The 114,114-nt window shown below is 53.8% G+C and carries 112 protein-coding genes and 3 tRNA genes (1 of these 115 only partly in view); 53 read left to right on the top strand and 62 right to left on the bottom strand.

Annotation, left to right across the window (positions count from 1 at the left end):
* Nucleotides 1-369, bottom strand: partial view of a hypoxanthine phosphoribosyltransferase gene (gene hpt, locus WCK51_14965; GenBank protein MEI7578188.1) — the 5' portion only. It extends 165 nt beyond the left edge of the window; only the first 369 of its 534 coding nucleotides appear in the window; its start codon is at nt 367-369; its stop codon lies beyond the left edge, outside the window.
* A gap of 73 nt (nt 370-442) precedes the next feature.
* Here hpt and WCK51_14960 point away from each other — a divergent pair, with 73 nt between their 5' ends.
* The 3 genes from WCK51_14960 to WCK51_14950 are packed head-to-tail and all read left to right on the top strand — an operon-like array spanning nt 443 to nt 2,273.
* Nucleotides 443-1,264, top strand: coding sequence for a M23 family metallopeptidase (locus WCK51_14960; GenBank protein MEI7578187.1), 822 nt, complete (start codon nt 443-445; stop codon nt 1,262-1,264).
* Between the two features lie 31 nt (nt 1,265-1,295).
* The gene (locus WCK51_14955) at nt 1,296-1,808 is read left to right on the top strand and encodes a hypothetical protein (GenBank protein ID MEI7578186.1); all 513 of its coding nucleotides are present in this window, start codon (nt 1,296-1,298) and stop codon (nt 1,806-1,808) included.
* A 6-nt stretch (nt 1,809-1,814) separates the two neighbouring features.
* Nucleotides 1,815-2,273, top strand: coding sequence for a hypothetical protein (locus WCK51_14950; GenBank protein ID MEI7578185.1), 459 nt, complete (start codon nt 1,815-1,817; stop codon nt 2,271-2,273).
* On the opposite strand, the gene pdxH is transcribed toward WCK51_14950, so the two are convergent.
* Nucleotides 2,274-2,873: a pyridoxamine 5'-phosphate oxidase gene (gene pdxH / locus WCK51_14945; GenBank protein MEI7578184.1), complete on the bottom strand. Its 600-nt coding sequence runs from the start codon at nt 2,871-2,873 to the stop codon at nt 2,274-2,276.
* 23 nt (nt 2,874-2,896) lie between these two features.
* Between pdxH and WCK51_14940 the strand changes: the two genes are divergently transcribed.
* Nucleotides 2,897-3,739: a DNA-formamidopyrimidine glycosylase family protein gene (locus WCK51_14940; GenBank protein MEI7578183.1), complete on the top strand. Its 843-nt coding sequence runs from the start codon at nt 2,897-2,899 to the stop codon at nt 3,737-3,739.
* 45 nt (nt 3,740-3,784) lie between these two features.
* On the opposite strand, the gene glyA is transcribed toward WCK51_14940, so the two are convergent.
* The 3 genes from glyA to rpmE are packed head-to-tail and all read right to left on the bottom strand — an operon-like array spanning nt 3,785 to nt 6,207.
* Nucleotides 3,785-5,041, bottom strand: coding sequence for a serine hydroxymethyltransferase (gene glyA, locus WCK51_14935; protein ID MEI7578182.1), 1,257 nt, complete (start codon nt 5,039-5,041; stop codon nt 3,785-3,787).
* A gap of 15 nt (nt 5,042-5,056) precedes the next feature.
* Nucleotides 5,057-5,941: a polysaccharide deacetylase family protein gene (locus WCK51_14930; protein MEI7578181.1), complete on the bottom strand. Its 885-nt coding sequence runs from the start codon at nt 5,939-5,941 to the stop codon at nt 5,057-5,059.
* Nucleotides 5,942-5,961: 20 nt separating this feature from the next.
* A complete protein-coding gene (gene rpmE, locus WCK51_14925; protein MEI7578180.1) occupies nt 5,962-6,207 on the bottom strand; it encodes a 50S ribosomal protein L31 in 246 nt (81 codons plus the stop codon).
* 107 nt (nt 6,208-6,314) lie between these two features.
* On the opposite strand from rpmE, the gene WCK51_14920 reads away from it, so the two are divergent.
* Entirely contained in the window at nt 6,315-7,121 is an 807-nt protein-coding gene (locus WCK51_14920) for a hypothetical protein (protein ID MEI7578179.1), read from the top strand.
* A gap of 58 nt (nt 7,122-7,179) precedes the next feature.
* On the opposite strand, the gene WCK51_14915 is transcribed toward WCK51_14920, so the two are convergent.
* The 3 genes from WCK51_14915 to WCK51_14905 form a co-directional block, all read right to left on the bottom strand.
* A complete protein-coding gene (locus WCK51_14915) occupies nt 7,180-8,163 on the bottom strand; it encodes a sugar phosphate isomerase/epimerase (protein MEI7578178.1) in 984 nt (327 codons plus the stop codon).
* Between the two features lie 48 nt (nt 8,164-8,211).
* Nucleotides 8,212-8,682 carry a redoxin domain-containing protein gene (locus tag WCK51_14910; GenBank protein MEI7578177.1) on the bottom strand — a complete coding sequence of 157 codons (471 nt, stop codon included), beginning with the start codon at nt 8,680-8,682 and terminating at the stop codon, nt 8,212-8,214.
* 90 nt (nt 8,683-8,772) lie between these two features.
* Nucleotides 8,773-9,651, bottom strand: coding sequence for a PEP-CTERM sorting domain-containing protein (locus tag WCK51_14905; protein ID MEI7578176.1), 879 nt, complete (start codon nt 9,649-9,651; stop codon nt 8,773-8,775).
* A gap of 157 nt (nt 9,652-9,808) precedes the next feature.
* On the opposite strand from WCK51_14905, the gene WCK51_14900 reads away from it, so the two are divergent.
* Complete coding sequence (locus WCK51_14900) at nt 9,809-10,264, top strand: hypothetical protein (protein ID MEI7578175.1); 456 nt, start codon at nt 9,809-9,811, stop codon at nt 10,262-10,264.
* A gap of 1 nt (nt 10,265) precedes the next feature.
* Here WCK51_14900 and WCK51_14895 read toward each other — a convergent pair whose 3' ends face one another.
* The 3 genes from WCK51_14895 to WCK51_14885 all read right to left on the bottom strand — a co-directional run bounded on the left by WCK51_14895 (nt 10,266) and on the right by WCK51_14885 (nt 13,194).
* Nucleotides 10,266-10,625: a MerC domain-containing protein gene (locus WCK51_14895; protein MEI7578174.1), complete on the bottom strand. Its 360-nt coding sequence runs from the start codon at nt 10,623-10,625 to the stop codon at nt 10,266-10,268.
* 42 nt (nt 10,626-10,667) lie between these two features.
* A tRNA-Arg gene (locus WCK51_14890) sits at nt 10,668-10,743 on the bottom strand.
* Nucleotides 10,744-10,770: 27 nt separating this feature from the next.
* Nucleotides 10,771-13,194 (bottom strand): EAL domain-containing protein, encoded by a 2,424-nt coding sequence (locus WCK51_14885; protein MEI7578173.1) that lies wholly within the window; start codon nt 13,192-13,194, stop codon nt 10,771-10,773.
* A gap of 322 nt (nt 13,195-13,516) precedes the next feature.
* Here WCK51_14885 and flhA point away from each other — a divergent pair, with 322 nt between their 5' ends.
* Nucleotides 13,517-15,580: a flagellar biosynthesis protein FlhA gene (gene flhA, locus WCK51_14880; protein ID MEI7578172.1), complete on the top strand. Its 2,064-nt coding sequence runs from the start codon at nt 13,517-13,519 to the stop codon at nt 15,578-15,580.
* Between the two features lie 79 nt (nt 15,581-15,659).
* On the opposite strand, the gene corA is transcribed toward flhA, so the two are convergent.
* The 9 genes from corA to WCK51_14835 form a co-directional block, all read right to left on the bottom strand.
* Nucleotides 15,660-16,628 (bottom strand): magnesium/cobalt transporter CorA, encoded by a 969-nt coding sequence (gene corA, locus WCK51_14875; protein MEI7578171.1) that lies wholly within the window; start codon nt 16,626-16,628, stop codon nt 15,660-15,662.
* Nucleotides 16,629-19,919 (bottom strand): family 16 glycoside hydrolase, encoded by a 3,291-nt coding sequence (locus tag WCK51_14870; GenBank protein ID MEI7578170.1) that lies wholly within the window; start codon nt 19,917-19,919, stop codon nt 16,629-16,631. It abuts the gene before it with no gap.
* A 90-nt stretch (nt 19,920-20,009) separates the two neighbouring features.
* Entirely contained in the window at nt 20,010-20,783 is a 774-nt protein-coding gene (locus tag WCK51_14865; GenBank protein MEI7578169.1) for a rhodanese-related sulfurtransferase, read from the bottom strand.
* 7 nt (nt 20,784-20,790) lie between these two features.
* Complete coding sequence (locus WCK51_14860; protein ID MEI7578168.1) at nt 20,791-21,183, bottom strand: nuclear transport factor 2 family protein; 393 nt, start codon at nt 21,181-21,183, stop codon at nt 20,791-20,793.
* A gap of 299 nt (nt 21,184-21,482) precedes the next feature.
* Nucleotides 21,483-22,802, bottom strand: a complete 1,320-nt coding sequence (locus WCK51_14855) for a hypothetical protein (GenBank protein ID MEI7578167.1) — start codon at nt 22,800-22,802, stop codon at nt 21,483-21,485.
* Between the two features lie 14 nt (nt 22,803-22,816).
* Nucleotides 22,817-23,650, bottom strand: coding sequence for a protein kinase (locus WCK51_14850; protein MEI7578166.1), 834 nt, complete (start codon nt 23,648-23,650; stop codon nt 22,817-22,819).
* 103 nt (nt 23,651-23,753) lie between these two features.
* Nucleotides 23,754-23,969 carry a hypothetical protein gene (locus WCK51_14845; protein ID MEI7578165.1) on the bottom strand — a complete coding sequence of 72 codons (216 nt, stop codon included), beginning with the start codon at nt 23,967-23,969 and terminating at the stop codon, nt 23,754-23,756.
* A 485-nt stretch (nt 23,970-24,454) separates the two neighbouring features.
* Nucleotides 24,455-25,813 (bottom strand): glycosyl hydrolase, encoded by a 1,359-nt coding sequence (locus tag WCK51_14840; protein ID MEI7578164.1) that lies wholly within the window; start codon nt 25,811-25,813, stop codon nt 24,455-24,457.
* Between the two features lie 35 nt (nt 25,814-25,848).
* Nucleotides 25,849-26,817, bottom strand: a complete 969-nt coding sequence (locus WCK51_14835) for a phytanoyl-CoA dioxygenase family protein (GenBank protein ID MEI7578163.1) — start codon at nt 26,815-26,817, stop codon at nt 25,849-25,851.
* 37 nt (nt 26,818-26,854) lie between these two features.
* On the opposite strand from WCK51_14835, the gene WCK51_14830 reads away from it, so the two are divergent.
* A complete protein-coding gene (locus WCK51_14830; protein MEI7578162.1) occupies nt 26,855-27,631 on the top strand; it encodes an AraC family transcriptional regulator in 777 nt (258 codons plus the stop codon).
* Nucleotides 27,632-27,634: 3 nt separating this feature from the next.
* Here the strand turns inward: WCK51_14830 and WCK51_14825 are convergent, their stop codons facing one another.
* Nucleotides 27,635-28,366 (bottom strand): hypothetical protein, encoded by a 732-nt coding sequence (locus WCK51_14825; protein MEI7578161.1) that lies wholly within the window; start codon nt 28,364-28,366, stop codon nt 27,635-27,637.
* 121 nt (nt 28,367-28,487) lie between these two features.
* Between WCK51_14825 and WCK51_14820 the strand changes: the two genes are divergently transcribed.
* Nucleotides 28,488-29,636 carry a citrate/2-methylcitrate synthase gene (locus WCK51_14820; protein ID MEI7578160.1) on the top strand — a complete coding sequence of 383 codons (1,149 nt, stop codon included), beginning with the start codon at nt 28,488-28,490 and terminating at the stop codon, nt 29,634-29,636.
* A gap of 53 nt (nt 29,637-29,689) precedes the next feature.
* On the opposite strand, the gene WCK51_14815 is transcribed toward WCK51_14820, so the two are convergent.
* The 3 genes from WCK51_14815 to WCK51_14805 all read right to left on the bottom strand — a co-directional run bounded on the left by WCK51_14815 (nt 29,690) and on the right by WCK51_14805 (nt 32,822).
* The gene (locus tag WCK51_14815) at nt 29,690-31,417 is read right to left on the bottom strand and encodes a hypothetical protein (protein MEI7578159.1); all 1,728 of its coding nucleotides are present in this window, start codon (nt 31,415-31,417) and stop codon (nt 29,690-29,692) included.
* 122 nt (nt 31,418-31,539) lie between these two features.
* Entirely contained in the window at nt 31,540-31,932 is a 393-nt protein-coding gene (locus tag WCK51_14810; GenBank protein MEI7578158.1) for a hypothetical protein, read from the bottom strand.
* Nucleotides 31,929-32,822 carry an AraC family transcriptional regulator gene (locus WCK51_14805; GenBank protein ID MEI7578157.1) on the bottom strand — a complete coding sequence of 298 codons (894 nt, stop codon included), beginning with the start codon at nt 32,820-32,822 and terminating at the stop codon, nt 31,929-31,931. The genes WCK51_14810 and WCK51_14805 overlap by 4 nt, the downstream gene beginning before the upstream one ends.
* A gap of 88 nt (nt 32,823-32,910) precedes the next feature.
* Here WCK51_14805 and WCK51_14800 point away from each other — a divergent pair, with 88 nt between their 5' ends.
* The 3 genes from WCK51_14800 to WCK51_14790 are packed head-to-tail and all read left to right on the top strand — an operon-like array spanning nt 32,911 to nt 34,091.
* Nucleotides 32,911-33,285: a DUF59 domain-containing protein gene (locus WCK51_14800; protein MEI7578156.1), complete on the top strand. Its 375-nt coding sequence runs from the start codon at nt 32,911-32,913 to the stop codon at nt 33,283-33,285.
* Complete coding sequence (locus tag WCK51_14795) at nt 33,285-33,749, top strand: Rrf2 family transcriptional regulator (GenBank protein MEI7578155.1); 465 nt, start codon at nt 33,285-33,287, stop codon at nt 33,747-33,749. The genes WCK51_14800 and WCK51_14795 overlap by 1 nt, the downstream gene beginning before the upstream one ends.
* A gap of 3 nt (nt 33,750-33,752) precedes the next feature.
* Complete coding sequence (locus WCK51_14790; GenBank protein ID MEI7578154.1) at nt 33,753-34,091, top strand: iron-sulfur cluster assembly accessory protein; 339 nt, start codon at nt 33,753-33,755, stop codon at nt 34,089-34,091.
* On the opposite strand, the gene WCK51_14785 is transcribed toward WCK51_14790, so the two are convergent.
* Complete coding sequence (locus tag WCK51_14785; protein ID MEI7578153.1) at nt 34,088-35,395, bottom strand: serine hydrolase domain-containing protein; 1,308 nt, start codon at nt 35,393-35,395, stop codon at nt 34,088-34,090. The two genes, WCK51_14790 and WCK51_14785, sit on opposite strands and share 4 nt — an antisense overlap.
* A gap of 90 nt (nt 35,396-35,485) precedes the next feature.
* On the opposite strand from WCK51_14785, the gene WCK51_14780 reads away from it, so the two are divergent.
* Nucleotides 35,486-35,573: transfer RNA gene (locus tag WCK51_14780), tRNA-Ser, on the top strand.
* A gap of 10 nt (nt 35,574-35,583) precedes the next feature.
* Nucleotides 35,584-36,135 (top strand): hypothetical protein, encoded by a 552-nt coding sequence (locus WCK51_14775; protein MEI7578152.1) that lies wholly within the window; start codon nt 35,584-35,586, stop codon nt 36,133-36,135.
* A 3-nt stretch (nt 36,136-36,138) separates the two neighbouring features.
* Here the strand turns inward: WCK51_14775 and WCK51_14770 are convergent, their stop codons facing one another.
* From WCK51_14770 to WCK51_14745, 6 genes are read right to left on the bottom strand one after another with little or no spacing between them, the layout of a single operon-like run.
* Nucleotides 36,139-36,630 (bottom strand): DinB family protein, encoded by a 492-nt coding sequence (locus WCK51_14770; protein MEI7578151.1) that lies wholly within the window; start codon nt 36,628-36,630, stop codon nt 36,139-36,141.
* A 10-nt stretch (nt 36,631-36,640) separates the two neighbouring features.
* Nucleotides 36,641-37,780: an HD domain-containing protein gene (locus WCK51_14765; protein ID MEI7578150.1), complete on the bottom strand. Its 1,140-nt coding sequence runs from the start codon at nt 37,778-37,780 to the stop codon at nt 36,641-36,643.
* Entirely contained in the window at nt 37,737-40,010 is a 2,274-nt protein-coding gene (fliD, locus tag WCK51_14760) for a flagellar filament capping protein FliD (GenBank protein ID MEI7578149.1), read from the bottom strand. The genes WCK51_14765 and fliD overlap by 44 nt, the downstream gene beginning before the upstream one ends.
* 14 nt (nt 40,011-40,024) lie before the next feature.
* Nucleotides 40,025-40,900 (bottom strand): HDOD domain-containing protein, encoded by an 876-nt coding sequence (locus WCK51_14755; GenBank protein ID MEI7578148.1) that lies wholly within the window; start codon nt 40,898-40,900, stop codon nt 40,025-40,027.
* A complete protein-coding gene (locus WCK51_14750; protein ID MEI7578147.1) occupies nt 40,890-42,953 on the bottom strand; it encodes a chemotaxis protein CheA in 2,064 nt (687 codons plus the stop codon). Before WCK51_14750 ends, WCK51_14755 begins: the two co-directional genes overlap by 11 nt.
* Nucleotides 42,950-43,414, bottom strand: coding sequence for a chemotaxis protein CheW (locus WCK51_14745; GenBank protein MEI7578146.1), 465 nt, complete (start codon nt 43,412-43,414; stop codon nt 42,950-42,952). Before WCK51_14745 ends, WCK51_14750 begins: the two co-directional genes overlap by 4 nt.
* A 50-nt stretch (nt 43,415-43,464) precedes the next feature.
* On the opposite strand from WCK51_14745, the gene WCK51_14740 reads away from it, so the two are divergent.
* From WCK51_14740 to WCK51_14725, 4 genes are read left to right on the top strand one after another with little or no spacing between them, the layout of a single operon-like run.
* The gene (locus WCK51_14740; protein ID MEI7578145.1) at nt 43,465-44,262 is read left to right on the top strand and encodes an HAD family hydrolase; all 798 of its coding nucleotides are present in this window, start codon (nt 43,465-43,467) and stop codon (nt 44,260-44,262) included.
* A gap of 17 nt (nt 44,263-44,279) precedes the next feature.
* Nucleotides 44,280-45,251 (top strand): hypothetical protein, encoded by a 972-nt coding sequence (locus WCK51_14735; protein MEI7578144.1) that lies wholly within the window; start codon nt 44,280-44,282, stop codon nt 45,249-45,251.
* Nucleotides 45,252-45,274: 23 nt separating this feature from the next.
* On the top strand, nt 45,275-46,378 hold the full coding sequence (locus tag WCK51_14730) for a hypothetical protein (GenBank protein ID MEI7578143.1): 1,104 nt from the start codon (nt 45,275-45,277) through the stop codon (nt 46,376-46,378).
* 10 nt (nt 46,379-46,388) lie between these two features.
* Nucleotides 46,389-47,705 carry a caspase family protein gene (locus tag WCK51_14725; GenBank protein ID MEI7578142.1) on the top strand — a complete coding sequence of 439 codons (1,317 nt, stop codon included), beginning with the start codon at nt 46,389-46,391 and terminating at the stop codon, nt 47,703-47,705.
* A 13-nt stretch (nt 47,706-47,718) separates the two neighbouring features.
* Here WCK51_14725 and WCK51_14720 read toward each other — a convergent pair whose 3' ends face one another.
* Both WCK51_14720 and WCK51_14715 read right to left on the bottom strand, forming a co-directional pair.
* Complete coding sequence (locus WCK51_14720) at nt 47,719-48,579, bottom strand: tetratricopeptide repeat protein (protein MEI7578141.1); 861 nt, start codon at nt 48,577-48,579, stop codon at nt 47,719-47,721.
* 3 nt (nt 48,580-48,582) lie between these two features.
* The gene (locus WCK51_14715) at nt 48,583-50,400 is read right to left on the bottom strand and encodes a hypothetical protein (protein ID MEI7578140.1); all 1,818 of its coding nucleotides are present in this window, start codon (nt 50,398-50,400) and stop codon (nt 48,583-48,585) included.
* 120 nt (nt 50,401-50,520) lie between these two features.
* Here WCK51_14715 and WCK51_14710 point away from each other — a divergent pair, with 120 nt between their 5' ends.
* Both WCK51_14710 and WCK51_14705 read left to right on the top strand, forming a co-directional pair.
* Complete coding sequence (locus tag WCK51_14710; protein MEI7578139.1) at nt 50,521-51,270, top strand: ATP-binding cassette domain-containing protein; 750 nt, start codon at nt 50,521-50,523, stop codon at nt 51,268-51,270.
* Nucleotides 51,267-52,466: an ABC transporter permease gene (locus WCK51_14705; GenBank protein MEI7578138.1), complete on the top strand. Its 1,200-nt coding sequence runs from the start codon at nt 51,267-51,269 to the stop codon at nt 52,464-52,466. Before WCK51_14710 ends, WCK51_14705 begins: the two co-directional genes overlap by 4 nt.
* Before the next feature lie 46 nt (nt 52,467-52,512).
* Here WCK51_14705 and glgP read toward each other — a convergent pair whose 3' ends face one another.
* The gene (gene glgP, locus WCK51_14700; protein MEI7578137.1) at nt 52,513-55,074 is read right to left on the bottom strand and encodes an alpha-glucan family phosphorylase; all 2,562 of its coding nucleotides are present in this window, start codon (nt 55,072-55,074) and stop codon (nt 52,513-52,515) included.
* A gap of 81 nt (nt 55,075-55,155) precedes the next feature.
* Here glgP and WCK51_14695 point away from each other — a divergent pair, with 81 nt between their 5' ends.
* The 4 genes from WCK51_14695 to WCK51_14680 are packed head-to-tail and all read left to right on the top strand — an operon-like array spanning nt 55,156 to nt 57,875.
* Complete coding sequence (locus WCK51_14695; protein MEI7578136.1) at nt 55,156-55,860, top strand: ABC transporter ATP-binding protein; 705 nt, start codon at nt 55,156-55,158, stop codon at nt 55,858-55,860.
* Nucleotides 55,860-56,330: a ribosomal protein S18-alanine N-acetyltransferase gene (gene rimI, locus WCK51_14690; GenBank protein ID MEI7578135.1), complete on the top strand. Its 471-nt coding sequence runs from the start codon at nt 55,860-55,862 to the stop codon at nt 56,328-56,330. The genes WCK51_14695 and rimI overlap by 1 nt, the downstream gene beginning before the upstream one ends.
* Nucleotides 56,327-57,313: a tRNA (adenosine(37)-N6)-threonylcarbamoyltransferase complex transferase subunit TsaD gene (tsaD, locus tag WCK51_14685; protein MEI7578134.1), complete on the top strand. Its 987-nt coding sequence runs from the start codon at nt 56,327-56,329 to the stop codon at nt 57,311-57,313. The genes rimI and tsaD overlap by 4 nt, the downstream gene beginning before the upstream one ends.
* A 13-nt stretch (nt 57,314-57,326) precedes the next feature.
* Nucleotides 57,327-57,875: an adenylate kinase gene (locus WCK51_14680; GenBank protein MEI7578133.1), complete on the top strand. Its 549-nt coding sequence runs from the start codon at nt 57,327-57,329 to the stop codon at nt 57,873-57,875.
* Here the strand turns inward: WCK51_14680 and WCK51_14675 are convergent.
* From WCK51_14675 to WCK51_14650, 6 genes are read right to left on the bottom strand one after another with little or no spacing between them, the layout of a single operon-like run.
* Nucleotides 57,838-58,731, bottom strand: coding sequence for a tyrosine-type recombinase/integrase (locus WCK51_14675; protein MEI7578132.1), 894 nt, complete (start codon nt 58,729-58,731; stop codon nt 57,838-57,840). The two genes, WCK51_14680 and WCK51_14675, sit on opposite strands and share 38 nt — an antisense overlap.
* Nucleotides 58,710-60,410: a glycosyltransferase family 39 protein gene (locus WCK51_14670; protein MEI7578131.1), complete on the bottom strand. Its 1,701-nt coding sequence runs from the start codon at nt 60,408-60,410 to the stop codon at nt 58,710-58,712. The genes WCK51_14675 and WCK51_14670 overlap by 22 nt, the downstream gene beginning before the upstream one ends.
* Entirely contained in the window at nt 60,403-61,002 is a 600-nt protein-coding gene (locus WCK51_14665; protein MEI7578130.1) for an HD domain-containing phosphohydrolase, read from the bottom strand. Before WCK51_14665 ends, WCK51_14670 begins: the two co-directional genes overlap by 8 nt.
* Entirely contained in the window at nt 60,999-62,204 is a 1,206-nt protein-coding gene (locus WCK51_14660) for an HD-GYP domain-containing protein (protein ID MEI7578129.1), read from the bottom strand. The genes WCK51_14665 and WCK51_14660 overlap by 4 nt, the downstream gene beginning before the upstream one ends.
* Before the next feature lie 36 nt (nt 62,205-62,240).
* Complete coding sequence (locus tag WCK51_14655) at nt 62,241-63,308, bottom strand: hypothetical protein (GenBank protein ID MEI7578128.1); 1,068 nt, start codon at nt 63,306-63,308, stop codon at nt 62,241-62,243.
* A 9-nt stretch (nt 63,309-63,317) separates the two neighbouring features.
* Nucleotides 63,318-64,490, bottom strand: a complete 1,173-nt coding sequence (locus tag WCK51_14650) for an acyl-CoA dehydrogenase family protein (protein MEI7578127.1) — start codon at nt 64,488-64,490, stop codon at nt 63,318-63,320.
* Between the two features lie 120 nt (nt 64,491-64,610).
* Between WCK51_14650 and WCK51_14645 the strand changes: the two genes are divergently transcribed.
* Nucleotides 64,611-65,531 carry a metalloregulator ArsR/SmtB family transcription factor gene (locus WCK51_14645; protein ID MEI7578126.1) on the top strand — a complete coding sequence of 307 codons (921 nt, stop codon included), beginning with the start codon at nt 64,611-64,613 and terminating at the stop codon, nt 65,529-65,531.
* On the opposite strand, the gene WCK51_14640 is transcribed toward WCK51_14645, so the two are convergent.
* Nucleotides 65,528-65,848, bottom strand: coding sequence for a hypothetical protein (locus WCK51_14640; protein MEI7578125.1), 321 nt, complete (start codon nt 65,846-65,848; stop codon nt 65,528-65,530). The two genes, WCK51_14645 and WCK51_14640, sit on opposite strands and share 4 nt — an antisense overlap.
* Nucleotides 65,849-65,882: 34 nt before the next feature.
* Between WCK51_14640 and WCK51_14635 the strand changes: the two genes are divergently transcribed.
* Both WCK51_14635 and WCK51_14630 read left to right on the top strand, forming a co-directional pair.
* Nucleotides 65,883-66,320 carry a DinB family protein gene (locus tag WCK51_14635; protein ID MEI7578124.1) on the top strand — a complete coding sequence of 146 codons (438 nt, stop codon included), beginning with the start codon at nt 65,883-65,885 and terminating at the stop codon, nt 66,318-66,320.
* Between the two features lie 148 nt (nt 66,321-66,468).
* Nucleotides 66,469-68,436, top strand: a complete 1,968-nt coding sequence (locus WCK51_14630; protein ID MEI7578123.1) for an SPFH domain-containing protein — start codon at nt 66,469-66,471, stop codon at nt 68,434-68,436.
* 37 nt (nt 68,437-68,473) lie between these two features.
* On the opposite strand, the gene WCK51_14625 is transcribed toward WCK51_14630, so the two are convergent.
* On the bottom strand, nt 68,474-68,962 hold the full coding sequence (locus WCK51_14625) for a DinB family protein (protein MEI7578122.1): 489 nt from the start codon (nt 68,960-68,962) through the stop codon (nt 68,474-68,476).
* Between the two features lie 60 nt (nt 68,963-69,022).
* On the opposite strand from WCK51_14625, the gene WCK51_14620 reads away from it, so the two are divergent.
* The 4 genes from WCK51_14620 to WCK51_14605 are packed head-to-tail and all read left to right on the top strand — an operon-like array spanning nt 69,023 to nt 71,327.
* On the top strand, nt 69,023-69,637 hold the full coding sequence (locus WCK51_14620) for a TMEM175 family protein (protein ID MEI7578121.1): 615 nt from the start codon (nt 69,023-69,025) through the stop codon (nt 69,635-69,637).
* Nucleotides 69,612-69,839 carry a DUF1272 domain-containing protein gene (locus tag WCK51_14615; protein ID MEI7578120.1) on the top strand — a complete coding sequence of 76 codons (228 nt, stop codon included), beginning with the start codon at nt 69,612-69,614 and terminating at the stop codon, nt 69,837-69,839. The genes WCK51_14620 and WCK51_14615 overlap by 26 nt, the downstream gene beginning before the upstream one ends.
* Nucleotides 69,836-70,327 (top strand): hypothetical protein, encoded by a 492-nt coding sequence (locus tag WCK51_14610; GenBank protein MEI7578119.1) that lies wholly within the window; start codon nt 69,836-69,838, stop codon nt 70,325-70,327. Before WCK51_14615 ends, WCK51_14610 begins: the two co-directional genes overlap by 4 nt.
* Before the next feature lie 40 nt (nt 70,328-70,367).
* On the top strand, nt 70,368-71,327 hold the full coding sequence (locus WCK51_14605; GenBank protein MEI7578118.1) for a sodium-dependent bicarbonate transport family permease: 960 nt from the start codon (nt 70,368-70,370) through the stop codon (nt 71,325-71,327).
* On the opposite strand, the gene WCK51_14600 is transcribed toward WCK51_14605, so the two are convergent.
* The 3 genes from WCK51_14600 to WCK51_14590 form a co-directional block, all read right to left on the bottom strand.
* The gene (locus tag WCK51_14600) at nt 71,324-71,782 is read right to left on the bottom strand and encodes a VOC family protein (protein MEI7578117.1); all 459 of its coding nucleotides are present in this window, start codon (nt 71,780-71,782) and stop codon (nt 71,324-71,326) included. The two genes, WCK51_14605 and WCK51_14600, sit on opposite strands and share 4 nt — an antisense overlap.
* Nucleotides 71,783-71,807: 25 nt before the next feature.
* Nucleotides 71,808-73,118, bottom strand: coding sequence for a reprolysin-like metallopeptidase (locus WCK51_14595; GenBank protein MEI7578116.1), 1,311 nt, complete (start codon nt 73,116-73,118; stop codon nt 71,808-71,810).
* A 127-nt stretch (nt 73,119-73,245) separates the two neighbouring features.
* The gene (locus tag WCK51_14590) at nt 73,246-75,171 is read right to left on the bottom strand and encodes a hypothetical protein (protein MEI7578115.1); all 1,926 of its coding nucleotides are present in this window, start codon (nt 75,169-75,171) and stop codon (nt 73,246-73,248) included.
* A gap of 50 nt (nt 75,172-75,221) precedes the next feature.
* On the opposite strand from WCK51_14590, the gene WCK51_14585 reads away from it, so the two are divergent.
* The gene (locus tag WCK51_14585; GenBank protein ID MEI7578114.1) at nt 75,222-75,845 is read left to right on the top strand and encodes a YdeI/OmpD-associated family protein; all 624 of its coding nucleotides are present in this window, start codon (nt 75,222-75,224) and stop codon (nt 75,843-75,845) included.
* Here WCK51_14585 and WCK51_14580 read toward each other — a convergent pair.
* Nucleotides 75,835-76,653, bottom strand: coding sequence for a carcinine hydrolase/isopenicillin-N N-acyltransferase family protein (locus WCK51_14580; GenBank protein MEI7578113.1), 819 nt, complete (start codon nt 76,651-76,653; stop codon nt 75,835-75,837). The two genes, WCK51_14585 and WCK51_14580, sit on opposite strands and share 11 nt — an antisense overlap.
* A gap of 107 nt (nt 76,654-76,760) precedes the next feature.
* On the opposite strand from WCK51_14580, the gene WCK51_14575 reads away from it, so the two are divergent.
* From WCK51_14575 to WCK51_14560, 4 genes are read left to right on the top strand one after another with little or no spacing between them, the layout of a single operon-like run.
* On the top strand, nt 76,761-77,075 hold the full coding sequence (locus WCK51_14575) for a CsbD family protein (GenBank protein MEI7578112.1): 315 nt from the start codon (nt 76,761-76,763) through the stop codon (nt 77,073-77,075).
* 4 nt (nt 77,076-77,079) lie between these two features.
* Nucleotides 77,080-77,559 carry a DNA starvation/stationary phase protection protein gene (locus WCK51_14570; protein MEI7578111.1) on the top strand — a complete coding sequence of 160 codons (480 nt, stop codon included), beginning with the start codon at nt 77,080-77,082 and terminating at the stop codon, nt 77,557-77,559.
* 14 nt (nt 77,560-77,573) lie between these two features.
* Entirely contained in the window at nt 77,574-78,032 is a 459-nt protein-coding gene (locus WCK51_14565) for a hypothetical protein (GenBank protein MEI7578110.1), read from the top strand.
* Entirely contained in the window at nt 78,029-78,499 is a 471-nt protein-coding gene (locus WCK51_14560) for a TspO/MBR family protein (protein ID MEI7578109.1), read from the top strand. Before WCK51_14565 ends, WCK51_14560 begins: the two co-directional genes overlap by 4 nt.
* A gap of 16 nt (nt 78,500-78,515) precedes the next feature.
* Here the strand turns inward: WCK51_14560 and WCK51_14555 are convergent, their stop codons facing one another.
* From WCK51_14555 to WCK51_14535, 5 genes are all read right to left on the bottom strand, one after another.
* Nucleotides 78,516-79,187, bottom strand: coding sequence for a hypothetical protein (locus tag WCK51_14555; protein ID MEI7578108.1), 672 nt, complete (start codon nt 79,185-79,187; stop codon nt 78,516-78,518).
* Nucleotides 79,188-79,251: 64 nt separating this feature from the next.
* Nucleotides 79,252-80,319, bottom strand: a complete 1,068-nt coding sequence (locus tag WCK51_14550; GenBank protein ID MEI7578107.1) for a substrate-binding domain-containing protein — start codon at nt 80,317-80,319, stop codon at nt 79,252-79,254.
* Nucleotides 80,316-81,266, bottom strand: a complete 951-nt coding sequence (locus tag WCK51_14545; GenBank protein MEI7578106.1) for an ABC transporter permease — start codon at nt 81,264-81,266, stop codon at nt 80,316-80,318. Before WCK51_14545 ends, WCK51_14550 begins: the two co-directional genes overlap by 4 nt.
* Complete coding sequence (locus tag WCK51_14540; protein ID MEI7578105.1) at nt 81,263-82,210, bottom strand: ABC transporter permease; 948 nt, start codon at nt 82,208-82,210, stop codon at nt 81,263-81,265. The genes WCK51_14545 and WCK51_14540 overlap by 4 nt, the downstream gene beginning before the upstream one ends.
* Complete coding sequence (locus WCK51_14535; GenBank protein MEI7578104.1) at nt 82,207-83,724, bottom strand: sugar ABC transporter ATP-binding protein; 1,518 nt, start codon at nt 83,722-83,724, stop codon at nt 82,207-82,209. Before WCK51_14535 ends, WCK51_14540 begins: the two co-directional genes overlap by 4 nt.
* Before the next feature lie 109 nt (nt 83,725-83,833).
* Here WCK51_14535 and WCK51_14530 point away from each other — a divergent pair, with 109 nt between their 5' ends.
* The 13 genes from WCK51_14530 (at nt 83,834) to WCK51_14470 (ending at nt 98,227) form a co-directional block, all read left to right on the top strand.
* Nucleotides 83,834-84,640 (top strand): DeoR/GlpR family DNA-binding transcription regulator, encoded by an 807-nt coding sequence (locus WCK51_14530; GenBank protein ID MEI7578103.1) that lies wholly within the window; start codon nt 83,834-83,836, stop codon nt 84,638-84,640.
* Nucleotides 84,627-85,808: an L-rhamnose isomerase gene (gene rhaI / locus WCK51_14525; protein MEI7578102.1), complete on the top strand. Its 1,182-nt coding sequence runs from the start codon at nt 84,627-84,629 to the stop codon at nt 85,806-85,808. The genes WCK51_14530 and rhaI overlap by 14 nt, the downstream gene beginning before the upstream one ends.
* A 1-nt stretch (nt 85,809) precedes the next feature.
* Nucleotides 85,810-87,867 carry a bifunctional aldolase/short-chain dehydrogenase gene (locus WCK51_14520; protein ID MEI7578101.1) on the top strand — a complete coding sequence of 686 codons (2,058 nt, stop codon included), beginning with the start codon at nt 85,810-85,812 and terminating at the stop codon, nt 87,865-87,867.
* A complete protein-coding gene (locus WCK51_14515) occupies nt 87,857-89,227 on the top strand; it encodes an FGGY-family carbohydrate kinase (GenBank protein MEI7578100.1) in 1,371 nt (456 codons plus the stop codon). The genes WCK51_14520 and WCK51_14515 overlap by 11 nt, the downstream gene beginning before the upstream one ends.
* Nucleotides 89,224-89,958, top strand: a complete 735-nt coding sequence (locus WCK51_14510; GenBank protein MEI7578099.1) for a (Fe-S)-binding protein — start codon at nt 89,224-89,226, stop codon at nt 89,956-89,958. The genes WCK51_14515 and WCK51_14510 overlap by 4 nt, the downstream gene beginning before the upstream one ends.
* On the top strand, nt 89,955-91,340 hold the full coding sequence (locus tag WCK51_14505; protein MEI7578098.1) for a lactate utilization protein B: 1,386 nt from the start codon (nt 89,955-89,957) through the stop codon (nt 91,338-91,340). Before WCK51_14510 ends, WCK51_14505 begins: the two co-directional genes overlap by 4 nt.
* Complete coding sequence (locus WCK51_14500) at nt 91,330-91,905, top strand: lactate utilization protein C (protein MEI7578097.1); 576 nt, start codon at nt 91,330-91,332, stop codon at nt 91,903-91,905. The genes WCK51_14505 and WCK51_14500 overlap by 11 nt, the downstream gene beginning before the upstream one ends.
* Before the next feature lie 66 nt (nt 91,906-91,971).
* Nucleotides 91,972-92,832, top strand: a complete 861-nt coding sequence (locus tag WCK51_14495; protein ID MEI7578096.1) for a dienelactone hydrolase family protein — start codon at nt 91,972-91,974, stop codon at nt 92,830-92,832.
* Between the two features lie 140 nt (nt 92,833-92,972).
* Nucleotides 92,973-94,013, top strand: a complete 1,041-nt coding sequence (locus tag WCK51_14490; GenBank protein MEI7578095.1) for a LacI family DNA-binding transcriptional regulator — start codon at nt 92,973-92,975, stop codon at nt 94,011-94,013.
* Complete coding sequence (locus WCK51_14485; protein MEI7578094.1) at nt 94,010-96,154, top strand: cellulase family glycosylhydrolase; 2,145 nt, start codon at nt 94,010-94,012, stop codon at nt 96,152-96,154. Before WCK51_14490 ends, WCK51_14485 begins: the two co-directional genes overlap by 4 nt.
* A 28-nt stretch (nt 96,155-96,182) precedes the next feature.
* Complete coding sequence (locus WCK51_14480) at nt 96,183-96,887, top strand: SDR family oxidoreductase (protein ID MEI7578093.1); 705 nt, start codon at nt 96,183-96,185, stop codon at nt 96,885-96,887.
* 10 nt (nt 96,888-96,897) lie between these two features.
* Nucleotides 96,898-97,521 (top strand): ThuA domain-containing protein, encoded by a 624-nt coding sequence (locus tag WCK51_14475; protein MEI7578092.1) that lies wholly within the window; start codon nt 96,898-96,900, stop codon nt 97,519-97,521.
* Entirely contained in the window at nt 97,514-98,227 is a 714-nt protein-coding gene (locus WCK51_14470; protein ID MEI7578091.1) for an SDR family NAD(P)-dependent oxidoreductase, read from the top strand. The genes WCK51_14475 and WCK51_14470 overlap by 8 nt, the downstream gene beginning before the upstream one ends.
* A gap of 114 nt (nt 98,228-98,341) precedes the next feature.
* On the opposite strand, the gene WCK51_14465 is transcribed toward WCK51_14470, so the two are convergent.
* Nucleotides 98,342-98,417 (bottom strand) — tRNA-Glu (locus WCK51_14465).
* Nucleotides 98,418-98,472: 55 nt separating this feature from the next.
* Complete coding sequence (locus tag WCK51_14460) at nt 98,473-99,777, bottom strand: NlpC/P60 family protein (GenBank protein MEI7578090.1); 1,305 nt, start codon at nt 99,775-99,777, stop codon at nt 98,473-98,475.
* Between the two features lie 125 nt (nt 99,778-99,902).
* On the opposite strand from WCK51_14460, the gene WCK51_14455 reads away from it, so the two are divergent.
* Genes WCK51_14455 through WCK51_14445 form a run of 3 tightly spaced genes read left to right on the top strand, consistent with a single transcriptional unit; the run spans nt 99,903 to nt 103,703 of the window.
* Nucleotides 99,903-100,739 (top strand): glycosyltransferase family 2 protein, encoded by an 837-nt coding sequence (locus tag WCK51_14455; GenBank protein MEI7578089.1) that lies wholly within the window; start codon nt 99,903-99,905, stop codon nt 100,737-100,739.
* Complete coding sequence (locus WCK51_14450) at nt 100,720-101,622, top strand: glycosyltransferase family 2 protein (GenBank protein MEI7578088.1); 903 nt, start codon at nt 100,720-100,722, stop codon at nt 101,620-101,622. The genes WCK51_14455 and WCK51_14450 overlap by 20 nt, the downstream gene beginning before the upstream one ends.
* On the top strand, nt 101,619-103,703 hold the full coding sequence (locus WCK51_14445) for an O-antigen ligase family protein (protein MEI7578087.1): 2,085 nt from the start codon (nt 101,619-101,621) through the stop codon (nt 103,701-103,703). Before WCK51_14450 ends, WCK51_14445 begins: the two co-directional genes overlap by 4 nt.
* Here WCK51_14445 and mrdA read toward each other — a convergent pair.
* The 9 genes from mrdA to WCK51_14400 all read right to left on the bottom strand — a co-directional run bounded on the left by mrdA (nt 103,625) and on the right by WCK51_14400 (nt 113,013).
* Complete coding sequence (gene mrdA, locus WCK51_14440; GenBank protein ID MEI7578086.1) at nt 103,625-105,451, bottom strand: penicillin-binding protein 2; 1,827 nt, start codon at nt 105,449-105,451, stop codon at nt 103,625-103,627. The genes WCK51_14445 and mrdA overlap by 79 nt on opposite strands.
* On the bottom strand, nt 105,451-107,724 hold the full coding sequence (locus tag WCK51_14435; GenBank protein ID MEI7578085.1) for a transglycosylase domain-containing protein: 2,274 nt from the start codon (nt 107,722-107,724) through the stop codon (nt 105,451-105,453). Before WCK51_14435 ends, mrdA begins: the two co-directional genes overlap by 1 nt.
* 98 nt (nt 107,725-107,822) lie before the next feature.
* Nucleotides 107,823-108,800, bottom strand: a complete 978-nt coding sequence (locus WCK51_14430) for a hypothetical protein (protein MEI7578084.1) — start codon at nt 108,798-108,800, stop codon at nt 107,823-107,825.
* Entirely contained in the window at nt 108,797-109,219 is a 423-nt protein-coding gene (locus tag WCK51_14425; protein MEI7578083.1) for a hypothetical protein, read from the bottom strand. The genes WCK51_14430 and WCK51_14425 overlap by 4 nt, the downstream gene beginning before the upstream one ends.
* Complete coding sequence (locus WCK51_14420) at nt 109,216-109,830, bottom strand: sigma-70 family RNA polymerase sigma factor (protein MEI7578082.1); 615 nt, start codon at nt 109,828-109,830, stop codon at nt 109,216-109,218. Before WCK51_14420 ends, WCK51_14425 begins: the two co-directional genes overlap by 4 nt.
* Nucleotides 109,831-109,928: 98 nt before the next feature.
* Nucleotides 109,929-110,429 carry a hypothetical protein gene (locus tag WCK51_14415; GenBank protein MEI7578081.1) on the bottom strand — a complete coding sequence of 167 codons (501 nt, stop codon included), beginning with the start codon at nt 110,427-110,429 and terminating at the stop codon, nt 109,929-109,931.
* A 52-nt stretch (nt 110,430-110,481) separates the two neighbouring features.
* Complete coding sequence (locus WCK51_14410) at nt 110,482-111,618, bottom strand: M20/M25/M40 family metallo-hydrolase (GenBank protein MEI7578080.1); 1,137 nt, start codon at nt 111,616-111,618, stop codon at nt 110,482-110,484.
* On the bottom strand, nt 111,615-111,992 hold the full coding sequence (locus WCK51_14405; GenBank protein ID MEI7578079.1) for a hypothetical protein: 378 nt from the start codon (nt 111,990-111,992) through the stop codon (nt 111,615-111,617). The genes WCK51_14410 and WCK51_14405 overlap by 4 nt, the downstream gene beginning before the upstream one ends.
* Nucleotides 111,967-113,013, bottom strand: coding sequence for a M42 family metallopeptidase (locus WCK51_14400; protein ID MEI7578078.1), 1,047 nt, complete (start codon nt 113,011-113,013; stop codon nt 111,967-111,969). Before WCK51_14400 ends, WCK51_14405 begins: the two co-directional genes overlap by 26 nt.
* A 58-nt stretch (nt 113,014-113,071) precedes the next feature.
* Here WCK51_14400 and WCK51_14395 point away from each other — a divergent pair, with 58 nt between their 5' ends.
* Complete coding sequence (locus WCK51_14395; GenBank protein MEI7578077.1) at nt 113,072-113,977, top strand: hypothetical protein; 906 nt, start codon at nt 113,072-113,074, stop codon at nt 113,975-113,977.
* Nucleotides 113,978-114,114 lie beyond the last annotated feature (137 nt).

The raw sequence follows: 114,114 nt of genomic DNA, 5'->3' as shown, positions 1-114,114 counted from the left end.
AGACCTTGGCCTTCGCACTGTGAGAAGCTCGCGAAGGTGAGAGAGAGTTCGTCCGGTGTCGAGAATGTCTTCGACGATCACCACGTCACGATCTTCGATCGAACTGTCGAGGTCCTTCTTGATTTGAACGATTCCTGAGCTCGCCATTTCTCCGTGCCAGCTACTAACTTGCATGAATTCGAGTTGGCATTCTCGATCCAACGCCCAGAGCGCTCGAGAAAGGTCGGAAAGGAAGTGAACGGAGCCTTTAAGGATTCCTAAGAGGATGATCGGCTGGTCGCTACTGGGAATGGAGACGGAAATATCTGCGGCCATCTCCTTTGTTCGGCGGGCCACATCGGCTTCGGAGATCAGGACCTCAAGACTCACCCTGTTAATTTACCTTGGAACTCCCAAGTTCAAACCGGGTACTAATATGGGGATGGGATGCTTAATACCGGCGATGATTGCCGCACAAACTTGGGCGTCCTACGGTAAGTTCCCTCCTCCGGTTGCACCATTCACCAACGCTTCCCTCCCGTCAGGAATGGCCGAAGTAAAAATGATTTTCCCGGTCGTTGGCCGGTGTGATTGGAGGAATAATTACAACGAAAGTCGGGGCTCATTTAGGCACACAGGTGTCGATATTCGTGCTCGAAAGATGACACCGGTCGTCGCGCCCTTCGATGGAACGTTCGGTAAGAAAGTGAACTCTTTTTGGATCTACGGGGAAGGGGATTATAAGTGCCTGGGAACCCATCTGAACAACGACTCTCCTGGAACGGGCGATAACCGATCCGACCCCGATTTCATGTTCTGTCCGATTCTGCGCCACGGGGACCGAGTGAAAGCGGGGCAGCTCATCGGCTATGTCGGGGACTCGGGGAAGGCAACGGGCCCTCACTTGCACTTTGAACTGCATTCTTCCAAAGGACTTAGGAATCCAACCCGGGCGTTGCAAGGGGCAACGAAAGTGATTACGCCGCTCTCGGAGATTCCGCGCCAGGAAGACAAGCCAGACCCGATGCAAGAACGGTTCGAGGTGTGTCGCCGAAACTGGGTAGCCGAAACAGGTGTTTTCTACGGGATTCTGTATGCGAAGCAGTTTGATACCGGACGTGTCCTAGTGAACACAGTCCCCCGTTTCGTGACGTTTAAGTTTCCCAAGGAGCTTGTTAATCTCACCGATCCCTCACAGTGGTCAATGGATCGAACGGCTTCGATCTACTTCGTCCGTGAAGGGGATAATGTTCGGGTCGTCAAAGTCGTTCCTCCAGTTGATTGACACTCAGGGTTCAACCAGGCATAATGGATCGATGCGATACTTTGTGACGGGTACTGACGGGGTGGAATATGGCCCGGTCGAACTGGCAACTTTGCAGGACTGGGTTCGAGATAATCGGGTCGTTCCGTCATCGAAGATTCGAAACGAGGCAAACGGGATGGTGCTTCAGGCCAGCACAATGCCAGAAGTGTCGAATCTGTTCCCGCCGGCACCTGTGCCCTCGATGGGAACAGTGGCTCCCATGGCAGGTTACGAAGGTCGCCCGAGCTACACACAACCCGACATGACCGCCCAAATGATGCGGAATTACAACGACCAGGGAATGAAGCCGTTTTGGATCACGGTGGGCCTTTCCATCGCAACGCTAGCGGTCGGATTAACCATCGGATTCTTGTCGATCTTCCTCGGATCGTATGCAATCCAAATGGGCTGGAAGGCAAAGGAAGAGGATCAGCAGGGCGGACTTGCTGCATTGGTTATCTCGATTGTCTGTACGGTCATCGCTCTTGGGTTCCGATTCTTCATTGGCCCAATCTTCCGATAATCTCGAATGCCATACGTATTGATCGGAAGGGACGGAAACGAGTATGGGCCGGTGGAGCTTGAGACACTAGTGACATGGGCTGGTGACGGCCGCGTCTTGCCCAGGTCAACCGTGCGAATCACGCCGGGAGGCGAGAGTGTCCTTGCCCACACAATTCCCGAACTTGGCCTCATGGACTTGCCTCCAAAGGCGGCTCAGCCAGAGGCGCAATACGTAGAGTATCCTCGCGCAGCCGATTATCCTCCCGCCAAGCCTTCGAAAGCAGGCCTCGTTTCGATCACCTTTTGGAGCGTACTGTCCGTCAGTTTGATTCTGTTTACCGACGGTTACGGTTATGTCATGGCCTTCCTTGGGATCATCGACATATTCCAGGCGTGGAAGCGCAAAGACGCTTATCTGTTCCAGATCATCACGATCGCTGCAATCGCGATGGTCGTGGCAGTTGCTGGACTTGTCCTGCGCTAACTAAGGCGCAAGCCGGTCAATCTTCCAATCGTTGCCATCTCGCAGATACCGAAATCGGTCGTGAAGGCGAGACGGGCGGCCTTGCCAGAACTCAAAAGTATGGGGTACCAGGCGATATCCACCCCAATGCGCCGGTCGGTCGGAACCCGCCTCGACAACTCGTTGAATCAACTCTTCTCGACTGGAAACGACCTGACTCTGCGGGCTCGCGGCACTCGCCTGCCTGCTTGAAGGTGGCCGTGATTCGAAGTATGCGTCGGACTCTTCTGGAGTCAGTTGCTCCACTTCGCCTTCGATTCGGATTTGTCTTTCGAGGGTTCCCCACCAGAATGTCATTGCGGCGTTCGGGTTTGCGGTGAGATCCTTGCCTTTTCGCGAGAGATAGTTGGTGTAGAACAGCAGACCTTCGTCAACACCCCGCAGCAGAAGCATGCGTCCGGAAGGGCGTCCGTCATGGTCGCTAGTCGAGAGGCAGAATGCATCAGGTTCAACGGCGACATGCTCACGAGCGGTTTGGAGCCATTGCCGAAACAATTCGAATGGGTCTCGAAGTAGATTCTCTCTCCGCAGTTCACCTTTTGTGTAGTCGCTTCGCTCCATGCCGTCTCCAGTATCCTTATACGATGCCCGAGCTGCCAGAAGTTGAAACCGTCCGCCGAGTTTTTGATCGAGTTCTTACTGGGCGACGTATTGTCGACGCCGAGATCGCCGAGGATTCGATCGTGCTGAAGAAGACCCCAGCCGCCGTCGTTCGAGAGGCGGTCGTCGGCAGTACCGTGACCGGAACCGGGCGGATTGGGAAGTATTTCTGGTTGGAACTCGACTCTAATCCTTGGTTGTTCGGGCACCTTGGGATGGCGGGGTGGGTCCGTGAGATCGGCGCTTCGACGATTCGACTGCGGGAGCACGGCCAAGCTCCGATGGAAGACGCCGAGGGCCGACCGAAATTCCTGAAGATGTTGTTGACCGCTGATGATGGTGGTCAAGTGGTGATGACCGACGGTCGGCGACTCGCCCGAATCTGGCTCTGCTCTTCGCCTATGGATGACGCCGCGATTGCAAAACTGGGTCCGGATTGCTATTCAGCACTTCCCTCCCCCAGCGCGATTCTCGATTCGATTTCTCGTCGATCTGCCCCAATCAAGGCTCTGCTACTCGACCAATCGCTCTTTTGCGGAGTCGGAAACTGGATCGCAGATGAAGTGCTCTTCCTCGCCAGAATTCGCCCTTCTCGCCACGGCAAAACTCTGAGTCTCGATGATTGCACTCGGCTCCACGCGGCTTTGAAGGAAGTCATTTCCCTCGCCGTGGAAGTTGGAGCTGACAAAGACAAGTTCCCTCCCTCCTGGCTGTTTCACTACCGATGGGGTGGTGCGAAAGGGGACGACCTGATCGACGGCCAAGCGATCCTCCGGGAACAAATCGGAGGAAGAACGACGGCTTGGGTGCCAAGTCGTCAGGTTTAGAACGCCTTTGGGAGGTCGTTCGCGGCGCCGACGCACTCCCAAAACTCAGAACAAGTGAATCGGGAATCGCTTGGTCAGCTCAATCGTTTTCACCCGGACTGCAGCTAGGCCAGCCGGATCATCGTGAACACGCAGGGTCTGCGCGATTAGCGCAGCGATCTCAGACATTTCCCCTTCCTTCATGCCTCTGGTCGTTACCGCCGGAGTTCCAAGTCGGATTCCCGAGGTCACAAACGGCTTTTCGGGATCAAACGGGATCGAGTTTTTGTTTGTTGTAATCGCGGCTTCGTCAAGCGCGATCTGGGCGATCTTGCCAGTGACCCCGTAAGGGCGAAGGTCGATGAGCATGAGGTGGGAATCGGTTCCGCCGGAGACGACGCGGAAACCCTCTTTCTCCATCGCGGCTGCCAGAGCTTTGGCATTCGCAGCGATTTGCCTCTGATAGTCCTTAAATGACGGCTGAAGTGCCTCACCAAAAGCTATTGCCTTCGCAGCAATCACATGCATTAAAGGGCCACCTTGGATGCCTGGGAACACCGACTTGTCGATCTCCTTGGCATACTGCTCTTTGCACAGGACCATTCCACCACGCGGACCACGAATGGACTTGTGAGTGGTCGAAGTCACGAAGTCGCAGTGTGGAACCGGCGAATCGTAGACACCCGCAGCGATGAGTCCCGAATAGTGAGACATGTCGCACATGTGGAGTGCGCCGACCTCGTCCGCGATCTCCTTGATCTTGGCAAAATCGAACTGCCGAGAGTATGCGGTTGCCCCGCTGACAATCATTTTCGGCTTCGTTTCAAGGGCGGACTTTCGGAATGCGTCGTAGTCGATAACTTCCGACCCTTCGGCAACGCCGTAAGGGACGATGTTGTAGAACATGCCACTAAAATTCACGTGAGAGCCGTGGGTGAGGTGTCCGCCGTGCGCCAAGTTCATCGCCATCAGGGTGTCACCTGGCTTAAGGAAGGCGAAGTAGACCGCCATGTTCGCCTGCGCTCCGCTGTGGGGCTGAACATTGGCATGCTCGGCGCCGTAGAGTTCTTTCACGCGATCAATTGCAAGTTGCTCGATCTCGTCAACAACCTCGCAACCACCGTAATAGCGTTTGCCTGGGTAGCCCTCGGCGTACTTGTCCGTCAAAACCGAACTCATCGCCTCTCGCACAGCAAGAGAAGCAATATTCTCCGAGGCGATCAGTTCAATGTTCTCTTCCTGCCGCCGCTCTTCCTTCTGGATCAGCCCGAAAATCGTTGGGTCTGCTTGCTCGAGGGGAACGCGGTGAGGATGCTGAGGCATTCCTTATTATGGCGTCTATCTCGATTGGGCAACAATGTTCGAAGCCGCTGGATTAACATCCACGTAAACTGGGTTCGGGAGATGTTTCATCATCTCTGCACAGGTTTCGAATTCGTAGCCTTTCGCCCGGATTTCATCGATCATGGGACCCAGCGCCTCGGCAGTGATGGGATTGTCGTGAAGGAGGATTATGGAGCCAGGTTTCAGCTGCTTCAGAACGTATTCTTGAATCAGTTTCGAGGTTATCTTGGGCAGTTTCCGAAGCTCCGGGGTGAGTTCGTAGTCGGGAACAGTGCCCACAAAGTCTTTTGCTCCCATCGTATAGTAAACGAGCACTTCGTTTTTCTGCTTAAGAACGTCAAGGACGGTATCTGAATACCGAGTTCCGGGTGGGCGGAAAAGGGTCATCTTTTTGCCGATGGCATTCTCAACGGCAACATCACAACCATGAATCTGATCAAAAACCTTTTGGCGGCTTAGTTTGTCGAGCCGGACATGGTCGTAGGTGTGATTGCAAATCTCGTGACCACCCTCGACCATCATTCGAACGAGATCAGGATTTCCATCGACTTGCTTGCCTACCAAAAAAAATGCCGCTTTGACATTCTTTTCCTTCAGAACCTCGATCATTCGTTGGCAGGAAACGGGGTGGGGTCCGTCATCAATTGTGAGACACACCGTCTTTCTATCACGATTTCCCTTGAACCAAATTCGACGAGCTGGATCAAAGTAGTCTTTACCCGTGAACCTATCCGCCCAGTAAACCGGGGACATCCCTTTGGAGAGAGCAATCCCCTCTTCGCGACGGATGCGTAGAGCACTGAAAAGCAAACCAGCCGCAAAGATTCCGAAAACCGTTGCGGCTGTAATAAAGATTCCCTTTCTCTGCTTCGGGCGCATGAGCAGGTGGGACTCCGGTTTTACTTCTTTGGCTGATTGCCGTAACGTCGCATGAATTTCTCGACGCGACCTGCAGTGTCGACCAGCTTCTTCTGACCCGTATAGAATGGGTGGCTGAACGCGCTGATTTCGCAGTTGATAACGTAATGATCCACACCGTTGACCGAACGGATGTTAGCGGTCTTGGTGGTTGATGTGCCCGTCCACTCGTGCTCTCCGTCAACAAAGATGACTGGATATTGAGTTGGGTGAATTCCTTCCTTCATGATAACCTCGAACCTCCTATGATACCTTAATTGAAAAACTGTGTGGATTCCCGCCCAGGTTCCCGAAACTATTACTGTGGTGCCCAGAGCACCTGTCAAGATTGCCGATGAACTCGTTGCACGCAACCCCGCTCCCGCCGACCGCGGCGATGCTGCTGATCCAGCAGGAGCAACAGGATGCGCGAACCTTGCTGACAGTGCTGGCTTCTGACATTATCGTCAGCCGGACTGCGCGGACAATCTGCGAGTTTTTGGGATTCGAGAGCAACATGCCGCTGATCATTCAGCGTGCTGGGCCCACCGCCTTGGCTCAGCTCGCCATCGCATCCGACCTGTGGATCTCCGGCTCAAGAGTCAAAAGCGCGGTTGTAAGTGGTTCCCAGATGTCGCTGGGATGCTTGGTCATCGGTTGCTTGGCTCCGATGGCACTGGAGCAGGATCTCACATTGACAGATGCGGAATTGCAACTTCGAGCAGCATCTTTTGCAATGTTTTCGTCTTTGTCGGCCGCGTTAGTGGCTCGGCAATACCCCGAAGAGTTCGATACAGCGGCAACTGTAGCGCGCTTGCGACAGATTCCTATCGCAAACGCATTTCAGACCGTCAACGGTGAGTCAATTCACGCCGCAGCTGGCCGACTAGCCTCTGCCTGGAATCTCACCCGCGAGCTAAAAATTGCCTTGCAGGGTCCCCAAGACTTCGATCTCAGCGATAAAGAGAAGCTCATCATCGGGGCTACAGAAATCGCAACAATGGCCGCCCAAAGTGCAGGTGTGAGCGTTGAACCTTGGCCCTACTTGGTGCCTTCGGACAGCATCGAGCAGATTGCCTTGATTCAGGCAATGGGGATGCGAGCAAAGCGAGTCGCCAGTCGACTCACCGAAGAGCTAGAACAGCTCCGCGGCGCGGCGTGAAAGTGTAAAGTCGGAAGTTGGAAGACTCCGATTTTTTAACTTCCAACTTCCGCCTAGCTTAGTCTCGCGCCCAGAACATCTCGCCGGCAGATTCCTGGATCACCGACTGCTTCAATACATCCAGAGCCTTTCGGAGGCCTTCCATTGGCGACATCAGGCCATCCTCATGCTCAATCGAAAGAACATAATCGTAGCCGCCCATCCGAAGTTCGGAGCAGAACTGCTTCCACCATTCGACTCCATGGCCATAGCCCACCGACCGGAACACCCAGCTTCGGCCATTGATATCGCCGTAAGACTTGGCGTCTAGGTTCCCGTTCAAAGCGGAGGTGTAGTCGTTGATCTTCGTATCCTTTGCATGGACATGGAACAGTGCGCCTTCTTGAGCGAGCTGTCGAACTGCGGCAATCGGGTCAATTCCCTGCCACCAGAGGTGACTCGGATCGAAGTTCGCGCCGATCCACTCGCCATCCGCTCCGACTCCGTTGCGGAGCTTTAGAAGGGTGTCGTTGGAGTAGCAGACGAACCCTGGGTGCATCTCAATCGCAAACTTCACGTTGTGCTGCTTGAGGAAAGCGGCTTGCTCCTTCCAATATGGGAAAACCACATCCTTCCACTGATACTCCAGAATGTCGCGGAACTCGTCTGGCCACGCGCAGGTGACCCAGTTGGGATTTTTTGAACCAGGCGCATCGCCGGGGCAGCCGCTGAAGCCGTTGACGACCGGAACTCCGAGCATGGAGGCAAGCTTGACACCGTTCACGAACGCCTTGTGGTGATCGTCGGCTATGCTCTTAACCGGGTGCAGCGCGTTACCGTGGCAGCTCAGGGCCGAAAGGATCAGACCTCGGCTCTCGATCTTCTTAAGCAGTTCATCTCGATCTGCCTTGCTCTCCAGCAACTTCTCTACGTCGAGGTGGGCCGCACCGGGATAGGCTCCACATCCAATTTCGACCGACTGGATGCCTTCGGCAACACATGTATCCAGGGCATCGTCAAGTGACTTGTCGCCGAACAGCGCGATAAACAGACCAATCTTCATCTTCGCCCGTGAGTTTATTCCCTTTCGGGCGAAGATGTGCGGTTTGATTTAGAGGGATTTCAAAACTTCGACAATCGCCGTGAAATCGGGCAGATCGCCGGGGGTGGGAGTCTCTTCCGAGTAGCGGATAATGCCTTCTTTATCGATCACAAATGCTGCCCGTTTCGATGCGGGTCCAAGCCCCGCCAGATCAGGTAGCACGACGTCGTAAGCCTCAGTCACTTTGTGCGCGTAGTCGCTGAGCAAGGTGACCGTGATGTTTTCCGCCATTTCCCAACCCTCCTGAGCAAATGCTGAGTCGCAAGAGATTCCGTAGACCTTTGCACCTGGAAGGTTGTGAATCCCCCCGCTGAGGTCACAAAACTCCTTGGTGCAGACACCGGTAAACGCAGCTGGAAACCAGAGGAGAACAACGTTGTCATTGCCTTTGTGATTCGAGAGGGTGATTTCATGAAGTCCCTCCGCGTTCTTGGTCTTAAGGGTGAAATCTGGAGCGGCGGTGCCGACTGGGAGTGCCATACGAGGTTTCTCTACGTTCCTGGTTGAGCAAGAGTCACAAACAAGAACGCCACTCGTATGCGAGTGGCGTTCTTGTTTGTGTCGCGAGACTTACTTGTTTCGTCGTCGTCGAGCGAGACCGAAGATTCCGAGGCCGAGCACAGCCATCGAAGCAGGCTCTGGAACTGCAACAAACTGGTTACCAGCGATATTGTTGAAGTTGACGCTCGTTGGATTTCCAAGATTCGCCGTACCCGAAGGCAGACCTCCAAGTACTTGGTTCGATAGGAAGTTGCCGCTGTCACCGTTAATGAACGCTGAAACTCTGAGCCCTTGCCCCCAAGTCACGTTTCCAAGAAGGCTTACAGGAATGGATATTTCGACACCAGTCGTAACGGCTGAAGGCGTTCCGACCGATGAGCCGTCAACTCCAGCTGTGTTGCTATTGTTGATAGCTGCGAGCACGCCGCCATTTGTCCCACCCGTGAGAGCGCCTGCTGAGCCTGCGCCGTAGGTGTTGGTGCCACGGTATGTCTGGGTAACCGAAGAAGCGCCAAGGACTCCTGAATCGACGAAAAAATTAGTTCCGTCACCATTGACTCTAAACCAATACTCAGGAACAAAACCAGTGTCAAATCTCAGCCCACTCATACCGGAAAGCCCGCTTCCGGCGTTGGCAGCGAGGATGTTTTGACCGCTTGTAGCACCGTCAACATCGATAAAAATTTCAAGCTTGTTAAAGTTGGACTGAAGGTTCCCGGTGAACAACATGACCAGATTGTTTGGAGTTATCTCTGCAATCAACCCGTCAAGCTCGGAACCATTCGCAGCACCAACTTGCCCTAAGGTCGAGTTACCAAAGCCTGTTGGCGTGGTTTGGAAACTTCCACCGCTGTTGTATCCAGCATCTTTACTGCCGTCGATAACAAACTGCCCGAAAGAACTTGAGACTGCAGCAAGTGCTAGCCCACCAATTAAAAATCGCTTCATTGCCAATTCACCTTGAAAGAATACGAGAATACGTATTCACACCCGTATTATAACACAACTCTCACAAAACGCTCTAAGTTCTTGGCAGGTAATTCTCACAGTTTAGTGAAACAGACCCTTGACACAAATATGTAGACGCCTGTATAGTTCTCCTGCTATGAACGTCATCGACTTCATCATCCAAGACACCGAACGTAACCTCGCCAACTTCTTCTACACCTGCCGAAAGGTTCCTACGGAAAAACTGGAGTGGAAACCCCTCGACGCTGGTCGCTCTACTCTTAACCAAGCACAAGAAGTCGCCTTGTGCCCGCTCTGGGTCCCTGGTCTTCTCAGCGCTCGCGGATTCGACCCCTCCATTTTTGGGGGGTTTGAGGAAGCAAAGGCTGCTCTCCTTGATCTTGACGCTTGCGAAGCCGCTGCGAACGAAAACTTGAAGAAGTTCATCGCAGCCGTCAAGGCATTCCCTGAAGCTGAGTATCAGACCGAAGTCGAGTTCCCGTGGGGCAAATACACCTTCCTCCAAACCATGACGTTCGCAGGCTGGAACGCGAGCTACCACATGGGCCAAGTCAGCTACATTCAGACCCTCTATGGCGATCACTCGATGTGAGTCAGGCTTTGCAACGACGCATATTCTTCTGATTCACCCAGTGAAATGTGATTAGAAATCCGCCTCCAAGCACCGAAAAAATCCAGCCTGGCTCGATCGCATGAGCCAGGTAGATCATCGTTAGACCACATCCGAACAACAACGCGGGATGCCATTGGCGATGGACTCGCAGTCCATTGATCACCGCCCAGATCCCGAATACAATGGTCGAGCCAATGAAAAACAACTCAAGGCTGTGATTTCCGATAAACCCGAGCCCTGCCGAAGAAAGGACACCGAATGCCAGCCCCGTGAGGGCACAGTGAACCGCGCAAGCGAAACTTGCGACAGAGCCAAGTTGGTCAACATTTGGCCGATTCACGCTAAGATGATACCCTAAGGGGGTAACGGAATCAGAAAACTTTGGCGCGCTCGAGAGGACTCGAACCTCCGACCCCCAGCTCCGCAAGCTGATGCTCTATCCACTGAGCTACGAGCGCGTTAGGACGAAGAGATTACCTCAAACCTTACGCGGCGAGGTCATTTCCATTCTGCGCCAGCATCACCAGGTCTTCGAGCGGAAGGGGCTTGCTAAAGAAATACCCTTGGCTGTACTCAACTTCCTTGCTCGCAAGGAATTCGAACTGAGGTTCAGTCTCGATTCCCTCGGCAACGATCTGCAAGTTCAGTGCTCGAGCGAGACGGATAATCGTTCCGATCACTTCTTCTTGCTTCTTATCGACCGCAATGCCATCAACAAAGCGCTTATCGATCTTAAGGATGTCAAACGGCAAGCTTGCCAGAGTTGCAAGTGACGAGTAACCGGTTCCAAAGTCGTCAATCGCCAAGCTGAATCCACGATCCTGAAGTTGGACGAGCATTGCAAGACACTCACCCGCATCATGCATGATCGAAGATTCGGTCACTTCGATAACGAGATTCTTGGTTGTGATTCCCCATCGATCTACCGCTGTGCTAAATGCGTTCAATGTCGCCGTGTTCTTAAGCTGACGCAGGGACAGGTTCATGCTGATAGCAAAACTATCATCTCGCGTCAACTCGATGACCTTTTTGATCGCTTTCGCGGTTTCATCCAAGACATAGTTGCCGAGGTCGTTGATGATGTCGGACTCTTCGGCAATCGGAATAAAGGTAGCCGGGGATACCTGACCGAACCGACTAGAGTTCCACCGGAGGAGTGCCTCCGCTTTGACAAGTCGTCTGCTCTTGTTGCAGTAAATCGGCTGAAATACCAGGTGGAACTCGCCGTCTGTCAGGGCTTGCCGCATTGCAGTCTCTAGTTCGACCCGCATCTTGGCGCGGAAGCTCATCTCCGGCTTATAGATCACGGGATAAATCGACTGGTTCTTACGGGCATTTTCCAATGCTAGATTGGCTTTGCGCAGGATTCCAGTAGCTGTTTCGCCCTCTTCAGCTTGCACGTAGCCAATTCGGCACATCTTCGCAATCTCGACGCCGTCGATGTAGATTGCTTTTTGGCAAAGCTCGTCAATCTTGCCAACGATCCATGACATTGCATGGGGATCTGGAACGATGACGACGAAATCGTCTCCGGCTAATCGCCCGACGATGCCGGCGGCCGCAACACCTTCTGATAGAGTGGCGCCAAATCCTTTCAACAGCTTGTCTCCAATTTCAGCACCCCACGACTCATTGATGTTTCGGAAGTTGCTTATCTCGATGCCGACAACACCCATCCTTGGTGACTCACTGAGAAGAACTCCAATGACTTCGTGAATCTTTGTGCGGTTGATGAGGCCAGTAACAGTGTCAAAGAACGCCAATTGTCGAACTTCTTCTCCTCTCGCCCGAGTTTCAGAGATGTCGTTGACGAAGGCCTCGAGCGAAGTCGACCCGTCGGCATTGTACGCAAGGGTTAGCTGCTCTGAGAACCAGTAGGAGTCTCCGTTCTCCCTACAAATTCGATATTCGGTACTGACATTCTCTGCCTTTTTGGTAATCGCATCCTTGACGGATCGTTGCCACAGGTGGTCGTCTTCAGGATCACGCAGGCTCTCCCACAAGTAGTCGAAAGAGTCTCCTGATGCAATCTGATGCTCGATCCACGCGAATGGCGACTCGTGCTTGAGTTTCGCTGCCCAGATCAATCTGCCGTCCTGCACCTTTGCGTTGCCCTGCCAGATCAAACATCCTGCGGCGTTGAGAGTGCTGACCAAAGAATCGTTCAGGGCCCTTACCGCTTCTACAGTTGCGGCCAGGCTCTCCTCAGTCCGTCCCAGCTTCGTACTCTGCTCTGACACTGCGGCGCGGAGCCTCCTAACGATCATCCCCGAGATCACCCCCAGAAGCAAGCTAAATCCAAAAGCGCTGATAATGCCGGTCTTCAACGCCGCCTCGATATCTTCCAACTCGTGTGCAAGTGGGGCATTCTTGACGTCCAAGCAGACGGCAGCTACGGGCTTTCCATTGCCTCCCAGGAGTGCTGCGTAGCTTCGCAGGACATCACCACCTGGTTCCTTTAAAACACCCTGATCTAGCGTTGTCTTGCCCGTTTTCAAAGTGCTGATCAGGCTTTGGCTCGGACTATCAATTGGGTCTCCTACTTTGGCCTGGAGAACCTCTCGACCGTCAGATCGCTTACCCACTGGCCCCGGATCTACGACGTAAGTGACTGTGTTATTGCTAAATCGGACAACAAATGCGTTCGAAAGGCGCGGATCGCGAACGAGAAATTTTCGGAGCGTTGAGAGCGTCTGCAGGTAGGCAGGCTCCGCTTTGTCGGACTCAGCCCAGATCTTTTTCAGTTTCAGCGGGTTAACGCTCTTAGCAAGGAGTCCACTCGTCAACGTCCGCATCTCGCTGTAATTAGCTAGGATGCGACTTCGGGCTGCCTTCTTCACTCCGAGGCCAGCAATGAATCCGCTCGCCAAACTAACGGCGAAGACGAAAACTCCAAATCGAATTGCCACGCCGATGGCCCCCCGCTCTACCGCGGGCTTAACAGACAGACTAACCTTAGGCGGAGTTTTATCCCTCCCTCGGCCGATTTTCTCTCTCATGGCGTGTTCAGAAACTGGCTAACGGAGCGAAAAGAACCCTTAACCACTCCATATGTTCCATAGTCGGCTCGATATACACTATCAAAAACCAATGATTTTCTAGTTCGCTAGAACCTGGAAATTTCGTTCGTTTCTTTCCCCTTTTGATTCGTGCAAAATTTGCCAGGTTTGCCCTTCAAAAGTGCGCTGAGAATCCAATAACTCCAATACGGGCGTTCTGCGCCCCCAAGCAATGCAAGCCGTCGCAAAGATTCTCAAACACACCGATATCCTCGCTGGAATCGGTCTCCTTGTCATCGTTGCGATGCTCATGCTGCCAATGCCGGGTTGGATGCTCGATCTCGGATTGGTCGTTGCTCTCGGCACATCGGTCATGATCCTGTTGACGACCGTCAACATCACGGACCCCCTTCAGTTCAGTTCCTTCCCACCGCTACTGGTCATCACAACTCTTTTCCGACTCGCCCTTTCGGTCGCCGCAACCAAGCTGATCCTCGGTTCAGGGAAAGCCGGACATGTTATCGAGACGTTCGGAAACTTCGTGATGGGGGGGGATTTCGTTGTCGGCTTCGTGGTCTTCCTTATCTTGATGATCGTACAGTTTGTGGTCATCACGAACGGTGCTGGCCGGGTCTCGGAAGTCGTTGCCAGGTTCACCTTGGATGCAATGCCCGGTAAACAGATGGCCATAGATGCCGACCTGGCAGCCGGTCTGATCGACGAAGATATGGCGAAAGCGCGCCGAAAGGGAGTCAAGCAAGAAGCCGACTTCTACGGTGCAATGGATGGTGCCTCCAAGTTCGTTAAGGGCGACGCGGTTGCTTCCCTACTCATAATTGCAATCAATATCATCGGCGGCTTCGGAGTCGGACTGTTCAAGGGTCAGAGCGACGCGATGACCATTCTCAAAACTTACGCCCTCCTCTCCGTCGGTGAGGGACTCACTTCCCAGATTCCCGCTCTTCTCATTTCATCTGCCAGCGCACTTCTTGTAACCCGAGCTGGTCAGGAGCGAACAATGGGCGGTCAAGTCGCTGCACAGTTCTTTGCCCAGCCAAAAGCCCTCGCCGTGAGTGGCGGAGCGCTCGCCGCTTTCGGCCTGATCCCGGGCTTCCCAGCGACGCTCTTTATGGGCGCGGGCGGATTTCTCTACGGCCTGTCTTGGCTTCTTAAGAAGAATCCGCGTCTCATCGATGCTTTCGATGCTCCAAAAGAAGAGAAGCCTACCCCGCCCCCTGCTCCGATGCCCACCGGTCCTGAGGCAGCTCTCGCCCTGTTGCATGTTGATCCGATCGAAATCGAAATTGGCTATGGGCTGACCAAGCTAGCTGACCTCAAAGCGGGCGGCGACCTGAGTGAGCGCGTCGGCGCGACCCGTCGCCAAATTGCCTCAGAGCTTGGCTACGTCATGCCCTCGGTTCGCATCCGCGACTCGATTCAACTTGAATCCAACAACTACGTTCTCAAAATTCGCGGCGAAGAAGTCGCCATGGCGTCCGTCATGCCCAACCTCAAGCTCGCCGTCAACAGCGGCGGGGCCGTTGAATCCATCGCCGGAATTCCTGGCAAAGACCCCGTCTTTGGGCTCGAAGCCCTCTGGATCGAACCCGATCAAGCGGAGCTCGCCGAGCGTGTGGGTTACACCGTCATCGATCCATCCTCGGTCATCACGACCCACCTGTGCGAAGTCATCAAGCAACACTGCCCCGAACTCCTCAACCGCCAAGATGTTCAGACTCTGGTGGACGAAGTTCGTAAATCAAACCCTGCCGCCGTTGATGAACTTATGCCGGACCTACTCACCATTTCTGATGTCCAAAAGGTCCTCCAACACCTTCTGGGTGAGCGAATTCCAATTCGGGACATGGTCACCATCATCGAAACCCTGGCTGACTTCGCTCGTAAAACCAAAGATGTTGAGCAACTCGGCGAAATCGTTCGCTCGTCCATCGCACGAACGATCACAAGACAATATCTCGATCCAGAAGACAAGCTCCTCTGCCTCACCCTTGAACCTGCCTTAGAGCGCACACTCTCCGAAAAGGTCAGCCTGACGGGCAGCGGCTCAACCCTTGTCCTCGATCCCGATCTCCAAAGCCTGGTCATTCAATCGCTCAAGATTGAGTACGACCGGGCAACCATGCAAGGCCACCAGCCCGTCCTCCTCTGCGGAGCCCAGCTTCGCTTGGCGATGCGACGATTCCTCGACCGCCACCTACCCAACCTGCCCGTCCTAGCCTACAGCGAAATCTCTGCAAAAGCGGAAGTCGAATTCATCGGCCAAATCGCAGCCTAGAAAAGTCCCTTGCTCCATGTAGGAAGGGATTTGGGGTTAGAGGTGCGGAGACAGAAAGCTTGGAGTTGAAAAGCAGGCTTCAAAGCCACTCTTTCTTTTTGAACAACCAAACGATTCCCGCACTGAGCAAGAACATCAGCAGGATCGAAAATGGGTATCCAAAATACCACTCCAACTCTGGCATGTGTTTGAAGTTCATCCCATAAATCCCCGCAACCAAAGCACACGTCATCAGAACAGTGGAAATGACCGTCATTTTCTTCATCACCATGTTGAGGTTGTTCGAGACAGTCGAAAGGTGAATATCAAGCAGCCCAGTCAAGGCCTCACGGTTGGTGTCAACGAGTTCTGTCAACCTCAAGGTATTGTCAAACAGGTCGTGGAAATAGGGCTCAAGATGGTCCGTCACAAAGTCTAGTTCTCGCCGTAGCAGAGAGTTCATCACGTCTCGAAATGGACCGAGCTGGCGCCGCATGTGCAGCATCCGTTTTTTGACAACCAGAAGCTCGCGAAGTTTGTCTGTCCGCCCCGTGTAGATCTCGTCTGAGATGCGATCAACCTCATCTTCCATCGCATCCAGCCGAGGAAAGTAGTCATCCAAAATGGAATCTAGCAAGGCGAAAAGGATGTAGCCAACTTCCGCGTGTCCGAGCGAAAGCTTCGCCTTCCAGCGATCTGCCATCGTCTGAATGCAAGGAATCTCGACGTGCGACACCGTCACCAGGGTTGTACCGTGGACAAAGAAGCCGATCTCGTCGAAGACCTCCTCGCCATCCTCGACCCCAACCACCGCAGGCGCGACGAGGAAGATGTGATCGTCAAACTCCTTGAGCTCTGGACGCTCGTCCCGCCCCACAGCATCTTCGATGGCAACGGGATGGAACCCAAAATCCCTTTCCAAAAGCGCACTCGTGGCCGTCGCATCTGAATCGAAGAGGTGAATCCACGTGATTTCGCCACCGCTCTTAAAACGAGTGACGCCCTCCTTGTAGCTGATCTCCTTCACCGACTTATCAGCCGAGATGGCGAGGGCGAGAGCAATATTCACTTAGAGCTTCCTAATCCGAATGTTCTTGTAAGCCACCAAATCGCCGTGGTCCTGCAGCACAATGTGCCCCGAACTATATTTCGCAAACTCGGGCCAGCCCTTAAACTTACTCTTGGCGAGTCGCTCAACAAAGTCCGCCGAACCAACCTCGTACGACACGATCTTGACTCCGTTTAGCCAATGCTCAACAGCATTGCCTTTGCAGACCACCCGCAAGTGGTTCCAAGTATTCGCCGGGTTCACCATCTTCTTTACCGGAGCGTAAAGACCATAAGCAGATCCGGCCGAAGTCAGCGGATTCTTTCCGTCACCGTGCTTAGCGTCATCAAGAACCTGACACTCAATCGCCGTCTCGTAGCTCGCACTCCGAGTCTCCCTTGAGCGAAGCATGATGCCCGAATTTCCGCCAGCCTGAACGCGCCAATCGAGTCGTAGCTCAAAGTCGCCGTACTGCTCCTTCGTCGTCAGATCTCCACCCTCAAGTCCCGGAATGAACACGAGAGCCTGGTCGGCAACCTGCCAGCCCTTGGGGACTCCTTCACCACGATACTTACGCCATCGATCTAGGTTCTTTCCATCAAAAAGCAGCTCAAATCCCGCCGCCTTCTCTTCCGGCGACAGAGAGTTAACCTCTGGTGCCGCCTCGCTGGCCGCAACCTGCCCGACTCGGTTTGGAATCGCGTTAACCGTGCTCCAAGCCTCGTTCGCCCACATCATCTGCCCGTCCGCTCCGCGAAGCGACATGGGTAATCGGAAGTACACAACATCCTCTGGCTTGACACCAGAAAACTCCAAGAACACCTTTGTCCGTGTTTTGTTCCAAGTCACAGATTTGACCGGGAGACGCTCTTCGCCGACCTTCGGTCCGCCGTATTCGATGGTCGGAACGTAGTGCCAGTGCCGCACTTCCCACTCACTCAGAATCTCCGGTAGCAAGTTATCCTGAACTGACTCCGTGAACTCGATCTCCGCCCCATTCTGCATCGGCAGAACCTTAAGCATTTCAAAGGTCACCTTTCCGTTATAGGCAAGTCGCTGGAGCCCGTACCGCTCCTTCCCTTCCTGTCCCCAGTTCCCCGTCGAGCCAATTCCACCCACGTAGATCGCCTGATCGGGACCAACAATAACGCGGTTGATCCCGGCCTCCAACCCTTGGGTAAGCCGGAAAGCTGTCCCTTGATACCGGCCGTTCACTCGCTCCATGAAGACCCGCTTCAGTCCTCCATGGGTCACATCTCCGACCATCATTTGACCCTTGTAAGGTCCGTATTCGAATGGAGCTGGTTGACTCGTTGAGTTACCAATTTCACCCTGGGGGAACCAGCAGACGGGCAGCGACTCTTTGACGCCCTTGTACTTCTCGGCTTCGACGGATCGGTTGCCGTAAAACGCGCCGTTCGTGACCTCAATCAGTTTGCAAGATGGCAGCCAGTCGCCTTGGTTATCAGTAATAAACAGCTCACCTTTTGCGTTCTTACCAGCTCCGTTGGGCGTTCTGAGTCCGCTGGCGACGAACTCAAACTCCCCAGTTTTGATGTTCGTTTTCATCACTCGACCCCGGTCGAAGTTTTGCTTGTCGGTCGATCTGCCTCCGGTGTTGATGCCGAGTGCCAAGTTGCTAAACAGGTAGTTGCCCAAATGGTTGAATCCGAAGGTGAACTCGTGGAAATTGGCGGTCACGCCGAACCCGCTACTCAAAGCGTAATACTCGTCAATAATCCCATCTTTATCGGTATCTCTCAGCCGGGTGATCTCTTGCTTTTGAGCGACGAAGATGTCATTCCCAATGACTTCAATTCCCAACGGCTCTGATAGACCTTGAGCAATCCGCCTGACCTTTACCTTCGTCGGATCGCCGGATTGAACTCCCTCGATGTCGTAGACAGCGCCGTCAGGATCCCAAGTGCAAAGCACCAAGTGACCGTTTGGTCGGAACGCGAGTCCTCCTACTCGAGGGTCAAAGTCCTTCGGACGCGGAGTGCTGAGGTCAAACGAGGGATGAACCGCGATCTCCGGACGGCCATCGCCTGGTCGTTGGGGGAAAATCGCGTCCATCACTTTTTTGAAACCTGGGGAGACGACACCAACCTCGTCGGCGACCGTCTCCAAGTTTTTGTTCGGAATTCGTTTCCACTCGGTCGAATCGGCTGGCTTCCAATCGAGGGTCAGCAGTGAAGGCCCTTCGTTCTGGAAGTAGTCAATTCTTAGGGGGTAGAGACCGGGCTCCAGATCCATCGAACCCGTGGCTTGCTCCCCTAGGTGCATGCCATCGAAGTTAATAATCCGTTCGCCGTTGACGAACAGCCGAGCACCGTCGTCAACATTCATACGAAATTCGTAAAGCGCGCCCTCTTCGACCTTTAACCAGCCTGTGATCGAGACTACAAAATGTTCTTTAAGTCCAAACTGCTCGTCCTTCAGGTCGACATTCTGAATTTGCCGGCTCACGTTCGGAGTCTGGTTTGGTACCAACGTCGGAATTTTCTCGAACGGAAACTCGATCTGATACGCCCGGTAGGAGAGTCCATTCGCATGGACGTCGTCCTTTTGAACATTTCCTTGTCCCTGAGCTGCAGATGAGTCGAGGTCCACACCGGCTTGAAGCTCGGCTTCACCGCCATCGTCATCACTAGGGGGCAACCCAAGTACGGGATTGAAAAGCACGCTCCAAGTTGTCTTCGCTCCAACTCCCGTCCAGGCTTCCCGGTCACCCTCGGGGTTCGCTCGACCGTTGAGGAAAAAGTTGTTCAAACTTGCCGATCTTCCGTAGGTCAAAACCTGGATATTTGCACTTGGCATCGAGGATTTGAAGGTACGGGATAGGCCCACTGGACGATCTCCGCGCCGCAGTAATCCCGGCTCTTCGGTAACGATCGCCTTCTTGTCGTTCACCGGGACTTCGTAAACAAACTCAACCCGATTCCCTTTCAGCATCCGATGACCGCGGTAGGTCGGCTTGACCTCTTTGCCGTCGACCCGCCAGACGGGGGCATCGACTTTGCCACCTAAAATTTCGCCACCCTTGCTAGTCGGCTGTGGCCCATGAACACTTGTGTAGACGGCCCCTTCAAAGTTGACATCGCCTTTCCAGAACTTGTAGAGGCCACAGTTCGTCGCGTCGTACGAAACCCAGAAGTCTTTCGCAAGTGCAACGGTCGCAATCCGGGCGCGCTCGTCCAGTACCGAGCGGAAAACCCACACATCTCTCGGCGGAATGTTTCGGACAACTGTATCTTCCTGGATTCGGCTGGGGCTGAGGGCAAGGGCGATCAGCGAAGCAAGCACGGGCATTGCTCAATTTTTGCACAGCCCAACACGAGAATTCTCGCTTCATACGAATTCATCAACCGAGAACCGGAAACCGAGAACTGAATGCAGATTTCAGGGCAACGTGCCAGCCAAGAGCTGGTCAACGATCTCGTCCTGATCGTACTGCCGAGGAACCGGCTTCAACCCTGTGACCAGGCAGTCTCGGTTATCAAAAATAAAGCATCCGCCTTCCCAAAGCGACTCCTCTTCTGGAATCTCTTCGAGGTACTTCAAGATCCCACCCTTCAGGTGATACACCTCTTCAAACCCCTTCGCGAGCATAAACGCCGTCGTCTTCTCACACCGGATTCCGCCCGTGCAGAACATCGCGACCTTCTTGTGCTTAGCTTGATCCAGGTTCTTCTCAACCCACTCCGGAAACTCGCCGAACGATACCAAGCGAGGGTCAACTGCACCCTTAAAGGTCCCTTCGATGTACTCGTAAACGTTTCGCGTGTCGAGCACCATCACGTCCGGATCGGAAATCAGATCGTTCCAATCCTTCGGCTCCACGTAGCGACCGACCATCTCGCCAGGATTCGCGAGCGGATTTCGCATCGTGATGATCTCCTTCTTGAACTTAACCTTAAGCTTTTTGAACGGAACCTCTTCGTGCCGGGAATCTTTGAATTCGATATCCGCAAACCGTGGATCAGCCGTAAGGAACGACCAATAAGCCGCCACACCCTCCGGAGTTCCGCTGATCGTGCTGTTGATCCCTTCGGGAGCAACCAGCACGATCCCTTTCAAACCGTTCGCATCCGCAACCTCATAGATTTGGTCACGCAGCGCCTCGCCGTCGAGGACTTCGACAAACTTGTAATAGGCGCGAACAACGAAAGACATATCCTAATTATAGCGAAACTGCTTCCAGCCAGCCTTTCAAGCTGTAGTAACTTGTGACGCGCGTGATCTTCCCTTCCGCAACCTCAAAAAACGCCGCTGCCGGAATCGCATACTCCGGCCCCCGCGCCTCGACCAACCCGCCATCGGTCTTCAGATAAGTGCCGCTGCAAGTAAATTCCGCCGCACCCCGGTCGCCATTCACCATGACGCAAAGATCGCTGATGTGCTCGCGGTAGCAGTCGTCCATATGCGCCTTAAACGCCCGGAACTTGTCGATCCCCACCTCTGTCGCCCCTTCGTTGATGACGTGCACCACATCATCACTCAAAGTCGCGAGCATCGCGTCGGCCTTGTGGGCGTTAAAGGCGTCGAAATAAGCACGAACAAGCTGTTCGGTCACTGAAGTGAGTTTACCGGCTTCCTTCTAAGTAGCCTCATTCTTGAGGGCACCCCTCACTACTTAACTAGTCGTACAAGCTCCATCGCAAACTATACTCGTCCCGTACCGCAGAATCTCATGAATGGGAAACCAACACAATCCTCCTTATCGGCACTCAAACTCACAGCAGTTGTGACCTTAACTACAACCTGGGGCATGCTTGCTTCACTAGCCCATAGCAACATTCTCACATTTATCGAGTAGCAATGCTGACTTGATGTAGTTACTGAGGCAACAACCTTTCAAGCCCGAAAACGACGCTATTCAAGTCGATCCGGATTGCCTATCGAAAATGTAGCTAGCAAATCAGCTGGAAGAACAGTGCCTGTAATATCTGCTGCTAGCTTTGAGACAATTGCTAGATGGTCATCGGTTCCGAGCGGAACTCCGGCAACACCTAGATACTGGTTGAGTTTTGAATTCACATAAACGGATCCAGAACACAGACTATTCCTCCTTAATGACTTTGACGTCTTTTGCAGCGTGGACAAGAACAATTGATGGCCATATTCTATAGCCCTTTCATTTGCTTGCTCGACAATCTCGAAAAACGAGTTGTAATAGTACGTTGCTCTTGGGGCCAAGAACTGCAGAGCCTGCCAATCTCCTTCCTGAGCACTCTTATCTGAAGCATCCGGTAGCCAGTATTCATCTGCAGCTGAGTTACGGTCGAGCGCGCTTAGGCTGACCATTTGCGACATATCAATTTTGGTCGAACCCAACACGACCGCCGAACTCAATCCGGATTGCTTACAGTTGCTTAGTATAGATCGGACTGCGGATGCTGTCACCCGTGTTCTAGCGTCCAAATAGACCAGTAGCCTACTAGCGTCACGCTCGGCATTTTGATCATCAGAATCGATAAACTGTCGCGCTTCGGAGAAAGCGAGTAGCGAGCTAGTGTCGCGCCTGTCCACTAAATCCTGAGACGGATCAATGTGCATCGTCCCTTGCCCATTAGCAGCATCTTTCAGTACCAACCTCTGAATCGCTTGCTCACCTATAAAAACGGTTGGGGAATCCTTAAACCCATGCTCTCGCAAGCCTTTCAAGCAGTGGTCACAAAAACAGTGTGACATTACGCCTTTAAAACCACGTGATCCGGAATTCGGATAAGCATCTGTAATGTCTAGCGAGACGCCATCAACACCTCCAAGTTGTTTCACCTCCTCCAAATAATCTTCGAGTATCGAACAAACCACAGGGTTTGTGATACACGCTTGGGGCAAATCGTCAAAATACTGATTTCTCAGCCACAAAGCCTCGTTTTTCATGAAGCCGAGGTCTGGATTGATAGAAACCCATACTTTACATTGATCACCAAGTTGCTCTCTTGCCTCCCTTATCCAATCAGGTAGGCAATAAGATCGGCTAACAAACTCCGGCATAGTGTGCACGCTTGAGTCGTATGTGGGCCCAGTTAACCCTACTCCAGGCAACATTATTTCAGTTGGAGTCTTTCGAGCAAATTCTCGAAATCGTGATACCCAATGCTTTACTGGGTACATTTGAAGCATATATCCCGAAGGGATGCAACAAATACTTCGCTTGTCACCTGAACCGCCCTCAACTTTCTTCACGTCCCGAGATTACCCTAAAGAGTCCGTAGCTGTCCTATAAAATCTACGATTCGGTCACTCTCCCTGTGGCCGTCGATAAATCTGCTCAGAAGACGACGAACTGAGTCAGGAGCGTCCCTCTGCTCATGCAGAATGCGAACAACTGCCGGAGTCGGCTTTAGCGATCCACTTAGAATCCCCTGCCCCTCGAGAAGGACTCTGAACGTGACGGCCAAAGCATAGACATCGGAAGCCTCAGAAATGCGTTCCGAATCCAAAAGAACATAGTCAGGGAAGTACTTCTGCCTTCCACCCACTAAAAGACTGCCGCTACCTGCTGAAACAATCGCTGATTCCAGAATTTTCAACAGCCCAAAATCAGTTAGCAAATATTTATGCTCAGAGGAATCATATAGAATGTTTTGGGGGGCGATGTCGCTGTGTACAATTCCGTTGGCGTGTGCGGTTTCTACAGCCTCGCAAACCTGAAGGAGAATTGTCTTGGCAATGCCTAGCGAAATTTTGCCGCACTTTGTACCCAAGTCAATATTAGTCCCCGAGGGAACTGCCTCGTACCAGGGCATAACCGAATACAGCACCGAGCCAGCTAGACCAAGGTCCAGCACAGGTGCAATATAACGGCATTGTTGGGCTAACCGAGCTGCAACTGCTGCTTCTTTCTTAAACGTGCGAACCGATCTGGCCGCATTTGGTCCGAGTAGCCGCTCTGAAATAGTTTTTATCGCGACGTCTGCGCCGGTCAACAGATCTCTTGCTTTCCAGATTACACCACATCCACCCTCTATTGGTGCCACGTCGTACAGCTCGTAGCGAATAACTCGTGTAATCTGTTCTCGAATAGACTCCATAGTTCAGAATGATTTTACTTGACAAACATTGGAATGCGGACTTGGAGTCCAAGCCTTTGGCTAGTCAAGAGTCAGTTTTGAATTTTGGGAGGAAAAGACGAAATCACTTGAAGCTCTGAGACAAGCAGAGCCCAATCAACACCGCGGGCCCAATGAGTAGAAGAATGAGTAAGCCAGGCTGCCACAGCGGCCTTGCCTCACGGATACAGTACAACAGCGGACGAACACAGATCGCCCCGTACCAGACGGTCCACATGAATTTCCACATCCCGTCCGGCCCCTTAAGCCCAAACCCAAGATCGTCGTCCGACTCGACCACATCAGCAGAGTAACACGCGAGCCGATCAATTGTCAATTAAGTAATGACCACTCTTAACAGCCCTCATCCCAGCCAGGCGAGGTTTTACCCGCCTGGGGGCACGGGTCCCGAGGCAGCTTCGTTCCCAGAGCGAATGCGTCGGGAACGGAGATGTCTTGGGTGGGGTGTGGCTTTGGGCCGGCGAGTGGATTTCGACGTTTCGTGTATCAAGTGGTTGACAAAAACCTCAAAACGTCAACTAGTTATTGATGATCACAACCAGAACGGTAAACGAATCTGGAATGCCCCAATGTTGCCAATCGACTTACCGTGCCCCGCACCAGCGGGACCAATCCAGGCCCACTTCTTCGCCCAACCACCAAACCGAAACTGCCCCCGCATGCCAACCGCTGGCCCCGATCTCGCCTACCCAACCCTACCCATCAAATGCCTTCATATTGGCAATTTTTGAACCTGACTACCCAACAAAATGCGTTGCAGTTCTCTCACTTCACAGTGATCTGCCGACTCAAAACCGCCCGCCCGTTGCTATCCTTCAAATCAAGCTTCACAAACTTCGCATCCGCTGGAACCTCAAACTCGCTCCCCATCTCCAACCGCATCGCAGCCCCGGCCTCAAAAGAAGCCGAGACGCTCGCAAACGGGTCGTAGCTCCGAATCCAAACTCGGCACTTCGCCCGTCGAGCAACCACCGAAGCCGCAGTTCGCCAGGTCATCGGAGCCGATGAGCCAACCTCGCTCAAAAAGTGCGAATCAGCGATCGCGTTCTTGTAACCCTCCGCCACTGCCGGGTTATCGAACAGCGAATAATTGTTCAACTGGCGATCCCCCTTGGCGTACTTCAGAGCGTTAAAACTCAGCCAACTCGCCGCCTTAAGCCGCGGGTACCGAAGCGGAACCGTGCGGAAAAACTCAGCAATTTTCTGAGTCGCAAACGCCGGCTTATCGGCGCCGTCAATCGATGCCCGGTGCGAAGCCGCCCACTCCGCAACCATGATCGGATGCGCCCCTGCATATCGGTTATAGATGTAGTCAAGTGAATCCGTCGGGAATCGCCAATCGGCCGCGCGCGACCGATCCGAGTCGTTATAGATCACCGAATAAAAGTTGACCCCCACCCAGTCAACCGCTTCCGGCCCTGGATAGTAGTCCGGAATCGGCTGCTCCGGAATCGTATTCGGACACCAAACCATGATCGCATTCGGAGCAATGGTCCGAACGACATCCGCCACCAACCGAAACTTCTCTCGGTACAAAGCTGGGTTGCCATGATAGGGAGTCCAACTCCCATTCATCTCGCTGGCGAACCGAACAAAAACCGGAATCCCGCTCTCGCGGATATCTTTCGCGAACTGCTGAAGATAGCGATCATCGCGAACTTCGCTGAGCGAGCCTGGCTCCCAGGCAATCTGAAGCGCAGCACTCGCCTTTTTCAGCTCCTTAGCGTAAGCAACCGGAAACCCCACTCCGTACTTGCGATACATGAAAAACATCGCATGCCTCTTCCCTATCAGGTTGTTGAAACTCTGCGGATACCGAGTCGCTTCTTCCCTCTCAATGTTCGCCCCCAGGTACATCCCCGCCGCTGGCTCGCCTCTCGCCAACTTTTCGGTGACCACCGGAGCAGCCACAAAAAGCTCAACCTTCGAGGCGTATCGATTCCCACGCTCGCGCAAAACCTTGCCCGCATTCGGGTCACCAAGCTTGTCGTACCCCTCCGCGGCTTTCAAAAACGCCTCGGACGCCTGTTGATACTGCTCCTTCGCAAGAAACGCTTCCGCCTTTGCCTTCCAGGCGGCTGGCCCCTGAGGCAAAGTCAACAGCACAAGAAGGGCGAGATGCACATCAGTTCAGACGCCCAATGAAACCTCGAAGTCGCTCAACCTTTGTTGTACTCATTGTTCCCGCAGCCACCCTTTCCGTCGGGCCGAATGTGGCAAGTATGAACATTCTCATAGCCTCGCCAAGCATAAGGGTCTTCGCCAGCGATAATCTCAACGTCGCGATGATCCAGGGTCGCGAACTGACCAGGGGTCTGGGTGTTCCAGAACCAGGGGAGCAGCGATTCAGCACTCATGTAGTGATTGACTAGCGAGCGCCGGAAGCCGCCATCGGCATAGTTCGGAAGAGAACGGTGCAACAAATAGCCGTTGAAGAAGACAATCGAACCCGCCTTCACCTCCACCGGAACTGCGTCGTCATTCGAGTATGGAAACCGGCGAGCCTCCTCCGAGCAATCGAACCGCCTGTCGCCATGCCACTCTTGGAAGTACATCGTTCCCGGTTTGTGCGAGCCCGGAATCACCCATAGGCAGCCGTTCTCAACGGTCGCGTCGTCCATCGCGATCCACCCACCGGTCAGCGAACGGTCACGAGTCGGAATGTAGACCTCGTCCTGGTGCCAAGCCTGACCGGGCTTACCGCTGGCTTTTATAAAGAGCATCGACTGCATGCACTTCACGTTTGGACCAATGATGCTGGTAAGCACGTCTACAAACGCCGGGCGCCCAAGATTCTCATGGATCATCGGAGAGATTTTGTGGGGGAAATGAATACAAAGCACCTGGCGGAGAACCTCCTCGTCGGTCATTTCGGCAGTCGTGGTCGGTGCTCCGCGCACTTCGCCGCGCTCGCCTCGGCAAATCGAAGTTGCTTCGGTGCGGAGCTGCTCAATTTCGGCGACGTTGAAAGCATTTTCTATGACCAGAAACCCGTTCTCTTTGAAGAACGAGGCGGCTTCTGCGGTCATTGGAAGATCGAAGTAGCCCGCTGGACGTCCGTTTGACCACGAACTCCATGGCGCGAGCTTACGATCTTCGGCAAGTTGGTTGAGCGAAGGCGAAATCATGTTATAACTATGATTAACTTTTTCGCGAATCAATTGTATGTCTGTCAGCAACCTAAACATATCCAGAACGAACAAAACGGCAACTTGCACGTTCGGCGAAGCCTTCTACCGCCCCGGAGGTCTCTGTGGACCTAGGGTTCAACCCGACTTCCAACTCGTACTGATCACGCGCGGAACCGCCGCCGTGGTTATCAATGGCCAACGAAGCCCCCTCGATCCAACCCGAGCCGTCCTCTGCCGGCCAGGTGAAGACGAGACTTTTGAATTCGACCGAGACGCCCCTTGCGCGCACCTTTGGGTTTCCGTCGCGCCGGACTCCTTCACCGAAAGCATAAAGGCTCGTGTGCTAGCTCAAGCCAGAACCCGAACAGATGTCCTCACCATCGAATCCCTGCTCCGAACCGGCCTTTCGGCGCAAGGAACCGAGTTCCTCAATACACTGGCTCTGACGGTAATCGAAGCCTTTCTCGCTCCGACAAGACCACCCAAATCGGAGCCTATTGACCTTGCCGTAGCATTTATCGACGCTCAACTCCACCAGCCGCTAAGCCTAAACCAAATCGCCGCCAGTGCATTCGTCACGCCGCAACACCTGACAAGACTCTTCCGCGCCAACCTCGGAATTACCCCCGCCAAATATTTATGGCAAGAGCGCACTCGCAGGGGGATTGAACTACTGAGTTCAACCGGACTCACGTTTGCCGAAATCAGTCTTCAGCTCGGCTTCCAGAGCCCCTTTCACTTCAGCCGCTTAGTTCGCAAATCGACCGGAAAGTCGCCTCGCGAACTAAGGAAAACCCTCTGGGAAAATTAACCGCTAATAGTAGAAGCCAAAGATATCTCGATTTTGATCCGCCGCCTTGTTGATCCAACCTTTGACGGCTTCCGCGGCCTGTACTGCGACCTCTCCATACTGATGTGCGGCGGCCAACTCATCAATCTTCGAAGCCTGGACCACTGGTTGCGCCAACTTTGCTTCATCAGCAAGCAAGTAACCATAGGCCGGGAAATCGTACGGATGTGGCACCGGAATCGGTGCGTACCTTTCCATCAGCTTGCACTCAATCGAGAATACTTCGCGACCGACTCCAGCCTGCTTTAGAAGTCCGTCAAAGTCGCCGGTCCAGTTGGAACTACTCCGCATCTGCTCAAATGACCCAACGTCTTCCGATTCTCCGAGGTGCTGCACCAACATCTGAAACACATAGCCAAGCTTTGCGCCACAACGCGAATCAAGTGTCTCGCCAAAGATCAGTGCATGAAGTAGGTCGGCGCTCTTTGGGAAGGGACCCGAAGACTTGGGGCCTTCATAAACCGGAGCTTCAGTTTTCTTGCCCAGAATTTTGACGATGAAACCCAGACACCCGGAGAGTTCAACGTCTTCTTCTTCGTCCTCGTCCTGTTCATCGTCTTCAAAAAACTCATCGTTGCTTTTGAGGTCTTTCGCTTTCGACGCAACGATGCGATCGAACAAATCTTGATCCTTAGAACTAAGCGAATTGGAAACTGCGCCCGCAGGCACCGAGTAAACGGAGAGCGAATAACCCATGGCTGGGCACTTTATCAAGGAGCGACTCCCCGTGTCAAGTTCGTTCATTCATGCGACTCACTTAACCCTCCTTACTACCGGGTGCTGACGGGTAGACTGCTCGCACAGTAGGACACTAGGAATGAGCGACGTAGCTAACAAATATCCGAATTACAGCCCCGGCCTTGAAGGCGTGATCGCTGGCATCAGCACAATCTCTGAGATCGACAGCGACCGAAGCTCGCTTCAGTACCGAGGATACGACGTTCACGACTTGGCAGAAAAGGGTTCCTATGAGGAGTGCGCCTACCTGCTCATCAATGGCAAGTTGCCAACTGTAGCCGAGCTCAAGGAGTTCAACGACTTGTTAGTCGCCGAGCGTGAGATTCCGGCATACGTTTACGACGTAATTAAGGCTCTGCCGAAGAGCACCCACCCAATGGACTTGGTACGCACCGCGTACTCTGCGCTAGCACCTTCCGACCCCGACTACAGGAGTGCTCCAACCGACCACGAAGCAAACGTTCGCAAAGCGATTCGCATCGTTGCTAAAGCGTCCACCATCGTCGGCAACGGACACCGTATTCGAAACGGGCACGAGCCGCTCAAGCCGAAACCCGAGCATTCCATCGCGCAGAACTTCTTGTACTTGTTCAGTGGCGAAGAGCCGAAAGCCAAGACTGTTGAAGTCATGGACGCTTCACTGTGCCTCTACGCTGAGCACGGATTCAACGCTTCGACGTTTGCCAATCGTGTGACGGTCGCAACGCTGTCCGACCTGTACTCTGGAGTCGTGACTGGTATCGGAACGCTTCGCGGTCCGCTCCACGGGGGAGCTAACGAGGAAGCCATGCACATGATCCTCGAAATCGGCACGCCAGACAAGGCTCAAGCTTGGATTGATGACGCAATCGAGAACAAGAAAAAGATCATGGGCTTTGGTCACCGCGAGTACAAGAAGGGCGACAGCCGCGCCTTCTACATGAGCAAGGTTGCGAAGGAACTCGGAGAAGAGCAAGGCAACACCAAGTTCACAGAGATTGCCAACATTCTTGAGAAGACGATGGCCGAACGGAAGAACATCTTCCCGAATGTCGACTTCCCCTCAGCTTACGCCTACTATCTTCTCGACATCCCTATTGACCTCTACACCCCACTGTTCGTCGTCGCTCGTCTAGCTGGCTACACTGCACATGCAATCGAGCAATTGGATAACAATCGGCTGATCCGGCCAAAGGTTATCTACGAAGGTGCTCACAACCTAGAGTACACGGCTATCGAAAATCGATAACTCGACAAACAATGAATCCCCTATCATTTCGAGAGGGGATTCTTCGCTTGCTCTTACTGCACGTTCCAGAATGCTTTCATCTCTTCGCCGCTCAGGCGGAAATCACCCCAGGGGTTGTAGCCGACCACATTGTTCCCCGCGCCAACGTTGAGTCCAGTCATCTCGCGGCAGCCCATGCTCACGGAGCTCCAGATGAAAATCCTTCCGAGGTTCTTGGTGAGGTTCTTCTGGACCACATCTCTGTCGTACAGCTCGTTTCGAACTGCAACCATGATTTCTTGTCGGGTCGGCGGCAGCTGAGTTGGAAGCAGCGGTGTGAACTTGCCATTTTGAACACGGCAATTCTTCGCGGCGGTCCTAACTTGATCGAGGGTCATGTTTGCGAAGCTGAGCTTGGCACCTGATCCGTCCACCATGTTGATATCAAACGGAGCAGCTCCAAGGTCTCCGTTCACGAAGTAGCACTCAGTGATGTCGACAATCTTTGAAGCAGTAGGCATCGGCAAGTTCGCGATCATATCCACCCCTTTCTCAAGGTCGGAGACCCAACGCTTTGCATACTCGGCCGCCGTTTCCCAGCGACCCCAAGTCGGATCTTGTGGTCCGTAGTGCAAGAGCTCTCTGCCCTCGCCCTCTGCCATACCGAAATCGTTGCGGAAGAACTTCCATCGCAGCACTGGGGATCTGAAGTGTAAGGATCGCCTTCCGCACTGCTGCGACCAGCGATATCCGGCCATTTCCTTGCCATACGTAGCGACTTCATTCAGTCCAGGTGCGAACGCTCCGCTCTGCTGGAAGTTCATGAGCCGCCCTCCTACGTAGTTCGCGTTGATCTGGTTCACATTCTCGCTTAGAAACGAAAATGCAGGCAGGGTCAGCGGGTTAGTGCCAAAGGAAGTCGGGATTCCCAATTGAGTTCGAATCGCCGGACTAACTCCGTAGTTGATTCCCGTCGTCACCCCTTCATTGACCCTTCCGAGACCTTCCCACGAGCCGATCTGGGCGAACATAGAGCCGCCAGGATGGCCGGTACCAGGTTCGTTACCGAGCTGGAATCCGAGCTTTTGCACAAAGTTCAGAGTTCGGCCAGCAGAACCATACTTAGCTCGCGCTTGAACAGCTGCGGCGTCGTTGATGATGTTGACGTACTTTTGAAATCCCTGTTTCAAATACGGCAACATTGCATTTTCTGGTCGCCACCAGTCACGGTCCTTCGGAGCCTTAGTTGTCACTGGCGTAGTCAACTTGTTACCAAGCGGATCGACTTCGATTTTGCTCCATGAGTCGCTTGGGCCCGTATGAGCGTTGATTCCTGGTGCAACGACAAACAAGAGATTCAGAGTGTCTCTAGGATTAGAATTGCGGTACATGAGTCTGCCGACTAGGCCTTCCGTAAGCCGGTCTTCTTGAACTCCAACTTTGTCGTAAGGGTTGTAAAAGTGGTGGTTAAGGCCGGACTCCAAACGAATCCAAGTATTGGCAGGGAGCTTATCAGTCAGGTCCAGCATCTCGGCCCACGGTGCGCAGCGTGGATCGTTGTACGCATATTTTTCGTCCGTGAGGACAACCTGCTGTCCATCCATAATTCCCTTGTCGTTGTTCAACCTCGAGTTGGGCTTTGAAGCCAGAAACTTAGGGACTTTGAACTGGGACATGAGCGCTCCTTCCGAAGGTGCAGGAGCTTGGACGTTAAGGCCGAAACGGCTGGCAAACCACTCTGCAGTTTGAGCCTGGCTTGCTGCGGATACTGATAATAGGGCAATGAGAGAAACTCGCTTCATGGAGAGTTTCTGCCCCCGTGCCAACACCAAGTCACCAAAAACTTTGCCGGGTTATCTGGCTATTCGACAGACAATCCGGCATTATTGATAGGTCTGGCTCCGATCTCTGGCACGCTTCGTGCTCAGGCTGGAAGCCCTTCGGCGGCTCGACGCTTATCCAGCAAACCGACGTCAAAGCTCAGCTTCTTCCTAGTTGGAGATTTGGCGTCGATAATCCGCCAGACCGGAACGTCTGCACCAGTCTCATGGGCCGCTTCCGCGACAATTCTCAAGAAAATCCCAGAACATAGCGGACACGTAGTGTCGGCATCATTCTGAGCGGCTAGGTCAGCTCTCATCTGTTGAGCAGTTCTCGATTCGCCGAGCGGGATCGAATTTACATATCCCATGACCATCATCGGAGTAGGAATCAGAAGCCTCGCTCCTGCTGGAAAACCACCAAACGCCTTCCCAAGTGGTTTCACCTCGGGCTGCATATCGCACCGCAACTTTTCGTTCCAAGACTTTGCTTTCATGGTTTCACACTAATATACAAGTCAGTGAGCAATTCGTGGGGAGCCACTCGACTACAGTCATTCACGTAGAGCTCGTAAGCTGGCTCCATTCCGAACTCATAACCGTTCTGAACTAACCAGGATGAGAACTTGTTCCACGAATCTCCTAAACCGCTATAGGGTCCAACGTGTCGGTAGCAAGCCCACCTGCCGCCACTGAGCGAGACTTCATCCATCCCTGCCGGGGCGGGGCGATCCCCCATGATCTCAATTCCTGCGGCGGAACGAAGTTCGGGTTCCGCAGTTAGCTCGGGGGAATCATAGTAGATGGCGATCATCGAGCCTCCCCAGAGTTGGTTTTGCGAGGCGAGACCTCCAAGCTTTTCAAACGCAGAACCAATAAGGTGATATGCCCCTTGGTGCGGCACGATGGCGAGTCTGCGAGATTCGCAGTTTTCAAGAATGTTAACTTCCATTTGAATGTCTCCAACGACTGCGGGCTTCAGAGCGACAGCGCGCGTGCCCGAGAAGAAGTGAACACCATTGCTAACCCGAACATGGTAGTCCCGCCGGGAATCGCTACGAGCCTCACTCGGCGTGCTTGAAAAAACCGCCTTGAACCCCCGAACAAACGACTCGTGGCTTCCGTAGCCCGCCAATAGCGCGATCTCACCGACAGGCTCTTGGGAATACTTCAGCGCATAACAAGCCCGCTCCAGCCGAAGCCTTCGGTGCATTTCGTTGATGCTCTCTCCGGCCAAGGCAGAAAAGACCCGATGAACGTGGAAAGGCGACATTGCGACAACATCAGCGACGTCACGAAAATCCAAGGGACGATCAAGGTTTGCCAGGATCACCTGGACAATCTCGTTCGCCATCTTGAGGTAGTCGCTTCGGGTGCTTGCGTTCACTTGTGATCTATTCTCCTGGTTCAGTTTCCGAATTCGTTTGACCTGGCTTGCGGAATTCATTTTGACGCGATGACGTAGAATGTTGTATATGCCCAAACCCGTTGCCGTTCGCGAAGAGCCCAGCGAAGTAGGGTCACCAAAGATGAACACGATTCAGAAAAGCCTGTTTGAAGCCGAAATTGTCGAACAGATTCGCACTGTGTTCGATCCAGAAATTCCGATCAACGTCTACGATCTGGGGCTGATTTACGATATTCAAATCGATGACGATAAGAATGCTCACGTCTTGATGACGTTGACGTCACCATCTTGCCCAGTAGCCGGTTCCCTTCCCGGCGAAGTCGAGACGGCGGTTCGAAACACCGAAGGAATTGGCAAGGTTTCGCTTGAACTGACATGGGATCCACCGTTCACCATCGAAATGATGAGCGAGGAAGCGAAGCTCATTTTGGGGCTCGATTAATGAAGTTCTCGGCGCAAGAAGAGTACGGCTTGCGTTGCCTGATTCAGATCGCCAAAGCCGGTCGGCCACTCACGATTCCTGAAATCTCCGATCTCGAAGGCATCAGCTCCACCCATGCGGCGAAGATTTTGATGATCCTTCGCAAGGAAGGATTCGTCGTCGCCAGCCGCGGACAGGCCGGTGGATACTCGCTTGCTCGCAGCGCGACCGAGATTGCAGTCGGCGACGTGCTTGCCTTGCTTGGAGGAAAGCTATACGACGCTGAGTTCTGCCGAAAGCACTCTGGAGCGCTCGACATTTGTACCCACGCCGTTGACTGCTCGGTGCGCTCGCTCTGGCAGATCATTCAAGGCGCCGTTGATAACGTCTTAGACCGAGTGACCCTGCAAGACATGGTCACGACAGAAGCAAAGTCAAACGTCACCTGGTCCCCAAAGCCCCAACCGGTTTCATCCAACGTCTAAACCATGTTCCCAATCACCGTTACAGATTCAGCCCTCGCCCAAATCAAACGCATCGTCGCCAAAGATGGTCGTGAAGGAGTTTTCCTGAGGCTTGGAGTGAAAGGCGGGGGCTGTAGCGGGTTTGAGTACCGAATGGAACTTGACACGTTTCGTCGTCCGATTGACCTCGAACTCGTTATTGACGGAATCACGGTTGTTTGCGACAGCAAGAGCGCGAAGTTCCTCGAGGGTTCCACGTTCAACTACACTGGGAACCTGATCGGCGGCGGCTTTCAGTTCGAGAACCCAAATGCCGCTCGATCCTGTGGCTGCGGAACTAGCTTTACACCGAAGTCGGCTTAATTCAGCACCATTCCGGTGATCAATCCACCCTTGGTGATCACGCCTAGCGTGAGCGGTGACGTTCCAAATACCAAGCGGTAGGTTCTCTTGATCGGCTCGTCTCCTTCCGATTTTGTGAGGCTGAACTCTGTCAGTTCGCCGAGAGTCACGAACCGTTTGGAGGTTGAAAGCAGCACTGAGGCGGGCACTTTTTTGAGGAAGTCGGGCGAAAACAGCGACTCATCGCAGCGACCAGCCACCATCTCCTCAATCATCTTGCGATGCTTCGCAGTCAGTTCAGGCCGGGCATCCTCAACTACCGGAGGCTTGGGCATTGGATCGAACGCATCCCTGATCTCAGATCGCAAAGAAACAACTCCCTCGTATTCGTGGTTTGCCAAAACGATCGTGGTCACACCATTAGCTGTCCTTTCAATGATGTTCGAGAATCCGGGAATGCCGCCGGTATGCGAATAGCTGTAGACCTTGCCGTTCGCATAAGTGGTGTCCCAGCCAAAGCCATAGTCATGTCCCAGCTTCTGAGTCGCTGGATCAGGGTTAAACATGAGCTGCTTTTCGGCAGCAGTGAACAGGAGCTCGCCGCGCAAAGCGACATCCCACTTAGCCATATCCGAGAGGGTCGAAACGAGAGCGCCTGCTGCATATGGCCAATCCATGTTGAGCTTGACACTCGGTTTGCCCTGTTCGTCAAAGCTCTCGACGACTTTAAACTTCTTCTCGGACCCCGTGCTTCGCATCCCGGCTGGGCGCAACAGATAGCTATCCAATGCCGCATAGTAGTCCTTCTTCGTTGTTCGCTCAATGATGCTGCCGAGCAAGCAGTAAGCAGTGTTGTTGTAGTTGTACTTGGTGCCTGGGGCGAAGTCCATTTTGTCGTTCTTAACCAACTGCCATATCCCGTCGGGCTTTGTCGGTTTGAAAGCAACAAATGGGAATTTGGCAGAATCGGTGTAGCTCGGGATCCCGCTGATGTGAGTGAGAAGCTGTCTTATCGTGATGGCATGCCAAGCCGAAGGAGTGTCTGGCATCAGCTTCCCAAGGGTGTCTTCGTAGGCTAGTTTTTTCTCTCGAACGAGCCGGACGATCACGCCAGAAGTGAATTGCTTCGTGATCGACGCAAGCCGGTAATGACCGTCGTTCTTGGCGTTCGCACCTTTGCCATACGTCTTCAGATGCACAACCTTTCCGTCTTTCAAGACAGCCACCCCGATTCCTAGAAGCCCTTTGTCAAGGTGTTTTTGAACGATGGCATCAACCGGAGTCGACTGGGCAAGAGCCAAGGAAAGGGCGAGTGAAGTGAGCATTGCGATTCATTACGAAGCAGAAGCAGGAATGAGTTGCGCGAAATTTGCCATAATAGTTACTTAGACCTGTTCAAGGTCTTGACCTTGTGCAGAGCGGTGTCCGAGTGGTCGAAGGAGCACGATTGGAAATCGTGTAGGCGGAAACGTCTCGAGGGTTCGAATCCCTCTCGCTCTGCCAGCTTAGCATCATGCTGGTTCCCGAACTGCAGCTCATTCTCGACGCATTTGAGTCTCGTGTTCGAACGGGAAAGCTTACAGTTGAAACCCCATCGGCAGAGCGACTCCTTCTCGTCCCCCAAGTTCCAGACTCGTTTCCGATTTCAATCACGTTCGCAGGGCCTGAGGACATCGTTGTAGCCGTTGAACCCTGGCATGAGCACATGAGCTCAGTTCAACTGGCATCAAGTCTGGCGATTTGGCTCCTTACGCCGTACTACCGCATCGTAGTCGCCTACGCGGCAGGACAGCCCATTGAAGCTCACGCAGAGGTGTTCCAAGATCATGGCTGGGTTTCAAGGCGGGAGGTCACATTGGTGGATTCCGAAGCAGAGTTACCCGTACCGGACGAGATTAGAATTCGCCATCAGGCTGTCTTCTTGGACTCAAACTATGCTCGGTACTATCCTCAAGCCGAGCTGGATCAGGCCGGATGCCCGGCGGGAACTTTGCTGGGGGAGACGATCTACCACCTTCTAAACGGGGAATGGCACCCAACTAACGTGCCCGAGATGCCCGAATAGGCACTAGCCCACATAAACTTCTTGATCGTCCCAGCAAGTCTGTAGATAATCGATTTGCCCCGTATGAAGCGTTGCGTGCCAGCCGGGAAGTTTCATGAGGAACCGCATCGGCATCGTCCACCCTTGACCTGAGTCGATAACCAAGTCAACTTCTTCCGCAGAAAGTGAATCCAACGCGTCGTTGACTTCCCGCAACCCTTCCACGAAGGCTGCTTTGATTTCTTCGGCGGAGGTAATCGCGACTTCTTCTGAGTTTCGCTCCGAGAGCCAGGCTTCCAAGTCCTCGACTCGCGTTGTTGCGCGATTCCGAATCATCTCGGCAAAGCGCGAATAGTACAGGGCTGTGTGGGCTGCGATTCGCAAAGCGGATTTAGAGGTCGGCGCTGGAGTCCAGTTCAGTTTTTCGGCCGGGACACGAGAGAAGTTGCGAAGGAAAATCGCCATTCCTTCCTCGGCGTCCGCTTTGCAGAGTTGAATGTAGCCCAGTTGATCCATGGGCAAGATTCTACTGCCAGGCAACCGGGACGTGGAGCCGCTCGTAGGTTTCAATCGCAAATCGATCGGTCATTCCTGCAACGTAATCCACTGCACCTTGCAACCCTTCGTAGCCGTCAGGAAGGGTTCCCGGATTTAGGAAGTGTTCAAAGAGATTTTGGACGAGCCGTTCGGCTTTTGTGACGTCCGGATAGAGTACGGGGTATCGGAGATAGACGTTTTCGAACATCCACTCTTTGAGGCCATTCATGGCCCGAATGTAATTGTCGGAGATGCGAATGAACGGCTGGTCAACGCTTTGCTCGATCACGTCTCGAACAAGGAATCCAATTCGATCGGAATACCGAGTACCGAGAAGATCGAACTCCGCCGGCACCCGCTCGATAATCCCCGATCGAATCGCGTCGTCAACGTCGTGATTCAAGTAAGCGATTCGATCGCTGAGCCGCACCACCGCGGCCTCCAGAGTGGAAATCTGCTCTCCGTCCGCGTCGCTTAGGTCCTTGCGGCCTTTGCTATGCCCATCAATCCCCTGCCGAACCTCCTCACTCAGGTTCAGATTCTCCAGAACGTCAACGATCCGGAGGGACTGCTCGTAATGGCGAAACCTTCGAGGTGCACCAGAACCAGCTTCCAGCGGCAACGCGTCTTGGTCAGCTTCACTGCCCTGATCCTTCCAGTAGCTTGCTATTGCTTCGTCCAGAGCGCGCTCTCCGGCGTGTCCAAAAGGGGTGTGACCCACGTCGTGTCCTAGTGCAATTGCTTCAATAAGGTCTTCATTTAATCGCAGGGCCCGACCAATCGTCCGCGCAATCTGCGCGACTTCCAGCGTATGCGTCATCCGTGTCCGGTAATGATCCCCAGCCGGGTCAATGAAAACTTGGGTCTTGTGCTTTAGACGACGAAAAGCCTTGCTGTGAAGAATTCGATCCCGATCCCTCTGGAAGCATGTTCGTACGGGATCATGCTCTTCAGGGGAAACCCGACCTGCGGAATCCCGAGCCGGACACGCGAGCGGAGACAATGCTGTAGCTTCACGTTCCTCTATTTGCTCCCGAATCGTCATCTGCACCGCATACAGACGAACCAGATCACTGTTCTGCCGCTTAGCTTGAATTGGATGGTGTTGCGAAGAGCCGCGACAGTGCATTACCCTGATTCTTGAGCGCACTCATCCGTGACTCCATCGAAATAAACTTAGCTTTCAGATCGTCCGACTTTTGGGTCGCTCGGAGATTGATTCGGTCAATGTCCTTCTGTAAATCGTCCGCCTGCTTCTTAAAGGCATCTTGCCCTGCAACGGCGAGGCCGTTCAGGGAGTCAGTGAATGTTTTGAGTGCCTCATTGATGGAGCCCGAAAGCCCTTGCACATATGACATTGAACCAACCACTCCCGTCGCAGATCCGGTGTACTGGATCTGCAATCCATTGGCAACGGTGTTGCCAGAAGCTCCGGTCAGAAATTGCCCGCTTCCAGTAGCAGCTTGGCCAGCGATGGTGCCCGCGATATCCAGGCCATCAATCAGCGAACCAGCGGAAAAGCCTACACCTGAGTTTGTGCCAAGCGGCGACTGGTTACTAACCAGGGTGAACTTGCCACCGGTACCAAAGCGTTTACTATCAATTTGGAGCTTGCCACCGTTGTTGGAGGCGGTCAACAAGTCTTTGAGCTTTGAGTCTCCATTGATCTTGTTGACGATATCCGTCATTGTCGCGCCAACATCTATGTTGAGCGTGTAGTTAGTGTTGCCCATGAGCGCGCCCCCAAAAGTCAAAACCTCTGAAGCAGTGTTGGCGCCCGTTTTGACGGTTGCGGCAAGATACTTCGTCTTTGTCGAAATCTGCGTGACGCTGATATCGTAAGGTGCGGAGGCTGAAGGTTTGGCCGTGGACGCTGCAGATACAAATGTCAGCGCGCTGTTGGCACTGGATCCGGAGTTTTGGAAGATCTTCCTGACGCCCTCCGGGTCTTTTTCAAGAGCAGCTTTGAATACGGCAGTGTCAAAGTCGATTGTTCCTTTGGAGTTCAGCCGCATGCCGATCGACGACGCATTCTTGTAATCACCCGTGGCACCCGGAAGAGTGTTAAACAGGGACACGGTGAACGTCGAAAGAAACTGCCTCACTGTAGAGTCCCCAAAGAGTGGACCCGTGGCGAAGGTCTTGTCGTCAAACTTGCTGTATTGATCGATAAAGCCCGCTGTCTCGTTGAATGACGTGATGAAAGCCTGCACGCGGTTAGATATAGTGTCGGTATCACTGGTTAAGCTGATGGTCGACTTTTCTGGAGTCGTCTGATTCGCTTTTATCAAAGTGAGTGTGGCACCAGGAACAACACCTTTGACGCTATTTGTCGATGAAGTTAGGTTAACACCGTCTACCGAGTATGCGGCATCTTGAGCCGCAACGAGTTGGTTTGCCGCACCCGCCTGCAGGATTCCGAGCGACGCCAAAGTGTTTCCCGAATCTGTAAAGGTAGGTGTCGAAGAAGGGTTCTTGATTTCGAGGCGATACTTTGTCGTACCGTTTTCCGTGATCGACACAACTGACGCGGTTGCACCCGTCGACGCAGCATTGATCTTGTCGGCTACCCCTTGAAGTGAGTCAGTCTGGAGGTTCAGGGTGACCCCGACACCGTTAATCTGAACCGTTTGATTTGAGAGGCCCGTTGTGCCCATCAAGGTTCCAAGGGCGGTGGTCGAAGCGGACATTTTAGTTCCTGCGGCTCCGTTCGTGACTGGTTCCCGGATGCTCGTCGTTCCGTTCAATACACCAAGTGAGTTAAGAATCGTTCCGCTGAGATCTGAAAGCTGAGCCTTACCCGTTAATCCAGTGGTTCCAGAAGTAAACGTAAGATAGGCGTTGTTGGTCCCACCGTCAATAACGGAAGCAGTCACTCCCACGCCAAGTCCGTTCACCTTTTGGGCAATCGAGGTGATCGAGTCCGTGGTCTGCACGTTCACAGCCTTGCCGTTGACTGAAAACGAGCCTGTGAAACCAAGTCCAGTGGTCGCACTGGTCTGGGCTCCGCTTGATAGTTTCTGCGCTTGAGCAAGCTTGGATACGGTGAGGTTGAACGACCCTGCGAGGGTCGCTCCCGGATCAACCGTAACGCTAGCAACCGCGTTATCGCTGGAGGAAGCCGTGATTGCAGAAAACGTTCCGAGAGTCGTGAGCTGGTTTCCGGCTGACGCGATTCCAGTGATCTTGGACGCAAATTGGCTGTAGAGTTCAGCTTTGTTGCGGAGTGTAGTCTGCTGCTGAGTAAGCCGCTGGATCGGAGCTTTTTCAAGGTTGACGAGTTGCGAGATGATGCTGTCTGTATCCAGACCGCTACTCAAACCGCTAAACGAAATGCCGTTCGTGCTCGTAACTGCCATTTGCCCCTACTCCATCAAGCCGCGACCATTCCGTACAACTGACTAGCCTCAGCTACCTTCTTCCGCACTTGCTCTTGAATCTGCTCCAGAACTTCTTCCGAGAGGCCCAAAGCCTCATAGATCACTGGATCGATGCCAGAAATCGGTGCCTTATCATCGCCGTAGTACACGCCTTTATGCATCCAGTCAGCAAGGTGAAGCGTTGCGAGTGCCCTGTCAACCGTGGGTTCGAAAGGACCCTCGTGCCACCGAATACTTTGGACGATCTGCTCGGGGAGACCCCATTTTTCAGCGATCATCGCACCGATTCCAGCGTGGTTTTCACCTAGGAAGTGAGCTTCGACTTCTTCGTAAGAAATTCCCTCTTTCAGTGCCTTCTGGACCATCTTGTCGTAAACCGACTTGAAGTTGCAGAAGATGAACATCCTTCCGATATCGTGCAGAATTCCAATGGTAGAGAGAGTCTCAATCGACTTCTTATCTACTCCGAGTTTGTGGCCGATGGTTTGGCAGGCGGCTGCGGTGGCAAAGCTATGCTCCCAGAATCGTCGAGCGCCTTCGGGATCAACCGGATTCTTGCTGCTGAATGCGGCAATGGATCCCACTGAAAGCGTGATCGTTCTAACCTGTTGGATCCCCAGGATCATGACCGCCTGTCCAACGCTTGTCACCTGGCGAGACAACCCGTAATATGCCGAGTTCACGATTCGTAGAACCTTGGAGGCCAGAGCCTGGTCACCAGCTATGATCTCGTCAATGCGATGCAAGTCCGGTTCGGTCTTGTTGGTCTCATCCAAGACCTTCGCAACCGCGGTAGGCAGCGGCGGAAGCTCCTTGAGCGATTGCTCTAGGCGCTTACGAATAACCAATGCTTCTGCATCAACAACCATTATCAAACCCTCGTGTAACTTCTAGAATCGAATTGATGTCCACAATCAGAGCCACGCGCCCATTGCCAAGAATTGTTGCTCCCGAAAGTCCGGGCAATTCTCCACAATATTTGCTGATCGACTTGATCACTACTTCCTGTTCTCCTAGAAGTCGATCCACTACCAAGCCAACTTTTTGCTCGGCAGAACCTACCACTACAACGTAGTTATCGGCAGACTCTTCAGTAAAACTTCCTGGAACTTTGAAAAGATTTCTCAGTTTTAGAATCGGGACAGTTTGACCCCTCAAGATGATCACTGGCTGCCTACCAACTTTGGTGATCGGCTGAGCGTCAATGGACAGAGTCTCGATGATCGAACCGATCGGCATCACATAGTCCACATCGCTGACTCGCGACAGAAGTCCGCCCATGATTGCAACCGTGAGCGGCAACTTTAGGATAAACCTCGTACCAACTCCAACAGTGCTCTCAAGATCGATGAGCCCCCCCATCGACATGATGTTGGATCGAACGATGTCCATCCCAACACCTCGTCCGCTGACGTCAGTAACTTCTTTAGCCGTGCTGAAACCACTGTGGAAGATCAGCATTTGCGCATCTCGATCAGAAAGCCTTGCTGCCGCATCGGCTGACATTAAGCCCTTTTCTACCGCTTTGGCGCGAAGGCGATCAGCGTCAATTCCTCGACCGTCGTCGATGATTTCGACCCAAATTGCGTTATCCTTGTGTTTGGCAGTAAGCCGAACGGTTCCGACTTCTGGCTTACCTGCCTTCACGCGCTCCTCAACAGAAGGCTCGAGGCCGTGGTCGACCGAGTTTCGGATCATGTGAATCAGCGGATCGCTGATCCCTTCGATAACGCTTCGGTCGACTTCGGTCTCGCCACCCTCGATGACCATCTCAACCTTCTTGCCGAGCTTTCGCGAAAGATCGCGCACCATGCGTGGGAACCGCTGAAACACGGTATCGATGGGCAGCATTCGCGCCCGCATGATCTGTTCCTGCAGTTCGCTAGTGACTCGTCCGATGTGCCCAACCGTCTCCGCGAGGGATTCGACTTCTTCGTGCGACGCGGCTTTTGCCGCAATGTTCGCTCCGATCTGGCTCAAGCGGGTTCGGTCGATAACCAACTCACCGACCAGGTTCATAAGGTTATCTAGGAGCGAAACGTCGACACGAATCGTCTGGTTTGTCTCACGCTTTGGTTCAGGAGCTCTTCGATCCGTTTGGCGCCGGTCATCGCCCCGCTCCACCATCTCCTCAACGACTGATGGAACAACTTCGGGTTCAACCGACGGGATCGCTTTTGGCGCAGAGAATGGCACAACATCAACTGCTTTGACTTCACCAATTGCCGATAAACTCTTGCTAACGTCGGCTGGGTTTTCGTTGAGTGCCACTAGGAATCTGACCTCAAAGTCGAACTCCTCGGCCTCAATTTTCTCCTGAACTGGATTCGCCCACAGTATTTCGCCGAAGCCGTTGATGGCCGAGATCACCATAAACATGCGGACATACTTCATGCCGCAGGTTTCATCCAGCTCAACCCTAACCTCGTATATCCCTTCGAGAGTCGGCAGTGCATTCAGGCTCTCGATTACTTCGTCCGGCCACACCACTGCTTGCGTGCTTGAAGGCTTCTTAGTGGCGATTTGTCCACTTGCTCCCGAAGCAAAGGCGTTTAACATTTCCACCAAGTCAGGGTGCGTGCCAATATCCTGACCGCTCTCAGCCAAAGTCTCCTTCCCGGAGAGCATCGTATCGACAGTTTGGACTAAGCAATCTGCAATCTCGGGTGTGACCGTTAAGGAACGATCTCGAACTTTGAAGAGCACGTTCTCGAACTCGTGGGTCAAGTCGGCATAGTTCGCAAATCCCATTGCACGACTCGAACCTTTGATCGTGTGAGCCGCCCGAAAAATCGCGCCGATTCGCTCATCGGTTGGATCTGCTTCGAGCTTGCCGATCTCAGCTTCCAAAATTGTCAGTTGTTCCTCGGTTTCCTGCAAAAACAGGTCGAGATACTCATTCATATCAACGCCAGCACTCATTCGCTCACCCCAACCAAACTGTTCATGTCCACAATCGAAATTAATGTGTTGTCCAGATTCACGATCCCTCGAACCATTGAACTGAGCACCGAATTCGATTCAGAGACGCCTTCCTGAATGTCCGTCTCGGTGATCGTGATCACTTCGGCTACATCGTCGACCAGGAAGCCAACCGAGCCGTGCTCGTTCTCTGTAACGATCACGTATCCATCTTCTAAGGCAAGTTCGGACGGAATCCCTAGCCGAACCCGCAGATCTGAAATTGGTAGAGTCCGTCCTCGTAGATTTGCCAGCCCGAGCAGGTGCGGAGATTGCGTCGGCAGAGGGGTTACTTCGCGCCATCGGATTATGCCGGTGACGGAGTCGACGCTGAAAGCAAAATGCTCCTCGCCAAGTTGGAATCGCACGAGTTTCTGCTCGGGTAGCATCAAATCGTCTTCGAGAACTGCGACTTCTGACATAGTTGGTAGTTGAATCTTTGGTATGTCACGCTGCCATCTTTACTAGGAAAATGCACATCAAACTGCTCGCCATCGATCTCGACGGAACCTTATTGCGAGCAGACCACACACCCCATCCCTATGCATTAGAGCAACTGGCGAAGGCAGAAGAAGCAGGGGTTCGGGTCGTTATTGCTTCCGGGAGATCGATTCAGAGCATCCGAAAAGTCCTGGATGGCTTTATGAAAGTGAGTTCCGCTGTGGCAACAAACGGGGCTGACGTATGGGCGTCCTCAGCATCGGTAGCCAAAGAGCGCTTGGATCGCAAGGTGAAACAGGCTGCGCTCAACTTTGCAGTTTCAAAAGGGCTCCACCTCAGTTGCTATTCAACGGACGGAACATACGCGCTTCGGGAATCAGAATATCTCGACGAGTATCGGGAACTTGTGAAAGGTATCCCCATCGAGATCCGAACCCCAGAGCAGGTGCTCGATATGCCAGTTTTTAAGCTGGTGTACATTGCTGACGCCGAGACTGTTCCCGGCCTACGTGCAGAACTCGAGCCGCTCCTCCATAACCTCGCTGCCGACGTGACGGAATCCGCTCCCCGATACCTGGAGATCATGCCCCAGCATGTGAACAAGGGCTCGGGCCTGACACATCTGTGTCGGCACTTCGGCTTTGAGCACTCTGAAATCGCAGCAATCGGCGACTATCGCAATGATATTGAGATGATCCAGCTTGCCGGTCTCTCGGGGGCAGTCGGAAATGCGCTTCCGGAAGTCAAAAAGCTTGCAACATATACGGTAAGTAGCAACGAAGAAGGCGGAGTAGGTGAGTTCATCGCCCGCTATGTGCTACAACCTTAGGTAGTTTGGTGATTACTGTGAATTCTCTACGGTCGATTACGGTTTTGTTGTGTCTCACCCTCGGTGCCCTTGGGTTCAGCCAGACGACATTCAACGTGACGTCTCCCACAAACGGTGACTGGCTCAACGGAAACAAAACTTTGTCCTTTAATGGCAAGGGAGCTTCCGTCGAGCTTACTGTCGTTGCGACCGTGACGAGCCCTTCCGGGTCGTCAACAGTCAGCACAAACGTTACTCCTTTCGTAAATGGCGAGTTTTCAGGATCTCTCAACCTGACATTTGCGACGAACGCACCTCAGGGCGACTACACGATTCAAGTCACCGCAACAGAGCCAGGCAAGACTTACGCACCTGTGAACTTGGCAGTCAAAGTGGATACCAAGCTCCCTAAACTCCTGGAATACAGACCAGCACAAAACTCGTTCGTAAAGGGGCTTGTTCCTATTCGCTTCAAGCTCCTCGAAGATAACATGAAGGATTGGCGAATCACCGTTGGCGGCAGTGACATCGCGAACAACACGGGCACCACAACTGAGTTTTCGTTGGACTGGAATTCGACAACCCTGGACAATGACGGACCGCAAAACATTGCTCTCAGCGCGAAGGATCAAGCCGATAACGCCCTGAACTTTTCGATTCCCGTCACCGTTGACCGCCGCGCTCCAACCGCAACCATTCAGTTTCCTAACGCTTCAACACCAATTCGATCCAGAGCTGATGTCACGGTTATCGTCGACATCTCGGATCAATTCGCTTCGGCCGTAGCCGTCACCGGAGTTGATGTGATCATTCAGCGCACCGACGGCACGTTTGTGACCCGTGTTGCCCGACAGTCATTCACGGACATTGGCAACAACACTTGGCGTTATACAGGAAAGCTTCGCTGGCGGAGCGGATTTCCTTCGACTTATAAGGTCATCGCAACTGCATTAGATAAAGCCGGGAATGTCGCCGTCCGACAAGAAGTCTTGGTGCGTGTCAACGGCTAAAACCGTCCTTACCCTTTGTAATCATGAATAAACTATTTTCAACGTCGCTGTTGCTTGGGTCGCTCACGGCGATTTCTGTCGCGCAGATTCCAGACTTGCTTAATACTTTTGATGCTGGTAGCCGCTCATTCGGAGCATTTGGGGCTACTGGTGCCGACACCTTTAGCATTCTCAATAACCCAGCGGGACTCGGATATGTTTCTACCAAAAGCTATGGCTTGGCATTCCGAAACATGCCAACGAGTTTCACTTCCCTTTCTGGCAATCTGAACTCTCCCTTTGCTTCGACCGATGGCGACGGTGGCAAAAGTCAACTCACACACCTCGGCTATGCCATTCCTCTAAAGGGCGGTCGTACCATCGGAGTTAGCTATCAAGTCGGCGGCTACATCAGCGACTTCCGTGGGGGCACCGGACTGACCTCCGGCGCGCTAACAAACGTGACGTACTCCGAGCTGCTTGATGTCAAAACCAGCTTTTACACGGTTGCGCTGGGCAAGGCTAACGAAGAAGGTACGAACTCAAGCGGCTACGGACTCACCTTTGCCGACGTTAACTTCCAGAACCGACAACTTGGCTTCATCCCTGGCGGTTCAGTCCTGATCGACACTGATAACAAGGCGAACGCATATGGCGTGGGTCTCGTAGTGGGAATCCAGCGTAATAACGGTAGTGGCTCTTACGGAGTTAGCCTGAGGACACCGATCAAGCTTCAAGGTAGCGACGTAGTCAAGTCAGCCTACGAAACCGTTCCGGGCCAGCTCTCGCTTGGTGTTGCCCGAAGAGTTGATGGATTCCGTGGCGGCAGTGACTACTTGCTCTCCGGCGTTCAGCTCAACCACTTCTTCGGAGGATCGGGAAGTGGGCTCCTCTCTCGAAGCTCGCAAACGACCCTCGGTATCGGAGCAGAACTTGGACTCAACCGCGAGGGCTACACTCTGCCGCTACGGGTCGGTTACATGACCTCTCCGGACGGTGGAGACGCCTTCAATAGCCGAAACGGCTTCACGTTTGGTCTTGGCTATCGGCCAAACAGCCAACCTTGGGCCCTCGATTTAAACTATGCATTTCCGAAAACAGGCGGAAAGGATATAGCTTTCACCTTCAGCTACCGATTTGATAAATAGGACAATGCGCATGCGATTTTTTACGACTGGAATTTTGGGGCTTGCACTCATCGCTTCGGCAATGGGTCAGTCTTGGACTTCGGCCTATGAAGCCGGACTAAAGGCGGCAAAAGCTGGAGATTGGGCAAGTGCTCGAAAAGAGTTCCAGAAAGCTCGTGCAAACCGTCCCGACGATGTATCAGGTCCAACAAACCTTCCAGGACCCGTCACGGATGCTCGAAAATGGCGTGGTGGAGCACCTTACTCTCCAAACTTTCTCTCTGCATACGCATCCTACAAGCTCGGAATGAGTGCCAAAGGGGATGCTGCCTCGATACACCTAAAGACGGCGCAGGATGAATTAGAAGGACTCTTAAAGAAGAAGCAGGTGAGCAAAGAATCGCTGTATTTCCTCGCTGCGCTGTACTCTCGAGCAAACCAGACTGAGAAGTTGCAGGGTCTTGGGAAACAGGCAGAGAAGGCCAACTGGAAGGTCGATGCCGAGGTTATGGCTCCAGAGGAAGTTTCGGCGATGTCACAGAGCATGATGCCAACTGGCAACTCACAGGGTGTGGTCGCAGTAGTTGACGCAAGCAACATGACAGGAGTTGTTCCTAAGCAGCCACTCAAGGTCGGTCCCGTGGCAGTTAACCCCAAGAAATACGCTCTCATCATTGCAAACGGGGACAACAAGCTACCTGGCTTCCAGATTAGCCACGCAACCAACGACGCAAACCTGCTTAAGGATTCGATTACAGCCAATGCCGGATACGATGCCGCAAATGTGATGGTGGTTTCCAATGCCTCAGCGGAACAAATCAAGACCGCTTCCGCGGCACTCGCCGCGAAAATGCCGGCGGAATCGACTCTGATGTTCTTCTTCACGGGCGCTGGCGCGAACATTGACAATCGTGACTGGCTTGCAGGCGCGGACACTCAACTGGCAACCGACACTTCCTCGATGGTCGCAAAAACCGAAGTTTATCGACCATTCGTCGAGAAAGGAATCGCCGTATTCGCGTTCTACCAAGTCGCGCGATCTGCAATCGGTGGAAGATTCTTTGGTAGTGAAGAACCTAAAGCAGGGCGGATTTCGCAGATGCAGTCGACAACCCCTGGTGAGACGATTTACTCGATCTTCAAAGATGGAAACAACGTCGGCATCTTTGCTTCCGCAATGAGCGAGGTCTTCGCGGAGCTTCACTCCAACGCAATCCCGATCACCGAGTTTGGGTGGCAGGTCTTCTACAAGATTCGTCGAGGCCAGACTGGTTCTTCCGGTGGAGGTTCTCGTCAAACTCCTACTCTCCCAGTGCTCCAGTTGCTGGCTTCCGACTCTCGCTTCTAAAAAAGTGACGACACTAGGCCAGGTCAAAACCCATTTCGCGCAAGATCCTCTCGACCTGGTCTTCATCAAACCGATCCATCTGACTTGCGCGTTCAACTTCTAACTCGGCCTCGGCTTCCTGCCCAGTTGCCCTTAAGAGTTCTTCGAGCAGTCCGTGATAAACGTTCTTCTCAGGCTCCAGATCACTGGCTAAACGGACGGCCTTGATCGCCTCAACTTTCATGTCTGAAAGCCAAAACGCGACCGAGCATCGTAAGTACAGGAAGTCGTCGCCCGGAGATAATTCAACGGCAGCCCGCAAAGACTGAAGTGCCTCTGGATACTGCTTAAGCTGGGTCAGAAGATCGCCTACCCAGTAGTGGAGGTAAGAATCATCTGGCTTAGCCACCACAGCGTTGACGGCAAACTCCATGGCCTTCATCGGAAATCCTGCCGACCGAAGTGCTTCGGAGATCTTTAAGTTGAAGTATGGATTGCTCGGCTCGGCTTCAACAGCCTTCTGAAGCTCGCTGATCGCTTCGGAGGTTCGACCATGACGCTTCAACAAGTCTGCGAGACCGACGTGAGGCTCCACGGCGTCTGCCTTCTGCGCCAGCGCCCGCGCGTACTGTCGGTAAGCCGCAGCAAACTGGTCAGTGGCTTCAAAAGCGCCAGCAAGATCAATGCGACTCTTCACATCTCCTGGCTCGCTCTGTTCAACTGCCTTTTGAAAGTGTGCAATCGCCTCGGCGTACTTACCTGCGTCAAGGCTCATCCTCCCAAGTTGCTCACTTTCTGTGGCGTTGTTCCCAAACTTGCTCGGGCCCGATTCATCGCTGTGGTCCAGAGTGATTGCACCGAATAAATCGGCGATTGCGTTAACGTTTGCATCCATAAATTATCTGCGCTTGGTGATATCGATCACGCCTTCCGATGATTCAGCGTTTGCCACTCGGGCAAAAAGTGTTGCCGGATAGCTTGACCCTGACAAGGGAATCGTGGTGATTCTTAGTTTCTTTGTAGAACCGGGTGGCATTCTGAAGAATGCGATTCTTGCTTGCTTTTTCGGGAGAAGCTTGGGCGTCATCAAATAGACGTCGTCGACGAAGAACAGTCCGCCTGAATAACCTGCGCTGGTTTCGAACGCGATCTCAACGTTCACGGTCTCGTCAGTTGGGTTATTCAGCGTGGTTTCCAAGTTCACGGTAACTCCAAAATTGCCATCCAACTTTCCGCCGCTGTCCTGTCGCTGTATCGACTTCTGGCCGAGGCGAAAAACGCCCATTCGGCCACCGACCGTATACTCCCAAGACTCGGTTCTGATGGGGTCTGGATAGATGTGGTCTGAGATGGTGTAACTTGACTTGTCCCAATCGTTTAGTGGCTGCGCTCCTACCTCTCGCCAGGGAGTCGAGCTCGCAAGAGCTGGTTTCCATTTTGAAATGACTTCGTAAGGAGGGAAAGCGTCAGCCCGAACGACGACCTTCTCTGGACCGTCGATCAACCGAATCGCCGCTAACCCGCTGATCACCGCTTGAGGAGTCAGTCGCCGGAAAGAGATCGGACACGTCGAACGCGGAGGAATCACAACGATTTCTCCACTTGCTGATCGAATCGCTCGCATGAACAAATCTCCAGCTCGCATCCCTGCCCCTACAGGATCGAAGTCAGGAGCCGAATCACCCGGTGTCAGCGCGATTTTCGCCGCTACGTCAGAGTCGTTGACGATCTGCGATCTGAGAATCAGGGGACCAGCCGAATCATTGATGTGATGGTACAGATACCGAGCCGATTTTCCGAGTTCGAGTGTCGCCGCGAAGAGGTTCCCTGGTTTTTCTACCCTTTCCGGGTCGTTGCAGTACCAGAGAACGTTTTCATCCTGCGGAATTAGGGTGACGTTGGATACTTTGACTGTGACCGTCCCGGCTCGAGAAGCAGTGTCCGGTGCGGTTATGTTGATCTTGACGGGCACTGTGACAGTAAGCCCTGCTCCCAGCGCAGGTACGTTCTCCACACTCCATTCGAGCTTTGCAAGCGGTGAAAACTTCGTTTGTTGCTTGAGAGCCGCTTCGATGGCACCGCGCACGGTTCCAGGAATTGCTGGCCTACCTGTCACCTCCGCCTCATAGGCATCTGGAAGCTTTGCCGCTGTCATGCGGCACACGAAACTCACTTGGCGGACGGCACCTCCGTTGTTGATGGTCACAAATCCGGTGCCTGGCCGAATCGCCGTCGCATAGTACGTCGAGCCGGCCTTGCTAATCGAGAGAAATCGATCATCTGAGGATGTGACCTTGACCGTCGTGGGTATCGATAAGGCGGTGGAGTCGCCGACAGGCAATCGAATCTCCCCTTGGCTTGGATTTGCTGAACGTTTGCTCTCGACGAGGACTCTTTGTAGTTCGCCAGCCCACCGGTAGGCAAGGGTCTTTCGGTCAATTCCCCGAGCAACAGCCTCCGGACGCGTGATCGTCAAAACTGTGTCTGCGCCAACCTTGATGACATAATCGTCACCGGATCTCCGCACAGCAACTTTTCCCGAGGCCCTCGAAAGCCGGGAAGCTGCCTTTGCCGCAAGCTGATCTGGACTCACTCCATTTGAAGTCGCCCGGAATGTGATCACTTGAGTTCCGTCAACGTAAACAGCGCTGCCGGACGCGGATACAGATCGAGAAAGAGCCGCACAAGCCAGGCTCGCCGCAACTAATCCACCCACTATCCTCGTAAGACAAAACACTTTCAATCGGCCTCCATCAGGTTACCTGGTGACATAAACTGTGCCAACTGATCAGCCCTTGCGAATCCTCACCTGAGTTGCAAACGTATAATCCCTCGCATGGTTCGCACTGAGTCACTTTCAAAAGTCTTCATCGACCCCAAACGTGGCGACGTGAAAGCCGTCCAAGATGCCACGTTTGAAGCGAACGCGGGCCAAATAGTAGGGTTACTCGGAAAGAACGGCGCAGGCAAATCGACCCTGCTTAGGATGCTTTCCACGGTTCTCACTCCGTCAGGCGGACGCGCCTGGGTCAATGATTTTGACATCGTCAAGCAGCCCACCGAGGTCCGGCGGAGCATCGGGTTCATGTCTACTTCAACCGCCCTATATGGGCGGATGTCCCCCCGGGAAATTCTCGCCTACTTTGGAGAACTCTACGGGTTGCAGGGCGCGACACTCAAGTCGAAAGTGGATGAACTCATCTCACGCTTAGATATTGGCTCGTACGCCGACGGCCTCTGCGATAAACTCAGTACCGGACAGAAACAGCGAGTCAACATCGCTCGGACGCTGATCCATGATCCCCAAGTGCTGTTCTTCGACGAACCCACCAGCGGCCTCGATGTCGTGATGAGCCAGGATGTCATGCGTTTTGTGGAGCAAGAGCGCGAGCGAGGCAAGACGATCATCTACTGCACGCACATCATGAGCGAGGTGGAACGTCTATGCGATCACATAGTTTGTATCCACGACGGCGAACTCAAGGGCCAGGGCTCGATTGAAGCGCTCAAGGCTCAAACCGGAGAGAGCAGTTTGGAGAAGGCCTTTTTGAATGTCGTCGGTTACAGCCGGGAGGTGGTGGCATGAACCCAATTCTCACCGTCTACCGCAAAGAAATGCGCGAAATGCTCCGCGACAAGCGGGTGCGCTCAGCCATGTTCATCGGCCCAATCTTCTCGGTTGCGTTGATGTTTATGCTGTTCGGCTTGATCTTCTCAAGCATCGGCAAAGCGACCAAGACGACTGTCCACGCCATCGTCCCGAAACACGACGCCGCCACCGATGGATTCATTAAGGCACTGGAGAAAGGCGGAATGACCGTCAAGGAATTGCCTTCAGTCGCTGATGCTGAAGCGAAAATCAAGAAAGGCGATGTCCGCCTTGCCCTCGACTTTGGAAACGGAATGGAGTCCGCTCTAGCGTCAAACAAGCCGTTCAAGCTCCCCGCGTACTTTGACCCTTCTGAGCAGAAAGCCCAAATTGCCCTCAGCGTGATCGAGAAGTCGATGGGTGCCATGAACGAGGCCATCGTCGGCAAACTCTTCGAGGAGAAGCAGATCGACAAGGCGATGCTCAAACCCCTCAGCGTTGAGCGAAAGGAAGTCAAGGTCGGAGACACGAACACCAACGAATTCCTCGTCCAACTACTTCCCTATCTGATCGTGATTTGGGCGTTCTACGGGGCCATGAGCTCGGCTAGCGACATGGTCGCTGGCGAGAAGGAGCGTCAGACGCTAGAGACTCTCCTGATCAGCCCAGTCGCCCGTAAACAAGTTGCCCTTGGTAAGCTCTTCGCGTTAGCTTCGGCTTCATTCCTTGCCACCGCAAGCAGCATCGCCACAATCTTTGTGTTCTACAGCTTGCGTCTAGAATTCCTGAAGCCTCTGTTCGAGAATGGTCTTGGGCTGAACTTCACCGGAGTCTTGGTAATCTTGGTAGCGTTGATCCCGACAACAATGTTCTTTGCGAGCGCCCTGATCGCCATCAGCAGCTTTGCCCGAAACACCCGCGAAGCGCAGACTTATCTGGCGCAAGGCAGCATCCTTGTTATGCTTCCGGCAATGTTCAGCCAGATCATCGGCTTCACCGATTTCGCCCAGAGCAGGGCTGTCTATGCGATCCCCATCCTTAATGCCGCGAACGTGATCCGAAACGCCCTCAGCGGCAAATATGATGCCGTTGGCATCGCGATGACCGTCGGAATCGGAACCGTACTCGCTTTCATCGCCATGGGCTGGAGCGTTAGACTATTCAATCGCGAGTCAATTCTGAATCGGATTTGAGAGATCAACCCTCTGCTGTCAGGGCTGACAGCGGAGGGTTGATCGTTTACTGCCAGCGAACCAAGTTAAGCTCTGCCGGAACCGATACATTGGGGTGGAACGGAACTACACGAATGGTGTATCCCTGGTGACCAGGCTGATCGAAATTCAGTGGGCCGGAGTAAACGTAGTTCTCGCCATCCTTCTCACCAAATGCAAGATCAATCACCGAGGTATTCGTCAACTCCCGGTTGGTGCCAACTTTTCCGCTGACTGCCTGAACCCGGACTTCCGCAGGAGACAATGCTCCCAATCGAACCCTAGCCGTCACTGTGAACTCGTTCCCCATTGGGTTCGACAGAGCCGCGCTGTCCGAAACAGAGACGACCGAAACTTGTCCCCAATTGGCTTGCACCTTGTCACGCCAGGCTAATCCGTCCTTAGCTAAAGCAGATCCGTTCGCACTCACTTGAACAAAGGACTCGGAAGCAGGAACGTATGCTTGCCGCGTGTAGTCCTGGACCATGCGGTGAGTGGAAAAGAACGGCGCATGAGCCATGATCGACTCCCGGACCATTTGGAGCCAGCCTACCGGGATTCCTTTCTCAACTCGGTGGTAGAACGTTGGTGCCATCTGGTTCTCGATCACATCATAAAGCGATCTCGAATCGAGCCAATCCTGGTGACCAGAATCGCCGCCCTCGGAGCGGTTGCCAATCACAAAGCCAAGGCCAGGCTGATACCCTTCATCCCACCAACCATCAAGGATCGAGCAGTTCAAGCCACCGTTCGGAACGACTTTCATTCCACTCGTTCCCGAAGCTTCGTAGGGCCGTCGCGGGTTGTTTAGCCAGACGTCAACGCCTTGGACCAGTGCTCGCGCAACACCCATGTCGTAGTCTTCCAAGAAGACCATTCGGGACCTTGCGCCGCCATGGTTAATGAAGTTGAAAAGCTCTTGAATCAGCTTCTTTCCGGCATCATCACGAGGGTGCGACTTTCCAGAGATCACGATCTGAACTGGACGCTCGGCGTGATAGAGAATCGACTTCAGTCGATCTGGATCAGTGAGCATTAGCGAACCGCGCTTGTACGTCGCAAACCGTCGCGCAAAACCAATCGTTAGGACTCTAGGGTCTAGGATTGAACTAACATAGTCGTAATCTGGCCGGCTGCTCATATTTCGGGCGGCAAGGCTCTTGGCGAGCCGCTTTCGCACAGTTCGAATCAACGCGCCGCGCTGATCTTCCATCACCGTCCAGAGTTCTTCGTCGGGGATGTCGGCGACTCCCGCCCAGTTCGCGGGCTCGGACGGATTTCTGCGCCAATCAGTGCCGCAGAACTCATCGAACAGGCGTGCCATCCCACGCCCGATCCAAGTCATCGTGTGGATCCCGTTGGTCACGTGTCCAATTGGCACCTCTTTCTCGGGATAATCCGGCCAACGGTTGGCAAACATTCCTCGCGAGACCTCGCCATGAAGTCTTGCAACGCCGTTAACGTGGTTCGCAGTCTCCATTGCCAGCAGCGCCATATTGAAGTTCTCAGCCTGATTCAGTGGATCGAATCTTCCTAGCTTGATGAACTCAGAGAACGGGATACCGGAAGCCTCAACTGAGTTGTTCATGTACCGCCTCAGTAGTGGCTCTGGGAACACATCGAACCCGGCAGGAACCGGCGTGTGAGTGGTGAAGACGTTGCCATGCACCGTTGCTGCGCGAGCGGTTCGGAAGTCGCAACCTTGGGCCGCGATGAATTGCCTAATTCGCTCGACGGACATAAAGGCTGCGTGGCCCTCGTTCATGTGGCACACCGTTGGCTGAATACCCAGCGCCTGAAGCGCCTTCATTCCGCCGATTCCTAGGATCATCTCTTGGCGGATCCGCATTTCCTCATCGCCCGAGTAAAGCGAGTCGGTGATGTTTTGGTCGTTCTCGGCGTTCTCCAGAATGTTCGAGTCAAGCAGATACAGTGGAATCCGGCCGACTTCCGCTTTCCAAATCTGGCAAGTCACCACCCGGTCGGGAAAATCGACCGGAATTCGAATCGGCTCGTTATTGCTATCCCGCATGAGCGAGAGCGGCATTTGGTAGAAATCATATTCCGGATAAACCTCTTCCTGCCAGCCGTCTTTGTTCAGACGCTGTCGGAAGTAGCCACGGTTATAAAGCAGACCGACGGCGACGAGAGGCAAACCAAGGTCAGAGGCCGACTTAAGGTGGTCTCCGGCAAGAATTCCGAGGCCGCCGGAGTAGATTGGGAGACCCTCTGTGAGGCCGAACTCAAAGCAGAAGTAGGCAAAAGTTCCCTTTTCCTCCGGGTAAGTGGTTTCAAACCAGGTCTTCGCGGCTAGGTAGTTATCAAGCTTTGCAACACATCCTTCGACCCGATTCATGAACACCGGATCGACTTCCAGAACTGCCCAGCGCGAGGCGGGAACACGGTTCAGGAACAGGATAGCGTTGTGCTCGCACTCTTGCCAAAGATCCTTGTCGATGGATCGGAGCAAGTCGCGAATCTCGTGGTCCCACGTCCAGAGGAGGTTCGTGGCGAGTCGTTTAAGCGGCAAAAGGGGCTGAGGTAGCGCCGTTACGACCTCGAAGGCACGAGTGAACTTGGGATTCTTCATATCCTGGTAAATATTCTAGGGTATTCGCCTCCCGGAAATCAGGTTTTGAATCGTAGTTAAGGTAGAACCAATATCGATTTCATGCTTGAAACAAAGAATCTCAACGTGTTCTATGGGGCGATCAACGCGCTGAACGATGTCTCGATCACCGTTCAGCCCGGCGAAATCGTCGCCATCATCGGCTCCAACGGGGCGGGAAAGAGTACTTTGCTTCGCACCATTTCGGGGTTAATTCGCCCCCGCTCAGGTTCGGTGACATACAACGGCGAAGAGTTGACCACGTTGCAACCGCACGAGATCGTGAAGCGTGGTCTCTCGCACGCTCCAGAAGGTCGTCGCATTTTCACCAACATGACGGTTGAAGAAAATCTTCAGCTCGGCGCTTATCTACGGAAGGACAAGGCCGGAGTTGCCGCCGACATGGAGATGGTCCTTGGCCGCTTCCCAAGGCTCAAAGAACGATTTAAGCAGAACAGCGGCACGATGTCGGGCGGTGAGCAGCAAATGCTCGCTATCGGTCGCGCCTTGATGTCTCGACCGGAGATTCTGCTCCTTGACGAACCTTCGCTAGGTCTCGCGCCATTCCTGATCACGGAGATCTTCAACATCGTCAAGGACTTGAACGCTGACGGAAAAACGGTTCTCATCGTTGAGCAGAATGCGAATCGTGCATTGGAAATTGCCCATCGGGCATACGTGCTCGAAACCGGTGAACTCGTTTTGCAAGGAACGGGACAAGATTTGCTCCACGATCCTAAGGTGAAGGAAGCCTATTTGGGAGGCTAGTGAGCGCACTCGCTACCCTTCGTTTTGTTCCTTTGTCAAAAGATCTCATTGATGAGATCTTGGTCATCGAGAGTGCCACCCACTCGGCTCCCTGGAGTCGCAAGTCATTCGAGAATGAGTTAGAGCACAAGTATGGAGTGTTCCTCGTGGCGTTGGTGGAGGGCAAAGTCATCGGCTACGGCGGTACTTGGGTTCTAGTGGATGAGGCACACGTCACCAACGTCGTCGTCTCGCCCGATTTTCGCGGACAAGGGATTGGCCGTAAGCTGATGAACGAGATGCTTGTTAAGGCCCGGGAAAAGGGGGCAGTATGCGCAACTCTTGAACTTCGGAAGTCCAATGAAGTGGCCCTAAAACTGTATGAGTCGATGGGATTCATACAAGCCACTGTTCGGAAGGCGTACTATCCTGACAACCAAGAAGATGCCATTGTGATGATGATGGATGACTTGCTCGGTTGGAAGCCGTGAGCCGAATTCTGGCTATTGAGTCGTCTTGCGACGAGACTTCTGCGGCGGTTGTTAACGGTCGCCAGGTTCTCAGCAACGTCGTTGCCACTCAAATCGAGATGCACCAAAAATGGGGCGGAGTCGTACCTGAAGCCGCTGCTCGCGCCCATGTCGAAGCGATTCTCCCTGTCATTCACGAAGCTCTTGAGATCGCTACTTGCAAGGTTTCCGAATTAGATGCCATCGCCGTTACGAACCGACCTGGTCTTGTCGGAGCTCTCAGTGTCGGTGTCACCGCAGCCCAAGCGCTTGCTTTTGCCCATAAGAAGCCGCTCATCGGAGTCGATCATCTGGAAGGTCACCTTCTCGCCATGCTGGCACTTCCAAATGAAATCAAGTTCCCTTGCATCTCACTTCTTGTATCTGGCGGACATAGCGAGCTCGTCCTGATCCAAGCCATCGGACAATACGAACTGCTCGGCCAAACTCGGGACGATGCAGCGGGTGAAGCTTACGATAAAGGCGCGCGATTGCTCGGCCTCGGTTACCCCGGAGGAAAGCAGATTTCTGAGCAGGCAATCCTTGGCAACCCCAAACGCTACGACCTCCCACGAGGGCTTGCCAAAGAGCGATATGACATGAGTTTCAGCGGGCTAAAGACAGCGGTGCTTCGCCTGGCCGAGTCGAAAGGTCCCAGCATCAGCGTCCCTGATGCGGCAGCCTCGCTCCAAGCTGCAATCAACGATGTGCTTGTCAAACGCCTCCGAAACTCTATCGAAGACCACAACCCCGCGAGCATCGCCCTGTGCGGGGGAGTCGCAGCAAACCCAAATCTGAGAGCCATGGTTAAGAAACTCGGGGAACAGAATCAAATCCCCGCCTACATACCACCGCTATCGCTCTGCACCGACAATGCCGCCATGATCGGCCTTGTTGCGGCCTCCAAAGACTTTGCCATCGAGTTCAACCTTCAGGTTCATCCGAATAGTGCCCTTTTTGCATGAGTAAAATTTAAGTGTGACCCCTCGGCGAATCCTCATCTCCGGCGTCACCGGGTCTGGAAAGTCGACCCTCGCCAAGGCAGTGTCCTACCGAACTGGTCTACCTCTCATCGAGGTCGACGAGATCGCTTGGCTTCCTGGTTGGGCTGAGCCCCCGTTGGTCGAGCAAGAGGCAAGGATTGACCAACTCACCTCGCAACCAGGCTGGGTAATCGACTCCGACTATCGGCGCTTCCGAAGCATCATTGACCCACGCACCGACCTCATCGTGTGCCTTGACTACCCCAGGTGGCTTTCATTCGGCCGCCTCGTGGTCAGGTGCATCAAACGAGGCATTCTCGGCGAAAAGTGCTGCAACGGAAACAATGAGAGCATGACACGGCTCCTGACCAGCGAATCAACCATCCTCTGGCACTTCAAATCCTTCAACAGCAAGCGAAAGAGAATGCACGAATGGCAGTCCAGCCCAAACCATGAAGTCCTAGTTTTCCGGTGGCCAAAACAGGCAGAGAGTTGGCTCTCAACACTCACCCCCGCGGGTGCGCCGACAAGTACCGACTCTTAATCTCATCGTCAGCTAGCTCAGTGTAAACCTGCGTGGTGGCCACCGACTCATGTCCCAAGAGCTCTTGAACCGCCCTCAAATCCGCGCCGCCCTTCAGTAAAGACACCGCATAGGAGTGCCGCATCGTGTGAGGGCCGACATGACCAGTGACTCCGCCAGCGCGGGCGGCGGCGGCGATGATTCCGTAAACCGCCTGTCGCGAGAGGGCACTTCCTCGGGCCGAGATAAAAACCAGTCCACTAGGCTTCTTCAAGAGGCCCTTTCTTTCGTTCTCAAGCCAGTTCTGAAGGGACGTCGATGTTCCAGAAGGCATGGGCACAACGCGCATTTTCCCCCGTTTGCCAGTGACCCGCAGGACACCAGCATCCAGATCAACCTCAGAAGTTCGGAGAGTGACCACTTCTGAAACTCGAAGTCCACAGCCAAACAAGACTTCTAAGAGGCATAAGTTCCTGGGTGCTAAACGCGAATCCGTTTCGGCACCTGCCAGCACGTCGTTGACGACGGCCACTGGCAGTGCCTTTGGCAGCCGTTTGGGAACTCGAAATCCACCAGTCGAAGGCAGATCAATCTGAATCGCCACGCCGTTACGTTTCAAAAACTTCAACATCGACCGCAGCGCCGAGGCCTTCCTCTGGGCCGACCGTGCCGAGCTTTGGGAGGCTAAGTGCGAATCCCAAGCGAGCATCATTTCGTCCGTCAGGGCATCCCAAGCACTAAGCTGTGAAAAACAAGAAACTGCTTCTGTGAGGTCGCGCGAATACGCCTCCAAAGTGTGCGGCGAAGCTCCTTTTTCCACCTTCAGGTGGTCAAGGAACCACTCGACCGACTCGATCAGGGCGTTTTGCGTTTCCAAATCGTCACCCTCGGGTGGATGTACTCCATATCCTCTACCATGAGTCGGTGCCCCAGTCCGTCGTCCCACGGCCCCGGAAAAATTTCGTAAGCTTTGCCCAGTTCTTCAACGAACTCGGTGTAACGGGATGCAAAGAGCTTTTCGACATCGGTGCCTCCCTTACTGTCCGCGATTCGCTGGACCGGACCGTACTCAAACGAGCTGAAGGTGATGTACTCTGGCTTCAATTCGGTGATGAGCCGCTTATCCCAGTCGTACCGCTCCGCAGGATTCTCCGGGATGTACCGAACGATCTTTGGCGAGGACCAGCCAGCCCACATCTCCATCAGCCGCTTCGGGCCAAACATTCTGGTCATCGGTACTTCGGGATGAACCGTCGCCGACCAGAACCAGGGATCGCTCACAAGGCCAACTTCGTTCTTGTCCTTCAAAAACTTCCCGGCCAAATCGCGTGGATCAACTGCCAACATCTGTGCCGTCATCGTTCCCGAGGCGACAAACCCTGATTTATCCAGGCCACCAACCACAGCAAGTCCAAGAACGACGCCGATCCTTTTGCCAAGATCGGACTTCGCCCGCATCAGATCGATCACATATCCTAGGCCGAGCGCCAGGGCTGGAATCGTCGGGAGAATGTAGCGCATGAACTTGATCTGCCCTCCCGAAACCGCTCCGTACATCAGCACGAAGAACACCGCGCAAACGATGATGGGTGCTGACTTCAACATTGCACCTCGTGCGAAAGCATAGAGCCCGACAAGGAGACCCATCAAGCTGAATCCTAGCCAGAGATTTCCGAGGTGATACAAGAACGCCGGGGCCGTTTGGGCAAAGACAATTCCGTGCCCCTCTTTGCTGTGGTTGAGCTCAAAGGTGAAGTCTCGAATAAATACCGCATTCTCCAGCAGTGCTCCTGGGGTCGTGATTAAGAACACCACGATTGCAACAATAAGGGCAACCCCGGCTTCCAGCCATTTTCTAGACCCAGTCTCGACGGCAGATCCTTGGCCCGAAATGGATGAGCGCAAAAACACAACCGGAATCATTGCCAATGCAGCCGCGAATCCCACATACTTCGTCCCTGCACTCAGGCCAGCAAATACGCCCGCCCAAATCGCGGCGCGTCTTAACTTCTCGCCAGAATCTAGGCCGCGAATACACCAATACAGCGAGGCGACGGCAAACATTGTCGCCATGGCATCCACCGTTTGAAACCGAGAATGGACCACCAAGGCCGGAGCGACGACGCAAGCAGCCGCGGCAAACCCCGCGCCAACCGTGCTCAGAAACCGCCGCCCGATTGCAAACACCAATCCACAAGTGATCGCTCCGAACAGGCAGTTGAAAACACGAGCGACCAGATGAACCGAACCCATCCCAGCAGGGGTCAGTTGGCCCTGAGCATCAAACCCGCCAGAATAAACTCCGACGACATCGGAAACGAACCGGAGAAACGTGAAGTACAAAGTTCCGTAGTTGTAAAACCCCGGAGTGAAATCAAACTTCCCCGGCTCAATACCTTGACGGGCAATGAGCAAGTTCACCTGCTCATCCGGGTGCAAGGAAATCGCTCGAATCTCGTTGGGTAACCCCCACCCGACGCCGATCAGCCGGTACAAGAACGCGAAGAGCACGATTAGCAACAGTGGATCACGCCAGTTGATCTTGATCTTATTCATCCTTAGCGACCACCTCTCTGATTGCCTTCACCACCCACGGATCGTAGTGGAATCCCGATTGACGATCCAGAGCAACCAATGCGCGCTCCTTCCCGACATGCCGAATGAGCTGGAGATAGTCTGAGCAAGCCGACAAGATTCGGCTTTCAACCGGAGCTTCGGGTTCCAATTCAAACCGGGAATGGTGCTGCCGCACAATCGGTGCGTATTCCGCAAGAAGACGGTTCCCTTTCAAGATTCCAGCCCCACCGGCAGCGTGTCGTTCAAACGTGGATTGCTCTTCCGGCGTCCACTCAAAGTTCTTTCTCAGAAGTTGGCTGGGGACCCCGCACAAGCCAAGATCGCAGATTTGCGACGCAATCCGAACCTTTTCGCGCTGGCGAGCGGAAAGCGACATCTCCAGCGCTACCGCTGCGACCAACTGCTCAAGGGCATCTACCGAACCAGCTAGGAAGGGCGAGCGGTGTTCCACCGCGACCCCGATCCCCTTAGCCAGCCGCCGCTGGCGCGCTACCCGCAGAATCGGCAGGTGCCACGCCGTGAACCCAATCATCGCCGCACACATGAGACCTGTTACCAGCCACCCTATCACAAGACGCCCCCCTTCCCGTGCTTAAGAACGGCCTCAAACGCCTTTACAACTCGCGGATCAAACTGGGTCCCCGAGCATCGCCGCAGCTCATCGAGAGCCTTTTCGGAAGTGACCGGATCGCGGTAGAGACGCCGGTGTCCATCGGCACTCGTGCCCGTCATCGCATCGTAGGCATCCAAAACCGCAATCAGCCGACTCTCTATCGGAATCGCGCTCTTGGGCAACTGGTCAGGGTAACCACGACCATCCATTCGCTCGTGATGGTGCCGAATCCACTTCGCCAATGGCTTGTGAGCAAGGACCTCAGCCACAATCGCCTCGCCAATCCCCGGATGAGTTTTGATGACGGCGAACTCTTCATCCGTCAGCTTGGAGGGCTTCTCTAAAATTCTCTCGTCAACCGCCAACTTCCCAATATCGTGCAGCAAAGCGGCATGCACGACCTCATCCAATCGCCATTCAGGAATACCCAGCCGTCGCCCCGTTTCCCGGGCCAGGTAGCCAACCCTTCGCGAATGGCCGCCCGTATAAGGGTGAGCGTAACCGAGGAGATTTCCCAGTCCGACCAGACCCGCCGAAAACTCTTCTCCGGCCACCAGATATGCCCGCATCACCCCGAGCCAAACGGTTGCGATCAACCCAAACTGCAAACAGGCAAGTTCTGGTGAAGGAGCAACCGACATCACCCAACCCGCCACAATCCCGGCCAGTCCGCCAGCCAACCACGCTGGCAGGCCGCTCATTGCCCCGACATCCAGGGGCAATCCGCTGAAACGAGAAACGAGCATCGCCACCGCCATCCGTACAATCAGATAGGGCAACACAATCAGCCAACAAGGCTGACTAGCCAGGGCGTACGCTAGCGCGAGTCCAGCCAACTCCCCAGCGAAAAGCGCCAGAACTCGGCGAATGCCGTGCCGCGATGCGAGCGGCATGAGCAAAAACAGTCCAACCGCTAACACCGGAAGGAGCACCGGCGACACTGCAACTGCGAACGCAGCCAGCGGGACATGGATCACAAAGTTTCGCGTGGTCCAGCGACCCTGTGCAAAGACGACCACACCAAATAAACCGGCAACTACTGATGCACTGACGCCCTTGACCTGATAACCCAAAAGAGACATCAAACCCACAACCCCAACGCTCAGCACAAACTCGAGCGCGCGATCATCCTGGGTCCGTGATTGAATCTGTTGACGCATGAATCCTGTAGGATTCTAGACGATCACCAAGTGCGTTTAGCCGCCGCCTTTCTTGCCAGGCTTGGTCGTCGACTTCGTTCCGGGCTTTGCCGTGCTGGGCTTTGCGTCACCCGGTTTCGTCCAAGACTCCAGCTTCACCAAGGTCCGCCCTCTGAACCGATCTTCAAGCAAAGGCTGATAAACGCCCTTCACCTCAATGGCAAAGCTCCCGGAACTTTCGGCAGCCGCCTTTAAGAGGTGCATGGTCTTGAGGTCGAGATCGTATTTCACCTTAGCGTCAAACTTCAGGGGAACGGTCTTGAGTGATGTACTCGACTTTGACGACTTCGTTAGCTGCCGGGCGAACTCTGCCATGTCGGTATCAAGTTTCACAACTGCCTCAATCCGGTGAATCTCCTTCCCTTCGGTGCTCTTAGTGATCCCCTTATAGGTGTAGGTGTAGTCCAACCTTTGGACACCCATCTTGTCCCCTTGGCCCTTCAGTTTTTGCGGCGTCGCAGAGACCGTTCGTTGCCACGTGTCGCCGACTTTGATCTCTTCAAAGGGCATCCGTGGAGATATATCAAGAGACGTATCGAATCCTCCAATGAAGAAGGCCAGTCGCTGAACCTCACCGACAAAGGAGAATAGAAGTCCGACCGCGGTTCCGTCCGCCTCCGAGCCCTGGATTCCTTTTGATCGCAACCACTGCACACCGTCATTCTTCTTCGGAGCATCCGCCTTCTTCGGAGTAAGGTCCTTCATCTCAAGAACCTCATTCACGGGGCTTACGTCCATTTGAAGCTTCCAATCCAGCTTTTGCGTCGTCGTCTTCGCGGCAGCTTCAGCGGTATCGCCCAGAGTGACTAACATGGTCGGGCGGGTGTATAGGAGTTCCGCAATCCCGTCGGCTTTCACTTTCTGAACATCCAGCGTGTGGCGATACGAATATGACTCGTCGTGAGGAATAAACGTTTGCAGGTCGCCGCTTCTTTGCTCGTCGGTGATCTCGGCCTTTGTAACGTAGACCAGTTTTTCTCCGGCAACGAACTTGCGCCCGAGTTCAATCATTCCGTCTTGGCGCCCAGAGGACGCCAAAAGAAGCGCGATAGCGGTAATAGCCATGCTACATTATTACTTCAAGACTTGCTTTGCGATGACCAGCCGTTGAATTTCTGAGCAACCTTCACCAATTTCCGTCAATTTAGCATCGCGCCAAAGCTTTTCTACCAAGAACTCTCTGGTCATTCCGCGTCCGCCGTGAACCTGAATCGCCCGGTTGGTCACTCGGTTTGCAGCTTCCGAAGCGTACAGCTTCGCGTACGAACTTTCCAGAACGACAGGAAGGCCCTTGTCCATGTTGGTCGCTCCCTTGTGGAGCAACAGGCGAGCCGCCTCGACTTCCATCGCGGAATCCGCAATCATGTTCTGGACGGACTGCATGTCACAGAGCCGGCGGTTAAACTGTTCGCGACCTTTAGAGTATTCGAGCATGAGTTCATACGCCTTCTCAGCGATTCCCACAGCCATGCCTGCGATTCCAAGTCGCCCTCTGTAGAGCAAACCAATTGCCTGCTCGAACGTACATGGTGTGTGCCAGCCGATCGCGTCATTCAGTGCGAATTGAACCGTGTTGGATGCCGAAACGCCAACCGTGTGGATTCGCTTTTCCAGCTTGAATCCGGGCTGGTTGGTTTCCATCAAGAACGCTGAAAGCTCAGTGTCGCTTGTTCTTGCAATAAGAACGATCAGGTCTGCTTTGCCACCATTGGTGATGAACATTTTCCGGCCGTTGATCTTGTAAATGCCTGCTTGATCGGTTGGCTCAGCCTTGGTTCGCACTCGGCGAGCGTCTGAACCTGCATCCGGTTCTGTCAGTCCCCAAGCCAATTTGATCTCACCCTTTAGAATGCCAGGGAGATACTTTTCGCACTGCTCAGGAGTTGAAAAGTGGTCGAAGTGAGCAACGCAGAGCGCGTTAACAGCGGCAACGTTCATCGAAAGTGCGGGGTCGCCTTTGGCAAGTTCGCGACAAGCCTCGACATAAGCCATCGTCGAACATCCGGTTCCGCCCTTCTCTCTCGGAAGCGTCATCCCCAAGAGGCCGATGGCACCCATCTTGGTCCAAATTTCGTCTGGGAAAGCAGTTGCTTCTTCCCAAGCTCGGGTGTTGGGCAGAACTTCCTCCGCAACGAATTTTTTAACGGTTTCGAGAAAGGCAAAGTCTTCGGATTCTAGGTTCAAAAACATCTCTGGTATAAGTCCTCGTTGATCTACGTCGCCTGTAACAACATTGTAAGCAAGCATCCTATTGTGGCGTATTCCCTCAAGTTGGCAGTTTCCTATTTATACGAATTTCATTTCGTGAAAAGCCTGAACAACGAGATACATCAGTCAATGCTGATGTATATTCTAAGAAGGAACCGAATGAGCATTTTTGACGAAATCTCCGAGCAATCCCGGCGTGCGATCCTGATGAACTTGATGGATGGCTCTAGGAGCGTCAACGAACTCGTCGAATCCACCGGTCTTCGCCAACCGAACGTCAGTAATCACCTGGCACGCTTGAGAGCGAAAGGGATTGTTTCAGCAAATCGGATTGGAAGACACATTTACTATTCGATCGCTCGGGCCGAAGTTGAGGACGCGCTCAATGCCATCATCCGAACGACAACGGATGGTAACGATGGAGCAAGCATTTTGGATCTCGTCGTTCCATTTGCCCGAGCGGCGTGTCGAGGCGACGAACGCGAGTGCAATCGAATCGTCGATCAAGCTCTCAGAACAAGCCGAGATCTCATTACTCTCTATACACAACTTCTAGGCGCGTCGATGACGACCATTGGCGCTTGGTATATGTCGGGAGCCATCGACGAAGCCCAGGAGCACATGACGAGTTCGATCACCGAAAGGCAGATGACTCGGATCATGAACTATCTTGGTTCGCCGGCACCGGGGGCAAAGGTCGCCGTCATCGGTGCTGCCCCGCAGAATCACCACACGATTGGGTTGCGAATGCTCTCCGACTACCTCACTAGTCAGAACTGGTCCGTTAGGTTCCTTGGGGCAAATGTTCCCATTCCAAGCTTTATTCGAGAAGTATCCGATTCGCGCCCAGACCTAGTCTTGGTATCTTGCTCCCACGACGAAGGTGCGGAATGGACGCTCCGAATGATCCGAGAACTCGTCTCGTTGAGGTCTGGAGCGGAAGTGCCAAAGATTGGCGTCGGTGGAGGAATCGTTAACCGCGATCCGAAGCGGTTCTTAGAAGAGGGCGCAGACTTCCTCGCGACTTCTCTAGAGCAGTTTGCTGACGCGGTATTGCAGAAAGTGCTCGACCCAGCCTAACTCAATGTTGGACGAGTCATCTCCCAGAAAAGACGGGTGAGGAACCATAACGTGCAAACAAACTCAGGACGAGATTTGGGTACGGGGACAACTTTCGCAAACCAAAGCGATGCAGCCAAGGTCAACAAGAGGGTGAGCCCGAAATCTAGAAGCCGCCAGTCACCATTGAGGACGCCGCTATGGTAGGGATACAGAGAGACTAAAAGCCTTCGCACCGCATAGCTGAGAATCCAGATTGCATAGCCGACCACGGCTCTCCAGTCATCAGAAGGAGCGGGCATCAGGCAATTGTTGATCTCGGTTGCCAGCCACTTCATTAAATGGTTGACGATTTCCGATAAACTCGGTTCAATGAAGGAGCATCTTCTCGAATTCTTTGGTTACGACTTCTGGGCGAACTCGCGTTGGATTGAGTATCTGGCGAGCCGAGATTCTTCCGCGGAAGAGTTGGAACAGATGGCCCACCTCCTCGGCTCTCAGAGGATGTGGATCACGCGGGTCTGTGGGGTTTCTCCCACTGAGTTCGTACTGCCCGAGCCAACGCTCGAAACTCTACAAGACCTCAACCAGCGTTGGAAGCAAGCCCTTGAGTCGCGTGAACTCAACGAAGTGATCGATTACCAACGAACGACCGGCGAAGCCCTGTCGCTTACCGTCAAGCAAATTGCTTCGCACGTGATCAACCATGGTACCTACCATCGAGGTGTCCTCCGAGGAATCGCTCTGAATCAAGACCGTTGGGACTTTCCTGACACAGACCTCGCTGGGTTCTACACGGGAATCGTCTAGTTTTCAATTGCCTGGAGCCATCGGCCCAGGGGAAATGTTAAGGGAAAACCAGCAATTGCAACCCTAGGCATTTGTCCTCAGTAAGTGATATTGTGGATGCAAGGATGACAATGGTCAGTGCCGATCAGCAAGGCCCTTGCACTTAACTATGCAAATCGCACAATTTGACGCAAACGGAATCAACCCGCTGTGGTTTACAGCACTGATTCCCCTTCTCTGCATCGTGTTCTTCAAGCCTATCCTACGGCTCTTCCTTGGAATGGTGATCGTTCCAGAAGATCGAATTGGGCTCGTCACCAAGAAGTTTGTCCTCATCGGCGCCAACAAGGAGCTTCCCGATGGACGCATCCTCGCCACTAAAGGCGAAGCCGGTATACAGGCCGACACCCTGGCGCCTGGGCTGTACTGGGGAATGTGGCCGTGGCAATACTCGGTCACCATGGACCCCTTCACAGTCGTTCCCGAAGGCAAGATCGGAATCGTTCTCGCAAACGACGGTCATCCATTGCCGACCGGTCACCTTCTGGGTCGAAAGGTCGAAAGCGATAACTTCCAAAACGCGCAGGCGTTCCTTGAAAACGGTGGTCAGAAAGGTCGCCAGACCAGAATTCTAACCTCCGGTACCTATCGTATCAACAAGCTCGCCTTCGTCGTCAGCATTGCCGACACAACCATGATCAACGAGAACATGGTCGGAATCGTCACGAGCCTTGACGGTGAGCCCATTCGGCAAGGACAGATCGCTGGTGAACTGATCTACAACCACAACAACTTCCAGGACGTGGATACGTTCCTGGCCAATGGCGGAAACCGTGGTCTTCAACCGCAGGTCATCCTCGCCGGAAACTACTTCATCAATCCTTGGGCTTTTCAAATTGAAGAGATCCCGATGACCGACGTCCCAATCGGACACGTTGGAGTTGTGATCAGCTATATCGGTGAAGATGGAACCGACGTAACCGGCGAGACTTTCCGCCACGGAAACATCGTCAACAAGGGCTTCCGCGGCGTCTGGTTCGAGCCACTCGGCCCAGGTAAGTACCCGATCAACAAATACACGATGAAGGTCGAACTTGTCCCGACCACCAATCTAGTCCTAAACTGGGCGACAGCTCGGTCGGAGTCACACAACCTCGACAAGAACCTCTCGACTATAACGGTTCGCTCGAAAGACGGCTTCCCGTTCAACTTGGATGTCTCGCAGATCATCCACATCCCCGCCACCGAGGCCCCCAAGGTAATCGCGCGGTTCGGATCGATGAACAACCTGGTCAGCCAGGTTCTGGAGCCTACTATCGGAAACTACTTCCGAAACTCGGCGCAGGATAGCGACGTGATCAGCTTCCTCTCGACCCGTAAGGAGCGACAAGCAGCGGCAAAGGATCATATCCAGGTCGTTCTCGAAGAGTACAACGTCAACGCGGTTGATACCCTTATCGGAGACATCGTTCCACCCGAGGCCCTGATGAAGACCCTGACCGACCGAAAAATCGCGCAGGAAGAGGAAAAGACCTACGAAACCCAACGAATGGCGCAAGAGAAGCGCCAGGGTATGGAGAAAGAGACCGCAATCGCGGATATGCAGCGCGAAATTGTTAAGGCTTCCCAGAGCGTCGAGATCGCCCAGCGAACCGCCGACGCGACGGTCAAAAAGGCCGAGGGTGACGCCGCTTCCCTGAAGCTCGCCGTCAACGCCGAAGCCGAGGCGACCAAGATGAGGGCCAATGCCGAAGCCGAAGCGACCCGCGCTCGCGGTATCGCTCAAGCCGACTACACCAAGGTCAACGCCTCGGCCGAGGCAGAAAAAATCAGTAAGACTGGTCTTGCCGAAGCCGAGAAGATCGAGGCAATCGGTCGATCAACCGCTGAGTCCTACCAACTCCAGGTGAGCGCAATGGGCGGCGAAAACTTCGCCAAACTCAAGATCACCGAAGAGATCGCCAAAGGCCACATCAAGATCATCCCTGACTTGATCATCAATGGCGGCGGGGACGGCTCGGAGGGCTCGCTTAATGGCCTCATGGGCTTGCAGCTCCTCTCGATGCTTCAAGATCGAAACGTGAAAACGACCGTCACCGAGAAGACTCCGAGGGAGTCACCCAAAGCAGAGAAATAACCTCCAAAACGGCTCCTTGCGAAAGCAAGGGGCCGCTTCAGCGTGTCAATGATTCGAATTGGGATTTGAGCAGAACCGCCTGCCCGCCGTGATACGAGTCGTGATCGATGAGGTGGTTGTAGACCCACTGTGCCGAGCGCGACGTCTCCCCTCGCTTGACCTTCGTCTCCGGAGACACGTTCTCAAACACTAGGAGGCACCTTTCACGATTCAAGCGCATTTGCTCGTAGTACCACTCCAGAGACTCCGAGGGAGGCGACGGGCACTTGCCGTTAAAATCGAAAAATCGAGCAAGACCTAATGCCGCAACCGTCTGCGGCTCCATTTCTCCACCCGCAACAAATTTCTCGCACCACCAAGCTTCCCAGGCAATGATGTGCAGAAAAATTCCACCGATTGAGTGCATCCCTTTTTCGGGTTGCCAGACAATTTGCTCTTCCGACACGTCTCCCAAAAACTTCTTCCATTCCCTTGTCCCCTGATCTAATGTTTTTCGAAGAATATCGAAAGTCGCCGACCTTCCCATCGCTACCAAATACAAACACTTAGATTCAAAAAGTTCCCGTCACAGCGTATGCTAGGCAGAATGACGACCAATCGACTCGAGGCTTTTAGCGACGGAGTGATCGCCATCATCATCACCATCATGGTGCTGGAATTCAAAGTTCCACACGGAAACTCGTTAGCCGATCTCATTCCACTTAAAGCAGTTTTTCTCAGTTATGTTCTCTGCTTTGCGATGCTCGGCATCTATTGGAACAATCACCATCACCTTCTCCAAACCACTCGGTTTGTAAATGGAAGCGTCATGTGGGCAAACCTTCATCTCCTGTTCTGGCTCTCGCTGGTCCCCTTCTGCAACTCTTGGATGGGCGCAACATCTTTTGCGGCGCTCCCAACTTTCTCGTTCGGATTGGTGCTGTTTCTTTCTGCTATTGCGTACACCATCCTGGAAAAGGCGATCATTCGCTACGAAAAAGAGTGTGGCGTTTTGGCGGAAGCAATTGGGGAAGCGCGAAAGGAGAAGCTCTCTCTTCTGATCTACTTCATCGCTCTACCCATGGCGTGGATATTCACGCCGGTGTCGGTGGCATGCTACTTCCTAGTTGCGCTCATATGGATCGTTCCGGACAAGCGGATGGAAGCTCTGATGGAGCAACAGGAGCGCGAAGAATATGCTCGAAATAAGGCCGAACTGTGAACGATGTGATCGCGATTTGCCACCCGAGTCACAAGAGGCAATGATCTGTTCGTTCGAGTGCACCTTTTGCTCCGAGTGCGTCTCCGGCCCGCTCGAAGGAATCTGCCCAAATTGCGGCGGGGAGTTCGTCAGACGTCCGATAAGGCCAGCGGCCGAACTAGAAAAGCATCCTGCCTCAACGATTCGAGTGCTCAAGCGATGAAACCGTACGTCCCGCGACCAATTACCTTTCTTGGAGTCGAATCGCTCGGCGACTGGCGAATCAAGTTGTACTCGCTTCGAGCCGCCGTGAGCAGCTTTGAACCTCGCTCAATGGTTGCATCTGCTTTGCCGATCCTCGATGAACACCTACATGCAAACCGGGGGCCCTTCATCGTCGCTGGAACCGACTGGAACAGTTTGGAAAACTACGGAATGGGTTTTGCAATGATCCACGTTGGTGCCGACGCCGTGTTTCTACTCTGCGACTATTGGGTCGGAGAAAACATGCTGAACCACAGGGTCTGGGTCTCTGCACACGGCGAAGAACCGCGCTGGCAGTCAATTGATGCTACCGGCACCAGCGTCTGTGTCTGGGAGCTCGCCGTTCAAGCCCACGAGCGTGAGGCATGGATCAAACATGTTTACAACCCACGATCTCAGTCGAACTTTGATGCCTATTTAGAGGATACGCTGACGGCAACTCTCTGATCAGTGATCGACTCAAGTAATCTGTAAGTCGCCGCCAAGCATGAACTCCGTCGAACTCATCACATCAAACCTCCTCTCGCCCATGGTTCTGGCGTTTGTCCTTGGGTTTGTGGCGGTTCTGTTGAAGAGCGATCTTGATCTCCCGCAAGGGCTGTACACATCTCTCTCGATCTACCTTCTCTTTGCAATTGGACTCAAGGGCGGAGTAGCGCTATCTAAATGCACCATCGCCGAGCTGTGGAAGCCGGTCCTCGCAACGTGTTTTCTCAGCCTTCTGACCCCTTGGTTAGCCTACATGGCGGCCAGGAAGCTAGGCAAGATCGATCGCGTCAATGCTTCTGCATTGGCCGCCCACTACGGCTCGGTATCCGCGGTGACCTTCATTGCCGCCACCCAGTTTGCAGTTACGAACAATCTCCCAGCCGAAGGGTTCATGCCTGCCCTGGTTGCGGTCCTCGAAGTCCCGGCGATTCTCTTCGCGCTCTATCTGGTCGTCCGGAAGCAGTCCGACAGCAACCTCGGGCCGCTGGTCCATGAGCTTCTCACCGGGCGCGCCCTCATCCTTCTCATTGGCGGCATCGCCATCGGTCTGATCAGCGGAGCTAAGGGCTACGAGCAGATTTCCCCCCTCTTCGGAGATCTGTTCAAAGGAGCCCTCACGATCTTCCTCCTCGAAATGGGATTAGTCGCTGGCGAACGAGCCAAGGCCCTCAAAAGCCGATCTCTGTTCTTGATCGTTTTTGGAACCACGATTCCGCTGCTCAACGGCTGCCTCGGTGTAGTCATCGGGCATATGGCTGGTTTATCGCCGGGCGGAGCCGGAGTGCTCGGTGCGATGGCGGCAAGCGCGTCCTACATCGCAGCTCCTGCGGCGGTTCGGATCGCCTTACCCGATGCCGACCCCGGCCTCTACCTCACCGGGGCAATCGTCGTGACCTTCCCCTTCAACCTCGTGATTGGCATCCCTCTCTACGCCCACCTTGCCCAAATGTGGAGCTAGCGCGCGGCTTCGAATGCTACTTCAAGCGGCCCGACTTCGAGCTTAATCATCTGCTGCATTGCCCCCATGACCGCTTCAACCTGCGCCGGAGTGCCTATGGAAAGTAGCTCCATAAATCTACGCGGGATCACCTGCCACGTAAGGCCGAATCTGTCGGTGATCCATCCACAAGCCATCGTCGTTCCTCCGTCCAGCATCGCCTCCCAAACGCGGTCAACTTCGGCTTGATCCTCGCAGTCGAGTTGGAACGAAAACGCGGGAGTCAGACGGAACTCCGTCGGGTAGTTCATAAAGTTAATCGACTGCCCTTGTACTATCAACGTGACCATAAGGGGAATACCCTCGAGTCCGGGCATCGCTATGACGAAGTTCGAGCCCGGAAGGAGAGACGTGTAAAACTTGCAGGCTTCTTCGGCGGTACCGTTCAGCCAGATGAAAGGGGTGAGCTTTTGCATTGGAGGGTTTTACCCTCCAATGTGTTTACTTCTTCCGCCGCCGTCGAGCCAAGGCTCCAAGGCCAACCGCAAGGCCGATCATCGTCGCAGGTTCAGGAACCGGAGCTAGACCGGTACCAGACAGGAAGTAGCCACCCATGTTGAAGTAGCGCGAGTTGGGTTCGTAAGGCGAGATGTAGTCGCCATAGCTGGCTACCTGCGCATAGTACTCGCCAAAGGCAAGGTTTCCGCTCCATGTCCGTTTTAGAGTTGTTGCATCTTCAATAGCAGTTCCGACCAGTGCGCCAGTGGAACTGAAAATCCTAAGAACTGACCGCATCGTCGCACCGGGATCTGCAACTCCGTTTTGCAGGAAGGAGGTTCCGTCATTAGCGGTCAAACTCACGGCGCCACCGAGGGAGCCGAACTTAAACCAGTCAGTCGTATAGCTGGCTTCACCGACAGCGCTGTACCCTGTCGATGCTTTGGGCATGATCCATCCTTTCGAAAGCGCAGTATTAACGGTACCGTCCGAGTTAACAGGCATGATCGAGGCCGTTCCCATTGTATGACCCCATCCGCTGTCGAGGGGTGCACCCATATTCAGCTGGCTCATGAGAACCGCCACATCATTTGCATTTGTTGTCGTACCGGATGTCGCTCCTTGACGCCAAGTTCCTCGCTGGGAAACGTAGCTGGTCCCCATAAGCGGAGCGTAGCTACCGTTGCCTGTTGCACCATTGTTGTTACTATAGGCAGCTCCGTTCGATTCATCTTTCTGGTGGCTCAACCCTAAGTGGTGACCAATCTCGTGGGCGCAAGCAGCAGTACAACTCTGCGGTGAAGTTCCCGAGCCACCAGCAGGAAATGTCCAGTTCGTCCGCTGACCGCTGGTTAATGTTGCTGACTTCGCCACTCCAACATAAGAAACGCCGCCCGCCGCGCCGTACCAAGCGTTGGATCCACCGATCATTGCATGGGTCATGTACTGCTTATTGTCATACCAGGTCTGTCGTTGGGCGTCTGTCAAGCCCGTCGGAGCAGGATCGACGGTCGTCACGTTGATGTTCATGCCGATGTACTTCTGGCTTGTTCGAGCCCAGATTTCACGGATGTTGTTGATCTCACCTGTTGTAAACGTTGTTGCGTCTGCATCTGTGGTGTATGCAGGCACATTCCCAGGCGTCTTTCCTGCCCAAGTTCCGTTGTAATTGAACCCAGTGAAATTGAGAAATACCGTGTATCTTGCACCCGGATTGCTATTGAGTGCTGGTGCAACGGGCCGCTGAGCCATCGCGGCAGTCGACAATAAAAGTACTCCAAAAACGAGCTGAATCGCCTTTATCCCTAGTTTCACATCTCTCCCATCGGAACTGCATCGCAGTGCGACTTAAAAAATCTACACCACTTTGTTAGGGTTCCTCGGGGACAACCTCGACTATGGGTCTATCGCCTCATACTGGTTATTTCAAATGAACGAATCATCACCGGGCACGTAACCTTCGCAGCACGAGTTTGTAATCGACCGAGCTGAATCGAAAGTTCGCCTTCTCAAACATCTTGACCGGCTCGGCAGCGCCCCTTGCCCAAACTTCCAAGTTCTTCAGATCCCAGTTATCGTTCGTATTGTTGTTCGTCTCCAACTCTATGCGAAGAACGTCTTCCGGACTCACCGCAGACGGTAACCAGACGGTGACGTTGGATCGCTTTTCTCCCGGCCAAGTAACTCCCGCATTCACATTCACAAACTCGGGGTTCCCACCTCCTCGCGTAAACACCTTAACCTTGAGATTGTCGTTGCCCCCACGCAGATCGTCTCCGCCAGAGTCAAAGATGAGATGAAGCAGCTGCACCTGACCCGTTGGGATCATTTTCAACGGTTTGACTAAGGCGGAGTTCGTGACCCCGGTGAACCGATGTTGACCGGAAAGTCCGTAAAGCACACGGCGATTATTGATGTTGAGGTGAACCCAGCAAGTATCCATCGTCCAGTTGTCGCCGCCAACTCCACCGCCCGACGTGGTTCTCAGCCGAATCTGGCGGATCTGTCGCGGCCCATCCAGGGTCACGTCTCCGCTAAGCCGGAGGGTGATCGGATTGGTGGAATAGTTGCCCCATTGCACACCGCGGTTCACATTGGTAAAGGTTTGCGATCCTCCACTAGTGAAGTCCACGATGACGTCCAAGTTGTCATTCCCTCCACGTAGGTCATCGTTTCCGGTGCCAAAGTCAAGCAAAACTTCTCGAGTTCGTCCGCTTGCCGAAGGCACGTCGAGCTCCATAGTCAGCCCCGGATTCGCACCGTCAAAGCGGTTCTGCCCCTGGTCGATAATCTGGTTTTCAAAGCTCGATCCATCGGCTCGGCGACCGACTTCCTTCACCTTTAGACTCTTCATGGTCCAGTTGTCTCGGCTAATCCCGCCAGTACTCGTCTGCGTGATTTGAAGGCTTGCGAGTTGCCCAGCGGAGACTCCGGATGGATAAGGAATAAAGACTGTCTGGCCATAGCCGCCGATCCACCGAGCCGTGCGACTGATGTTAGGAACGTTCAACTCGGGGGCACCTCTGAAACGCAAACGGGCTGAAATAAAGCTTCTCGCTCCCGCTTCCTTGTCACCACGCAGGTCGTCGTCACCGGTTTGAAACTCCAGCAACACCCCTCGAACGGAGCCGTCTCTGGGGAAATCGTTCATCGGCAATCCACTTCGAACCCTTCCAGCGGTGTATTTCGTGTCAACAAACCAGGTGCGATACAGCTTGTCCGAACGCCCGCCGCTGCGCGCATGGGGGCTTTCATACTCAAACAGTTTTCGCGCCGGGTCGGGGCGAATCACCGTTGTTCGTCCAGGGTAGTTCGGATCATAGCAAATCAGTTTGAAGTCGCCGATGGGGCCGGTTCCATCGCCTCGATACGCACCCATGTCATAGCCGATCACAACCACTTGGTGACTACCGTTGTCGTGCCCTTGGAGGCCGATGATGGCGGGAGTTCCTGCATCGATCTTCCGTCTCAGCTCCGGAATTCGGTCTTTGATTCCCCAAGTGAAAAACTCGCTGTCCCTGGCTCCCCCAGGGTTATGTCCGACTTCCGCCCAACGGTCAAGGTTTCTGACGGTACTAGTCGTCTGGCAACTGTAGATGTACTCCTCCATTTCCGATCCGGTCGCCGGCCGCCACCATTGCTGCGGGAGTCGCCGTCGGCCATCGTTGAAGTGATCCATCGCTGCGTAACACATTCCTCCGCACAGACCGCCGGTTGTCCAATCGACCGACGGGATAAAGTCGTTGTTAAACGTGTTTGCAAAGTTGAACCCATGAACCGCAGGATCAAATGCAGTCATAACCGGGACCGCGACCGCTGAATTTGCGAGAGTGGAGCTCGCTGCAACCAAAACAAGAAGACGCTTCATAGAGATAAAATACACCGATTGTCAAGATAGGTCAACCACGAGAGAAGCGGATGGGCATTAATTCGATAACCGATTTTTTTGCGCTCGGTTGCGGTCGTTGCAGCCGTTTTCAAACTTCGGAATGTTCGACTCAGCTTTGGCAGGAGGAGCTGGCTCTCCTGCGCTCGACGGTACTCTCGGCCGGTCTCACCGAAGAAGTCAAGTGGTCCCATCCCTGCTATACCGATCAGGGAAAGAACATTGCCGTCATCGGGGCTTTTCGAGACTGTTGCGTACTCACTTTTTTCAAGGGAGTTCTGTTAAGCGATCCAGCTCAGATTCTTGAACTTCCGGGTGAGAATTCGCAGGCAGGACGCGTGATCCGTATTAGGAGTTTGGAGCAAGTGCATCAGCTTTCAGAAATGATTCGCGACTACTTGAGAGAAGCCATCGATATTGAAAGATCCGGGCAGCAGTTTGAGAAAATCAAGATCGAGGATCGACCGATTCCTCAGGAGCTCGCGGATAAGTTCGACGAAATGCCCGAACTGCGGCAGGCATTTCGAAGCTTAACGCCCGGGCGACAACGTGGATATCTGCTGCACTTCTCTCAACCGAAGCAGGCAAAAACCCGAGAGGCGCGCATTGAGAAGTGCGTTGACCAGATCATGGCAGGTCAGGGTCTCAACGACTGACCGCGTTAACGAACTCGTCCATATCCAGTTTCCGAGCTCCTTTCTTCAACTCGGCCAAAAGGGAGAATTTGATCGGCTGACTGAAGTCGCCTTTTCGGTACAAATTCACTTCGCGCCGTTTCAGGTCGCAGACCAACGAATACCATGTGCGGTAAGCCGACGGAGCTTGTGCCTTTGTTCCGTCGAGTATCTCGACAATCGACTTCACACTGACCCGTTTACTTGCCCCTAGACGGGAATCGCAGAGCTTGTAACGTTCACAACTAATCTGATCCTGCGGCACTAAGCTCGTTCGGAAGTTCGTGGCGATTTGAAAGTCGATCCCTTTCGGCCGGGCGGTTGTCGTATGTCTCTCGACAATAGCAGAAGCCCCCAATGAGTCCCCAATGAACAACTCGGCCGAACTCATGTTGCTGAGATCAAATGCCTCCAGAAAGTGAACCGCCTCGGCGACGGTCCGGCACTTGGTGAGCATCTCATTGATCGCATTAAACTTCCCCCGGGGCTTCCCTTCCCTTGGCTTATCGAGCTTATCCTGGGCTGTAAAGTCATAAAAGAGGCCCGCTTCGTTCATAGCCGATTCGTCATTGAGCGGGTTCTTAGAGTAACCAAACGCGACATATCCCAAAGCGCCAGTCTCCGGCTTTGCTTGAACAAACTTGACAAAGTGTTTTGAATGACCTGCGTCGGCCCCTTCATCCTCGTTGCCCGCGGCAAAAACTTGACCGTGCCGAGCTACCAGGAATACCGTGCATGGCTGACTCGCACTTGCGATTGCGACAAAAGTCAATATCCAAGCCAGCTTCATTCCTCAAGCATACCGACGACGAGGTTGCGACGGAGATAACCAAACGACATATTGGAACTGAGCCTCGCTGTATGAGTTTCCTCCAATCGCATTTGAAAACCGAATGAATGGAATCAGGCAGAGTAGCTGAGTATGTGAATAACGACACAGCAAACGACGCACTGGACGATATGGTAGGCGCTGGCGCTCATGACAAAGTGGAAGGCAAATCGAAAGAAGTCATCGGAGTCGCCAAGCAAGCGCTTGGAGAAGCAACCAACGACACTGAGCTTAAATCAGAAGGTGCTGCCGAAGAAGCCGAAGGCAAACTTCAACAACTTGCTGGACATGCCAAAGATGCAGCCGAGAATGCAGCCGAGGCAATTGCAGACGGCGCCCACCAAGCAAGCGAAGCAGTCAAAAGGGCTATCAAGGGAGCTTGAAGTTATGAACCACTTCATCCCTATCGAAAAGCAACTTGCCAACTCCGTTGCAGGGGTGCTCGACCCTATCCTACTGGATCAGCTTGAACTGTACACCCACGTCAAGGCGGCACATTGGAACTTGAGAGATGCAAATTTCATTGTTGTCCATCGGTTTCTGGATGAGGTCGCAGCGGAGGTCAACGAATCTGGCGATATGATTGCGGAGCGGATAAGGCAGCTTGGCACCGCCGTGAATGCTCCCTCAAGTCGCTTCTCAGCCGAAGAGCGTCTAAGATCGTTTCCAATTGGGGAACTCACTGCGAAGGCGGCACTTACTGCTCTTTGCGAGTCATTCTCCGACTCGCTTAAAGGCATTCGTTTAGGGATCGAAGCCACAGCAAAAAAGCCCACGGATGAACCTGTAACGAACGATATTCTGATTGGGATCGCCGAGGAATACGAAAAGTTGCTCTGGATGCTGGATTCGCATCGGGGCAACTAGGAACTCGTTCTCCCATGCAGTCCGCTCTCCGCAATATCTCGATCATGGCGGTTTGGTCCACCATTGCGACCATCGGTGGCGTGATACTCCTTGCCGGAGTGACAGGCAAACCGCTTTATGCCCCCATTCAGGCGATCAGTCACATCGTCTTTGGCGAACGAACATACCAAAACGAGAAGAGAAATCTCTTGTTCTTGGCCGTAGGCTTTGGCTTAAACGGGTTTGCAATGATTGGATGGAGCGGAATCGCTGAGCTTTGCTTTAGGGCATTTGGCACCGCTCCGGGGAACCTTCCTACGGCGTTTGTTGTAGCAATCGGGGTCACGGTGATGGCTTACTTCGTTGACTTCCACGTCGTTCCAAAACGCTTGACTCCAGGCTTCGAGCATATTCTCAGTACAAAATCGTTGCTCTCGGTCTACACTCTGCTGGCTGTTTCGCTTCTGCTCGGATCGCTAGGACGTATCTCATGAAATATCTCGCACTCTTGATGTTTGTGCTTGTATCATTATCCGTCGGAGCCATTGGTGGACTAGCTACTGGTTCGTCTGTCAAAACGTGGTACCCCGAGATCATCAAGCCTAGTTGGAACCCGCCTTCTTGGCTTTTCGGGCCTGTCTGGACTGCCCTTTTTATCCTCATCGGAGTTTCGGCCTGGCGAGTCTGGTTGTCGGGTCAGTTTTGGGGTGCTCCAGCTGCCATATTTGTTGTCCAGTTCATCTTCAACCTTGCCTGGTCCTGGCTCTTCTTCGCACAGCGACGACCAGATTTGGCGTTTCTAGACATTGTCGCCTTATGGCTTTCCATTGTCGCGATGCTAGCGACCTTCTGGAAGATTGATCGTCCGGCTGGTTGGCTACTCGTCCCCTACATCATGTGGGTCTCCTTTGCATCTGTCCTCAACTTCTCAATATGGATGCTGAACCGGGCAGTACGCTAGAGTAACAATTCACAAGTTAGGCTTCCTTAGAGCGCTTTTCGGCAGCCCCCCAGATTTCTTTCATTAGCGCAGCAGCACCCGGATCAAAGTTACGTAGCTCGGCGCGGATGAATGGGAAGAAGTCGTTCGTTCCGAAGTAGCTCTCAGTGGTTTCTGCGAAGTACTCCATCTGGTTTGTTGTCGCGTAGTGTTTGGTAGTTCGCCCCTCCCAGTGCAGAACTTCATCGTACTTCTTCGTTTCCATCGATTTCTTGAACGCATCTAGTACGGTCGGATTCTCGAAACCCTTCTCCAAGAACTGGTCATGGTACGCATGAGCCAACTCGTGCAACACCATCCAGGGCTGAACATAGGTCCAATCAACGAAGCGCTTGCAACTACCCAGTTCCACGGACTTCGCCATCTCTGGATTGGCCCCGTTGTTTTTTAGCCAGCCTCGGTCGGGGTGATAGGCCATACATTGTGTGACTTTGCTATCTGAATTCACCCAGACGGCAACCTTCTGCAGGTTCTTTAGCGGCTTGTCGTCAACAACACGCTTGATATTTTGCAGCTGCCGGGTTAGCTCCGCCTTTGCCTCCGGCCAGTCCTTGTCTGCCAAAACTTCCCCTTCCAGAATGATTCTCCAACCCTCGAGATTCATCTCGGTTGGACCCGCGATGGCCATGGCGGTGACGAGAGCTAACATTTGCCAATCTTACCGCTGAACGGCGCAAGCGACTGCAGAAACTCGGCAAGAAGTGCTGAGCTGACTAGAACTTGTACTGCCCGATGTTCTCTTTTGAAAACGTGACCAGTTTTCCGGCCACTACGATGTTCTTTTCCTTGATCTCGAAAGACCCTTTTCCGGGGACTTCAAACTTGGTTCCAGGCTTGGCATCTAACTTCTTGGACTTAACCTGAGTCCCAACGTACGCGGCAACGATTCCGATATCGGCAGGATCCCACAGCTGGAACTTGGCAACCACGCCAGATTCGACGGCTTTACGAAGCTCGTTCGGAGTGCCGAGCCCCGTAAGCACCAGCCCTCCACTCTTGGCGTTCTTGGCTCCCGGTGCAATCTCCTTTTGAGTAAGAACTTGGGCCGCTGCCGCAAGCCCCACTGAAGTTGGGACGATCATGCCCTTGAGGTTCGGGTGCTTGGTCAATAGGGCTTCGCATTCCGTGGTTGACTTCTGGGGTTCGTCGTCACCATAGACAATTTCGACTAGCTTCATCTTTGCAAACTTAGGCTCGGCCAACGCTTTTTTCATGCCTTCAATCCACGCGTTCTGGTTCGGAGCATCGCTGGTTGCGCTCAGAATCGCGATCTCGCCTTCGTAGTTGATCTGCGAACCCAGAAGCTCAACTTGCTCGGGCCCGATGGTCGAAAAATCGACGGGTACAACTCCCACGGATCTGTGCGATTCGTTTCCGGTCAAGTCTGAGTCGGCAGTGATGATCACGACCCCTTTAGCGGCCGCTTGGTCGAGAGTTTCGTTCAGTGCATCCGGGCTGTTCGGAGAAATCACGATCACCTCTGCTCCGCGCTGAGTTTGATCTTTGATCACCGACAACTGCGACGTAGCGTCTGCCGAACTCGGCGCTTGGGACGTGAAATCGACTCCAAACTGGTCGGCGCTTGATTTGAAACCTGACTCGACCTGAGCAAAGTAAGGATTTCCCGCGCTCTTGGGGATGAACACCAATTTAGTCTTCGCCCCTGCCGAAGTCGTCGGTGCAGTCGTCGAGGGTGCCGATGAATCTTTCGTGCTTCCGCAGCCGACAACGAGCGACAGCGAAATAATGGCGAGTGCAAGGGAGGCGGTTTTTGTTTTCATGGCACTGATTGCCCGATGGGTGATCGTTTCCGGGATGGTATCCGTATGTTGACATTTTTAGCAAGCACGGCGATCACAAGGAGAGCCCCGATCATGGTCATCTGATACTCAGCAGTGACGCTGGCGACTCCCATGGCAGTGCGCAGAAGGCTAATCATCAGAAATGCCAACATCGAGCCGATGACATTCGCAGATCCGCCCTGAATCAGAGTTCCGCCGACCACGACGATGGTGATGACGTCGAGCTCGGCTCCATTCGCCAGATCGGCGCGGGCGATTCCTAGCCGAGAGAGCATCAAGAGCGCCGCGACACCGCTGAACATCCCAGAGATCAGAAAGGTCGAGCGGATAACTTTCGAAACCGGAACTCCCGAGTAGAACGCCGTCCGCTGATTGGAACCCACAGCAAGCACCCACGCTCCAAAAACCGTTCGGTTGAGGACAATCACCGAAGCCAAACCAAATCCCAAGAGAATCCATAACGGCACAGTTAGCCAAGCCATCGTTGAAGTGTCGATGCCAACTAGACTCGCAGGTGCCTTCACTGAAGCTGGCCCGAGTAGTGCTTTCGCCGCACCACGGAAGATGGCAAGCGTCGCAACCGTGACTAGGAAGGAAGGCACCTGAAAGTAGGTGATGAGGAGTCCATTGAGCCAGCCCAGGAGGGCGGCGAACCCGACTCCAACGATCAGCGCCAACGGGATCGGTAATCCCCATTGAAGGAGTTTGGCGGTGACGCAGGCCGTCAGAACCATGTTCGAGCCAACGCTCAGATCAATCTGGCCCGCCGCGATCACGTAGTTCATCGCAATGGCGATGATTCCGATCTCGGCCATTAGAGTCGCAGAGTCTCGCAAATAGGCAGCATCAAGAAAATTGGGAGAAACCCTCCATCCAATGAATAGAACCAGTAGACAAAGGAGAAGCGGAGGAATGTTCTTCTTCATGCCATCAACGTCTCCCGATTCCGACGGTGGCCGTCGCTACAAACCATCACTAGAAGAACTAAACCGTAAACGAGCAATTGCCAGTTCGTATCGATTCCCAGCGTGCTCAGGCTGACTGTGATTGCCGCCATGCAAAGTGCAGCTAGAGCTACATTTGCGATACGACCGGCCCCGCCAGTGAGTTTGGTTCCGGCGATTGCGACGGTAGCGATGACCGTGAGTTCAAATCCGCTCCCCGCAGCGCCGGGTTGTACCTGACCGAACCGCGAGAGATACATGACTCCAGCGATTCCCGCCATGAGTCCGCTGAATATGTAGGCAAACAGCTGAACTCCACTCAACGAGATTCCGCGACGAACGGCGGCTTCGGGTTGTCCTCCGAAGGCATACAAGGCCCTCCCTAGCGGTCGATACTTCACGAACCAAGCGGTTGCGACAGTCAGAGTCAAACAAAGCGCAGCCAGCCAACTCACGGTCACGGGACCGAGGGTCAACCCACGGTTCGAAAGACTCGTCAATGAATCTGGCACCGAACTTCCAGTCACCGTTTCGCCGCTCCCAATCAAAAATGCAAGCCCTCGGAAGGATGCCAATGTCCCAATTGTGACGATGAGCGGCGAAAGATTGGCCTTTGCAACGAGAAGCCCGTTGACGACTCCGAGTACTATGCCACAGACTGCTCCGAGGAAGAAGCAAACCGGAATAGGCAAGTCTGGCCGCACCTTGAGCGCTACGCCGCATGTCATTGCCGAGCAACCTAGGATGGAGCCTACCGAGATGTCAATTCCGCCCGTTACTACGACGAGGAACTCGCCCAAGGCGACCGTCAGAATCAGCGGAAGAAGGAGCAGAATCGAATTGAGCGAACCACTGGTAAACAGCCTAGGAGCGGATAGGTAGGCCGCTACCAGCAAACCAGCACCCACGCCGAGCCGCAACTTCAAGCTTCACCTCCGCTTGCCAGCGCGACGACCGCTTCTTGGGTAGCTTGTGTGCCGTCAAGGATTCCAACCATTGAGCCGCGTCGCATGACCGCGATCCGGTCGGACAGGCTCAGCACCTCGGAAAGATCGCTCGAGATTAGGATCACTGAAACGCCCGAGTCAGCAAGTTCGCGAATCAGGGAGTGGACATCGAACTTGGCTCCGATATCAACGCCCCGCGTCGGCTCGTCCAAGATAATGATCCTCGGTGTTTTTAGGAGCGATTTCGCAAGAACGACCTTCTGTTGGTTTCCGCCACTGAGCTGCCCCACGAGTTGCTGAGTCGAACGCAAGGCGGTTCTGAGGCGAGTTAAAACCGGCTCCACCTTCGCCTCCTGTTGACTACGGTTCAGAAGCCCAAGCGCACCACCAAAAATCCTGAGTTGCACCAAAGAAGCGTTGTCTAAGACCGAACGTTCGAGCATCAACCCAGCTCCACGACGGTCCTCTGGGACGAGCTGCACTCCGCGCGCGATTGAGTCCTGCGGGTTCTTAGGAGAAAAAGGCAGTCCAAATAGCGTGATGGTGCCGCAGGATGGAAGTGTGATCCCGAACAGGGCTCTTGCAACTTCGGTCCTTCCTGCGCCAACCAACCCTGCAAGTCCTAGAATCTCTCCGACTTGAAGCTCAAAAGAAACATTGCTGAAGCCAGGACCTGAAAGCTGTTCTACTGATATGGCTTGTTCAGTTGCGACTTTTCTCGGCTCTCGGGCAGTGGCGCCCACATCTCTTCCAACCATGTTTCGCACGACTTCAGCGGGGGTGGTCTTACTCGTCTGGAAGTGTGCAACGCGCTCTCCGCCCCTCAACACGGTGATCTCATCGGCGATCTCAAAGACCTCATCCAGGTGGTGCGATACGAAGGCGATAGAGCACCCCTGATCTCGAAGCTCGCGCATGACGACGAACAACTCTTTGACCTCGGAAGGAGTGAGCGGAGCGGTCGTCTCGTCAAAAATCCACACTTTTGCGTCGTGGGAGAGCGCGGCAGCAAGCTCCAAAAGCTGCTGATCGGCAATAGAAAGCGTTCCCGCCAAACGACTAACATCCATCTCTGCGCCCAGACGACGCAACATCGATGCTGAGACTTCCAGCGCCTTGTTCCAATCGACCTGCCCAGCGCGGATAGGAAGGTTCCCAGCAAGAATATTCTCTGCAATCGACAAGTCGGGAAACACTAAAGGTTCTTGATGGATAAGGGCGATCCCACTCGCCAGTCCGTCACGCGGAGAACTCAGCCTGAGTGCCTTGCCATTCAGCTCGACGGAGCCACTGTCCGGCCTGTAGAGTCCAGCAATGACCTTTCCAAGGCTAGATTTTCCCGCCCCGTTTTCGCCAGTGATTGCATGGATTTTTCCAGGAAGAATGTGAATATTCACATCCTTGAGCACTTGAAATCCTGCGAACGACAAGCAGATATCCGAAGCGGATAGCCCGGGAGAATGAGGGTCCAAAACGGCGATGTCTTGCTTCAAGGATTCCAACTTGCGGTGAAACGTAAATATAGCATACGGACAAAACCGTACAGCAACTTTGAATGGTTTAACTTACGCGTGTTGTGAAGTTGTGCAATAATTTCATCAGATGCTAACAAAGCCGGTTCAAGTGAGCGGATCGCGACAGGATGAAATCATGTTGCGAGTGCTCGCGCAGCGAACGGTACGTATCCGCGAACTTGCCCTCGAATTTGCGGTGAGTGAGATGACGATTCGGCGAGAACTCGACCACCTCGCCGAACTTGGTCAAATCGAACGAATCCACGGTGGAGCGCGCCTCCGCGAACACGCGGCAGAAGAAGAAAGCTACCAGCAGCGCTCGCTTGTCCAAGCAAGCGCGAAAGACCGCATGGCACTCGCCGCGCTTGAGTTGGTTCAGAACGGGGACTCAGTTGGACTGGATGCAAGCACGAGTGCCTTGGCACTGGCCCGAATACTCCCCGCCCGGCGAGTTCGAGCGATCCTCACAGGACTCGACTCAGTTGAAGCGGTGATGAATTCACCCATCGACTTCTTTGTCTGCGGCGGGTTCTTCCACGCGAAAGCAAGATCATTCGTTGGAGCAACCGCCATTGAATCCCTCAGCCGCCTCCACCCGGATAAGGTCTTCTTCTCCAGCGGCGGATTCACCGTCGAAGACGGATTCACCGATCCAAATCCACAGGAGGCAGATACTAAACGTGCGCTTCTGAAGGGAGGATCCCTAAAAATTGCTCTCATCGATCACACCAAAATAGGTCGTCGCGCCTTGGCTAGTACGGCTAAACTCAACGAAATCGATGTCCTAATCACAGATCGCCAGCCCTCGAGAGAGCTGAGAGAAGCCCTCGAGCGTGAGGACGTCCGCCTAATCGTTAACGAAGATCCGAGCCAACACTGCCATGAATCAGATTGAGCTATTCAACGCACTCTCAGCCCAAAGAATCGAGACTCCGAGCTGGGGATACGGAAATTCTGGTACTCGGTTCAAAACCTTCGCTGCTCCCGGTGCCGCCCGGACCGTTTGGGAGAAGGTTGACGATGCGGCAGAAATTCACCGTCTGACCGGAATTGCGCCCTCCATCGCTTTGCACATTCCTTGGGACAAGGTTGAGAACTACTCGGAGCTAGGCGACTATGCAGCTCGGAAGGGGATCACCGTTGGTGCAATCAACCCAAATCTGTTCCAAAAAGATCATTACAAGCTTGGCTCGGTCACCAATCCCGATTCAGCCGTCAGAACGATGGCAGTCGACCACTTGCTCGAGTGCGTCGAGATCATGAAGAAGACTGGCTCAAAGGACCTGAGCCTATGGTTTGCGGATGGCACAAACTACGCCGGACAAGATGACCTTCGCAAGCGAAAAAAGTTCTTCCGAGAGGCTTTGCAAGTTGTGCATGACGCCCTTCCAGAAGGGTCGCGCATGCTTCTCGAATACAAATTCTTTGAACCAGCTTTCTACTATACAGACTCTTTCGATTGGGGCGCTGCGCTCAGCCACTGCGTGGCACTGGGAGACAAAGCTCAAGTTCTTGTTGACCTGGGTCACCATGCCCAAAGCACCAATATTGAGGCGATTGTTTCGTTCCTTCTCGACGAAGGAAAGCTCGGTGGGTTCCACTTCAACGCGCGGCGCTATGCCGATGATGACCTCATCGTTGGCAGCACCAACCCGTATGAGCTGTTCTGCATCTATCACGAGCTCGTCTCGGCAGAGCGATCCGCGGATTCCCTAGCCTCGGAAACAGCAGGCAAGGTCGCGTACATGATCGACCAAAGCCACAACATCGAACCGAAGATGGAGGCCATGCTGCAAAGCGTCTTAAACTGCCAAGAGGCGTACGCAAAAGCCCTGCTCGTTGACCAAGCGGTGTTGCGAGATCGCCAAGCAAGTGGCGATGTGCTTGGAGCGCACCGGATTCTGAACAATGCCTTCAAGACGGATGTTCAAGAAATTCTCAAAGCGTGGCGAGTGTCGAACGGGCTCCCGGAGAACCCCTTTGAGGAGGCCCTAGCGTACACGGATAAAGTCGCCGACGAACGGGGTGTGACCGACGCTGGAGGTGGGTACCCAAGTGAATAACATGGTGAAGGTAGAAAATCGATGGAATCCGTCAGAAGCTCCGGCTTCAGAAGGGTTAGAAGCACTTGTTTACCGATCTCAGCTACTTGGAAGCGACCGAACGCTGGTGAACATCTATGGCGGAAACACGAGCACAAAAGCCGATGGGATTGATCATATGGGGCGACCTTGTCGTGTCCTCTGGGTCAAAGGCTCTGGGTCCGACATTGCCGGCATCACCGCTAGTGGATTCGCGGGGCTCAAACAGGACGAAATTGAACCGCTCTTCGAGCGTCCCGAAATGTCTGATGAGGACATGATTGCCTACCTGGATATGACCGTTTATGAGCGGGGCCGACCGCGCCAAAGCATCGAAACCCTCCTTCACGCCTTTGTCCCGGCCCCCCACGTCGACCACACCCATCCTGACGCCATCATCTCGATTGCCTGCACCCCAAATGGGAAGGAGATCATGGGGAAGATTTACGGCGAGAGAGCGGCTTGGGTCGACTACATTCGCCCTGGCTTCACTCTCAGTCAACAGATCGGAGCTGCCGTTCGGAATAACCCTAAGCTCGAATGCGTCGTCATGGGTAAACACGGCCTCGTCACCTGGGGCGAAACTTCGGCGGAATGCTACGCCAACACAATCCGGATCATCGCTGAAGCTCAGGACTATCTCAATACGCTTTCGCCACTTCCTCAAGAGGAGACAACGTTGCCCAGAGAGACGTCAAGCGGAGCCTACTTGCTCCAAATCCTGCCTATTCTGCGCGGAGCAATTTCGAAATACGGCCCAGTTGTACTGAAATGCGATGACTCTCCCGAAGTTATGGATTTCGTCAATTCTTCTCAAGCCCGAGAACTGTCGCAAATCGGAGCCGCATGTCCCGACCACTTGGTACACACAAAGATGCTCCCAATGTTTGTTGATTGGACGCCTAAAACAGGGCTGGAAGAACTCAAATCGAAAGTCTCCGGCGCATTTGAGGAATTCACAACTGCTTATTCTGCGTATTTTCAAGCGAACAAGTCGGAAGGGCAATCAATGTTTGCGCCGACCCCACGTGTGATATTGATTCCGCGTATTGGAATGATCACTGTGGGCGTCGACGCCCAAGCCGCAAACGTTTCGAGGCAGCTCTACCACCGCGCAATCGTCACGATGCAAAATGCCGCCCGAATGGGTGGTTTCGTCTCATTGTCGGCAGCCGAGTCTTTCGGAGTCGAATATTGGCCGCTTGAGCTGTACAAACTCAGTCTCAAACCTGCTCCCAAGCCTCTTGCTGGGAAGGTTGCGTTGGTAACTGGATCGGCAAGCGGGATTGGACGTGCAATCGCCCGGAAGCTAGGGGCTGAAGGTGCACACGTTGTGATCGCTGACCGAAACCGTGAGGGTGGAGAAAAAGTTGCGGAGGACCTCATCAAGGAGTTTGGAGAAGGTCGTGCCATTGCGCTTTCGATGGACGTCACGGACGAGCTATCCGTCAGCAAGGCATTTTGCTTGTCGATCTCCTATTTCGGCGGAATCGACATCGTAGTGAACAACGCGGGAATCGCATCGAGCGCTCCCATCGAGGAAACGTCGCTGGAGACTTGGAACCTCAATCACAGCATTCTTTCGACGGGCTACTTCCTGGTCGCCAAGGAAGCATTCAAAGTGTTCAAGCAACAGCGCTCAGGTGGAAACATCATCTTCATCTGCTCCAAAAACAGCGTTGCTGCCGGAAAGAACGCCGTTGCTTACAGTGCAGCTAAAGCTGCCGAGTTGCACATGGCCCGCTGCCTTGCCGAAGAAGGCGGAGCGTTTGGTATTCGTGTTAACAGCGTGATGCCCGATGGTGTTTTGTCGGGTTCAGGGATTTGGGATGGCACTTGGCGAGCTGAACGAGCGGCAACCTACGGAATTCAGCCCGAAGAACTCGAAGAGTTTTATCGAAAGCGGACGACCTTAAAGGTCAATATCCTCCCCGAAGACATCGCCGCGGCGACCTACTTCTTTGCTAGCGAAGCGAGTAGCAAGACGACCGGTGGAGTCCTGACTGTTGACGGTGGCGTCCCAACCGCATATGTCCGCTAGACGAGTTGCGATTGATCTTGGGGCAAGCTCAGGCCGAGTGGCGGTTGGGACGATCGTCGATGGGCGGTTAGAGTTCGAAATCGTCCACCGATTCGAGAACTCTCCGTACACATCCCCCAACGGACCGGTTTGGGACTTCGACAGGCTCTACGAAGAAGCGGTTCGAGGACTCATGATAGCCGGTCAAGCCGGCGAGGTAGCGAGCGTAGGAGTCGATTCTTGGGCGGTCGATTACGCACTAATTTCTGACGATGGAGACATCATGGCGGACCTGTACTGCTACCGTCACCCACGAACGGACGGAGTGCTGGACAGGCTGAGCGATGACGAAAAGGAGATGATCACCCGGCTCACTGGGTTGCAGTTGCTCCCGTTTAACACTCTCTTTCAGCTCAAGTGCGCGACAGACGATCTCGAAGGTGCCGACAACCAGATGTTTCTGATCCCGGACGTCTTCCACAATATGATGACCTCTTACCGGGGGACTGAGTACACCAACGCGAGCACGACGCAGATGTTGAGTCCAGTCACCGGAAAGTGGATCCCAGAGTTACTCGAGTGGTGCGGAGTCTCGGAAGAGTTCATGCCCGAAATCTTCCCGCCAGGAACGAACATTGGAGAGCTGAGCTTCAGATTCAAGTCAGCCGCAGGGCTGGCAAAAACGGAGGTTATCCTGCCCGCCACCCACGACACCGCCTCGGCAGTCCTCGCTGTTCCGATGGAAGATCCAGAAGCGTGCGCCTATGTCAGTAGCGGAACATGGTCGCTAGTCGGAGTCGAGCTTGCTGCACCGTTGATGGAGGGCAATGAAGGTTGGTCGAATGAAGGCGGTGCGTTTGGAACAACCAGGCTGCTCAAAAACATGATGGGTCTTTGGATTCTCCAGGAGTGCGCCCGCGCTTGGGATCTGCAGGATTGGGATGCGCTGATTGAATCCAGCAAACCGTTCCTGAGAGAAGCGAAGGCGTTCGACCCTGATCTTCCGAAGTTTCTCGCACCTGGCCCAGACATGCCAGATCGGGTGATCAGCGAGATTGGAGACGCGTGCCAGGCCGAGGTCGTGGCGGCTATCCTTGTGAGTCTCGCGGAGAAGACGGTTCTTTTGGTTCGGGATGTTGCAAGAGTGACTAACCGAAAGATAACCACGATTCATATTGTCGGGGGCGGATCACAGAACTCGGTATTGAACCAACTCATTGCAGACCGCAGTGGATTGCAAGTGGTTGCGGGGCCGGTTGAGGCAACTCTCATGGGGAATCTGCTGATGCAGTTTCACGCGGCAGGCGACCTCGAAGGCGATTCGATTCGAGATGTAGTTCGGCGAAGTAGTCAACTGATCAGTTTTGAGCCGAAACCATGACCATTCAGCTCTTCATTACCTGCCTGAACGATGCGCTTTACCCTGGCACCGGTGTCGCAACGACCGAAATTCTAGAGCGTCTTGGACATTCAGTCGAGTTTGATCCACGCCAGACTTGCTGTGGCCAAATGCACCTCAATTCTGGCTACACCGATGAAGCGATCCAACTCGCCGAGCGCTGGCTGGACATCTACGAAGATGCAGAATGCATTGTTTCCCCTAGCGGCTCCTGTGTGGCAAACGTTCGCGAAATGTTCGGCCACGCTGGTCATTGGACACAGAATTCAAATCTCATCGAACGCGCCGCAAAGATGGACGGAAAGCTATTTGAATTGAGCGAGTTCATTTTGAAGTTTGGCGGCATGGATGTGCTCAACCCATACTTCCCGCATCGGGTCACGTACCATCCAACTTGTCACGGCGCACGAGCTCTCGGACTGAAAGATTCTCCTGAGCAGTTACTCCGCCAAGTTCAAGGTCTCGATTTTGTGGAGCTGAGCGAGAAGTGGCAGTGCTGCGGCTTTGGCGGAACATTTAGCCTGAAGAACTCCGACACGAGCGCCGCGATGCTTCAGGATAAGTGCGAAACAATCTGCGCGCTTGATGTCGAGTATTGCGTTGCCATCGACAATAGTTGCTTGATGCACATCGGCGGGGGCCTACGAAAGGATGGCAAAGTCCCGAAGGTTATCCATCTTGCCGAGGTTCTGGCATCGCAGGAGCCCAAATGAGCGGGGGCGGAATCCGGCCCTCGATGTCCTTCTCGGACGCCGCGCGGGAGACGCTCAAGAATCGCACACTTCGACACAATCTGGGCTTTGCGACCCGAACAATCTGCTCGAAGCGGGAGAAGGTCGTCGCCGAGATTGCCGATTGGGAGCAGACTCGAACTGCCGGATCGATGCTGAAGGACGAGGCGCTCGCCAACTTAGAAGAGAATCTTCTAATTCTTGAAGAAAAGGTGGTTGCGGCCGGTGGAAAGGTTCATTGGGCGGCTACCGCGACCCAGGCTGTCGAGATTGTGGCAATGATTGCCAAGTCACACCAGGTGTCAAAGGTTGTGAAAGTCAAAAGCATCACGAGTGATGAAATTGAACTCAACGATGGCCTTGCCGCTCAGGGCATAACGGCCCTAGAGACTGATCTGGCGGAGCTCATATGTCAACTCGCAGATGACTCGCCGAGCCACATCCTTGTGCCTGCGATTCACAAGAATCGCGACGAGATTCGAGCTCTCTTTGAAGCCAAACTCGGAGTTCGTGCGGAGACATCTGAGCCCGCAGCTCTGGCCGAGATCGCACGAACTCACCTCCGGCAGAAATTCCTGGAAGCCAAAATGGCAGTCAGCGGAGCAAATTTTGCCGTCGCCGAGACCGGCTGCATCGGAGTTGTCGAATCCGAAGGAAACGGTCGGATGTGCCTGACCCTACCAGAGGTTCTGGTAACGATTATGGGGATCGAAAAGGTTCTTCCTAAGTGGGAAGATGTCGCAACTCTGATGCGGCTGCTCCCTAGGTCGAGCACCGCTGAGCGGATGAACCCATACACCTCAATCTGGACTGGTGTGACTCCAGGCGACGGTCCTCAGGAGTTTCACCTCATCCTGCTGGATAATGGGCGGACGACCGTTTTGGCCGATGCCGTTGGGCGCCAAACCCTTCGCTGCATCCGGTGCTCCGCGTGCCTCAATGTCTGCCCGGTGTATCAGCGAACCGGCGGCCATGCCTACGGTAGCGTTTACCCCGGCCCGATCGGCGCGATTCTCACTCCCCAACTGCTAGGAATGGAGCACAAGAACGCAAACACACTTCCCTTCGCCAGTTCAATGTGCGGGGCGTGTTATGAGGCTTGTCCGGTAAAAATCAACATTCCCGAGGTTTTGGCTTACCTCCGGGGCAAGACTGCTAAGAATCCCGCTGAGTCCTCGGCGTTTCGAGCCGCCTTCTGGATGATGTCGGATCATCGCCGGTTCTCAGCCGCGCTGAAGGGGCGGCGTTTGGGAGTTTCGATTGTCTCTGGCCTTGGCCTCGTGAAAGGCTGGACTGATTCTCGGGAGATGCCCGAAGTGCCAGCTGAGTCATTCCGAACTTGGTGGAGCAAACGTGGACAGTAAGGAACTCATCCTCAGACGCATCCGTTCGGCGGCCGTGACTCCTGCTCTCCACAAGCGCGTGCCAGTGGAAAAACGGCCCGCTTCTTTGGAGGCGTTTGTGGAGCGAGTTGAAGACTATCGCGCGACTGTCTACCGAACAACACGAAATGATATTGAATCTCTGCTTGCCACTCTTTGTGAAAACAAGCAATGTCTCACCCCGGAACAGTTTGACTTTTTCATCTTTCCGGCCCAAAGCGATAAAGACTACTCACATGCCGATCTAGCGCTATTTGATACCACGATCACCATGTGCGCCGTCGGGATCGAGGAATCTGGAACCATTGTGCTCGACTCCGGACCCGACCAGGGACGGCGAGCGATCACCCTGATCCCCGATCATCACATCTGCATCATCCGGGCTGACCAGATTGTTGCCACGCTCGAAGAAGCTCTTCAACGTCTGGACCCGACTCGTCCACTCACCTTCATCAGCGGCCCAAGCGCGACCAGCGATATCGAGTTAGTTCGAGTCGAGGGCGTTCACGGACCGCGAAAACTGGAAGTCATTTTGCTCGAAGATTGACGCGACTTTGGCCGCTGGCAAAGAGAAGGATCGTAGTTTTCTTCGAGGATCGGCTAAAGTGACGATATGTGCGAACAAGATCAGTTTGAAAAAGATCGTCAGGAGTTTGAGAAACGGGGACAGGTGACTCGTCGGCAGTTTGGAATTCTGCTGAGTGCAGGGATGGCGATGATGTTGCCCGCAGTCGTCAATGCCGCCGAAGTCACCGAATCGGAAGTGACGATAACGACTCCAGACGGAGTTGCTGACTGCTACTTTGTTCATCCCGCCAAGGGAACTGCACCAGCTGTTATCATCTGGCCCGATATTTTCGGGTTGCGCCCCGCGTTCAAGAAGATGGCAAAACGACTTGCAGAGTCTGGCTACTCGGTTCTCGTTGTGAACCCGTTCTATCGCTCAAAGAAGGCTGCCGACATGGTTGGCGGAACGACGGTTCCCATCGCCGAACTTCGGCCCTTGGCTTCGGCACTGAATGAGACAACCGCGGCAACTGACGCCAAGGCTCTCATCGAATGGCTCGATAAACAACCCAGTGTTTCGAAGAAGCACCGAATCGGAACCCAGGGCTACTGCATGGGTGGGTCAATCGCCTTCCGAACCGCGGCGGCCGTACCAGAGCGGGTCGGTGCTGTCGCTAGCTTCCACGGTGGAGGTTTGGTAAATGACAAGCCGACCAGTCCGCACCTAATTGCGTTGACAACGAAAGCGCACTACCTAGTCGCCATCGCCGAGAACGACGACAAACGCACTCCGACGCACAAGACGATTTTGAAAGAAACTTTCGAGAAGGCAGGGATGCACTCTGAAGTCGAAGTCTACGAAGGCGCAGCCCACGGCTGGTGCCCACCAGATTCGGCGGTTTACAACGAGCCTCTGGCGGAGAAGGCCTGGGCAAGACTCCTCGAACTGTACAAGAAAGCACTCTGATGCTGAAACAGGTTTGTATTTCGGCTTAGAGAGATAGAGACCGTTCGGCAAATTGGAAAATTTCTGCACACGATTGCAAGAGCCTAAGGTAGCATCTTTGCAATCGTGTGCAAAGCTCGTTGTCCAATGGAGTTCATCAAGTGATTACACTTGAAGACTTGGCGCTTCAGGCAGGTGTTTCGCACTCAACGGTGTCTCGCGCTCTTGCAGATAGTCCACTGGTTAACCCTTCGACAAAAGCGCGCATCCAATCCCTGGCGCGGGAATCAGGCTATCAAGTCAATCAGGTAGCCAGAAATCTGAAGAGTCGCAAAACGAACACGATCGGATTGGTTGTTCCAGAAGTCTCGAACCCGTTCTACCCAGAGCTCATCCAGCAGGTCGCCGACCATGCGAAGCTGGCTGGCTACAGCCTGCAGCTCCAACTGAGTGCGGCGGATCAAGAGTCGGAGGTCGCGTGCATCTCCTCTCTGTCTGGGAGTCGGGCTGATGGAATATTGCTTGTCACTGGAGAGCGTGGCCTGGTCGCTCGAACTCAAGTCAACTCCATTGCGGCTTCGGGAACCCCGGTGGTGATCATGGGCTGGGTTCCGGATGCCGAACACCTCGATCTTGTAGCCGGAGATGATGCCGTAGGGGGACGAGAACTCGCTCATCATCTCGCAGATTTGGGTCATACGCGCATTGCGGTTCTAGGAAAGCCTCCGCATAGAGGGGCTCTCGATCGAATGGTTGGATTTTCCGAGGCTCTGAACGAACGCGGCATTCCGCTGCTGCCCGAGATGGTGATTGAGGTCGCCAGCGAGGCGGATGTGAGGCTTGGAGTCACCAATCTTCTGAAACTACCGGAGCCCCCAACTGCAATATTCGCCTATCAGGATTCTCTGGCGGCCGTCGTGTATCGACAGCTAGAGGACCAGGGCGTATCGATTCCAAACGACATGACCGTGGTTGGTTTCGACAACCTCGATCTTGCTACCTACCTCTCGCCTCAATTGACGACGGTTGGCACGCACATTTCGCCGCTCACCTCCGCCTTCGTCGGCCTTCTCGTAGCGCGGATTCAGGGAACACACCCTGATCCGGCGCCTCAGTCAATCATCGTAACTCCCAAACTCATCGTCCGCTCGTCAAGCGCTCCGCCCAAGGATCAAATTAGCCCTGGGAGATCAATCTTGTGAAGAAAATCAACTCCTTTTCGTACATCTCTTCGATTGTCATTTTCGGCATGGCAGCCACGGCTATCTGCACCGCTTTGCAGAAGCGGCCCGGCTTCTCAGCGAGGCCGGTTTCGCAGAAGTTGACCGAACTATTAACAAATGGCAACTATGCGAGAGGAATGAAGCCGTGGGTTCTGGAGCAGGCAGGTGGCGCCAAAGGGTCGATGACAGTGACAAAAAATGGTCCCGGCGGGGTTGCCGCTCTCAAAGTCAGTATTCAAAACAAGGGTGAGCAATCATGGCAAGTTCAGCTTCATCAGGGCGGGTTGAAAATTGAGAAAGGGCGCAAATACACCCTATCCTATTGGGCTAAAGCGGAGCGTCCCACCGTCATCACCGTCAATTGCATGCAGAACCATGAGCCTTGGGAGCACCACGGCGCCGCTTCAGAAGTCAGTCTGACGAACAAGTGGGAGAAGCGAACCTTTTCGTTCAGCGGCCCTTGGGACGACACGAACGCCCGGATTACTTTCACAAACCTTGCGACTCAGCCTGGGGCAGCCTATTGGTTCTCGAACGTGTCTCTGGTTGCTGGTCCGCAGGCTCCCGTCGCCGCAGCAAAGCCAACTGAAAACGTTTCAAAAATGCCCGCGCAACCGACAAGGGTGGTTGTATGGGACGGCGAAACAGCAAGAACTTCCGGCGGATGGGCGAATCCGCCAACTTCAAGTTACGCACCTAAGATAGGTGAAGCGCATAGCGGCGACACGGCTCTTGAGTTCAAATTTGACGATGACAACGTTTGGATTGGCTGCGGTCTCCACTGGTTCGATTGGAAAAAAGGCACGAACATCGGCACTGACATCCGCTCGATGACGCACCTGACATTCTGGATCAAGGCTCAGGGCAGCACAGGTGATCTCGACGCCCAACTCCTTTGTAATGGAGACGTGCTTGATACTCCTGAACATCACACATCGAAGACTCGCATCGCGAAGTATTGTCCAGATTTCCGGGATGGCAACTGGCACGAAGTTGCGATCCCACTTACTGATCTAGTTCAACCAGACGGCTTCGATCCGAGAATTGTGAGCCAACTCGACCTCGGCATCAACCCAAGCGGCAAAGTCAGCGGTAGCTTTTTGATCGACGACATCGCATTCGAGAATCGAGGTTCCGCTCAGGCGGGGCTGCGGGTTGTAGGTAAGCAGCTTAGAGACGCGAAAGGAAACCTTGTGCGACTTCAGGGAGTGAACGTTCCAAGTTTGGACTGGAGTCCGGTTGGCGAACACGTCATGGAGTCGATCGACGTCGCCATTGACGGTTGGAATGCAAACATCATCCGAATTCCTCTGACTCAAGACCTCTGGTTCGGATACGAGAAGGGACAGCAAAAAGCCGATCGCGGCGAATCGTACAGAAAGATTGTTGACGACATTGTCAAAAAGATCGCCGAAAAGAACTGCTACGTGTTGCTCGACCTGCACTGGTCGGACGCTGGACAGTGGGGTCAAAACGTTGGCCAGCACAAGATGCCGGACGCAAATACCGTCGTGTTTTGGAAGGACTTCGCCAAGCGCTACGCTAACAACCCAGCGGTGCTATTTGACCTATACAACGAACCACACAGCGTGTCTTGGGAGATCTGGAAGAACGGCGGCCAAGTGGAGGACTCGAGCAAGGGAGTTACTTACCGTTCGCCTGGAATGCAGACACTACTTAACACCGTCAGGTCCACCGGCGCAAAGAATGTCGTCGTCGCGGGAGGGTTGGACTGGGCGTACGACCTCCGAGGTGTTCTTAGCGGCTATGGTCTCAACGATCCATCCGGGAACGGCATTGTCTACGCCACGCACATCTACCCATGGAAGAAGGATTGGGATGCGAATGTCACCCCAGTCTTTGCCAAGTACCCTGTGATCGTGGGAGAGGTTGGAACTAAGCCGTGGAAGGAAGGCGATCCGCCGCACGAAAACGTTTACACCGAAGATTGGGCGCCAGCGGTGATGGCCTACATCGAGAAGCACAAGCTGAACTGGACCGCGTGGAGTTTCCATCCGAGCGCCAACCCTTGCATTATCACGGATTGGAGCTACAAGCCCACTTCATATTGGGGCAAGTACGTGAAAGAGGCGTTAGCCAATCGCAAAAAGACCAATTGACAATCATTTTCAAGCACATAGAATAATCATGAACAAATCAAACATCAACGGAAAATGGGCATTAGTGACCGGAGCAAGCCGAGGCATCGGTCGACAAGTGAGCCTGGGGCTGGCCAGCCATGGCTGCAACATCATTCTTCATAGTAGAGATACTTCGCACACGGTTGCACTTGCAAAGGAGTTAGAAGCCGCAGGGGTTCAAACGCGTCAAATCGCGGCGGATCTCGGAGATGCCGGCCAAGTCGGCGAGATGGTGGCGGAGTTGTTGAAGGGACCGAACATCGATATCGTTTACAACAACGCCGCACTCATGACCCCTTATCGCAGCGATTGGCTCAGCGTGCCCGGAGAGGATCTCCGCGTTAGCTTCGAGGTGAATGTCACGGCACTGATCAGGATTTGCCACGCATTCATTCCCGGCATGGTTGAGCGTGGCTGGGGTCGGCTTATCAATGTAACTTCCGGAATCGCTGATCAGCCTGAACTGATTGCATATGCTGTGTCCAAAGCGGCAGTCGATAAGTTCGTTCTCGACTCTGTCGGAAAACTTGAGGGCACCGGCGTCCTGATGAATCTCCTCGATCCAGGCTGGTTGCGAACCGATTTGGGCGGTCCGAACGCGCCAAACTCGGTAGAATCCGTGCTTCCCGGAGCACTGGTTCCGGCTCTGATAGACGACGGTACTTCTGGAAAGTTGTTCAGGGCCCAAGACTACGCCGGAACCGAACTTTAACGTGCAGACAATGCCTCAACGTATCCTCGTGATCTGCGGTGACCAGTACCATGCATCCCACGAAGTTATGTTGGGGCTGGAGAATGCTGGCAAAGCGGAATTCCACTTTCAGCAAGCCGATAACGCATCGTTGTTAGCGGGTGACCAAATTTTCCAAGCGGTCGTGCTCGCGAAGTTGAACGTCACGTCGGCGGAAGATTCCTCGCCATGGGCCGATCAGGCTTCGCAGGACTTGATTCATTCACATGTGACCGCAGGTCGAGGATTGTTGGTAATTCATGCGGGGACCGTCGGTTATCAGCCGGCCCCAATCATCCGGGAGCTCACTGGCGGCTCTTTTCAGCAGCATCCCGAAGCATGCGACGTCGAACTTGTCCCGACCGCCCATCCTCTCGCTGCCGGAGTCGTTCCCTATACCGTTCACGACGAACACTACTTCGTTGAGATCGACAGCGACGTAGATTTATTCCTGAGTTCTCGGTCGGCTCATGGCAGCCAGCCAGCCGGGTGGATAAAGGAGTTTGGAAATGCACGGATCTGCACTTTGACTCCGGGACATGGACCGTCCGTCTGGGCAAACGACTCATTTCAGCTCCTTATTCGGAACGCGCTCAGCTGGGTGACCCATGCCTAGAGTCGCACTCGTGACAGGGGCTGACCGGGGGCTTGGATTGGCTCTGACCAAAGCCCTGCTGGAGGCAGGCTGGATCGTGATTGCGGGCCGACACTTAGCTTGGCCGGAGCTTGACGAACTGTGCGAAAACTTTAGCGGTTCACTTCACCTGGTCGAACTCGATGTCAGCTCAGATGAATCAGTTTCAAAAGCCGCCGGACAGGCCCTGGAGCGTGTGAGTCAGATCAACTTGCTGATATCTAATGCAGCAATACACAAGTCTCACCACGTCGAGGGAATCTCTGAAGATCTAGATTTTGACTCGATGCTGCAAGAAGTTAATGTCAACGCGATTGGAGCCCTGCGTATCGCAAACGCATTCTTGCCGCTGCTCGAAAAGAGTGAGCTAAAGCGGATGTGTTTTGTTTCATCAGAGGCAGGCAGTATCGGAGCCAGTCAGCGCACCGGCTGGTTTGGCTATTGCATGTCAAAAGCAGCCTTGAACATGGCCGTCAAGAATCTATCGAACGATCTCTCCGCGCAGGGTTATTCGTTCCGGCTTTACCATCCAGGATGGATGCGAACTTACATGTCTGGCCAGAAGAACCTCGAGGCACACATGGAGCCCGAGGAGGCCGCTGCGATCGCACTGAACTACTTTCTGGATGATGCAGTATACAAGGAGCTAAAATTGCATTGCTGGGACGGCGAGGCGCTTCCTTGGTAGGTTGACGTCGTCTAGCCGATACCCTGCACCTCCCGGATCAGTCGATCTGCGTCGAAAATGAAAAACGATGCTTCCCTTCTTTCATTAGAATTGCTCAATCGAGCTTTTGAAGAGTGGTACTCCGGACGGGATTCGAACCCGCGACCTTCGCCGTGAAAGGGCGATGTCCTAACCGCTAGACGACCGGAGCAGACAGAAAGAGATTATGGCAGGTATGCCGCCATAATCTCAAGGTTTTGCGGAGCTTAGTTTCCGCCGGAGGCTGCGCCACCGGATGCGAGGTCGATCTTGTACTCGCCGTCATCACCAGGAGCTGGAGCGTCGATTGGCCGCTCTTTCTCGATCACGTCAACCTTAGGGAGTTCGATCTTCTTGGTGCCGCCCTTGATCACACGACGAGCGGTGATGTAGCGTGCGGCGTAGTAGCCGGTGAGAGAACTCTCGATGACCCGTCCCGCTCCGCTGGAAGCGTGGATGAACTTGTTGTTGCCAGTGTAGATTCCGACGTGGCTGACATAGCCACGTGTGTTGAAGAACACGAGGTCTCCTGCTTGGAGATTGCCCCGGCTGACTGCAACACCCTTGTAGACCTGCTCACGAGCGGTTCTAGGAAGAGAGATTCCGTTCGCTCGGAACACTTGTAGCGTAAATCCGGAGCAGTCGGTTGCGGATCGCGAAGCTGAACCGTAGTTGTAGCGAGTTCCTCGCATCTTGTTGGCGGAAGCCAAAACGTTTTCGACCTTCTCGGAAGAAGGAATCGAAGCCACATAAGTGTTGGTTCCCTCAATCTTTTCCTTCGGATTGTTGGTGGTCAAGTCTGTCCGAACCCAACCCACAGTTCCGTATTGGAACTTCAGCTTGTACCAGTTGCCCCACTTATCAAGGATTTCTGCCTTACCGCCGCTCACCTTGACCGCTACCGAGTTGGACTCCGAAGGGCCGCGCCGAACGTTGGTATTCATCGCTCGAATGTAAGTATATTGAGCCCCCGGAACCGAGACTTCCGTCTTCGGCTCGTTCACGTTTGAAACAGTAAGCGTATTGGGCTCCGGTGAGGTTACACGCTGAGAAGTTGTGTTGGTTGACGTTACCAGGTAGTCACTTCGAACCCATCCGATAGACCCGTATTGGAAGCGGACCTTGTACCAATCACCAGACTTTGCGATCACAGCGACGTTCCCGCCAGTCACCTTGGTAACTACTCCGGAATCTGAGTTTGGCTGGCTGCGAACGACGACATTGGTTCCAATCATCGTGCCTCGCCCTAGAGGCGCCGGACCATTTTGAGCTGAAACGCTTGATCGGCGAACCCGCGAAACTTCCGGTTTGGATGATTTCTTTGAAGAGCTGCGGGAAGCACTTCGCGTCTTGCTCGAACTAGACGACTTCTTGGTTGAACGAGCGGACTTTGCGGATCCTTTGCTCGACTTGTGAGACCGCGAAACGCTAGTCTTTGATTTTGAATTTGCCTTCACCTTCTTTTTCGGGCCTGCAAAAGCGGTCATACAGACCAGCACCGAAATGGCGATTGCGAGTACGCGTGTTGTCATGCTTCCTCTCCTCCGTCAGGCGTGCGACCGAAACCGCAACCGTTAGAGGATACCAGAAAAGAATTTTCGGGGTTCCGCCCCGGTAAAAATAGGGGGGTTTTCTTCACGGTAAACTCAGAGGAGCCGTGACCCTCAGCATCATTATTGTGAACTGGAATACGGCTTCTTTACTTCGCAACTGCCTCCAATCGATCCGGCAGCACCCTTTTCCGGGCTCGTTTGAGGTCATCGTTGTTGATAATGCTTCCTCCGACGACTCGGCAAGGTTAGCCATCGAAGAGTTTCCCGAGTTCACTACACTTGCCGAAACTGCGAATCGTGGCTATGCGAGGGGAAACAACCTCGGAATCGCCGCGAGCACTGGTGAATTCGTTTTGACACTGAATCCGGATACTCGAGTCACGCCCGATTTGCTGCGAAACGCGGTCGAAACTCTCAGAGCGCAGGGCGAAGCATACGGATGCCTATCCGTACGCTTTGAAGGACCGGATGGCGAAACACAACAGTCAGTCCGGGGATTCCCAACAATCAAGGGAATCTTGGGTGATCTATTCAAGATTCAGAACTGGGACAGCTACCGCCTCCGAGACTTCGACTACAACAAAAGTCAGGACGCTCCTCAGCCAATGGGAACCTTTCTTCTCTTCCGAAGGTCAGCCTTTCCAGACCCAATGAAGCCGTTTGACGAGCAGTTTCCGATCTTCTTCAATGAAGTAGACCTCCTGAAGCGACTTAATGGAAAGTGCTGGTACGAGGCTTCGCTGAGGATCCACCACATCGGCGGAGCTTCGACCAAACAGACTCGCAAACCCATGATTTGGGAGTCCCATCGATCCCTCATTCGATACCTCTTTAAGCACAGCTACGGTTTGGCGCGAATTCCGCTATACCCAATCTCCGTCATCATTTGGCTCGGTGCCCTGATCCGAGCAAGGGGGTACAGTGCCGGATTTCGACCTTAGCATAACCATTTGTAGCTGGAACACCATTGATGACCTACGCCTGTGCCTCGACTCTTTGGAGAAAGTTAGGGACGAGGCCAGCTTCGAAGTGATCGTGATCGACAACAACTCGGAAGACGGCTCTCCGTTCATGGTGGAAAATGAATTCCCTTGGGTCAGGCTGGTAAAGATGACGCAAAATCTTGGGTTCGTCGGCGGACAGAACTATGCAATGTCGAACCGCAGGGGGCACCACGCGTTTCCTTTGAACAGTGACACGATTGTTCACCCAGGCGCAATCAAAGGTCTGCTCAAGTATCTCGAGGAGAACCCGGAAGTTGGCATCGTCGCCCCGAAACTCCTCAATCCGGACGGCTCGCTTCAGTTCTCGTGCCGACGGTTCCCTAATCCGGTCGCCGCTCTGTTCCGTAATACGTTCATCGGTCGCCTCTTCCCGAACAATCGGTTTACACGCGAATATTTAATGCAGGACTTCGAGCATAACCAGCCCAAAGAAGTGGACTGGGTAAGCGGTGCGGCGTTCTTGGCGCGCGGAGAACTCCTGACAGAAATTGGCTACTTCGACTCCGAATTCATCATGTATTGCGAGGACGTGGATCTTTGTTTCCAAACGTGGAAGATCGGGAAGAAGGTGGTTTACCTCCCGGATCTCACCATCACCCACGCCATCGGCAGAAGTACCGATAAGGCTCCAAATCGAATGATTGGTCGCTTTCACAAGTCGATGTTCAGGTTTTACAAAAAGAACATGGTGCCCCAAATGACTCCGGTAGCTCGTCCATTCGCCCTCGCTATGGCGGCAACCGCACTGTCCACACGGGCAAGCATCTTTATTCTCAGCAACAAGGTAGACGTCATCAAGAGGAAGCTAAAAGGCAAATGAAACGACCGCCCATCGGAGTGCTCAGTCTTGCCATCGGGTCGGCGCTTTGTGCCTTGCTGAATGGTCGCTATCCGATGGATGTGGGTCAGTTCGAGGGAGGAGACTTTTCTTTAGCCACCCTTTGGGAGAATGCGCCTTTTTTGGGTCATTGTTTGGTGTTCTGGTTTTTCCTGATCCCCTTACTTCAGGCGATCATGGCAAGGAAGGTCGTCCATGTGCCTTCAATCAAGATCTCCGGGTGGCTCGCAGTTTTCGCAGGGGTGATCGGTTCGTCGCTCATCTTCAGCTCTTTTGTAAGCGTCTCGGTTCTCAACTTTGTCGAGTTCGCGATGATGATCGGCGGCTTCTACGCTGTCACTTCTAGTGCAGGGAAAAAGCAGTCGCTCTGGGTGATTGGGGGCTGGTTTGTGGGAATCACGCTGGTTGCCTTGATCGGACTCCGTGAGTACGCGAGCATGAAGTCGATCGACCCCAGCTGGCGCATTTTTGCCAACCAACACAACCCGAACCAAGCTGGAGCCCTCCTGGCGAGCGGAATCCTGATAGGAATTCCGTTGCTGTTCAGCGGAGATCGCCTGAACAAGCTGGGGATTGGTTTCGCAATGCTGCTTCAGGGTCTCGCCCTGTTCCTCACCCAATCAAAAGGAGCTTTGGTTTGCTTGCCGGTGGGTCTGGCTGCCCTGACGATATGCCTACTGACGATCCGCCCCATTCCGGTCGGGAGGGGGCTAGGCGTACTCGCGGCAATCGTCGTTTTGCTCGGTGGACTCGCGTTTGCTGCTCAGAACGCGGGTCGGAGCCAAGCACCATCAGGAGGCTCGGCACCGATGTCACGTTTCTCCAACGCAGGAGAAACGTCGACTCAATCTGCGGGATTCCGTAAGCAGTTATGGCTCTCCGCCATTGATTTAGCCAAGCAGCAACCTTACGGCTGGGGTCTTGGTACGTATCAATTCGAGTCGACTCGCCCTGGTCGGGTGACCCAAACTGCGCTCGCGCATCAGAGCTACCTCCAACTTGGGGCAGAAGCCACGCTTCTTGCACCGCTCACGCTCATCGGTTTCTTCGTCGCGGTCGGTGTCAAAGGTGGCAAGGGTTCGGCACAGCTCCCATTGCAAAGCAAGATGATTCTTTGCTCGTGCTTTGGTGCGCTTACGGTCCTGTTGGCTCATAACGCGATTGACAGTGATCTCTACATCAATAACTTAGGGATGTTGGTGTTCATGCTTTGCGGTTGCATCTGCGCCAGTAGTGCGGATTCGCAGTCTCCCGAAGTGATTTTCCGTATCCCGCGGCTAGCGGTTGGTTTCGCCGTGGTGATCTTCATCCCGCTTAGTCTCAGCGTGGGGCTGGGAGAGATGCTTAGAGCACAGGCGCGCGGCGCTTTGGCCGTATCGGATGCCGCGATCGCAACACAACTTGCAAAGTCAAGCTTAGGAATCGCTCCATTTGATGGCTACGCCCATTCGATCCTTGCCCGTGCGACGGGCTCAATAGAAGAAGCAAAACTTGCTGCTGGCCTAACACCTTCGCCAAAGAACCATCGTGCAGTCGCCCTCATTTACCTTAAAGACGGCAAGTACCAAGAGGCGAAGACCGCATACAACCGAGCGCTTGAGCGAGACCCTAACAACTTTCCGGCTCTGCTGGGACTGATGAAGGCAGCCATTCAGTTTGGGATCGAAGAAGACGCAAAGTCCGCGGCGAGTCGTCTGATCAAGGTTGAAAAGACAACGTACTTCACGGTAACCAGCCAAGCTGAGTTGATACCGACGGCTTCCTTCCAAGCTCGGTTGTACCTAGCTTCGCTGAACCCGTCTAACCGGGCCGAACTTATGGCCGAGGCGGTCAGGGGATTCATTCGCTATCGGGACATCACGGTTCCAATGGCAAAACGGCAGTTTGACGTGAACCCAAACACGAGTGTCGGGGGAGACGATAAGAGCGCGATGATGGACACTCTTTCTAAGGCGGCGAACGCCGCAAAGGAGCTAGCGAAGCTTCAACCGCGCGATCTTGGGTTTGACCCGGCAGCCGAGGCGACACGGTTTGAAGCAGCCGCCGCCGGTCTCATCAAGTAGTGAGCTACGACTTCGGCAGCGAGCGGTGCCGCCGCGTCGCCCCCGTGACCAGCGTCCTCCGCCATGGCGCAGATTGCGAGCTTAGGCTTGTCCGCCGGGGCAAAACCAACAAACCAAGCGTGCGTATTGTTTGCTCCTTTTTTGCCGTGCTCAGCAGAACCAGTCTTCCCGCCCCAAGTGAGACCAGGGATTGAGGCAAATCTTCGAGCCGTGCCGTGGTCGATGACTCCTACCAGAGACTGCCGGAGCATGCTCCAGAATCCCTCGTCAAGATCAATTCTGTTCGCGACCACCGGAGCGACCATTTCATCCTTTCCCGTGATTGAATCTCGAAACGCACGAACGAGATGGGGCTTGTAGCGAACGCCGTTGTTGGCGACCATCGCCATCATATTCGCCATTTGCACGGTGTTCGTCGTAACGTAACCTTGGCCGATGGACATGTTGGCTAGCTGTCCCATATTCCAGGATCGGTTGACCGGGTCCATGTCGCGCCACTTCTTTGTGGGAATCGTCCCTCGTCGTTCCGGAATTTCAATCTCGGTCTTGTTGCCAAGTCCGCAGTCAAGCGCGGCTTGAAGCATTGCTTCTTCCCCTGCCCTGGTGCCCATCGTGCAGAAGAAAGTGTTACAAGAGTTTGACATCGCGTACATGAGCTCTGCGGACCCGTGAGTGCTCATACACTTCAGCGGTCGACCTCTCCCGAACGAGAAGTAGCCGTTGCAAAAGACGTGGGTGTTACGCGTCAGTTTATGTTCTCGATAGGCTGCGATCGCGGTAATGATTTTGTAAGTAGAACCTGGGGCGTAGAGACCGGAGGTTGCTCGATTCAGAGCAGCCTGACCCTGGTTCTTGTCGTTCAGACGTTCATAGTCAGCGTCACTCATCCCACCTTCGTAAAGTGAAAGCGGAAAAGTCGGATTCGACACCATCGCCAGAATCTCACCATTGCTGGGGTCGATAACAGTGATTGATCCCTTCCAGCCCCGGCGACTCAGGACCGCCTGCGCGTAGGCTTGCAAATCCGCATCGATCGTCAAGAACATCTGCTTCCCCGGCTCGGCAAGTTCGCGACCAGGAAGTACAGCTGTCCCGCGCTTTTCGATCGTCTCCCTACCGGCACGACCCATGAGCTGGACTTCGTAGGCGGCTTCAAGGCCAGAACGCCCCACAAACTCGGCGGGTTTCAAATCGAAAGGCTCAAGTTTTTTTTCTTCTACCTCGGTTGGAGTGCCCACGTAACCGAGCAAGTGAGTGAAGTTTGCCGGATCCGCAACCATCCTCATCGGCTTCTCCTCCACCGCAACTCCGGGAAGGTCCGAGGCTTCTGCGATCATCGAGGCCACCTCGATGCTCACATTGAGTTTGATTGGAGCTGGCAGGTTTCGATAAGAACCTTTTTTGATCCTCGCCATCACTTCTTCTACGGGCAGATCCAGAAGTGCCGCCACTTTTGCGATCACTTCTGGAGCGGACTTAACCGTTGATGGGAGAATTGAAACAACGTATTCGGGTTTTACTCCGGCAATAATCTTCCCTTTTCGATCCCGAATCGTGCCTCTCGGCGCGAGCTTGTCGACGCTAACGCGGCGAGTTTGGCTCGCGTTTTCGATCAACTCAGGAGCTTTGACCACCTGCAAGTACCACAGCCGCAGGAACAGCACGAAGAACATCGGGACGATGATAATCGGGAACCAAATCAGCCTTCGGTCGACATCAGGCTTACGTGGAGCGTGAAGGACGCTCATTAACCGCCGCCTTCACTTGGAGCTTTGTGAACTCGACATCGACCCCTTGGTCGCTTCCCTTTGCTGAATTTTCTCACCACGGTTTCTGGGCAGTAACTTCCGGCAAGTTGGCCGGAGTCTGCGCACACTTCAACATCCACATCTTCCTCTTTAGTTTCCGGTTTTCTGGCCGGCTTTTTCTCAGCTTTTGGCTTTTCTACTGGCGGCTCGTCGTCACGAACTGGTGGATCGTCATTGTTTTGTGTGGGCGGGTTTTCAGTAGGTGCTTTCGGTTTGGTCGCACTGTCATCCGGTGTAACCTTTACTTCATCATCCCGCAAATCTGGGCTTAGTGGTTCTTGATTCTGGTCTTGATTCTCTTGCTCAAGCTCGCGTTCGCGCCGTTGGCGAGCTCGGCGTTGGGCATTCGTTTCCTCAGCTTCTCGAGGAAGGAAGTCAGGCTTAACATCTGAGCCGTACTTTGCCACAACGGCTTGCATCGCCTGAGCCCACATCGGCGCACACACATCACCACCAAACGACTCTGCCATCTCGCGGAGCAGCCAGCGATTTCTCTTCTTGTCGAAATACTCGTTCCCCGCCCAAGTGATTCCAACAATACCTTTGGCATATCCGCAGAACCAGACGCTCTTGCCGCCGTTTGTTGTCCCGGTCTTCCCTCGAGCCTCGGGTAGCGATGCCGCCTTGTACCCAGTCCCTTCTGAAACGACGGCTTGCAGTAGTCGATCCATCGCGTTACAAACGTCAGGACCGAGCCTGGTGGTGACGTAGGCTGGAGCGCCAGTCAGCACTACAGATCCATCCGGACCCTGGACTTCTTTGATTCGATAAGGCTCGACCCGCTTTCCATCTAGCATGATCACGGAGTAGGCCTCCGCCATCTCGGTCATCCTCACGTCAGTCGCACCCAAAGCAAGCGGCGCATATGGCTGGAGTTTCGTTACAAATCCAAAGTCTTCCTGGATTTTCGCAGTTGCCTGCTTGACACCCATCGAGTAGAAAGTTCTGACGGCCGGGACGTTAAACGACTCAGCAAATGCTCGTCGTAGGCTCATTGAACCGCCCCAGCCTCCGTGGCTATTCCGGGGAATGTACGGCTCTTTTGCAGACTTGCCGGGGAGCTTGATCTTCTCGTTTGAAACCGAATCGAACTCACCCAGAACCCCGTCCTTTAGCGCCTCAGCATAGACGAACGTTTTGAATGCGGAACCCGGCTGCATTTGGCTTTGGCTAGTGCGGCTGAATTGATTTCGCTTATAATCGCTACCGCCAACATCAGCAACGATTCGTCCTTCGCTATCGATTGCGAGAAATGCCCCTGCATTCACTCCGCGTCCCCGGTTCCAGCGAATGTGCTGGTTGACGGCGGCCTCGGCTTCAGTCTGTAGCGCAGAATCAATCGTCGTTGAAACGATGTAGCCGCCACCCGAAATGTCGATACTTCGCTTCTTCAGATCTTGGAGGACCATTGCGGTGAAGTAGGGCGCACGGTAAATCTTTCCGTTACCCATCCCTTTACGCTTAACGACCTTGGGCTGAGTCTCTTTCGCCTCGTTGTACTCTGCCTGGGTAATCCACTTCTCCTCTAGCATCGTGTTCAGAACGACAATCTTGTTCTGATCCGCCTTTTGATAGTTCTTAACAGGGTTTTGGGTGCTCGGCAACCTAACGCATCGCGCCAACATCGCGGCCTCTGCAAGCGTCAGTTCGCTCGGCTTCTTACCAAAGTAGACCTCAGAAGCTGCGGCAATCCCGTAAGCTTGCTCGCCGTAAAAGGCCTGATTGAGATAGGTCTCAAGAATGAAGTCCTTGGTGTACTCCTTCTCCATCTCAAGGGCAATCGAGATGTCTTGCACCTTTCGTTGCATGGACTTCTCGGACGCCGAGAAGAGCATCTTGGCTAGTTGCATGGTGATCGTAGAACCACCACCCTGCGCCTCGCCAGCTCTCGCAAATTTGAAAACCGCCCGCCCGAGACCCATCGGATCGACGCCACTGTGGGTTCGAAACCGCTTATCCTCCGCGGCCAAAAAGGCGTTCTGCACCATCTCTGGTACTTCGCTCAACGAGATTGACTCTCGGTAAATCGGCATCACTTCATACAGCAACTTCCCATCAGCGGAAAAAATCTGTGAAGGCTTCGAGTTGAAGCTCTGAATCTTGTCGCCCATATTTGCGACCAGAGGCTTGACTGACTCCATGCTGGAGCGCAAGTAGGCAAACCCACCAATAACTCCCCCAGCCGTGATGAACGTGAGGAGCACCGCGCCCATCTTGAGTCTTTTTACCCAAGGTGCGCTTTTTGCCCTACCTCTAGCAGGGCGGGTTCGAGTTGCTCGGCTTCTTACGGAACCCACGAGTTAATTATAGATCAGCGACCGAGAATCGATACCCGTTTCGCCACGTTCTGCAGTTCATCCTGCGAAGCGTCTCCGATGAGAACAATCGATGCACCCGCTTCCTTCCAAGCGTAGAAACCCTGCTGTCGACGGCTCGACTTCTGAATCTCTTGGAGATCGGCATCTGGTTTGAGCAAAAACATGGTCAGCCGTGATTCGTTCTGCGAGTAGTTCAGGATCAAGACCTTCCTCCCTCGCATCTCCCGCAGATTGACACCATCGAGTTTGTAGCCATCGTTGTTACTGAAACCATAAGGGGACACACCCAGTTCCTTCGCTTTCGCAAATAGGTCGTCGATAGGCCGGATAATCTTGACTCCTTTACGGTTAAAGGAAAAGGCACCTTTAGCAATCGTTGGGTTCATGTTAAGAGTTTTGAACTCAAACGAACCGGCAACACTACCTCCAGGTCCGTAGATCACCCGTTTGACAGCGAGTCCGCTCTTAGTGTCAATGTAAACCTCGAAAGCTGGGTTCTTCATTGGATCAAGATACTGAACCTTTGAGACCTTCAATCCTAGAATGGTTCCGCCGTCTGAGATGATCGGTTTTCCACCGCGCATCCCTCCGAATCGCAAAATTTCAAACTGCTTCCGACCGCTCGCGGGAGACTCCCTGAGTTCATTACGATCGGGAAAGAAGTGCTTACGCCCTTCTGGGGTTTCAACGATCACTTGACCAGCGAATGGAGATCCTGCGGCGAATTCGATTCGCATATTGGGGCCGTCTTTGGTCAAGTACTCTTCGTGAGATTCGGCCTTACCAGCACGATAGAATGTGACCAGTCGAGTGCCCGAAAACCGTAGCTTCTTCGATTTTTCTTGAGCATCTCTGAGAACTGCCGGAAGCTCTTCCTTCTTACCGGAACGACCTAATTGGGGACCGCCGGGCCCTTGTGCTACCAAAAAAGCACAACTGGCAATCGACACAATACTCAAAACGACTTTCATAACATATCTTCGTAGCTGTATCCGACTTCGAGACCTAACTCAGTCTCGCGTTGATTGATACCAGTTCCAGAGACGCTTGCGAGAACCGAAGACTCATTATGAACTTGAACAAACTCCCGAGCAATCCCGCTAGCCTCAGATCCCGAGCCACGAACAGGCGAAACTGGTTGGAACATCACCATCGCGAACGAACCCGCAACGGCAGCAAGACCCAATGACGAGCCCCAAGTCGCAAACCTTCGGAACCGAATCGCTTTCTTGCGCTTATCGGCGGCAGCGAGAAGTTTTAGATTGAGCTCGCTGCGCCAAGCCATGCTCAAGGAATCATCCTTCAGCCCCGCGACTAACTGCTTGACGGAAGCTTGCGATGCAAGCATGTCGTCGGTCACAACCGGTTCCTTCTCAAATCGTGTTTTCATCGACTTTCCTCTACAAGGTCGCGTACAGCTTGCTGAAGCTGGTTTCGCGCCAAAAACAGACGGCTTTTGACCGTCCCAACCGGAATCCCGAGGGAATCCGAAATCTCTTCATAGCTCAAATCTTCTTTATCGTGAAGCAACAGAACCGAGCGCAGCTTTTCGCTCATCCGGGTAATTGCTTGCTCGACCCTTGCATACATTTCTGTATCCTCAAGAATGGTATCGGGTTGCCAACGCACATCTGCAACCTCATATTCTTCCTCGATTTCAGCGGACATATTCATCGATACTTGCTGAACCGACCGCCCGGCCTTTCTTGCTCGATCCACGCATAGGTTGTAGGCGATTCGGAAGAGCCATGTTCGGACCGAAGCCCGAGCATCGAAACGCTCGTAATTCTGAAACGCTCGAATAAACACTTCTTGAGTAATGTCTTCGGCATCCTCGCTGGAAGGAACCATGCGCCGAACAAAACCATGTACTCGGTGCTGGTAGGCATCCACAACTTTACTGAATGCCTCGACCCCACCTGGGATGAACTTTGATTCTTCCTGGTTGCGAGTCTGCATCGTCAGAGGTTTGATTCCTAAAGTGCCGGCGAGTCCTTTCATTTCTCTCTCGTGAGAGGTTCAACGACAATGCGAGCCTGATGTTCACCGGATACAAAAAGACCCAGCGAAAGTCCCGCTGGGTCCCATTTGAAGACGAACTAGAATCGGACGCCGAGGTAGAACCCGAGGGCGTTGACCTCGGACTTCTGGCTGCCGAAGAACTTAGCTTCGATGAAAGAAGCAGTCTGGCCGCTGCTCAGGTTGATTCCTGCGCCTAGAGCATAGGAGAGGCGAGCGATGCTCTCGGTTCCAGCACCTGAAGGCAGTCCGATGAATCCGACGCCTGCACCGATGCTCCAAAAAGAATCTCCCTTCTTGCTGGTTCCAACGTAGTTGTAAAGCACCGGAATGTGGCGGTAGTCGCCTCGGCTGTAAAAGTCGATGGAAATTTCGCCCGACTTGCTGTAAGACTCGGTTCCCGAAAGGTCTGCGACCTTGTATTGGAAACCGATCGCAGTGAACTCGCTCACCGCATCCTTCACCGTACCGTTGGTCGGAAAGGCAAGTCCAAGTCGAACAGTCAGAGGGGTAGAGCTATCGTCCGCAAACGCACTCACCGCCAAAATTCCAAGAGCCGAAACCGCTAATAGCTTCTTCATCAGTTCCCCAGTATAAATCCCTTGATGCCAAGGGCGATACGATCATAGCATCTTAATGCGTTTTTGTGGGAGTTTTTGCCGCAACTCGAAGCACTTCCAACGCAAGTTCGGCAGTTTTGATCAGATCTTCGCGACTGATGAACTCGTCGTGAGTGTGTATCTTCTCCATTCCAGTCGCCATCACGATGGTCGGAACGCCTTTGGCATTATAGATATTCGCATCGCTTCCGCCGAGCGTCGTTCTGAGCGAGCTGTCGAGCCCAAGGTTCCTGCTGGCTTCTTGCCCGACTCTGATCACCTCGCTTTCTGGGTCGATTGTGTAGGCGTGATAATGTCGTTTGTAGTCGAATCTGACTTCGGCACCCCACTTCTCTGCGGCGATCTGGAAGCACTCTTTCATGTGCGCGATTTGGGAGTCGAGAGTTTCGACGTTCGTTGATCTAGCTTCTGCCTTAATGGTCACCTCCGGGCAGACAACGTTTGTGCCAGTCCCACCGGTAATGATCCCGATGTTTGCGGTTGTTTCCGCGTCGATTCTGCCCAGCGTCATTGTTGCAATGGCGTCGGCGGCGACTTGGATCGCGTTGATTCCCTTCTCAGGGTCCTTGCCTGCATGAGCTGGCTTGCCGGTAATGACGATGTCCATCTTGTCGTGGTTTGCCGTTCGCGTGACATACGTTCCAACTGGAGGGCCAGTGTCCAGGACAAAGCCGTAATCAAGGTTTAAATCTTCGATTGCGAGCGCAGCCGCTCCAAGAAGCCCGATTTCCTCGGCAACGCTCAGGAGAAGATAGATGTCGCCGTGGCCTTCGCCGCTTTCCCGAAGGGAGAGAACGGCTTCGATGGCGGGTGCCATCCCGCCTTTGTCGTCCGCTCCAAGGATGGTATCGCTGGCGGATCGAAAAACACCCACGACTTCCTCGATCACCAGGCCGGGTGTCTGTTCAACGGTATCGAAATGAGCACTGAGAAAGATTCTTGGCGCGCCTTGGCGGGTGCCTGGCACATGAACGATCAGGTTGTTTGCGTTGCCGCCGATGATCTCTCCGGCGTTGTCCTCCTCACAACTCAATCCGTGTTTGGTGAGAAACTCCTTCGTCCACGCAACAACCTCCTGCTCCTGTCGCGACGGCGAGTTGATGTTGCAAAGGTCGAGAAAGAGCTGAACGAGCCGAGCTTCGTTGATCACTCCCAGAGTTTAGCCCGTCGATTCCAAGCCGTGCGATAGAGCGACATGACGTAGGACCCCATACCTCCGGCGATAACAACAATAATGGTTGCGGCGTAAGGGGCATCCGAAAGAAGATCCGCCCTAGCGGAACCGGATCCAAGTTCAATAGCAACAAAGGCGATTGACAGAACCACTGCGAACAGAATGAAGTTGATTCGGAGAATCGGGATAAACGGCTTCCAGCCAAGAATTGTGCTCTCTGGCGGCCTTTCATGTCGAAGGATTTTCCAGTTTTCTTCGTGATCTAGATGAGCAAGGCAAGTCTTTTCCAGCGGGTTCGCCGTGCGAACCCGCTTTGGAGTTGGGTCAGATCCCATAGACGTAATCGCCATTGTGTACATCTTCGATGTAGCGCGCCAAAATGTCGATACACGCTTGGACGTCGCTCTTGGCTACGGTCTCGTTGACCGTGTGAATGTACCGAGTTGGAGTTGACAACGTAAACGCCGGGACGCCACCATTCAGCCTCTGGATCCCACCCGCGTCAGTTCCGCCCCGAGGAAGAACTTCCATTTGGTGAGGAATCTCGTTGCGGATTGCGAGTTGGCGGAAATGCTCGACCACTTTCGGATGACAAATCAGCGAGCCATCCATGATCTTGATCGCGGCTCCCCCGCCGAGCTTGGTCACATGATCCTGCTCAGGAACACCCGGAATGTCATTCGCCAGGGTGACGTCCAAGGCGACGACCACGTCGGGAACGAGCCCCGATCCCGCCGCCGAAGCCCCGCGAAGCCCAATCTCTTCCTGGACTGTCGCCACCGCGTAGATATCCCAATCGTGCGACTTCGCCGCCTTGAGCGCCTCGATCATGATGAAGACACAAACGCGATCATCCATCGCCTTACAGCTCAGATTCTCTCCAAGTGAGATCATCTGTCGAGACATGGTCACCATATCTCCGATCTTCACCGAGTCCTTCGTCGCCTCGCCCAAACCGCAGTCCACGAAGAAGGAGTCCAGGTTTTGCCCCGCATTTGCTTCGGCATCGGTCAGCATGTGCTTCGGCTTTGTGCCGTACATCAAAACTCCATTCAGAGCACCACCCTCGGCGTGAACAATGACTCGTTGCGAGTTCAGCTGCCTCGGATCGAATCCTCCGAGCGGCTGTAGACGAATGAATCCGTCCTTGTCGATAAACTTAACAATGAACCCGATCTCGTCCATGTGGGCGGCGAGCATCAGCTTCTTACCACTTCCCGAGCCCTTTTTAACTGCGATGAGGTTGCCCATCGCATCCGTGCTGAGTTCACAGATTCCGCGTAACTCGCGAGCGACAATCGCCCGAATTTGGTCTTCCTGGCCGGGGACGCCGTGGCCTTCAACGAGTTCTTTCAGAAGTTCAATATTCATCACGCTAGGTTGTACCCTTCCAAACTGTAATAACGTTCCGACAAGCTAAACTTAGCGCATGGGTCGAACCGTTCTTCTTGCCGAAAGCGGCTCTTCTTGGCGCGAATGGCTCAAACAACATCGAGGAAACGCTGACCTCCTTGTGCTTGATCCGTCGGACGCGAGCTACGGGCCAGCTTCAAGAATCAGATTGCTGCGCGGCGAGAAGCCCGTTTTCGACGGATTCTACGGCTCTCTCGATCCTCAGAAAGCTCCCCACCTGGTCGTCGCGGCGTTAGTCGAGGCAATGGAGATCGCGACTCCCAACCTTGTAATTCAGCTCTACCCGTACCGGGTCACGCCAGTTCTCCGCCAGACAACTCAACTTCTACTGCAACTCATCAAGCCCGATCGCCTGCTGGTCAACGCTGGATTCAGTGGACGTCTCTCCGGCTCGTTCGAAGAAGTCGATCTCGAAAAGTCTCTTCCTTCAACCGTTCAGGCTGCCCAAAGAAAGGCTCAATGGCTGAGCATGATCGAGAAGTGCGAGGAGCACTCGGTTGATCTTTCTGAGACAGTGTTAAGCGGTTCACGCCTTGGCGCGGGAAACCCTATCGGAGAAGCCAGAAAGACCAAGCTCGGGCTCGATGGAGCCTACGTCGAAGTATCCGGAACCACGCTTTACCTCGTCACCGACGAAGAGTTCAGCGATGATGTCATTAGCACCGCACTCGACGTCACCGGCTGCGCTCGCGCCCACTTTGTATCGCCAGGAGTCTACGAGGGCGTCCTATGCTCGTTCGCGAAACTTTCCGGCGATGACTTCGGCTACGGCTTCCTCCGCTCAGTCGACTTCATCAACCTCCGAGCCCAAGTCCTCTGTACTGCCATTCCGCCAGTCCCAGTCCCGATGCTCAAGCTCGGCTCGATGAGGATCGACGAAAAGGGGAATGAGTTGGGAGAGATGAAGCCGTGGACTGTTTGAGTCTTGAGTCTTAAACAAACTCGGACCCATCATCAGACTACAGCCTAGAGACCGAAAGCTGAAAACTGAGAACTGAGAACTGAAGACTCAAGACTCAAGACTCAAGACTCAAGACTCAAGACTCAAGACTCAAGACT

It is taken from the genome of Armatimonadota bacterium (genome assembly GCA_037138755.1).
In the GTDB taxonomy this organism is placed as follows: domain Bacteria; phylum Armatimonadota; class Fimbriimonadia; order Fimbriimonadales; family Fimbriimonadaceae; genus Fimbriimonas.
This window is presented reverse-complemented; position numbering and strand designations above follow the sequence as displayed.

What these genes read in the sequence shown, in the direction of transcription:
- WCK51_14435 (MEI7578085.1), bottom strand. Translation starts at nt 107,724, where the DNA reads ATGGGCGCGGTGCTCCTCACGTTCATCACGGCTGGGGGAGTTATTGGT.
- WCK51_14415 (MEI7578081.1), bottom strand. Translation starts at nt 110,429, where the DNA reads ATGAAGAAGCTATTAGCGGTTTCGGCTCTTGGAATTTTGGCGGTGAGT.
- WCK51_14560 (MEI7578109.1), top strand. Translation starts at nt 78,029, where the DNA reads ATGAAATATCTCGCACTCTTGATGTTTGTGCTTGTATCATTATCCGTC.
- WCK51_14600 (MEI7578117.1), bottom strand. Translation starts at nt 71,782, where the DNA reads ATGCAAAAGCTCACCCCTTTCATCTGGCTGAACGGTACCGCCGAAGAA.
- WCK51_14930 (MEI7578181.1), bottom strand. Translation starts at nt 5,941, where the DNA reads ATGCGCCCGAAGCAGAGAAAGGGAATCTTTATTACAGCCGCAACGGTT.
- WCK51_14725 (MEI7578142.1), top strand. Translation starts at nt 46,389, where the DNA reads ATGCGATTTTTTACGACTGGAATTTTGGGGCTTGCACTCATCGCTTCG.
- WCK51_14585 (MEI7578114.1), top strand. Translation starts at nt 75,222, where the DNA reads ATGGGCATTAATTCGATAACCGATTTTTTTGCGCTCGGTTGCGGTCGT.
- WCK51_14645 (MEI7578126.1), top strand. Translation starts at nt 64,611, where the DNA reads ATGAGCATTTTTGACGAAATCTCCGAGCAATCCCGGCGTGCGATCCTG.
- WCK51_14815 (MEI7578159.1), bottom strand. Translation starts at nt 31,417, where the DNA reads ATGAAGCGAGTTTCTCTCATTGCCCTATTATCAGTATCCGCAGCAAGC.
- glyA (MEI7578182.1), bottom strand. Translation starts at nt 5,041, where the DNA reads ATGCCTCAGCATCCTCACCGCGTTCCCCTCGAGCAAGCAGACCCAACG.
- WCK51_14740 (MEI7578145.1), top strand. Translation starts at nt 43,465, where the DNA reads ATGCACATCAAACTGCTCGCCATCGATCTCGACGGAACCTTATTGCGA.
- WCK51_14905 (MEI7578176.1), bottom strand. Translation starts at nt 9,651, where the DNA reads ATGAAGCGATTTTTAATTGGTGGGCTAGCACTTGCTGCAGTCTCAAGT.
- pdxH (MEI7578184.1), bottom strand. Translation starts at nt 2,873, where the DNA reads ATGGAGCGAAGCGACTACACAAAAGGTGAACTGCGGAGAGAGAATCTA.
- WCK51_14730 (MEI7578143.1), top strand. Translation starts at nt 45,275, where the DNA reads ATGAATAAACTATTTTCAACGTCGCTGTTGCTTGGGTCGCTCACGGCG.
- WCK51_14635 (MEI7578124.1), top strand. Translation starts at nt 65,883, where the DNA reads ATGAAGGAGCATCTTCTCGAATTCTTTGGTTACGACTTCTGGGCGAAC.
- WCK51_14495 (MEI7578096.1), top strand. Translation starts at nt 91,972, where the DNA reads ATGTGCGAACAAGATCAGTTTGAAAAAGATCGTCAGGAGTTTGAGAAA.
- WCK51_14565 (MEI7578110.1), top strand. Translation starts at nt 77,574, where the DNA reads ATGCAGTCCGCTCTCCGCAATATCTCGATCATGGCGGTTTGGTCCACC.
- WCK51_14865 (MEI7578169.1), bottom strand. Translation starts at nt 20,783, where the DNA reads ATGTCTTTCGTTGTTCGCGCCTATTACAAGTTTGTCGAAGTCCTCGAC.
- WCK51_14555 (MEI7578108.1), bottom strand. Translation starts at nt 79,187, where the DNA reads ATGTTAGCTCTCGTCACCGCCATGGCCATCGCGGGTCCAACCGAGATG.
- WCK51_14695 (MEI7578136.1), top strand. Translation starts at nt 55,156, where the DNA reads ATGCTTGAAACAAAGAATCTCAACGTGTTCTATGGGGCGATCAACGCG.
- WCK51_14430 (MEI7578084.1), bottom strand. Translation starts at nt 108,800, where the DNA reads ATGAAAGTCGTTTTGAGTATTGTGTCGATTGCCAGTTGTGCTTTTTTG.
- WCK51_14590 (MEI7578115.1), bottom strand. Translation starts at nt 75,171, where the DNA reads ATGAAGCGTCTTCTTGTTTTGGTTGCAGCGAGCTCCACTCTCGCAAAT.
- glgP (MEI7578137.1), bottom strand. Translation starts at nt 55,074, where the DNA reads ATGAAGAATCCCAAGTTCACTCGTGCCTTCGAGGTCGTAACGGCGCTA.
- WCK51_14570 (MEI7578111.1), top strand. Translation starts at nt 77,080, where the DNA reads ATGAACCACTTCATCCCTATCGAAAAGCAACTTGCCAACTCCGTTGCA.
- WCK51_14510 (MEI7578099.1), top strand. Translation starts at nt 89,224, where the DNA reads ATGACCATTCAGCTCTTCATTACCTGCCTGAACGATGCGCTTTACCCT.
- WCK51_14405 (MEI7578079.1), bottom strand. Translation starts at nt 111,992, where the DNA reads ATGGCGATTACGTCTATGGGATCTGACCCAACTCCAAAGCGGGTTCGC.
- WCK51_14765 (MEI7578150.1), bottom strand. Translation starts at nt 37,780, where the DNA reads ATGCACTGTCGCGGCTCTTCGCAACACCATCCAATTCAAGCTAAGCGG.
- mrdA (MEI7578086.1), bottom strand. Translation starts at nt 105,451, where the DNA reads ATGAGCGTCCTTCACGCTCCACGTAAGCCTGATGTCGACCGAAGGCTG.
- WCK51_14940 (MEI7578183.1), top strand. Translation starts at nt 2,897, where the DNA reads ATGCCCGAGCTGCCAGAAGTTGAAACCGTCCGCCGAGTTTTTGATCGA.
- WCK51_14620 (MEI7578121.1), top strand. Translation starts at nt 69,023, where the DNA reads ATGACGACCAATCGACTCGAGGCTTTTAGCGACGGAGTGATCGCCATC.
- WCK51_14835 (MEI7578163.1), bottom strand. Translation starts at nt 26,817, where the DNA reads ATGATTTCGCCTTCGCTCAACCAACTTGCCGAAGATCGTAAGCTCGCG.
- WCK51_14950 (MEI7578185.1), top strand. Translation starts at nt 1,815, where the DNA reads ATGCCATACGTATTGATCGGAAGGGACGGAAACGAGTATGGGCCGGTG.
- WCK51_14660 (MEI7578129.1), bottom strand. Translation starts at nt 62,204, where the DNA reads ATGCGTCAACAGATTCAATCACGGACCCAGGATGATCGCGCGCTCGAG.
- WCK51_14810 (MEI7578158.1), bottom strand. Translation starts at nt 31,932, where the DNA reads ATGAAAGCAAAGTCTTGGAACGAAAAGTTGCGGTGCGATATGCAGCCC.
- WCK51_14400 (MEI7578078.1), bottom strand. Translation starts at nt 113,013, where the DNA reads ATGAATATTGAACTTCTGAAAGAACTCGTTGAAGGCCACGGCGTCCCC.
- fliD (MEI7578149.1), bottom strand. Translation starts at nt 40,010, where the DNA reads ATGGCAGTTACGAGCACGAACGGCATTTCGTTTAGCGGTTTGAGTAGC.
- WCK51_14655 (MEI7578128.1), bottom strand. Translation starts at nt 63,308, where the DNA reads ATGGCTATTACCGCTATCGCGCTTCTTTTGGCGTCCTCTGGGCGCCAA.
- WCK51_14550 (MEI7578107.1), bottom strand. Translation starts at nt 80,319, where the DNA reads ATGAAAACAAAAACCGCCTCCCTTGCACTCGCCATTATTTCGCTGTCG.
- WCK51_14520 (MEI7578101.1), top strand. Translation starts at nt 85,810, where the DNA reads ATGGTGAAGGTAGAAAATCGATGGAATCCGTCAGAAGCTCCGGCTTCA.
- WCK51_14475 (MEI7578092.1), top strand. Translation starts at nt 96,898, where the DNA reads ATGCCTCAACGTATCCTCGTGATCTGCGGTGACCAGTACCATGCATCC.
- WCK51_14480 (MEI7578093.1), top strand. Translation starts at nt 96,183, where the DNA reads ATGAACAAATCAAACATCAACGGAAAATGGGCATTAGTGACCGGAGCA.
- WCK51_14530 (MEI7578103.1), top strand. Translation starts at nt 83,834, where the DNA reads ATGCTAACAAAGCCGGTTCAAGTGAGCGGATCGCGACAGGATGAAATC.
- WCK51_14610 (MEI7578119.1), top strand. Translation starts at nt 69,836, where the DNA reads ATGAAACCGTACGTCCCGCGACCAATTACCTTTCTTGGAGTCGAATCG.
- WCK51_14605 (MEI7578118.1), top strand. Translation starts at nt 70,368, where the DNA reads ATGAACTCCGTCGAACTCATCACATCAAACCTCCTCTCGCCCATGGTT.
- WCK51_14825 (MEI7578161.1), bottom strand. Translation starts at nt 28,366, where the DNA reads ATGGGTTATTCGCTCTCCGTTTACTCGGTGCCTGCGGGCGCAGTTTCC.
- WCK51_14770 (MEI7578151.1), bottom strand. Translation starts at nt 36,630, where the DNA reads ATGGATCAACTGGGCTACATTCAACTCTGCAAAGCGGACGCCGAGGAA.
- WCK51_14580 (MEI7578113.1), bottom strand. Translation starts at nt 76,653, where the DNA reads ATGAAGCTGGCTTGGATATTGACTTTTGTCGCAATCGCAAGTGCGAGT.
- WCK51_14785 (MEI7578153.1), bottom strand. Translation starts at nt 35,395, where the DNA reads ATGCTCACTTCACTCGCCCTTTCCTTGGCTCTTGCCCAGTCGACTCCG.
- WCK51_14630 (MEI7578123.1), top strand. Translation starts at nt 66,469, where the DNA reads ATGCAAATCGCACAATTTGACGCAAACGGAATCAACCCGCTGTGGTTT.
- WCK51_14920 (MEI7578179.1), top strand. Translation starts at nt 6,315, where the DNA reads ATGAACTCGTTGCACGCAACCCCGCTCCCGCCGACCGCGGCGATGCTG.
- WCK51_14910 (MEI7578177.1), bottom strand. Translation starts at nt 8,682, where the DNA reads ATGGCACTCCCAGTCGGCACCGCCGCTCCAGATTTCACCCTTAAGACC.
- WCK51_14515 (MEI7578100.1), top strand. Translation starts at nt 87,857, where the DNA reads ATGTCCGCTAGACGAGTTGCGATTGATCTTGGGGCAAGCTCAGGCCGA.
- WCK51_14915 (MEI7578178.1), bottom strand. Translation starts at nt 8,163, where the DNA reads ATGAAGATTGGTCTGTTTATCGCGCTGTTCGGCGACAAGTCACTTGAC.
- WCK51_14670 (MEI7578131.1), bottom strand. Translation starts at nt 60,410, where the DNA reads ATGAATAAGATCAAGATCAACTGGCGTGATCCACTGTTGCTAATCGTG.
- WCK51_14830 (MEI7578162.1), top strand. Translation starts at nt 26,855, where the DNA reads ATGTCTGTCAGCAACCTAAACATATCCAGAACGAACAAAACGGCAACT.
- WCK51_14545 (MEI7578106.1), bottom strand. Translation starts at nt 81,266, where the DNA reads ATGAAGAAGAACATTCCTCCGCTTCTCCTTTGTCTACTGGTTCTATTC.
- WCK51_14720 (MEI7578141.1), bottom strand. Translation starts at nt 48,579, where the DNA reads ATGGATGCAAACGTTAACGCAATCGCCGATTTATTCGGTGCAATCACT.
- WCK51_14745 (MEI7578146.1), bottom strand. Translation starts at nt 43,414, where the DNA reads ATGTCAGAAGTCGCAGTTCTCGAAGACGATTTGATGCTACCCGAGCAG.
- WCK51_14445 (MEI7578087.1), top strand. Translation starts at nt 101,619, where the DNA reads ATGAAACGACCGCCCATCGGAGTGCTCAGTCTTGCCATCGGGTCGGCG.
- WCK51_14775 (MEI7578152.1), top strand. Translation starts at nt 35,584, where the DNA reads ATGCTGGTTCCCGAACTGCAGCTCATTCTCGACGCATTTGAGTCTCGT.
- WCK51_14615 (MEI7578120.1), top strand. Translation starts at nt 69,612, where the DNA reads ATGCTCGAAATAAGGCCGAACTGTGAACGATGTGATCGCGATTTGCCA.
- WCK51_14575 (MEI7578112.1), top strand. Translation starts at nt 76,761, where the DNA reads ATGGAATCAGGCAGAGTAGCTGAGTATGTGAATAACGACACAGCAAAC.
- WCK51_14755 (MEI7578148.1), bottom strand. Translation starts at nt 40,900, where the DNA reads ATGGTTGTTGATGCAGAAGCATTGGTTATTCGTAAGCGCCTAGAGCAA.
- WCK51_14395 (MEI7578077.1), top strand. Translation starts at nt 113,072, where the DNA reads ATGGGTCGAACCGTTCTTCTTGCCGAAAGCGGCTCTTCTTGGCGCGAA.
- WCK51_14650 (MEI7578127.1), bottom strand. Translation starts at nt 64,490, where the DNA reads ATGCTTGCTTACAATGTTGTTACAGGCGACGTAGATCAACGAGGACTT.
- WCK51_14705 (MEI7578138.1), top strand. Translation starts at nt 51,267, where the DNA reads ATGAACCCAATTCTCACCGTCTACCGCAAAGAAATGCGCGAAATGCTC.
- rpmE (MEI7578180.1), bottom strand. Translation starts at nt 6,207, where the DNA reads ATGAAGGAAGGAATTCACCCAACTCAATATCCAGTCATCTTTGTTGAC.
- WCK51_14750 (MEI7578147.1), bottom strand. Translation starts at nt 42,953, where the DNA reads ATGAGTGCTGGCGTTGATATGAATGAGTATCTCGACCTGTTTTTGCAG.
- rhaI (MEI7578102.1), top strand. Translation starts at nt 84,627, where the DNA reads ATGAATCAGATTGAGCTATTCAACGCACTCTCAGCCCAAAGAATCGAG.
- WCK51_14795 (MEI7578155.1), top strand. Translation starts at nt 33,285, where the DNA reads ATGAAGTTCTCGGCGCAAGAAGAGTACGGCTTGCGTTGCCTGATTCAG.
- WCK51_14850 (MEI7578166.1), bottom strand. Translation starts at nt 23,650, where the DNA reads ATGGAGTCTATTCGAGAACAGATTACACGAGTTATTCGCTACGAGCTG.
- WCK51_14955 (MEI7578186.1), top strand. Translation starts at nt 1,296, where the DNA reads ATGCGATACTTTGTGACGGGTACTGACGGGGTGGAATATGGCCCGGTC.
- WCK51_14460 (MEI7578090.1), bottom strand. Translation starts at nt 99,777, where the DNA reads ATGACAACACGCGTACTCGCAATCGCCATTTCGGTGCTGGTCTGTATG.
- WCK51_14425 (MEI7578083.1), bottom strand. Translation starts at nt 109,219, where the DNA reads ATGAAAACACGATTTGAGAAGGAACCGGTTGTGACCGACGACATGCTT.
- WCK51_14960 (MEI7578187.1), top strand. Translation starts at nt 443, where the DNA reads ATGATTGCCGCACAAACTTGGGCGTCCTACGGTAAGTTCCCTCCTCCG.
- WCK51_14820 (MEI7578160.1), top strand. Translation starts at nt 28,488, where the DNA reads ATGAGCGACGTAGCTAACAAATATCCGAATTACAGCCCCGGCCTTGAA.
- WCK51_14900 (MEI7578175.1), top strand. Translation starts at nt 9,809, where the DNA reads ATGAACGTCATCGACTTCATCATCCAAGACACCGAACGTAACCTCGCC.
- WCK51_14420 (MEI7578082.1), bottom strand. Translation starts at nt 109,830, where the DNA reads ATGAAAGGACTCGCCGGCACTTTAGGAATCAAACCTCTGACGATGCAG.
- flhA (MEI7578172.1), top strand. Translation starts at nt 13,517, where the DNA reads ATGCAAGCCGTCGCAAAGATTCTCAAACACACCGATATCCTCGCTGGA.
- WCK51_14790 (MEI7578154.1), top strand. Translation starts at nt 33,753, where the DNA reads ATGTTCCCAATCACCGTTACAGATTCAGCCCTCGCCCAAATCAAACGC.
- WCK51_14710 (MEI7578139.1), top strand. Translation starts at nt 50,521, where the DNA reads ATGGTTCGCACTGAGTCACTTTCAAAAGTCTTCATCGACCCCAAACGT.
- WCK51_14505 (MEI7578098.1), top strand. Translation starts at nt 89,955, where the DNA reads ATGAGCGGGGGCGGAATCCGGCCCTCGATGTCCTTCTCGGACGCCGCG.
- WCK51_14800 (MEI7578156.1), top strand. Translation starts at nt 32,911, where the DNA reads ATGCCCAAACCCGTTGCCGTTCGCGAAGAGCCCAGCGAAGTAGGGTCA.
- WCK51_14640 (MEI7578125.1), bottom strand. Translation starts at nt 65,848, where the DNA reads ATGAAGTGGCTGGCAACCGAGATCAACAATTGCCTGATGCCCGCTCCT.
- WCK51_14870 (MEI7578170.1), bottom strand. Translation starts at nt 19,919, where the DNA reads ATGCCCGTGCTTGCTTCGCTGATCGCCCTTGCCCTCAGCCCCAGCCGA.
- WCK51_14625 (MEI7578122.1), bottom strand. Translation starts at nt 68,962, where the DNA reads ATGGGAAGGTCGGCGACTTTCGATATTCTTCGAAAAACATTAGATCAG.
- WCK51_14470 (MEI7578091.1), top strand. Translation starts at nt 97,514, where the DNA reads ATGCCTAGAGTCGCACTCGTGACAGGGGCTGACCGGGGGCTTGGATTG.